Consider the following 115,343-nt stretch of genomic DNA (forward strand, 5'->3'; position numbering starts at 1 on the left):
AATTTTGTAAGTGTCACTTGGCGCATGGAAGGAGATACTTTAAAGTGTAAGCTTTACTTAAATGACAAGGCACCTAAAGAGGGAACTGTAGTAAACCCAGTAGATTTCACAGGAGCAGTGACAGCCCTTGGAAGCAGTATAAAGGGAACTCAGCAGCTTAATGGAAGGCTTCAGCAGTTCAGCTTCAGCAAAGAACTTTTAAATGATGAAGAAGTAACTTCACTATACAATGCTGGAAGACTAAGCAGTACAACTTCAGTAAGCATAAATTATGATGAGCTTGGAAGACTTAGATATAAGTCAGTAAATCCAGAAGGTACAAGTTTTAAAACAAGTTACCAATATGAAACAGGTGAAAAATCAAATTCAACTACAACTAAGGTAAGTGAATTAGACAACAATGGACAAAAAATAGAATACAGCTATGATGATAATGGTAACATAGAAGTTATATCCTATATAAAAGCAATGTTTGAAGCAACAAAAATTTACTATACTTATAATGAGCTAAATGAGCTTATCCGTGAAGATAATGAGGTGCTTAATAAGACAATAAAGTACTCTTATGACGTGGGAGGAAACTTAATCAAAAAAGAGGAATTTGCGTATACTAGAGAAGTACCAGGGACTCCAACTAAAACCTACGAATATAAGTATGAAGACACCAATTGGAAGGATAAACTAACATCTTTTTATGACGGTAAAGTGACTAAGCCAATAACCTATGATGCCATAGGAAATCCATTAACTTATGATGGATATACTTATACCTGGGAGCAGGGAAGACAGCTAAAATCCATGATAAAAGAAGGATCAAGCAGTTCCTTTAAATACAATGATTCAGGTATAAGAACAGAAAAAACAGTAGATGGAGTAACCACAAAATATTATCTAAATGGCGATCAGGTTGCCTATGAAGATAATGGAACAGATAAAATTTACTACACCTATGATAGTGATGGCAGCCTTGTATCTATGAACTTAAATGGTGTAGAATATTACTATATAAGAAACCTTCAAGGAGATATCATAGGCCTATTTGATAAGAATGGAACACAAGTGGTATCCTATACCTATGACACTTGGGGAAAACACGATGGTAAAGCCGAGTTAAAGGATGAAAATGGCAATATAGTTCAGCAAGGTGATATTAAAGGAACACTTGCATCAACTGTTGGAGTAAAAAATCCTTATAGATATAGAGGGTATAGGTATGATACTGAAACTGGATTATACTATCTTCAGAGTAGGTATTACAATCCTGAGTGGAGTAGGTTTATTAATGCTGATGGAGAATTTGGAAATTTAGAAGAGTTGTTATCATTCAATTTATTTGCATATTGCCAAAATAATGCTGTAAATATGACTGATCTTAGTGGAAAATCTGCTTTATCTCTTGGTTTTATGGGCGAAGCCATTGCGTCCATAGTGACAACAATAAGTACAGTATTCACAGCTCCAGCAGTTACTGTAGCCGCAGTCATTTTAGCAACTGGTTTTTTGATATATGCAGGATATAATTACTATAAGGCAACAAATTCTGCTAAAAGTTCGAGTGCAAAGAAACAGAAAACTAGTAACCCTATTTCAAATTCTATGAAGAAGAGAATACCCAATAATAAATTAGAACCTCCACGTAAAAGAGGTGAACCTCCGAAAAGTAAGGAAGATGGATACTCAATTGAAATTCATCATAAAAATCAAAGTCCTGAAGGGCCATTCGAAGAAATGACCCGCACTAATCATAGGTTAGGAGAAAATTTTAGAAAAAATCATCCTAATTTAGGAGAAAAGTCTTTAATTAATAGAGATGAATTTGCAAAGCAAGTACGAAGATATTGGAAACAAGAATGGGATAGTGGAAGATGGAAATAAAGTTTAAGTTGTTCAAAATCAAATGTTTGGATATAATATAAAAGGAGTTGATAATTAAATGAAATATAAATTTAAGTATTTTGAAGAACCACTAAAATATGCAAGATTCTCAGATGAGCCTTGTGACAACTGTGGAAGTACAAATTTGTGCTTAAATGGTACATATTTTGATAGTTCGGAAGATGACATTGAATCAATTTGTTTAGAGTGTTTAGTTAAAGGAGAAATTAAAGTTGAGCTACCTAGTTTTTTAGTTGAAAGACTACATGATCAAATAAAATTAAAGTATCAACATATTAGTTCATATGAAATCCAAGAAAAAGTTAATAGAATACTTGAGGAGTTATCAAAAACCCCCCCAGTACCATGGTTACAATTCAATGATTGGCCAGTTTGTTGTGGGGATTTTATGAGGTATATAGGCGAATGGGGAAAAGAAGAGTTTAATTTTAACTCTCATGATGGTAATGGAAAAGAGTATCTTTTTAAGTTATTAGATGTTTCATTTCAAAATCAAATTGAAGATTTTGAGCAATTTTGGAATGAAATAGGAGAATATAGTATAGTTTTTGTTTTTGAATGTATGGAATGTGAGAAACGTATAGCAATAGTACAAAGTTATTAGTAGTTAGCTTAAATAATATATCAATTAATTCTATCTTATTCTGAGTTATGATAACGAATATATGATATTAAGATTTAATAAGGTTAGAATTGAAGATGAGTATTACCTTTCATTAGATTTGTATAGCTATACTGATGAAGCAATATTAGTAATTGACATTTGATGTAAAGGGACATGGATACGTAAGTACAGTAAAGCTCTTTCTTATTATTGACATTTTAAAACTCTTCAGTGTTTAGGTTAAACTAGTGATAAAGCGTAACATATTATAATATGGTATACTGGAGTTGTCCAGATTTTGTAGACACAAGGTTAAGTGAATTTTATGAATTCAATTCTTAGAATTGAGATAGAGAGATATATACCAACGAAGGATGTATTTTCTTAGTATTATAAATATATTCCAATATACTTAAAGATTTCTTTTTGAGCTTGTTCAGGTGACTCGTAATGGGTATCCCGAATAAGCTCTCTTTTTATAGTAATATAGAAGGATTTCATTACTGCATTGTCATAAGGATTCCCTTAGGGAAAATGGATAAGAATTAGTAAGTCTTTAACAGCTCCAGCAGGTACAAAAAAGATAAGGGTAGTTGTTCGTGCTCAGGTAAAGGATGAGTTTGTTGTTCGTTTTGATGGAGTGCAGCTTGAAGAAAAAAGCTTCATATCAGCTTATACCGAAGGTACTCTCCAGCCTTCAAAAGTGCTTTATGATTTAGGAATGAATAAAGCATCTGGAACCATGAGTGTTTGGTTTAATACTTCACAAAATGGTACTACAAGACATATTATAGGAAATCAAAAGGATACAGCACAGTTATTTAATGTATATTTAGATTCAAGCAACAGGTTAAATCTTTCAATAATAGACAATGGAGTATTTAGGAATGTAATCACCCTGACGGATGTTGTAGAAAAGGATAAATGGAATTTTGTAAGTGTTACTTGGCGCATGGAAGGGGATACTTTAAAGTGTAAGCTTTACTTAAATGACAAGGCACCTAAAGAGGGAACTGTAGTAAACCCAGTAGATTTTACAGGAGCAGTGACAGCCCTTGGAAGCAGTATAAAGGGAACTCAGCAGCTTAATGGAAGGCTTCAGCAGTTCAGTTTCAGTAAAGAACTTTTAAATGACGAAGAAGTAGCTTCACTATATAATGCTGGAAGACTAAGCAGTACAACTTCAGTTAGTATAAATTATGATGAGCTTGGAAGACTTAGGTATAAGTCAATAAATCCAGAAGGTACAAGTTTTAAAACAAGTTACCAATATGAAACAGGTGAAAAATCAAATTCAACTACAACTAAGGTAAGTGAATTAGACAACAATGGACAAAAAATAGAATACAGTTATGATGATAATGGTAACATAGAAGTTATATCCTATATAAAAGCAATGTTTGAAGCAACAAAAATTTACTATACTTATAATGAGCTAAATGAGCTTATCCGTGAAGATAATGAGGTGCTTAATAAGACAATAAAGTACTCATATGATGTTGGAGGAAACTTAATCAAAAAAGAGGAATTTGCGTATACTAGAGAAGTACCAGGGACTCCAACTAAAACCTACGAATATAAGTATGAAGACACCAATTGGAAGGATAAACTAACATCTTTTTATGACGGTAAAGTGACTAAGCCAATAACCTATGATGCCATAGGAAATCCATTAACTTATGATGGATATACTTATACCTGGGAGCAGGGAAGACAGCTAAAATCCATGATAAAAGAAGGATCAAGCAGTTCCTTTAAATACAATGATTCAGGTATAAGAACAGAAAAAACAGTAGATGGAGTAACCACAAAATATTATCTAAATGGCGATCAGGTTGCCTATGAAGATAATGGAACAGATAAAATTTACTACACCTATGATAGTGATGGCAGCCTTGTATCCATGAACTTAAATGGTGTAGAATATTACTATATAAGAAACCTTCAAGGAGATATTATAGGCTTATTTGATAAGAATGGAACTCAAGTTGTATCCTATACCTATGATACTTGGGGAAAACATGATGGTAAAGCCGAGTTAAAGGATGAAAATGGCAATGTAATTCAGCAAGGCGACATTAAAGGAACATTGGCATCAACTGTTGGAGTGAAGAATCCTTATAGATATAGAGGATATAGGTATGATAGTGAGACAGGGTTGTACTATTTACAGAGTAGGTACTATAATTCGGAGTGGGGTAGGTTTATTAATGCGGACTCTTTAGGTGGAGAAGTCGGAGGCTTACTATCACATAATATATTTGCTTATTGCAAAAATGAACCTGTTAATAATGAAGATCCTAGCGGACAAGCTTCTGTTAGTAATGGGTTCAGAATTTTATATGGTTTTGCAATGGCTATGACAGCAGCTCTTAGCACTGTAATTTTAGGAACACAGAATAGAATCGACTCAATTTCTTCAGCATCTGCAGTAGTTAATACATATACCGATAATGAAGATAAAAATAGGGGTCCGGTATATGTACGACCACCCAAAAATGCTAGTTTAGATGAAATAAATCAAACTAAAAATTATGTCAATGGATGCAATAAAGCATTAAAAGCAGGATATTTATCGCCAACAGGTAAAGTTCCTACAAAAGGATCGCTACGAAATGCCGCAAGTAGGGCTGCTGATTTAGAAAGAATGAGAGCTAAAAAATTAGGTAATCCATATGCTGGGCATGTTGGGCATGTTCCGGATACTACATGGACAGGCAAAGCAGAACCCTATATGTGGATGGATTTGTCACCTAAAGTTAATACAAGTTTAGGGGGGCAAACTAATGCTTATCCTGCTGGATATAAACCAACTATTTTTATTTTTGTACCAAACTAGTGTGAATTTGTTTAATAAATAGGAGGAGTAGTCAATGAAAGAATATTGGCAAGGACAAATAAAAACTATGATTCAAGTAAAACAAGATTTAGAAAAATATGATCAAGAGGGATTATATGAGCAATACAGACCTGAGAATGGCGCAACTGAAGAAGAAATTAGAATTGTAGAAAGAAGTTTAGGATTTACACTCGATGAACAATATAGAGATTTTTTGAAACATGCAAATGGTTGGAAGAATTTTAATCATACAATATCTTTATTTGGAACTACTCAACTATTTGATTTAGGTTTAATGGGATATGTAAATAAATTGCTTAACGAATGTTGGGAAGAAATTGAAGAAACAATAGGTTTTACTAAAGATGAATTGTTACCTATTGCAGCAACTAGTGAGAATACAGATGTATTTTTAATTTCAAAACCAAGTACACGTCAATCAGGTGTTGTAATTTGGATTGCTGGTTATGAGATAGAAAGATATAAGGATTTTAAAGATTTTTTTTCTGCAATGATTGTTTATAATCGTGAAGATGTAGAGTATTTTAAAAGCTTAGAATAGATTAACTTTCTAGCTGAATATATAAAAATATTAACAATTGGGCACTAGGGCTTAGAAGTTTAGAAACTTGCATCACAAGATTTTAAACACTCTATAACCTTAGTGCCTTTCTTTTAATCTAATGGCAATAACATTAATACAAGTAATGGAATAGATTCAAGCAACAGGTTAAATCTTTCAATAATAGACAATGGAGTATTTAGGAATGTAATCACCCTGACGGATGTTGTAGAAAAGGATAAATGGAATTTTGTAAGTGTTACTTGGCGCATGGAAGGGGATACTTTAAAGTGTAAGCTTTACTTAAATGACAAGGCACCTAAAGAGGGAACTGTAGTAAACCCAGTAGATTTCGCAGGAGCAGTGACAGCCCTTGGAAGCAGTATAAAGGGAACTCAGCAGCTTAATGGAAGGCTTCAGCAGTTCAGCTTCAGCAAAGAACTTTTAAATGATGAAGAAGTAACTTCACTATACAATGCTGGAAGACTAAGCAGTACAACTTCAGTAAGTATAAATTATGATGAGCTTGGAAGACTCAGGTATAAGTCAATAAATCCAGAAGGTACAAGCTTTAAAACAAGTTACCAATATGAAACAGGTGAAAAATCAAATTCAACTACAACTAAAGTAAGTGAATTAGACAACAATGGACAAAAAATAGAATACAGCTATGATGATAATGGTAACATAGAAGTTATATCCTATATAAAAGCAATGTTTGAAGCAACAAAAATTTACTATACTTATAATGAGCTAAATGAGCTTATCCGTGAAGATAATGAGGTGCTTAATAAGACTATAAAGTACTCTTATGACGTGGGAGGAAACTTAAGCAAAAAAGAGGAATTTGCGTACACTAGAGAAGTACCCCAAACTCCAACTAAAACCTATGAATATAAGTATGAAGACACCAATTGGAAGGATAAACTTACAAGTTTTAATGGAAAGTCAATAACCTATGATGCCATAGGAAATCCATTAACTTATGATGGATATACTTATACCTGGGAGCAGGGGAGACAGCTAAAATCCATGACCAAAGAAGGATCAAGCATTTCCTTTAAATATAATGATTCAGGTATAAGAACAGAAAAAACAGCAGATGGAGTAACCACAAAATATTATCTAAATGGTGACCAGGTTGCCTATGAAGATAATGGGACAGATAAAATTTACTACACCTATGATAGTGATGGCAGCCTTGTATCCATGAACTTAAATGGTGTAGAATATTACTATATAAGAAACCTTCAAGGAGATATCATAGGCCTATTTGATAAGAATGGAACACAAGTGGTATCCTATACCTATGACACTTGGGGAAAACACGATGGTAAGGCCGAGTTAAAGGATGAAAACGGCACTATAATTCAGCAAGGTGACATTAAAGGAACACTTGCATCAACTGTTGGGGTGAAGAATCCTTATAGATATAGAGGATATAGGTATGATACGGAGACAGGGTTGTACTATTTAAATTCTAGATATTATAATCCTGAAATGGGCAGATTTATTAATGCGGACGGATATCTTGGTATTACTGGAGAATTGCTATCATTTAATATGTTTGCATACTGTAGTAACAACCCAGTAAATAGGGTTGACCCTAGCGGGCAATCTTGGCTAGGTGCGGCTGCAGTTGCAGCAGTAGCTGTTTTGACAGTGGTTGCTATTGCTGATGTAGCAATACAAGAGTATAGAAATCATCATGTAACGTATACGTCGGACAATGATAGTAGCAAATCTCAAGTCAAACCTGGAAAAACTAAGAGGAATACTTCAGCTTCATCTAATAAAAGTAAAGTTACTGATCCGAGAACTGGAAAAGAGGTTGGAAGATTCGTTGCGGATGATAAGGGAAATGTTATGGTTGAGCCAGTTGGCGGCAAGACAGTTCCAGCGGGAAGAGGTGGTGTTGATACTCATACAACTTACCCGAACGGCTCAAGCTATCAAAGACTTAATCCACAAGGACATCTAAAAGATCCAACTCCACATGGACATGGGCATTTACCCGGCAAAGGACCTGGAATGAAGGGGCAAGGCCAGTCAATTGATGTATACGTAAATCCAGTAAACCTTTGGGATCCAGCTGCACATTGGAAAATTTATAAATAGATAGGAGAGACTAAAGTGAATCCAAAAGAATTTGTTAATACAATTTATCTTGGTGATAGGTTCTGTAAGAGCATATTAATTGATGGATATTCACAAACCGTAAAAATTCAAGTTAATATGATTTCAAGGACACGAAGTATTTCTGGGGATTGGGAATATTATAATGATGAAAATATAGATAATGGTCTTATAGTATTTACTGAAGTTGATTCAATCATGCTTGAGCCAAATGGCCTATTGCCAAATGATGCAATAGAATTTGAGAATGTAAAAATTGTAGATGGAGAAGATAATAAATTCATTTTTGAATTATCTGCTGCTTCTTGTAATTGTCAAGGAGATTATGAATATGGTTTAATTAGGATTATAGCAAAAGGAATACACTTAGAGGATCCAACTAATCCTGAAATAAGAATTACAGAGTAATTAGCAAATATTGATAAAAGGCAGAGATGTAATTAGAATTCTGAAGTGAGATAAGATAAAATTGTTCCCACCGCATTTCTTGCGGTGGAGTTTTTTTATCGCAACAAAGCAAAAATCAAATATATATCATAAAGAGTAACAGAGTTTAAAGGAGAAATAAAATGTATCTTAGAGAAATACAGTTAAGTTTGCCATATAGGGAAAGACCAGAGATTCTAAAGGAGATAATGAGCCAACATAATTGTGCTTATGAGAAAGCTATAGAAATTGATTATGATAATAATTGGATGATTGGAGTTAGGCAGAGATTTGAATTAGAAACTAGATGTATTGCTGCTATGTTTACGAGATTGCTTGGCAAATATAAAACTAAGAATAGTTCTAAAATACTCATTGAGTGTATTGAGAAAGAACCTGAAACAGTTTATCCTTGTTATAGAGGCAGTTGTGCGGGAATAGGCTTAGTTAGGTATGAACTAGACTATGTTAAGTTCTTCAATAAGAAGAACTATGAGAAAAACAAATAATATTACAAATAATTAAAGAAAGCCTTTTTACCAATATACTAAATCCTAAACAGAAAGTGAGGCTTTTTAGATGAGTAATGAACTTAAGAATATTGCAGCTATTAACATAATTGATACTGAATTTGATGAGGAAAACGATGGAGTAGTTATAGTTAAATCCTTTGGTAATAAAATTGGATTAGCAGTTTCACAGAGGGATAATGGTGATGCCGTGTTATGGCTTGATGTTAATGAAGCTCAACAAATTATTTCTGCTCTACAAGTTGCTATTGAGGAAATTAAAGGTGGGGGTAATTAATAAGTGCAGAAAGAAAACAGTATTAAGTTTAGTATTACTGGACTAGCAGCATATATTTTAACTAGGACTATATTAAACTCAATAGGAATAGATAATATACCTATTAGTATTACATTAGTACTATTTATAGGTATTCCAACTGTATTTATAATTAGAATAATTAAGAAAAAAGAAACAGGTTTTAGAAAAGTGTACAATTTACTTTTTATTGCATTTGCAATAGTTATTAGTAGTGGTGTGATTTTTGGAGAAGTGACATCAAGGTATTATCCTAATGTATTTTTGCACTACAAAGAGCCTGTAAAGATATTCTTGGTAACAAGTTTTATTATATTTGGAGCACTTATAATAATTTTAAAGCAAATACTTGAAAAGAATACTAAATAGTTTGGACATATGGATTATAGCAAACGAAGAGGTGAATAACGGGGTGATTTTTAAATATAGAAAATCTATATATTTTGTAAGTATTATAATATTAATTCTCGCTGCTCTAACAATATATATTGAATCCGTCTTTTGGGGAAAGTTAGTAATGATACTTTGTATCTTTGCAGAATTAGTAGCACTAATTTTATTACCTAGAGCTTATTGGAAAGTGGAGAACAATTGCATTATAATAAAGGAAATAAAAATAACAAAACGCTTGTTATGGGAGGATATAAACCAAATTATCCTATCATCTGAAAGTATAGGAATTTTAAAGAATATATTAATTATATCAAACAAATTTAGTGAACCTATTGTAATATCATCGCTTATTAAGGATTATAAGAACTTACTTCGAATAATTATAGAAAAATGTAAAGATAATAATCAAATTTTTATTGATAAAGAAGTATTAAAAATTATTAATTAGCAAATAAACAGTTATAAGTAACCAATAGAGTTCTATTGGTTTATTTTCGTTTAAGCAAACAAAATTCATGCCCATCTAGGAAATATTTACTCCTTAATATATGCAGCTGAAAATGTTAATATAAATTAGAACCTAATGATGTAGAAGGGATATAGAGGACAATGAAACATCAGAAAGGATCTTTAATTATTAAGATTCCATTAGTAACCCAACAGACGGGTAAAGGAGATATTATGGACGTAGATATTTTAAGACAGGAACTAAAAAACAATAATATAGATAATGCGATAAGAGTTATTGAGGAGTTTGGTGAAAATAAGTTTTATGAATCAGTACCATACTTAATAAAATGTTTTGAAGATACAAGTAATCACAAATTAAGAAATACTATTGCTATAGCTTTAGCAGATATAGGTGATTGGAGAGAAAATTGAGTACATATATAAATTTTAGTGACATAGTAATTTATACTATTATTTTATATTTCTTATATAGAGGCTTTTTTAAAGTACCTAAAAAATATAATGATTATATATATAGAAGCATAGGTTATGGAATGATATTTAAGAAAAACAAAGAAATTGAAATTTTAGTCCAAGGTTTGCAAGATGACAGATTAACTAAGTATGACATGTATGGTTTGTTTATTAATATAAGCAGTTTATATTATTCAAAAAAAGATTACGCAAATGCTATAACTCATTTTGAAAGAGGTATGGATCTTATTAATAATGAAGAGTTTTGTTTTGATAAGTATTATGTTAAGATGTTAGGTTGTTATATTTTGCAGGGGCAAAAGGAAAAAGCTATTGATTTATATAATAATCTAGTACCGCGGCAAAGATATGATATTAAATTTAAAAAAATTGAAACAAACTTTAAATTCTTGGATGATTTAGAAAAGAGATAAGGTTTAGTATTTGTTTACATTCAGAAAAGAAAATACATATTTAACATGAGCACTATAAAAATAATCTGATAAGCAAGCAATAACTTTTATTTATTGCTGGAATATTGCAGTAGCATAATGTTATACAGTATAGATACAATATTGCAAAGGAATGATTTAGGGTGAGAAATAATAGCATAGGCTATAGTATTGTAACATTGATTATATTATTTACTACACAAGTTACTATAAGAAGTATAGGAATAGAAAATATTTCGGCACAAGTATTCGTAGCTATTTTAGCAATTGTATGTTCTTTAGTAATATTCGGAACATATAAGGATGGGAAAAAGGGATTTGGCATTAGATATAATACAATTATTGCAATATTGTCTGTAGTAGCAAGCATATCAGTATCTGTAATGTTCATAATACTTAAAGGATATCCTGCTTTAATGGACAGATATGGGGAACTCCTTGAATAGTATCGTTAATAAGTTATTTTGCACTTGTGCTTTTTATAATTATTTATAGAATAGTTTATGAAACAAAGAGAAAGTAATCTACTAGGAAATATTTACTCCTTAATATATGCAGCTGAAAATGTTAATATAAGTTAGAAGCTAATACGGAAGTATTATTGAATGGATAGTATATTTGCTGCTGTTCTAACAATTTCAGTAAATGTGGAAGATCAGTATGGAGGATTATATTATAAAAAAAATAGAATGGACAGGTTCTGCCGCAGCTTTAATGGCTGCGGCAGTTACTAGAATAATTTTTCAAACTATAGGATTTGAAAATATGTCCATGAATGTCCAATTGATAATCATTGGATTGGTACCGTTTTTTATTGTGATAGCTATATTAAAATTTATTAAAAATAAGAATAAATCTAAACACTTAATATGTGCAATGATAATTCTTACCATTATTACAATACTTATTGGAATAATGATTGTAATTCAAGAAAAAAAACCACAAACTTTTAATGAAGTTAAATTAGCTTTCATAATATTAATAACTATACTATTTTTATTAATGCTTATAATTCTAATAATAGGATTAAAGCATATAAAGCATAGTAATAAATAATTCGAGTAAATTGATTTTATTTAAAAGTCAGTAGGGAAAACCCTCATTGGCTTTTCTTAAATTAGAATATTATTTACGATTATACTAAATATAGTTTAAAACAAATTAAAGTAAATTTGCAGATATATCAAGGTATGGTTACGAGGTGGAATATTGGAACTGAAAATTACACAATCAAAATTAAAATCTAATTATAGCTATGAAATCTATGAAGGCAGCGAGTTAAAGTATAAAGCTTTGGGAAATAGGGTTACTCCTACAAGGCTAGGAAAAGTAATATTATTTAACAATGATGGAGAAGAAGTATATCGCGTAGAGCAGGAGGATTATTTAAAGCTGTTATTAAGACTTGTTCCAATTATAAATTTATTTGAATTTAGTTATTGCCCATTTATATGTTATAATTCAAAAGTTAATGAAGGATCTATAATAGAAACCAATGGAACTGGGCATGCTTATGGAAAAATAAATAATGATAAATATGAGGTAATAGAAATTTCTCGTGTTTATGCAGGGATATTTTGCAATGATAAGCAAGTTGGGTTAATTAAAAGAAAAATTTCTACAGGCTCTAATACAAATAGTTATACATTATTATTTAATAAGCAAATGACATCAGAGTTAGCTATAATATTATACTTGCTTGGAAGTATTTCATGGCACAATTTTGATAATAGTTATAGTTCGCCTACAGAAATTATTATAGGGTCAAAAAAAGAAGGATTTGATGAAAATTGGTTACCAGAAGACTAATGGTTAAAATGTGCCAAGGTTAACTACTGTAATACTATAGGAGATTATAAATTATGAAGAAAATCATGCCAGTCTTAGGAGCTATTTTTACTTTAATGAGTATAGTATTTACCAGATATATTGTTTCAAAATATGGTGAGAATTCTAGAATAATAATTATGGCAGTAGCAGTAGGTATTTCAATTATTGGCTTTATAGGAATTATTCTCAGCAAGAAATATTTAGCTGCATTATGGGTATCATTGATATTAATACCTTTAGTAGTAATGACAATAGGAATATATTTGGATAATATATATATCTTCTATAGGGGTTTTATTATTATTTATTTTAATACCTATAATGATAAAAATAACAAAAACAAAAGAATAAATTAGATATATTTTAGATAATTGTAGCTGCTAAATCATCAAATAGAAGCTAAGCTTAGAAGAATGTTTTAATACAATGCAATGTCTCAATAGGAGTGATAAATTTTATAAAACTTAGCTAAGTAAATTAGTTAGGCTTTAGTTTTTGTAAAGGATTATTTTCCTAACTCTTAACTTACATGGGACGGATGCGAGTAAAAACATTAACAAAAATAGCCTCCACATAGGAAGCTCTTTTAATTTTAGGAGAGGTTACAAGGGGATATAGGTATACTTTATAATTCTATTTCAGTTCTTTCTCTGTCTACTATATATGCACCGCTTTTATTAGCTAGGTTACCACACTAGGTGCCACTCACATGGCAAGTGGCAAGTTTAAAAAGTAAATAATTGAATTTTAATCCATATAATCCAATAATTTAGGATGGAAAATTGTAAATTATTATGCAAAAATAAAGTTAAAAATATAATAATTTATGGGTATTCGGAGGATTTATGAGTAAGTTAAGGAAAAGGATAGGCTGTTTAGCTGTGATGTCTACTATATTAGTTTCAACTGTGCTTATGTCAGCTAATAAGGTTTTAGCAGCACCAGATATTATTAGAATTTCAGGAGAAAATAGATATAAGACATCACTACAAGCATTAGACAAAGGTTGGAGTACTGCTAAAAATGTAGTGCTTGTAAGTGGTGAAAACTTTCCAGATGGGTTAAGTGCTGCTCCTCTTGCAAAAAAGCTAGACGCTCCAATAATTTTAGTGAATGATAAGCAAATAAATGCAGAGTTTTTAAACAAGATTAAAAGCTTAAAAACAGAAAAGATATTTATAATAGGAGGAGAAGGAGTAATTTCTAAAGTTACAGAGAATAATTTGAAAAATTCTTTGTGCATTGATGTAATAAGATTATCTGGACAAGATAGATATGAAACTTCTATAAATGTTGCTAATTATATGTATTCTAATTTTAATATGGGAAAAGAAGTGGCAGTAGTATCTGGTGAAAATTTTCCAGATGCCATTTCCATGGCTCCTATAGCTGCAATTAAAGGAATGCCAATGATACTTACATCAAAATCTAAGGTTTCAGATGGTGTAAAAACGTTACTAAATGGCAAAGAAATAACTAAGAGTTACATTATTGGTGGCCCAGCTGTTATAAGTGATAATGTTTCAAGTGGATTTCCTGAAAATCAGAGAATATGGGGAAATAACAGATATGAAACAAATATAAATATTATGAGATACTTTATTGGTTCATTAGATATTACATCTATTTTTATTGCATCAGGACAAAACTTTCCAGATGCTCTAGGTGGAGCAGGACTTGTGGCAAAAAACTCCTCCCCATTTTTCCTAGTTTCATCTAGCCTTTCAGAGTCAGTGAAAGATTATATATATAGTTTTTATCAGCCAGGTTCCCCTGCAGGGTATCTCTATGTATTTGGAGGAAAAGGGGTAGTTTCTGATACTACAGTTCAAAGTTTAATAACAAAGAAAACACCTACTGGCACCAAAGTTACCATAGGAATGACTTTAAATGATGTTTTAAAGATTATGGGCGAGCCTATTAGAAAAGAAGAGTATCGTGATAATTACAGATATATCTATAAGAATAATAAGATAAGTGAGTATCGTGATAATCATGTAGCAATTGAATTTACTGAAAAAACACAACCACATACAGTTGTTGCATGGTATCGTAATGATGATGAAAGAATAAGTATTGGGGATAAGAAAACCAATGCAGTACCAATAACACTAGGATCAGGCATAAGTGAAATTGCAGCTGCAGTGGGAACACCTAATAGCATTACCCATAATTCAGACCATAGCTATTGGTGGTATTCTTATAATTCATGCCTAACATTAGATACTAATAACAAGGTTATTGGATGGCAAAACAATAATAATATGAAAATATATATGGGTGCAAAGGATCCAAATGCTCCTGGAATAAAGAAGGGGTCTACAGTACAAGATGTGGTAAGAGCTATGGGAAGTACCAACGAAATTAATTTTCATAGTATAGATTTTAGTAGAAGTATGAAATATGGGGATTCTTATATAACAATCGATAAGAATGGAATAGTTACAGGTTGGATTAATAAAGGAGAATTAAAATTAGCACAATAAGCAACCGTCATTTGTAAAAATAAATAAGATAATGAAGAGAAATCTATAAATTAGGAGTACATAATTATGGCAAGCAAAAATAAAATTATATCATCTATTATTATTTTTCTATTTATATTTAACATAGCCATGCCTGTAAAAGCTATGTTAGTAGTAGATGACGTACCAGTACAAAGTACCTTTACCGCAACAGAATTTGATCTTAAACCATTTGATGTAGTTCAGGATAAAACTTATCCAATTCTTTATATGTCTGATTCTAATAATAAACAAGTAATAGCATATAATTTTGAAACGGGTACAAAAAAGATTTTAGCAATGGAATCTACTCCTAAAAGGCTTACTTTAAACAATGGTGAATTATTTATATGTTTATCTAATGATAATGCCAGTGAAGAAAAGAAAGGTTCTATAGCAATAATTGATACAGAAACCTTTAATACTGATAATCCTATAATAAAAGAAAAGTTTGATACTGATACTGAGCCTGTCTTTATTAATATTGACAAAAATAATTACATATATATTTATAGTGGCACAGGGTATAATGGAACTTTAACTAGTTATGATAGAAAAAATAAAAGCATAGTTTCAAGTGTACAAGCACATGGACGTTCTATAGTTATAAACAATACTTTAAATAAATTATATATAAATGGTCAAGACTTTGATGGATATAGTTTTTCAACCTTTGTAGAAGCTTATTCCATTAATAATGGCGTGATGAATAAAATAGTTAAAAATACTGATACAGCTACATTCCCAGATGCTTTTATGGAGATATCACCAGATGATAAGTTTATTATTACAGGTACTGGAGCAGCTTACTTGTGTAATGAAAATAATATGGGTGATATAATTCTTAAAAAAGATTTAGGAGAGAGCATGGGATATATTAAAAAAACTGTGTTTGATTCCAAAAATAATAACTTTTACTTGGCTGATGAGATGATCGTAAGAGTGTTTGATTCTCAGACAATGGCTGCAATTAAAGCCTATAAAACTAATTACACTATTGATAATATTTTTTATTATAATAATAGAATTATAGCTTTAACTCATAATGATAAAGGTAAAAATTACATAGAAATGTCCAATACTGGAGAGTTACTTAAAAGGCCATATTTAATTAAATCAAGTATAAAGAATGCTGTAAATATCGATATTCCTGATGAAATTACTTTTGAATTTAATAAGGATATAGTTGTTAGCGATTTAGAGGGTATTCGTTTATATAATGTTAATGATAAGGTTTATGTTGATAAAGAGGTATCAGCAGTAGGAAATAAACTTATAATAAAAACTTTAGGTAATATAAAAAATCTTAAGAATTATGAGCTTCGTATAAATTATAAAGCTATTTCAGATAAGAATGGGCAGCCTCTTACTGAATATGTATATACTAATTTTTCAACTAAAGCAAAGGAAGATATTAATAATAAATCAGTTGAATATCTTATTGAAACAAAAATATTTTCAAGTAGCGATACAATAAACACTAGTGTTGTAATAGGAAAGAATGGAAAGATAGTTGTAGAGCCAGAAGTCACCCTAAAAATTAATGGAGACATTATTATCTATGGTGAATTAATAAACCTTGGAAATATAGAAGTTAATGGTAAAGTATATGCACGTAGAGATATAAAAGATTTGGTTAATAATAGGGATCAATATGCTGCAACCTATTTTAGGGGAGAAAATAGCAGCATTAATTCAGAGATATATGATAAGTATCCTTCACCAATTCTTTATATGAATCCTAGTGATAATATATCAACGGATTCTCCAAATATACAAGTTGATTATGCACTAATTCCTAATGCAGGTTTAAGAGTGCATGAAACTGTTGCACAAAGAGATGATAAACCTGTAGGTAGAATTACTGTAGGAAATATAAAATCCGGGGATAGCAAAATAATAGTATCTACAGCAGATGAATTAGAGAATAGGATGACTAAAGAACTAAATGTTCATAATACTTCTAAGCCATTAATGATTAATGGTGTTTATCCACAAAGTAATGCAGATTATTCCGTACCACTAAATCAGGAGGTATTTGTAAGCTTTACAGAAAATATAGTACCAGGAGATAGATTTAATCAAATAACTGTTGCTGATACTAATGGACGAGAGGAACATACTGCTCATGCTTCAATCATTAATGATGAAAATGGAAATCCCACTATATTAAAGATGTTTTCCCTTGTAAAGTTAAAATATGATACTGAGTATGTGTTAAAGTTACCTTATAATGCAGTTAAAAGTAGTACAGGATCTGTAATGCCTAGGGATTACAGTGTTATATTTCGTATAGGTAGTGAGGTTACAAGATTATCAGGACAAACTAGATATGAAACTTCTATAAAAATATCACAAGAGGGTTGGTATAACTCACCAGTGCTTGTACTGGCTAGTGGTGAAAATTTTCCCGATGCATTAAGTGCTGGGCCATTGGCAAAAAAATATGATGCACCGCTTCTTTTATCGGAATCAAAAAATCTTAGAAGTGATACTGAAAAGGAAATAGACAGGTTAAATCCAAAGAAAATCTTTATTATAGGTGGAACTGGATCTATAAGTAAAGAAATAGAAAATAAGCTTATATCTAAAGGAATAGAAGTTGAGCGTATCAGCGGAAAAAATCGTTACGAAACCTCTATGAATGTTGCAGAACATATGGGTATATCTGAAAAGAAAGGAATTGTTTTAGTGTCTGGTGCAAACTTTCCTGATGCACTTTCAATTGCATCATATGCGGCTTATAATGGACTGCCAATTATATTAACAGAAAAGGATAAATTACCAAATGGATTAACAAAATTTATGAGCAATAATTTGGATAAAACATCAGGAAAAGTTTACATAGTTGGAGGTACAGGAGTTATAAGCAAAGCTTTAGAGGATAGTATACCTTTTAAGCATCAAAGGTTTAGTGGTAAAAATAGATATGAGACAAATTTTGAAGTGCTCTCAAACTTAGAATTTGATTTTACCTACACATATTTTTCATCAGGATTAGGATGTGCAGATGCACTTTCTGGTTGTGCTATGGCGGCACTTACCAGCTCACCTATTATCTTAGTAGATAAAAACATGGGTAAGGATTCAGCAGATGGAATAAGATATAATCAAAATTTGTTCATTATGAAGTATATACTAGGTGGAGAAGGAGCAGTACCTCAAAGTTTAATAAGGAGTATTTTGAATTAATTTAAGAGCAGAAATGCTCTTTTTTATTTATGCAAAAGAAGCCTCCACATAGGAAGCTCTTTTAACTTTAGGAGAGGTTACAAGGGGATACAGGGATACTTTATAATTCTATTCCAGTTCTTTCTCTGTCTACTATATAAGCACCACTTTTACTAGCTAGATCGCCATCTTTTGTTTCAAAGACATTTTGGGCAATTATAGTGTCCATAAGGGTATTTGCTTCAGCAGCAGTTACCGCATCTTTTATATTGTTTACTGTGATGCTGGTCTTTTTTCCTCCAACATTTACAAAGGATAAAACTAAACTTTTAGCCATAAATCATTCCTCCTTTTTATTAGCCTAAAACGCTGTCTTCTTGTTTTTTAGTATATAAAACTGGGTTTTTAAGTACTGGGGATATTGCCTGAGCAACAGCATTTAAGGCATCGTCAGTTGCAGCAGTCTTGATTTTGGAGAACCTTTGACTTCCAATGACATCTTTGCCCTCATCATCGGTTCCCACCACATATTCAATAATTAAAGACTTTTTAACCATGTCAGCTGTAACAGCCATACTATCAACTCCTTTCATAGTCACATCTCAGTTAATTAAGATGTTTCAATATTTAATATGCAGAAGAGGAGAAAGTGGGAAAAAACCCAGAACAATTTTTTTAGGAGCTAGTAGCTAATATAGAGCTTAGAGGTTAGTGATTAGCGATTGGACAAATTGGTTACTGGTCACTGGCTGTCCAAGAAACTCTAAGTTTATTAAGCGCCCTCTTCAGCCTATACCTTCCTTGGTTGTAAGTAATGCCATTTATTTTTGCGTATTCCTTAAGATTTTTCTTCTGGAAGTAAACCCAGTTTATTAGTTCTCTTTCATCCTTATTCAATGATTTTAAGCTTTCTTTAAGCTGCTGACGGGCTTCTTTTTTGATACAATCCTCTTCTAAATTAAACTTATCTTCAATTCCATCCCCAAGGGTTAATCCATCACTAGTTTCAAATTCCATGCTGTATTCTGCGTTATGCCGAGCCTCTGGCCTTATTAAATAGTAGAAGTTTCTTTTAACTGAAGCTAGGGCATAATAATTAAAGTTTTTATTATAAGGCTTGTATACTCTTATAGCCTTTAAAAGGCTTACATATCCAATTTGAATTAAATCCTCCATATCATAGCCCTTTACATAGGTCAGATGGGCTTGTTTTGTAATATAAGGTTTAAAGTAGCTGATTAAAGTTTCCAAAGAGGCTTTATCTCCATTTTGAGCACACAGGGCTAATTCCTCTAAGCTTATCAATACACATTCCCCCTATAATAAATTCTTTAATGAGAATTACAATAATAAGATAATTGCGGCATAAGTTTAGCCTCCTCAGAATTTTCACGCAGCCATTTAAGCATGTCCTTGCAGCTGCAGTGTTAAGGATAATGTTAAGTCAAAATGGAAAAGGGCCGGCTTGAATGTTGACAATTCAAGTTTAAGTTTTAAAAACTATAAGGTATTTAATGACCTTACAAGATACTGCAGAAATAAGGCTTTGGTTTATGTAAAAAGATTTAAGGAAATAAGGAATAAAAGACAAAATAGCATAGCATTTTTAGGACAAGTAGGCAGCGGCAAAACTCATTTATCCATTGCAATGAATCAGGCGTAAGGGCTTACTATATGCCCTATAGAGATGCAATCACCAAGATAAAGCAAAACATGATGGATGATGAAGTTTATAAAAAAAGCATGGACAAGTACAAAACATCAGAGCTTTTGATAATAGATGATTTGTTTAAGGGAAAGGTTACAGAATCAGATATCAACATAGTTTTTGAAATAATAAATTATACATATTTAAATAATCTTCCCTTAGCAATTTCCAGCGAATACACCATGGAAAAACTTCTTGACTTGGACGAGGCGGTAGGAAGCCGAATTTTTGAGATGTGCAGGGGAAACGTAGTAGAGGTTCACGGGAAGGAAAATAATTATAGGCTTAAAGATTAGTGCCACCCACATGGCAAGTGGCAAGTTTAACGAAAAGCAAAGTTATTGTATAATAGTATGGTGCCACCCACATGACAAGTGGCAAGTTATGATGATTTAGAGAAAGTGCTTATTTCATAACAATTGACAGAAGGAGAAGATATAAAATGACGTTTTTAATTCAGTTACTAGCTAAAAGCTTTATAGAAACAGTATATATCTCAGGAATGATTATTTTAGTTGGGTTACTTCTTGGAGTATTAAGAAATAGTTCTATAAGAAACTTTCAAAGAAGTTTTGGCAGCAAAGCATTAATGATAACAGGGCTTATTGGTGTTCCAATTCATGAACTGAGCCATGCTTTCTTTGCTGTATTATTCGGACACAAGGTTGATAAGATAAAATTACTTCAAAAACCAGATAAAAATGGGGTAATGGGATATGTACAGCATAGCTATAACCAAGGCAGCATTTATCAGCAGATAGGGAATTTTTTCATAGGCATAGCTCCTATATTTGGAGGGGTTTTTTCTATAATAGCTTTAATGCGTTTTACAATACCACAGGCTTATAACAGGTTTATTTATATCCTAGCAGAAAGTCTCAATATTACAGCATTAAATAAAGGTACAATGGAAGGAATATTAAATTCTTATAGAGAGCTTGTAAAGATTATTTTTTCGCTGAAAAACTTTGAAAATCCATACTTTTATTTGTTTTTATTTATATCAATATGTATATCATCCCACATATCATTAAGTTATGCAGATATAAAGGGGGCATCTAAAGGATTAGGGATTATATTTTTAATAACAGTTATACTTAATGCTTTAAATTTATCAAAGTATATATTTGCTGTTGATTTAATAAAGTATAATGTTTTATTGACAGGAGTTTTAATTATAGCTGTAATACTTTCTGCAATAACATTTTTATTAAGCTTGATTTTCACTGGGATTAAAATGCATTAAGATTTATAACAGATTTTTATACTGCATAAGAGAGTAGTTAAACATTCACAAATTTATGCTTATAAGAATAACTTATTAACATAGTTCTTTATTGGAGGATATGAATGGGATACTATGTTAATGTAGAACCAAATGTTAAAGTTTATGTGGAGGATCTTAATCCCAAAGGGGATAAGACAATTGTATTTTTGCACGGCTGGCCTGGAAGCCATGAGTTATTTGAATATCAATTTGATCAGCTTCCAAAGATGGGGTACAGGTGTATCGGAATAGATACTAGAGGATTTGGAAAGTCGGATAAGCCTTATGAAGGTTACGACTATAATCGATTAGCGGATGATGTTAGATGTGTAGTTGATGCATTGAAACTTCATGATTTTACTTTAGCAGGACATTCAACCGGTGGAGCAATAGCTATTCGATACATGGCCCGCCACAAAGGACATGGAGTATCTAAGCTTGCTCTTTTTGCAGCAGCAGCACCAAGTCTTATTAAGCGCCCAAATTTTCCATATGGTTTAGAAAAGGAAGATGTAATTAAAATTATTCAGGGAACATATACTGATCGTCCTAAAATGCTGAGAGACTTTGGAGATATATTTTTCTTTCAGTATATAAGTGAATCGTTCTCTCATTGGTTTTTTAACCTGGGATTACAAGCAGCGGGATGGGCAACTGCAGCCGTTGCTAAGACATGGATAGCTGAGGTATTATTTGACGATTTAAGAAAAATAAATGTTCCAACCTTGATTATTCACGGTATTCATGACAAGGTTGTTCCATTTGCATTAGGTAAAGTACAAGAGCAGTGCATCAAGAACTCAAAGCTTATACCATTTAAATTCAGCGGCCATGCTTCATTTTACGATGAAAAAGATAAGTTTAATGAGGAATTGATGAAGTTTATTGATTAGTGCCACCCACATGGCAAGTGGCAAGTTGAGTAGCAATAAAAGGAGCAGAATCACCTAAGACTCTGCTCCTAAAAGGGCTTTTTGTATACCCTTGAAAAGTCCTTGGGCAATTTGATCTTGATAACTATCAGAAGATAACAGCCTGTCCTCATCAGGGTTAGACAAAAATCCCATTTCAATAAGAATTACTGGTACCTTAGACCAATTAAAACCTGTAAGATCCGTTCTAGTTATAATCCCCTTACTCTTCATTCCAACTCGGCTTACCAAAGTATTAAGAATAATTCTACCATATTTTTTGCTGATGCTGGATATATCTTTTGAATAACCAACACCATCAGGCACTAGCATTGATGCTCCTTTAGCAGAGGAATCAGTAAAGGAATCAGCATGGATTCTTATAACTAAGTCTGCATTAGTTTTATTCCCCACTTCAGCCCTAGCTATGTTTCCTAAGGATTCATTATTTGATGTTCTAGTCATTATTACCTTATACCCAGCTTTACTTAAATAGTTTTTAAGCTTTACAGCAACATTTAAATTTACAACATATTCTGGAGTTCCAGTAGATACTCCGGCAGCTCCTCCAACATCCTTTTCTTTCATAACTGTTGAGCCTGGAGCAATAGGTTCTTTTTCTAATGTGGCCTTTCCTCCATGCCCTGCATCAATAACTATGACCTTTCTTTTTTTACTCACTTCATTTTTCTTTGTATCTTTTAAAATTTTTATATCAGTGTTAGTTTCTGGTGTGGATTTATTATGATTTTTCTCTTGTATATCACTATTTATCTGTTTATTAGAATCTGCGCCTGTACTATCTTTTGATTTAGATTCTTTGTTTTGCATGCTTGAAGTAATTATAGAAGCAGTGCTTTTCTTTAAAATCCCATTACTACAGCCGCTTAAATTTACTATAATAATAGCAGATATAATTAAAGGAAGTATGTATTTTTTAATCATTTGCTCACCTCAAAGGTATTGTAACATGAATTGTTAGGTTTTTACAAATCAGCTATATCTTTTAAGGTCTATAAAAAACCTTGATATAAAAGTATTATTATATGATAGCACTTTGTTGAATTTATCCATAATATAAAATATACTGATTATATAACATTATTTCAGGGAAGGACTGATTTGAATGGGGGTTCAATCAACTATACCAGAAGTAAATAACTTCCTTGAGGAGGTTAAATTTCTTATAAAATCTGGGAATTATGATTTTGTTCCTAGACCTAAGAATAACTTAACGAGTCTTGGTATAAATCTAAAAATTGCTTTAGATATTATATTAAAGTTAACATATAAGAACTATTTTAACGGACCTGAACAGGATAATAACCCTAATTTTATAGGATTTATATGGGAGTTTGGTACAGATGAAGAAATGTATCAAATATATATTAAGTTAAAGATTAAAGACACCAGCAGGGGAGAATTGCTTTGCATTATGGGGTTTCATAAAGCAGATTCTCCAATTGAATATTCATACAAATAGGAAAGAGGTGTTAATCTTGCAAAAGGAATTATATTGTTATAATTGTGATAAGTACAACACTGTGGATATAATAAAAAGAAATGATATATATATAGTGAAGGGTGAGCCCATAGAAATAGAAGTACAGATATGTATTTGTGAAGGCTGCGGTGAAGAATTATTTGATAAGGAATTAGATGAATTGAATATTGAAAGAGCCTTTGATATATATAGAAAAAAACATGAATTATTATCTCCTGAGGAAATTAAAGCTATTAGGGAGACCTATGGTTTAAGTCAAGGAGCTTTTTCCAAGCTTTTAAATTGGAAAGAGGTTACTTTAGATCGATATGAGATGGGAGCTATACAAGATAAAGAACACAATAACACCCTTATACTTCTTAAGAAGCCAGAGAATATGTTAAATATCTTAGAAAAGAATATTGGTGTTTTGCCGCCTTTAAAAGAAAAGACATTAAGAGAAAAGATAACGCAGCTTTTGGAATAGTGCCATCCACATGGCAAGTGGCAAGTTTAACAAAATAAAAAGAGCAGGATCACCTAAGATTCTGCTTTTAACTATTAGACTTTATAATCGTGGGTGGTGTATTTTTTTCCTTTAATTATTTTTGCTATAACAGAAACTAAGATGCTGGTGAGTAGTATTATAGCAATCACTATTATGGAGAATGCAATGTCTATTTCTATATGGAACATTAATATGGAAAGTTTTATACCTGTAAATACCAATATTAACGCAACTCCATATTCCACGTATTTAAAGGTATCATTTACTTTTACAAGAAGGAAGTATAAGCTTCTTAATCCTAGTATTGCAAAAATATTTGATGTATAGACAATAAATGCATCTGTGGTTATAGAAAATATTGCAGGGATGGAGTCTATGGCAAATAAAATATCTGTGCCTTCAACAATTACAAGTATTACAAACAGAGGAGTGGCATGAAGCACATTATTTATTTTCACAAAGAATTTCTCGCCCACAAGATTATCAGTTACAGGAATTATTTTTCTTAGAAGTTTTACCAGTCCGTTGTTTCTGAAGTCATGATTTTCCTCTTCTTGTTTAAACAGCATTTTAAAGCCACTCATAATTAGTGTAATTCCAAATATATATAGTATCCAGTGGAATTTACTAACTACTGTAACTCCTAAGATTACAAAGATTAAGCGTAGTACTATTGCACCCATTATCCCATAATTTAATACCCTTCTTTGGTTTCTTGTACTTATTCCAAAGTTTTTAAAAACAAGAATAAATAAAAATAAATTATCCAGGCTTAAAATTTGTTCAATAACATAGCCACCTAAAAATTCTAAAGCCTTTTGTTCACCAAATGCAATATAAATTCCTAAGTTAAAACATAAAGCTAGACAAATCCAAAATACTACCCATTTAAATGCTTGTTTTGTATCTATATTAAACTCCTCCCTTCAATTCTTTTCTTTAGTAATGAAGGATGGCTTGATATACATATTTCCACCTACATTAATAAAACTACTTAGTTATCACATAGATATTTTTATGTGAGATTATTATTTTTTATGATAAAAAAAGAAAAGTGCCACCCACGTGGCAAGTGGCAAGTTGAAAAAATTTGCTTAAAAAAGCATAAGCATTATGCTCTTTTAACTAATTTAGCTCCCATGTCAAAGGCCTTTTTACAATCTATTGGGAATAATTCTTTTCGGCTTTTAGCTTTTTCTTCCGCATTAAACATTGTTGAAACGTATTTGGAATAATCATGGAATTGAAGTGTGTCAGCAGCTATTAATGACTCAGAAGAACCAAAAAAGCGCTGAAATAAACCTTCATACTTTTTAAATTTTTCTTCATATCCTACTTCCTTTGCTAAATGCTTGGGCACATTCATAGTATAAATAAAGGCTGTAGGAATCTTTTTGGGCATTAAAATAGTTCTTTCCTTATCGTATACTAGGTATTGAAAAAATAATCTTTCAAGGAAGGATCTCATTTCTCCGGTTACTTCACCAAAGTATATAGGAGAGCCTAAAATAAGAGCATCTGCCTTTTCTATTTTTTCGAAAACTGATGCTAAATCATCTTTTACAGCACATTTTCCATAACTTTTTCCATTGATTTGTTTGCAAGCAAAGCAGCTTATACATCCTTTAAATTTTAAATCATATAAATGAATAATTTCTGCTTCTGCTCCCTGGGATTTAGCTCCTTCTAAAGATTTGTTTATAAGAATATCTGTATTCCAATTTTTTCTGGGGCTCCCGTTAATTCCAAGTATCTTCATATCACTTTTCTCCTTTCATCCATTAAGATAATGATTATATTAAAATTTTATAACTATTTAATTAGGTGTTAGATTCTATATTTAGATAGTATACCACTGTTTGGTTTTAAATTTAATACTTTGTGGTAATGGATATATTGAATGATGCAGTGTCAAAATATTAAAAATGCTTTAGTTTCATTGAGGAATTTACTGTATAAAATTACATGGGTATGATATAATTGTAATTAGTAAATTAAAATGGTAAATTATCATGTCATATTATATCTAAATATAAATAAACTCGTATATTAAAGCTTTAATTATAAAAAGTAATAAATATTTCAATTAGTATTTGAACATGAGGGGTAAAATGATTAAAGGTTTGATTATAAATGCAGCTATATTATTTTCTTTTTTTGCAATCGCAAATCAGCTTTTAAAAAAATAGAAGTAAAACAAGAATTATGTCATAAACGACATGAATTATCTTATAAGCTTAGAGTCACTTATGGAATAGTTGGAGCTGTTTTGATTATTTTTAGTGTTTTAGTAACTCCAACATTTATTATAGATTTTAGGCAAGTCGCCATTATAGTATCAGCTTACTATGGCGGGTGGATGCCAGCTATTATTACTGGTATTATAATTAGTGGTTTCCGTTTGGTATACATGGGTATTAATCACATGGCAGTAGTTGGATCAGTCGCGGGACAAGTCATCGCCATAGGATGTGCCTTGATATCATTACTATGTATAGAGCAGCGAAAAAAGTGGGTTCTTATGACTGGATATTGCATAATTATATCATCAATAGTCTTCAGTATATTAATTACAGATTTAGCTCAACTTAAACAAATTATAATAATCTACTCAATTGGATTAGTTATTTTAAGTTGCTTAGCTTATTATCATACTAATTACCTAATTATATCTAATAGACTTATGAGAAGGCTAAAAGCTGAGTCATCAAAAGATTTTCTTACAGGGCTTGATAATGTTAGAAGTTTCAACGATATTTATAATGATTTAATGCAAACTGCAGTAAAAAGAAATGAGCAACTTTCCGTATTAACTATAGATATAGACCATTTCAAAATGATTAACGATACTTATGGACACCAAACGTGTGATGAAGTTTTGAAGGAGTTAGCTAATCTATTAATTAAAACTTGCAGGCAATTTGATATTATATCGAGAAAAGGTGGAGAAGAGTTTTCTGTATTACTTGTTGATTGTCCGCCTGAAAAAGCTAATAATATAGGTGAACGTATTAGACAAGCAGTAGAAGAGCATAAGTTTATCTTACAAGAACGGAAGCTTATAAATATTACAGTTTCAATCGGAATTGCCACATTCCCAGATATGACACAAGATAAGCAGCAATTATTGGAACTTTCAGATAAGGCGCTGTATAAGGCGAAAAATACTGGAAGAAATAAAGTATGCATCATTGAATAGATTTGTTTTTTTAATTTAGATTAAAATATATTCTTATTTAATGACTCAACTACAAAAACTGAATAATTTACTAGAGCACCGCATTATTCATATTTAAATTTTGGGGTGTTTTTACGTCGTATTTCCATTATAGTGCAAGTTACAGATTATTTTGTTGTAACTATAGGTTATGTAAATTATTATTTTAAGAGCAAATATGTATTAATGTGACCGCGTACCATATAATAGCATTTAAGGACGAAATATATGCACCATACGTATAATAAGTGAAAGGAGTGAAATAACATGAAAAAATGTCTATTTATCTTTGTTTCTATGGTTATAAGTTCTTTCCTTTTGATAGGATGCAGAAATTTGAATAATAGTATTTTAAGTACAGTAAAAGACAGTACACCTGCAGAGGCCACTGTAAAAGAAACTGTTTTAAATAAATCCACTGATGCAACTGATTGGAAACCAATAACCTATAAAACTATTAATAATTTTAATGGTGTCACTATGAGTGTACAGAAAGAAACAGTATCTGCTGACGGATTAACGGTAATGTTTCAAAATCTGTCTGGTAAGATGTGTATGTATGGTGATAAATTTGTGTTAGAAAAGAGAATTAATGGACTGTGGTATCAAGTTCCTGTTGCTATAGATGGCAATTACGGCTTTGACGATATTGGCTATCAGTTGACGCCGGGACAAGATAAAGAATGGAAAGTACATTGGAAATGGTTATATGGAAGCTTAAATACAGGGAAATACAGAATAGTAAAAGATGTATCTGATTTTAGAAAGACTGGTGATTATGACACATACTTTTTGACTGCAGAATTTGTAATTAATAATTAAACAGTTAGTCTATTAGACTAGTTTATAACATTATCTTTCTAAAAAGCTTGGATAATGCGGTGTCTAAAAATTTTTATTTTTCCCATATAACTATTAAAGCATATAGAATAAACGATATAATTTTATACTAATTAAGGTATAGTTATAATATATTATTGGAAGAAAATAAAGATTATGAGCAAAGTAGGTTATAGGTAAATTATAATCTTATTACTTAACATTTTACTAAAGAGGTGCATGACAATGACTTTACAACAGTTAAGATATGCAATTGAAGTTGCTGAAAAAGGTTCCATAAGCGAAGCTGCTAAGAGTCTGTTTATAACTCAACCAAGTCTCTCTAATGCTATTAAAGAATTAGAAACAGAAATAAAAACTACTATTTTTACAAGAACTAATAAAGGTGTTCTTATATCAAAAGAAGGTGGGGAGTTTTTGGGGTATGCTAGGCAGGTACTGCAGCAGACTGATTTATTGGAATCCAAATATCTTAATGAAAGGACAGTAAAACAGAAATTCTCCGTATCTACTCAGCACTATACTTTTGCGGCCAATGCTTTTGTGGAACTGGTCAGAGAATTTGGTGCAGAGGAGTATGAGTTCACTATAAATGAAACGAAGACATGGGAAATAATAGAGGATGTAAAGAATCTGCACAGTGAAATTGGAATTATCTATCTGAGTAACTATAATGAAGCTGTGCTCCGTAAGATATTCGAGGAAAATAATTTGATTTTTACAGAGTTATTTGTTGCAGAACCACATGTGTTTCTTTATAATAGGCACCCTCTAGCCGGTAAAAAGAGTATAGAAATAGAGGAACTTGATGAGTATCCATGTTTGTCCTTCAGCCAAGGGCAGTATAATTCTTTTTATTTTACTGAAGAGATACTTAGTACCCGTATTGTGAAAAAGAGCATCAAGGTAAGTGATAGGGCTGCAATTGTAAATTTCATGATTGGTCTAAATGGCTATACAATCTCAACAGGTGTATTTCCAAAGTATCTGCATGGGGATGATATCATTTCAGTTCCCTTAGAAGTAGAAGAAAAAATACAGGTAGGCACTATTGTACACAAGGATATGATTCTCAGCAGCTTAGGAGAAATTATTTGAATGCATTAAAAAAAATAGCCTCAGATTTGCTATAAACTAGGGTTTTAGAAAATGGCTCGCTATAGTTTAAAGCTATGACGAGCTATATTTTATTGGATTTATAATATAGCAAAAGAATATGATATGATTTTTAGGAAGTAATCTTCATCAATAGTGAAAGCTATGATTTATAAGGAGGATAAAGAAAATGAATACACAGGCAATCATATCATTTTTGGTGTATGCAGCTATTAATGCTTTTACACCAGGACCAGGTAACATATTAGCTCTTAATACAATGAGTAACTATGGCTGGAAAAAAGGAAAGGATATATTAATTGGAATATTTGCTGGATACTATTGTGTCCAAGCGTTATGTGCAGTTTTTACTTTTGGATTAAGTCAGCTTCTAAATCCACTTATGTTTGTTTTAAAATATGTTGGAGCAATTTATATTATATGGTTAGCAATTCATATTTTTCGAAGTAAACCAGAGGAAGGAGATAATGGAGGGGAGATTTCATCTTTTGTGGGATTTACTCTACAATTTGTTAATGTAAAAATATATTTATTCGGCATTACGGCCTTAACTGGATATGTTTTGCCTTACTATTCGTCCTTTTGGATGCTAATATTTTTTTGCATGTTAATTGCAACTATTGGAAGCGTTGCAACCACGTTATGGGCTGCATTTGGAGTAGTATTTCAAAGAGTTTACATAAAATATTTCAAGGTAATTAATATTATTTTAGCACTTATTCTTTTAGAGTGTGCTTATGGGCTAGTATTTAAATAGACAGGATTATAAATTGGATAAGTTTAAAACAATTTTTTATTTTTGAAATAATAAAACTAAAATACTAAATAGCTTTTGGAGAGTAATATCTATAAATATTAATGATGATTATACCTCTATAGCTGTAAATCTAGGTCTATAACTGCAGATGTCAAGTATATTAAAATAAGCTTCATTGGTATAAACGTATAGAATAGGTTATGTATAGAGAGGGTCGAGGAACAGTCTACACCGTTCCCCATATTATCTTATGGGTCATCGCTATTAAAAGTGTTCCAGATAAAGTCCCTAACTGCGATCATTCCATCCCTGTATCCTTTATTATATATTTTTGTTTCATAATAATCGTTATTAAGGGGCTTATCTGCTTCAGTTTCAATAAACTGTAATATTTGAAGGAATTTTTCAAACAGTCTTTTTAAAGTCATATATATCTCCCCCAATAATTACAATATGCAAGAGTTATCCAAGCGGTACGAGCTATATTGTTATATTAGTTTTATTTGATTATTTAACTAATACACTAGAGGCAGCACTATAGGATCTACTCTTCTCCATTGTATGGATGATATAATAAGGGATTTAGCTGGTCTTCGAGGCACTTATAAGATAATTGATAAAATAGATTTTTAGTTTTTTATATTTTTCTATTAATAAGCATATTTTTTCATATCTTTGATGAACTACTTAATATCATCACTTCTGATATATGATTGAATCGCAATATTTTTAAAGATTGGACTAAACATGGCTTTGTGATTATTACAACCTTGTAAATTATCTAGAACGTGAGCAAAAAAAGCTATTTCGATTTTTGGAAATTGAAATAGCTTTTTTTAAAACGGATACCACAGCTTACCGATGGTATCGACTTATATATTATATCGAGAATGTTTCTGGTTCAGCAGTAAAAGAAGATATAGTAGCTGTTCCTTCAGTGAAATATAAAACTGTGAAAATTCCATCATCAACGCTGTACATAGACCTTAAAACTGGAGCAGCATCAAGTGCAGCTTCCTTTACTTCACGTCTGTCATCAGTTGCAACTTCTCCAGTAATACGAATCCATTGTCCTTTTTTATTCGTACTAGAGATTTCAACCTTTGGATTTTGTAGCATTTGTTTAAAACATTTTTTTGTATTGTTAGTGACAATGTATAACTTTCCCTCATATTCAAAGACAGCACCAAATGGTCTAACTCTTGGCTGATCTCCTTCATTAGTAGCTAAGTAAAAAGTACCACTTTCCTGTAAAAATTCTAATGCTTTTTTCATAATTATTGCTCCTCTCATATAGATATGTTAAAATCGACTACATAACAATATTATCATGTACAACTAAAATAACAAGTACGATTTTTATACAAGGTAAGTATCTAAAAGATACTGTAGAGGGAGATATTATGGAGAATAATAATAGTCTTTTTGGAAAGTGCCCATATTTTACAGCACAAAAGGTTTTTTCCGGAAAGTGGTCAATTTTACTTATGTATCATTTGAATGACGGAGCATTACGTTATGGAGAGTTGCAAAGAAGGATGGATGGTATTACACAGGCTACATTAACAAAGCAATTAAGGATGCTAGAAGATTTTGGATTGGTTAGTCGATATGTGTATTCGGAAATTCCTCCCAAGGTTGAGTATTCACTAACTGATTTAGGAAGGGCGTTCAATCCGGTATTGGAACAGTTTAGAATTTGGGGAGATAAGTATATTGCATCAACTAAAAATGAATAGTTGACAACAAAATTATATACAAAAGATGAGTAATAATGCTGGATTGTGTTAGTTCTCATCTTTCGTAAATTTTTCAGTAATCAAATTATGTTATACGTGAATAACTGCAGCAAATGTTGACATATTTTTGTTTACATTGTTATACATACGTGATAAAATCTAAGATTGTGTTAAAGAATAATGTTGAAAATTGAACTCTTTATCTACATACAAAACAATACAATTGATATATAATTAAATGGGTTTATGTATGTCTTTTGAAGAAGAATATGTGAAAAAGCACAGAGGAAGATTTAGATTGAGTCTTCAGGAAGATTAATTAGAGGAGGACATGTTATGAAAATTTCAAAGAAAGATGCGTTGATGTGGTTTGAATTCTTTGCAATGTTGCCAGAGGATGAGGAACCAATGACAAAACAACAAGAAATCATTTACGCTACCTTTGCACAAATTGAGGCAGCGATTGATCATAGAAATGATACGTTAATGTCGGAAATTAAAAGTTTGAAAACTTTGGGGAACAGGACTCTTTTTGTGGGAAATGAAAGCAAATTTCCTAAGGGATGCTGTTCTTGTCTGATGGGAACTGGGTTAAGTGCAATTAGGAAAACGAATAAATGTAACATAGAGTGTAAGTTTTGTTATAACTATGGAGAATTAGATAATATTGCTCCAGTTGGAGAAGGTATGTGGGAAATTGGAGGTACAAAATTTTATGACAAGGATATTGATTTACTTCTTTCCATCTATCAGAAACCTACAGGCATTTCCTACGTTTATTTAGAGCCATTCATGGAAATTGAAAAATACTATCCGATAATAAAGAAATTTAGGGATGCGGGAATTCATCAACATCTATATACAAATGGGATTTTAGCTACAGAAGAGACATTGAAAGCATTAGCTGAAGCCGGTCTTGATGAGATACGTTTCAACCTGGGTGCTTCTAATTGCTCAGATAAAGTTATTGAAAATATTGGAATAGCAAAAAAATACATTAAAAATGTAGGTATTGAAACTCCAATGACTCCTGAGTTTTTTGAAGCCTTTTTCAAGAAAAAGCAAGCGATTTTAGACACAAAACTTGATTTTATCAATTGTGCAGAATTACATTTAAATGAGAATAACATAGATAATTATTACGGTGAAAATATGTATATTTCTAGACATGGCTATATATCCCCAATTTGGAGTAGAGAATTGACTCTTAAATTCATGAAAGCAGCTGATGAAGAAAAGTGGGATTTAGCAGTTCATGATTGCTCAAACCATACAAAATTTGCTAGAGATTTAAATCTTAGCAGCAAAGAGGGTAAGTGGTTCGGAGCTAGTAATTATGCCTGTGAGTTTACCAAAACTCCATACGAAGTGTTTTTACCAATACTACGTGATGACAATTTCAAGTTTTTAAGTGAAGAAGAATTACCTGAGGGCTATAAACCAGGAGAAATGATTTTTTAAAGAGTACCAAATCTTAGGGGCCAGACCCCTGGGTTAAAATGGAAAATAAAAAGTAGTGCATGAATAAAAGCAGCTCTCTAAACCTATAGGGAGCTGTTTGTTTTTGGATTAATCCTTAATAAAATTACTTTTTTCTCCTGTATGATATAAAGTTAATCCGTGAAGAGCCCTTGTGCAGGCTATATAAAGAAGTCTTTTATCAAAATCGCTGTTGTAGTTCTTATTTGAAACATCGTATACTAGTACAACGTCAAATTCTAAGCCCTTTGCTAAATATGACGGAACAACTAATACAGAGTCGTTCTTTTTCATATCCTTATCTTCTAGTAAGGTTGCATCAATGTATTTACTTAATCTGTTTTTTACATCCTTAGCTTCCTTTGAGCTTTTGCATATAATTGCAATGGACTTATAGTCTAAATCAAAGTATTTAGTAACGTCCTTACAAATAGCGGTATCTAATTCATTTATATTTTTTACAAATTTAATTTCTGGAGCGGCTTCATGCCTTTGAAAGGACACTGCCTCCTGGGTGTTACTTAAAAGTTTTTGGTTAAAGGTATTGATTTCAAAGGAAGATCTATAACTTTTATTCAAGCTAAGTTTTACAGTTTTTTTCTTTTTAAGTATTTGCGCTATGCAATCATATATAGTTTTATTTCCATATTTCTCAAGTGTTTGATTATAATCTCCAAGTACTGTATATCGTGCATTTTTAAACAATAAATTAAATAAATAGTAGTGTATTGGGTAGTAATCCTGTGCTTCGTCTATAACAACTTGCTTTATTTCACCAAATTCTTCATTGCCCTGAATACTTAATTTTAAGTATATAATTGCAGCAGCATCTTCATAAGATATAACCTGATTATCTAAGTTGCCTTTAGTGTATTTCATTATTTCATCTATGTTTTCTGGCAGGGTTATACCTTTAGAAAGCCTTAAAAATAAATCCTTATCTTTAAATAATAGATTATATAAATTTAAATGATTAATTTCTGTGAAAGTGTGAATATACTCCATAAGTTTAGCAGCTTCTTTAATACATAAAAGTCTGCTAAAGGATTTAATTTCAAGTATATGATCTTCAGTTACTTTTTCAACAACTTCTTCAACCATTTCAAGTCTTTCTTTTCTTAATGGGTGAATTTTATCAAGTATCATATTTTCTATTCTCTTAAGCCGTTTTGCTGCTGGCATGTTTATTTTATTATTTAAAAAAATACTCTTTATTTGCTGGCCGGTTTCGATTATTTTTCCGTTGAAGTAAACATCCTTAAAAGGTATTAGCTTTCTTTCTAAATATATTAGTAAATTATCAAGAATTTTTATAAACTCAGGAGACCCCTTAAACTTAATGCTGTCAAGCTTTGTTTTGAAATCATTACTGATACAGCTTTGCAAAGTCAATAAAAGTTCCATTTGCTTTTCCCGTGTCTCTAATACATAATTTTTATCAAAGGAATTTACTATAATGTTATCAAAGGTTATTTGCTCCACATTGTCTTCTCCAAGCTCAGGGAGTACATCTGAGATATAACTGCTAAAAAATGAATTAGGGGAAACTATTATAACGTTATTTGTATTTAGCTTAGAGTTTAATCCTTCATAAAGTAAAAATGAAATTCTGTGAAGAGCTATGGAGGTTTTGCCGCTTCCTGCAGCACCTTGAACAATTAAAAGCTCATTTTCCGTATCTCTTATGATAATGTCTTGTTCCTTTTGAATCGTTTGAACTATGGTTTTCATTTTATCAGAAGCATTTTGACTTAATACTTCCTGGAGCATTTCATCATTTATCTTAATACTGCTGTCAAAAAAGTACTTTAGTTTTGAATCTTTGATTTTATATTGTCTCTTTAATAAGATATTACCGCTTACAATTCCAGCAGGGGATTTATAAAAGCATTTACCTAATTCGCTGCGATAATATATACTTGAAATTGGTGAGCGCCAGTCGTATACTAAAATATCACTGGTTTCATTGTCTATTAAGCTGGACAACCCTACATAAATTTTTTCAGTATCATCAAAGTCGTCTTCAATAAAATCAAATCTTCCAAAGTAAGGGGAGTTAAGCAATTTATTGAGTTTTTCTATTTGCTTTTCTGTACTAATATAATCTCTAGCTTTGATTCCGGATTCATTAAGAAAGTGATTCCTTTCAGGTACTTCATCAAAGTTTTCTGATGAATGGGATACTTCTTCCCACATCTCTCTTCTAGCAGCTATAACATTGCTTAGTTTTGAATTTAACGATTCCTTTTCCTCTTGTAAATTTTCTTTGATTAGAGATAAAGTTTTTTCAAGGTACTCTAATTCTTCATGTTGATTTTCGTTGAAAGTATTCAAATTATCACGCTCCTATAATTTTTCGTAAAATCTATTGACATTATTAAAAGCTTTGTGCTATAATAATAGTGTAATTTAGATACATATGATATACTTGTTATAATTGTGTGCGAAATTCAATTATATAATAAATACATAGATTTGTAAAGAATATTCAATATAGCTGTTGATAAAATTATTTTATCAACAGCTTTTTTATAAAGGTGCCACCCACGTGACAAGTGGCAAGTTTGAATAAGGCAGAAATAATGATAAAATATATAGAGTAAAAAGCTATTTCTAGTTTTCTACCCTGATGGTTCTTTTTATGTCACTGGGGTTGTTTCAACTTAATAAATAGTTGTACGATAATGTAGTATATAATATAATTAGTACTCTAGTAATTAAGCATGAATTAAATGAAATAGGAGATGTATTTATTGAAAAAAATAATTATTGCAGAAAAACCATCTGTTGCAAAGAATATAGCCGATGCCCTTGGCGTTAAGGTAAGAGGGAATGGATATTTTGAAGGCAATGATTACATTATTACATGGGCTTTTGGTCATTTGCTGCAGTTATTTGATGCAAAAGACTATGATGAAAATATGAGAGCTTGGAGACTTGAAAGGTTTCCCTTTATTCCAGAAAAATTTCAGTATAAAGTCAAATGTGATAATGTAAATAGAAACTCTGTGGATAAGGGTGCCGAAAAGCAGCTTAATATAATAAAAAGTTTAATAGATAGATCTGATGTGGATGGAATCATTTCTGCCACAGATTTTGATAGAGAAGGACAGGTTATTGGTGATGAATTATTCTTATATTTTAATGAGAAAAAGCCTGTATTTAGAATGCTGTTAAATGAGTGGACCGCTGAAGAAGTGAAAAAAGGTATTTCTAGTTTAAAGCCTAACGAGCAAATGAAATCCCTTCAAGATGCAGGTATTGGAAGGCAGTGGGCAGATTGGATAATAGGAATAAATTTAACTTCTGTAGCAACATTAAGATATAACTTTAATGACAAGAAGACATTAAACATAGGAAGGGTTTTGCTGCCAACATTAAAAATTATCTATGATAGAGACAAGGAAATAGAAACCTTCCAATCATCCACTTATTATAAATTAGTAGCAAATTTCAAAACAAAAGATAATGAGGAATTTGAAGGAGTTTATTATGAAAATGACAATGAAAAATTTGATGATAAAGAAACTCCAGAAAATATAGTTAAGCTTTTAAAGGATAAAGACGCAGAAATTATAGAAAAACAAGTAGATAAGAAAAAAGATTATCCGCCGCTATTATTTAATTTATCAAATTTGCAAGGATATGTTACAAGTAAGTATAAGGGGTGGACATCTGATAAGGTATTAAAGGTTGCACAATCACTTTATGAAAAGAAATTTATTACATATCCAAGAACAGGCAGCGTTGCACTAGAAGAAAGTTTAAAAGATAAGACCAAAAAAGTTTTAGATACATTAAAAAAAGGATTGGCATATGAAAATCAAATTAAATTTGTTGATAATAAGAGAATATTTGATAATTCAAAGGTGGAAAGCCATAGTGCTATAGTTCCAACCTACATGAAGCCAACAGGACTAAATGGTGATGAAGCTATTGTATATACTGCAATTAAAAATAGATTTATAATGCAATTCTTACCGGTGGCTGAATATGAAGAAACTAAACTTGTGTCTAAGGTAAATGAGGCTGATGTTAAGGGGGTATTTGTATCAAAGGGAAAGGTACAAACGATTTTGGGATGGCGTGTTGTTGAGAAAATGGACAGCAAGGATACTATTTTACCAATGGTATTAGAAAAAGAAATCGTGTATGTAGTAGATAGTAAAGTAAATGCTGTTACTAAAAAGCCGCCTAAGCTCCATACTGAAAAGACACTTTTAAGAATTATGGAGACCTGTGGTAAGAATTTTAAGGATGAAGAAGACGAACAGTATAAAGAAGATACAGAAGAAATGATGAGCTCCATTTTGAGCGGCTTTTCAATTGGGACTCCTGCCACTAGAGCAGAGACCATTAAAAAATTGAAAGATGTGGGTTACATTAAAGCAAAGGGTAAAAGCCTTACATGTACAGATCTAGGAAAAACCATAGTTGAAATATTTCCATGTAAACAGCTATTGGATTTAGAGTATACGGGGAGACTGGAAAAAACATTATCTGATATAGAAAAGGGTAAGTTTAAAAAAGAAGACTTTTTAAATATGATTAAGGAATTTACTATAACAGCAGTAAATTCTATAAAAAATGATACATCTGTGCTAAGTACTTTTAAAGTTGAGCTGCCAGAAGGCATGGAGAGTATCGGCAAGTGCCCTACCTGTGGAAATGACATAGTAGAAGGGGAAAAAAGCTTCGGATGTACTAATTGGAAAAATGGTTGTAAGTTTACAATTTGGAAGAATGATAAATATATCCAATCCTTTGGCAAGAAAGTTTCAAGGGCAATGGTTGAACTGCTGCTTAAAAACGGCAAAGTTGGCTTTAGAAATCTAAGAAGTAAAAAGGGAACAACTTTTGCAGCTTACTTTAAATATGTGCTAAATGAAAAAACAGGATATTATAATTGGGAAATAGAATTTATAAAATAAACAGATAGGAGCAATTGTTTCTATCTGTTTATTTGTTTTTTTGGTGCCACCCACATGACAAGTGGCAAGTTGGATAAGTAAATTATTCCCAAGGGTATGGCCCCGTTAGTGTAAAATTATGATATAATTATAAGCATGAATAACTATGGTGGATAGTGAGAGGAGGAAACAAATGAAAAATATCAATATAGTAGTAATTGTTGGGTCATTAAGAAAAGATTCTCTTAATCTTCAGCTTGCAAAAGAGGCTCAAAAATATTTAAAAGATAAAGCTAGTGTAGAAATAATAGATTATAGTGAGGTGCCTCTTTTAAATCAAGACATCGAATATCCTGCACCAGAAAAAGTTAAAGAAATTAGAGAAAAAATAAAAAAGGCAGATGGGATTTGGTTTTTTACACCAGAGTATAATCATTTTTTTCCTGGCGTATTGAAAAATCTAATTGATTGGCTTTCCAGGCCTGTTAGTAAAACAGAAGGCCAGGTTTTATCTAGAAAACCAGCTGCAATAAGCGGTATCACTCCAGGAATGTCTGGGACAGGAATTGCTCAGGATCATTTAGTTACTTTGCTGAGCCTTTTAAATATGAATATCATGAATGTGCCTCGTCTTACCATTCCCAATGCAATGCAGCAAGTAAATGAAAATGGAAAACTTGAATTGACTACAAGCTTAACATTTCTAGAGAAACAAGCGGATGCATTTATTAATTTTATTAAAAACAAATAAGTGCCACCCACATGGCAAGTGGCAAGTTTAGCAAAAATATAGATAAATAATCGACATAAAATGTGCTCATAATATTATTGGAGTAAATTCTAATAATAAGGAGTGATATTAATGTCACAAAAGAGTCATGTAGATATAGATAAGCTTAATAAAGTCCCAACTGGGCATCCTTTTGAATATAAAGATGTAGTTGAAGATGACTTTCCTGTTGAAGAGCACACAGCAGATGGAAAAAGATTTAAAGCAGAAGTTGAAAATGGAAAGTTTCAAGCAGTAGTCACTGAAGATGATCCAGAAAATAGGGTTCAATATAAAAAACTATAAAAGAATTAATCTTCTATAATAAAATATACCAAATTAAAAGAGGATAAACCCTAAAATTTATCCTCTCTACATAATTTCATAAAACATATCATTATTTTCAATCATCATCTACATTAATGGAAAAGCAAAATACACTACCCTTACCAAGCTCAGATTTTGCATTAATCTGTCCACCGTGAGCTTCTACTATAGACTTTGAGATAAAAAGCCCCAATCCATAGCCCTTTTGCTTTACGTTTGTCCCTCTGTAAAACATATTATAAATTTTTTGCATGTCATCTTCACTTATACCCATTCCTTCATCCCGAATCTCAAACTTTACAATATTAGATTGCTTAGATATGCGGATAATTACTGTTGAGCCAGCTTCAGAATATTTCACGGCATTGCTTACTAGATTATTCCACACTCGTTTGATTTTTACTTTATCAACATTAAGTATTCCATCATCAATATCTATATAATCCTGTAAGTTTAGTCCTTTGTTTTTAACATATTCGCTAGCATCTGCAGCAAGTTCTAAAGCAAAAATCTTTAGATCAAGCCTTTCCTTATGCAGCATTATATCCTTATTAGCTTCATAGGCAGAATCTAAAACATCAGATATAATTGTTTCAATTTCTTCTGTTCTATTATATATTTCATCAATAAATTTTGCCTTTACAGCTTCATCTTGAGTAATTCCAGCTTTAAGTCCCATTGAATACCCCTTTATAACTGTTATTGAGTTTTTTAATTCGTGAGATAGTGTGGAAATAAATTTTCCTGTTCCACTTGAGATTTCTTCAATGGTAATCGCCAACTGCTTGGAGGATTTTATTAACTGATCACTTTCTTTTTCAAATCTTTTAAGTAAAATATAGATTGTTTTTTTAACATCCTTAAAGGATTTTTGAAATCGTCCTATTTCATCGTATTTATTATCTTTAATTTCTACATAGGAGTTAGATTCATGTGCTTCCTTGTAATTGTTTTTTAGAATTTCAATGGACTCTGATATAGATTTATCTATAATTGAATTGCTTCTCGAAATAGTGTTAAGATATTCGGTGGTAGCAACAATAGGAATTGATATCTTATTAGTTACATATACTCCAATAAGCAGTGAAAATATTAGAGCGATAATACTTATTATAAGGACGCTGTATAAAAATGATTTTGACTTATGGTACATGTCTTTTGCAGGTAGGGAGGCAATTAAAATCCAGTTTGTATTTTTCATAAGTTTAAATATTTGAAACTCTTTTTCTTTTGGATTAATGGTTACTGTTTGTTTTATTAAATTTTCATTACTTCCTTCAAAGCTTTTATGATTAATATTAAAAGGGAATTCTTTTCCTATCAAATCTTTGTTTGGATGAGATAAAACTAAATCATTAGAATCAATAATAGCGTAATATCCACTCTTACCTAAAGTAAGATTTTCAGCAAGTTTTGAAAAATACTCCGCATAAATAGCCGTTCCAGCATATCCAAGAATTTCACCATTTAAATTTTCTATTGGAGATACGGTATTTACAATAGGCTGACCATTTGCTCGTCCAACTAAAATATCGCTTGTGACTGTAGATTTTGTCTTTACACTTTGTATAAAATAATTTCTGCTGGATAAATCTACATTCATTGCAGAAGGCATACATGAAGCAATAATATGACCGCTAGTATCTAAAATGAAGAAATCCATATAATAATTATATATTCTATTTTTATTATTCATCAAATTAACCAAATATTTATTTATATAGGGCACGTCTGCTTTGCCTAATAGAAATGCTTCCACTTTTTTATCAAGAGAAAGTTCCTTTGTTTCAAGCTTGTTCATATTAACAAGTAAATCAATATTTTCCTGAACTCTATCAAGCTGGGAAACCATTAGAGTTTCAGAGTCTTTATTAATTATGGATACGGATTTAAAGTAAAGTATTGATCCAAGGGAAAACATTAAAATAACAATCATAGTACATATAATTAGTGTAATTCTTGTTCTTAATTTCATAAAAACCCCCATACAATAAAATTAAAGTGCCTACATTACAAAGATTGTAATAAAGACACTTTAATTTTATCATAAATTGTAAAAATATTTAATAAATTGTTTTAAAAAAGCATAAACGCTATAGGAGTTACCAGTATTATAGTAAGAAGAGTTCTTTCAAACCATACAATTACAATATCAGAAAGTTTAAGCGGAATTTCTGTGGACATAATGCATGGAATTGAAGCAGAGAAAAATAGTATTGAAGAAATTGAAGTTACACCTATTATGAATTTAGTAACCATAGGAGCATCTTTAACTAATAGCGCTGGCAGGAACATTTCAGCAATTCCAAGAGCTGCTGCTTTTGAGGTAAGCATTGCTTCAGGTATTTGAAGAAGCTTTACAAATGGATAAAATATATATCCAAGAACATCAAATACAGGAGTGAATTCTGCAAGCATAAGTCCTATAAGTCCTACAGATAAGATTGATGGAAGTATTCCCATTGCCATTACAAGGCTGTCCTTAAAGTTATCCCATACGCATTTTCCTATATTAGGTGAAACTGATGCAACCTTTAAACCTTCATTTAATGCGTTTTGAAAATAGTTGCTGTTGATTTCTGGTTCAGGATCTCCAACTTCAGTAATGTAAGAATCACTTTTCCTGCTGAGAGGTCTAAGTCTTACTGTTATGGCAGTTACTGCAAAAGTCACGATAAAGGTTACCCAGAAGTATGTATTCCATATATTCATAATTCCAAGAGTCTTTGCAACTATAATCATAAAGGTAGCAGACACCGTTGAAAAACCTGTTGCAATAATGCATGATTCTTTTATGGTATATTTACCTTCTTTAAAAACTCTATTTGTTATAAGAAGTGCTAAAGAATAACTTCCTACAAAGGAGGCGACAGCATCAATTGCAGATCTTCCTTGAGTTTTAAAGATAGGCTTCATGATAGGTCTCATAAATACTCCAGCAAATTCTAAAAATCCATAGCCTACTAGAAAGGCAAGAAATGCTCCTCCTATTGGCACTATCATTCCAACAGGGATAACAAGCTTATCGAAAAGAAATGGAACCATATCAGGGTCAAACATCCAGCTTGGACCAATTTTAAAATATGCCATGAATCCAACTACTACCCCGCCAATTTTTAAAATAGAAAATATAGTTGTTACAATATCTTTGTTCCAAGTTTTTTTAGTAAATGGACGTGCAGCACCTGCAATAATGATAATAAGTGCATAAATAGAGGTTAAGGGACCCAGCAGCTTTTTAAGTCCGGTTACAATATGATCTATTGGAATAGAGGATTGTCCCCACATTTTCAAGGGCACGAAGAACATAAAAATACCTATTAGGCTGTACCCGATAAACTTAGTTAAGGCACCAGCTGTATTCAAATTTTTAGACGTCTCTCGATTTAGATTGTCCATTAATATCTCCTCCTTAAATTTTGTTAACTTTTATTTTATTATATATAAGATGGAAGTATATTTTAACAATTCACACTATTTTGATTTTTATTTGTCACCAAATTGTCATTATATTTAGAAATATTATAGAATAATTATTTTTACTATGATAAGATTAAAATATCAGAGTATGTCAAAAGGGGCGATATTTTGGATAAAGTACTAGTTGTTGATGATGATAAATCCATTGTTCGTATGGTTTCAGAGTTTATGAAATTATATGGATTAGATGTGGTGACTGCATATAGCGGAGAAACTGCCATAAATAAACTGGATAATTCTATAAGCCTCATTTTACTTGATATAAATATGAATGAATTAAGTGGTATTGATCTTTGCAAGATTTTTAGGGAAAGAACTAATGTGCCAATAGTTTTTTTAACAGCAAATTCATCTCAATATGATATGGTACTAGGCCTTGGCATAGGAGCAGATGATTATATAACAAAACCCTTTGATCCAGTGGAGTTAATTGCTAGGGTCAAGGCGCATATAAGACGTTATAATCAATACGGAAATATATCAAGTAACAATGATGGTGAAGTAATAGAGTTTGATGAAATAAAAATTTATAAGAATTCTCGTAGGGTTTTAAAGGGGGATTCAGAAATTAGGTTAACTGTAACAGAATATAATCTTCTAATGTACTTTATTGAAAACGATGGGAAGGTCCTTACAAGAAAGCAGATATTAAATAATGTTTGGAAAAGTGATATGTATGATGAGAATACTGTTACAACTTATACAAAAAGGCTTAGAAAAAAGATTGAAGACGATGCGAAAAATCCTAGATTTATAAAATCAGTTAGATCCATTGGATATATTTTTGATGGACAATAAAGTGCCACCCACATGACAAGTGGCAAGTGATGCTCAACTTGCCACTTGCCACGTGGGTGGCACTTTATTAAACACTAAATTGATTTTTATCTTCGTTTTTCTTCATTATAATAGAAACTAGGACGCTGGCGAGAAGTATTACAAAGATTATTGCCACAGAAAGTACAACTTGTATTTCAACATGGAACATTAGTATGCAAAGTTTTACACCAGTAAACACTAATATTAATGCCACCCCATACTTTACGTATTTAAATGCATCATTTATTTTTACAAGTAAGAAGTATAGACTCCTTAATGCAAGTATAGCAAATATATTTGATGTATATACGATAAATGAATCTGTTGTTATAGAAAATATTGCTGGAATAGAGTCTATGGCAAATAAGATATCTGTTCCTTCAATAACTACGAGTATTGCAAGCAGAGGAGTAGCATGAAGCACATTGTTGATCTTTACAAAAAACTTTTCACCGTCAACTTTGTCAGTTATAGGGATTATGTTGGTTAGAAGTTTTATTAACTTATTGTTTTTGAAATCAAATTCCTCTTCGTCGTCCTGTTTAAACATCATTTTTAATCCACTTATAATCAATATAGCTCCAAATATGTATAATACCCAATGGAATTTGCTAACTACTGCAACTCCTAAGAGTACAAATATAAAACGTAAGATTACCGCTCCTATAATTCCGTAATTTAGTACTCTTCTTTGATATTCTTTCTTTATCCCAAAGCTTCCAAAAACGAGAATGAATAAGAACAGATTGTCCAGACTTAGGCTTTGTTCAATAACATAGCCTCCTAAAAATTCTATAGCCTTTTGCTTTCCAAGTGTAAAATAAATCCCTAAGTTAAAGATCATAGCTGCACAAACCCAAAACAGCACCCATTTTAAGGCTTTTTTTGTATCCATATTAGATTCCCCCTGTATTATTTGGTATTAAAAGGTAGCCTAAATATAAAATTAAATCGACTTTAGTATAGCACTAATGATTTAGGTTGTAAACATTCCCAAAAGTGCCATCCACATGGCAAGTGGCAAGTTTTAATCAACTCGCCACTTGCCACGTGGGTGGCACTTTATTAAACACTAAATTGATTTTTATCTTCGTTTTTCTTCATCATAATAGAAAATATCACACTAGCCAGTAATATTGCAAAGATTATTGCTACAGAAAGTACAACCTGTATTTCAACATGGAACATTAATATGCAAAGCTTTATGCCTGTAAATACCAATATTAAAGCAACTCCATACTTTACGTATTTAAATGCATCATTTATTTTTACAAGTAAGAAGTAAAGGCTTCTTAACCCCATTATAGCGAACATATTTGATGTATATACGATAAATGAATCTGTTGTTATAGAAAATATTGCTGGAATAGAATCTATAGCAAATAAGATATCTGTTCCTTCAATAACTACGAGTATTGCAAGTAGTGGAGTAGCATGAAGCACATTGTTTATTTTTACGAAGAACTTCTCACCATCAATTTCATCAGTTATAGGTAGTATTTTATTTAAGAGCTTTATTAGCTTATTGTTTTTGAAATTATGCTCTTCTTCATCTTCCTGTTTAAGCATCATTTTTAAGCCGCTTATAATTAATATAGCTCCAAATATATATAGTACCCAGTGGAATTTGCTAACTACTGCAACTCCTAAGAGTACAAATATTAAACGTAATACAATTGCACCCATTATTCCGTAATTTAGCACTCTTCTTTGATATTCTTTCTTTATTCCAAATGTGGAAAATACAAGAATAAATAAAAATAAATTATCAAGGCTTAAGCTTTGCTCAATAACATAGCCACCTAAAAATTCTATAGCTTTCTGCTGACCAAGTGTAAAATAAATTCCTAAGTTAAAAAGCAATGCGGCACAAATCCAAAATAGTACCCATTTTAATGCCTGCTTTGTCTCCAAATTAAAGTCCCTCCAATATTTTTTAGTGCTGAAAAATAATTAAATATAACTATGACTTGTCCTATTAAAAAGTTCATGTCATCTGACAGTCAGATTTTAGTATAGCATCAACAATTTGAATTGTAAACATTATAATAATAATTTGTAAATATTCTGCAAATAAATAATAAGGCCTGCGGCTTCTTCCAATGAAGCTTTAGTAGGCCTTTAAAATATAAAAAATGAATTATTTAAATTGTTCAGCAGTAGTGTAAAATTTCTTAGCTTCTTCAAAATTACCTTTAAGTTCATGTACTTTCCCAATTAAGTCATAGCATTCTGAGCAAGAGGGATTGATGGAGAGAATAGATTTTAGGCAGCTAAAAGCTTCATCGATTTTTCCCTTTTGTATAAGGTCTTTACTTATAATAAGTTTATTTCCTACATCGTTTTTTTCACAAACAGTATATTGATTAATTTCCTCAAGAACTGTCTTAACTTTATCTGATGTGAAGGGCTTTTGCAGATATGCAACAGCACCTAGCTTTGTGCATTCTACAGCATTTTTTACTGTTGCAAAAGCTGTCATTATAACCACAGGAAGGTCAAATCCCATCAGCCTTATTCGCCTCAGTACTTCTGTACCACTTATTTCAGGCATTTTGATATCCAAAAATGCTAAATCAAAAGGCTCCTTAAGAAACAAATTAAGAGCTTCCTCACCACTGCTGGCTGTAGATACTTTGTAACCATTAATTTGAAGGCAAGTTGTTAGTAAATTTCTAATATTTTTAGTATCATCAATGACAATGACCTTTTTCACTAATATCACATCCTTAAGTTTATATTTTCTCAACTGCCAAAGGCAGAGTAAAAGTAAATACACTTCCATAGCCCAATTTACTTTCACACCAGATTTCCCCGCCATGGGCTTTAACGATTTCTTTAGCTATAGCAAGGCCAAGACCTGTGCCCTTAACATCAGAGTTTTCACCCCGTACCTGTACGAAGCGATTAAAGATTTCTTCGTGATATTCTTTAGGTATACCTGAACCTGTATCACTCACAGACACATACATACTATTTTGGTTAGTGAAAGTATTTATTATTATTTCACCTCCAGCTTGTGTATATTTTAAGGCGTTAGATATAAGATTATTTAATACCCAGCTTGTTTTTTCTGGATCGGCGTTAATATAAGGAAGATTTTCCTTGGCTTCATAATGTAAATTTATTTTAGCGCTGAAAGCTTGCTCACAAAAATCCGATATTGCATTATTTACAAGGTTAGTTATAGAACAAGGCATTATATTAAAAATTGAATCACTGCATTCCAACTTTGAAAGCTGGAGCAGGTTATTTACTAGAGTATTTAACTTTTCACCATCCTCTTGGATTGTGTTAATTATTTGATGCTGACTTTCATTTAGGCTGCCAATGCTCGCATCAAGAATAAGACTGGCGCCAATCATAATTGAGGTAAGAGGAGTTTTGAATTCATGTGAGATAGTAGATATAAAGTCGCTTTTTATTTGCTCTAGCTGCTTTAAATTTGTTACATTTTGAAGCAAAATTATTATGCCGTTTATCTTTGCTTCAGTATCTCTAACTATGGTGACAATAATATTAAAGTAATAATCTTCTTCATTAATATTAAAATAAATGATTTTTAGAGAAGGATTCATAATGTCTAGCTTTGAAGAATTATAAATAAAATCAAATAATTCTCCACTTCTGATAACTTCAAGGAAATATTTATTAATTGAACTTGTCTCTTCAATGTTAAAGAATTTTTCACATGCCATATTAATACGTATTATTTTATAATTACTATCTAAAACAATCAGTGGATCAGAAATACTCTTTATGATAGCATCAGATTTAGTCTTCTCTATAAGAAGCTTTCCAATATTACTCTCCTCCAATTTGTGAATACGATCAGTCATATTATTAAATTCTATTGTAAGTTCGCCTATTTCATCTTCAGATATGATTGGAGCTTGCTGTGATAAATTACCTTCTTTTATTGCTTTCATTGTTTCTCTTAAGGAGTAAATAGGTTTTAAAGTTCTTTTTATGGAATATCTGGACAATATAAAGCCGCCAAGAACAGATACTACAGACAAGAATATAATGGTATCTAGAGATTTATGAGCATCTTTAGTTACAACTTCTTTATTCTTAAACATTGCTTTTTCATTGATGAAAGACAGCTCCTTTAAGTCCTTTTTTAGTGAATTAAAAACAGGAAGCAAGTTATTAGTATAGTATTTGGAGGCTGCTTCAATTCCCTGGAAATTTTTAACCTCTTGAATTTGAGAAAAAAGTCTCAGATAGGTTGAATAGTTGTTGTTAATTTTTGCTACTAATTCTTTTTCACTATCCTCAGTAATATTACTAGATTCTAGATTATACCACTGATAAAATATATTTATATTATTATGAATATTATCGATGCTGGATGTAGGGTTTACATATATATAGTTATAAATTTCACTATTTTGGTCATTAAGTATCTCAAGCATATTTGCAGTTGCGCTTATGCTTCTATAATTATTAACCATCAGCCCATTAATGGACTTATTTAGAGTATATATATTTAGGAAAGAAATGCCGCCTACTATTGCTGTAGTTGATACAAGTATAAGGTAAACCATTGACATCTTGAATTTTAATGTTTTAAACATAATTAAACCACCTAATTATAGTTAATTTTATTTTTAGTATAAGTTCTAAATATTTCAAAGTCAAATTTTCAAGTCGTTGCCTATAGCTTTTTTGAGAAAAGCTAAGTATATAGGAGATGACTCAAACTAATCGTCTATATGACCAAGTAATATATAGGATAAGAAAAAATGTGTTGTTTGAGTGAAGAACATGTCCATGTTAAGATTTCATATGTTGAAGTATGAGAAAATAGGTCTAAATTTATTTTTTAATGACGTTAAGTAAAATAAGAAATTAAGAAAATAAAGGTTTTCCTTATAAGGAGAGATAAAATGCAAATTAGAATAGCTAAAAATATTAAATTGATACCAGTTCGAATATTAGCAATAGGATTTGCCATTGTCATATTTATAGGGGCGGTGCTTTTATCTTTGCCTATTTCATCTGCAGATGGGAAGGGAACAGCATTTATAGATAGTCTTTTTACATCAACTTCTGCGGTTTGTGTTACAGGACTTGTAACTTTAGATACAGGAACACATTGGAGTTATTTTGGAAAGACGGTAATACTTTTATTAATTGAGATTGGCGGACTGGGGTTTATGTCTTTTGCTGCATTGATAGCATTGATACTTGGAAGGAAAATAACGCTGAGCGAAAGACTAATCATGCAGGAAGCAATAAATAGTTCTAATCTGCAAGGTATTGTAAAAATGGTAAAGTATATACTAGGTTTTACATTTTCAGTTCAATTTATGGGAGCATTACTTTTATCTACTCAATTTATTCCCATATATGGCTTGGGAAAGGGGATTTACTATAGTATTTTTCATTCTATATCTGCCTTTTGTAATGCAGGATTTGATTTAATGGGGAATTTTACAAGTCTAACGTCTTTTTCAGAGAACTCAGTAGTGATACTTACAATAGCAGTACTTATAATTGTAGGGGGATTGGGATTTTCAGTATGGACGGAAATATACAATTATAAAAATATTAAAAAATTATCACTGCACACAAAAATTGTAATAATTACTACTGCAGCATTACTATCTGCTGGTTGGATATTGATGATGTTACTTGAATTCAATAATCCAGATACTTTGGGAACTATGAGTTTAAAAGGTAAATTAGTAAATTCACTATTTGCTTCTGTGACCCCTAGGACTGCAGGATTTAATTCAATATCTACTTCTGATATGACCATGTCAGGTCGGTTTTTAACAACAATACTAATGTTTATTGGAGGATCATCAGGATCTACTGCCGGGGGAATAAAAACAACTACTTTTAGTATTATAGTGTTAAGTATAATAGCTGCAATTAAAGGTAAGGATGATACAGAGATCTTTCAAAAGAGAATTGCAGGTGATATTGTTCGTAAGTCTTTTGTAATCACTACGCTTGCATCAACTCTTATTGTTGTAGTAACTATGTTATTATCGATTTCTGAGGTAGGACAATCTTTTGAATATATTTTTTATGAAGTAACTTCTGCGTTTGGGACTGTTGGTCTGTCACTAGGGCTTACAACAAGGCTAAGTTCCATAGGAAAGGCGATTTTAATTTTCACCATGTATAGCGGAAGACTAGGGCCCCTTACTGTAGCTTTAGCATTTACAAAGATCAAAAGAAACAATCAAATTAGATATCCAGAAGATAAGATTTTAGTTGGATGAGGAGATTAGAATAATGAAAAAGAAGCAATATGTGGTAATAGGATTGGGAAGGTTTGGAGCATCTGTGGCTAAAACATTATATGCTCTTGGTAAAGATGTTTTAGTAATTGATTTAGATGAAACTACTATTCAAGAAATTTCTCATGATGTTACTCATGCAATTCAAATGGATGCTACTGACGAAAAGGCTTTAAGAAGTATAGGAATAAGGAACTTTGATGTGGCAATCGTAGCCATTGGGTCAGGAATGCAGTCAAGTATCATGGTTACTATACTTCTTAAGGAGTTAGGAATAAAATATATAGTTGTAAAGGCTCATAACAGTTTTCATGCCAAGGTATTAAATAAGATAGGGGCAGATAGAGTCATTCTCCCAGAAAGAGATATGGGAACAAGAGTAGCTTACAACCTTATTTCTACTAGTATACTAGATCATATTGAATTATCTCCAGAATACAGTATTATTGAAATTATGAGCCCTGAGAAGTGGCAGGGTAAGACTTTAGGAGAACTTAATATAAGATCAAATTATGGTATTAATATTATGGCTATAAAACGAAATAATATTGTTACAATGTCTCCTAGCGCTGATGAGGAAATTGAGCCAAATGACACTCTTGTAATTATAGGGGGCTATAACGAATTGAGCGCGATACATAGGGGCCAGACTTTTGGGGAAAAATAGGAATGCTATTTGATAATGGACAAATATTGGTATAAAATCAGTGTATACAAAGTTATATATAAGCAGGGGCTTCTTAGAATGCATTTATGAATTTTAAGACAGCCCCTTTTAATTTTTAGCTATTATTAGATGATTAAAAGTTTCTTGCTGTTGTTTTGGCTACCATTATGGCTTCTTCAACAATTTTATCAGTGTTATTCTCAATAACATCTAGGCCGTCAGCTGATATGGTTGCAAAATCAGTTATACCTAAGAAAGCAAATATAGCTTTTAAGTATCTATCACCCATCTCAAAGGAGGCAGAAGGCTCAGTGTCGTAATTGCCGCCTCTTGAAGTAATATTAATTGCTTTTTTTCCTGTACATAGGCCTACAGGACCTGACTCAGTATACTTAAATGTAATTCCATTAGCAGAAATATAATCAATATAAGCTTTAAGTATAGCTGGAACACCTAGGTTCCATAATGGTTCTGCAATTACATACTTATCTGCTTCTAAAAATTGATATGCATATTTTAATATGGGATGATTCTTATCCTCTCCCTCTTCCCGTTTATTCACAGTGTCAAGATTTCCTTTTGTAAGAAAATCTATTCCTTCGTTATACAAATCCAATGTAGTGATTTCATCTTCTGGGTGAGCTTCTCTATATGCTTCAATGAAGCTTTCGGAAATTTTAAAGGTTCTAGAAAGTTCTTCTGACTTAGCGTTTGCTTTGATATACAATACTTTGTTCATGGTTTACCTCCAATTTATTTAATTATATATTAATAAGCCTTTTTATTAGTATTGGTGAATATATAGTTTTGATACTCAAAAGTTTAAAACATGAAATTTATTTTGATAATGGGAAGTATTTGGGGTAAAATGGGTATATGGAAAATTTTACGTAAAAGGATTGTGAAACATGGATTTTATAGTAGATACATTATTTCAAATATTTTTTGCGTTTTTTTGGGTAATTGCATTGTTAATATTTTTAGTTAAGGAGAGGAATAAGAAGAGATATTTATTTTTAATAATTTTTATTCCTTTATTTATGATTTGGACGACTTATTCCTACAACTATGTACTAAAGCCCCGTTTCAAAGATATTAGTTATTATATGAGTAAAGATTATAAAACTACTAGTGGAAAGTGCAGCAATGTGAATGCTAAATCAAAGGGTACAACTCCATCCTTTCTATTAGAGGGAGAGACTTATTATTATAATCCTTGGTTCAATAAAATTCATAAGGATAGGAATTATAAGTTAAGATACCTTCCAAATAGTAAATATGTTATTGAATTAGAAGAAGTGAAATAAATAAGCAATGAGAGTTATATATTTATTGAATAAAACCAGCTCCTTAGAAAAAAACTATTCTATGAAAGGAGATGGATTAAATGGATAAAGATATAAAAGATGTATTGCAAAACATTCAATCAGAAGTAAAACAAATTAATACTAAACTTAATGAAATAAAAAGAACTCAGCTTAATGGTAACTATGTCTATAGAGATGAACAGATAAATTCTAACGATCATAATGATATGGATTAGAAAAGAATATAGAGCTTAAGCAGTAAAAATTTAATAATGAAAAAGATAACCTCCCTGTGGCTTAATGAACTGAGAAAGCAGCATTCACAAGGAGGTTTTATATTATTATTATCTTTTAATTAGAGGAAATGCTATAACATCTTTTATGGTATAAGAACCAGTAAGAAACATTATCATTCTATCAATACCTATTCCTAACCCTCCAGTTGGAGGCATTGCAGTATCGATAGCAACAGTAAATTCCTCATCCATTGGACTTGCTGTTTCAAGCCCAGCTCTTAGTTTTGACGCTTGTTCGTGTAAAAGCATTCTTTGCTTTAGTGGGGCGTTAAGTTCTGAATAAGCGTTTCCAAGCTCAACACCATAAGCGTAAGATTCAAACCTTTCAATTAAATCTGAATTATGTCTATGAATCTTACATAACGGAGAAGATTCTTCAGGAAAGTCTATAACAAAGGTTGGCTGAATCAGTTTCTTTTCAGAATACACTTCAAACAAGTTAACTATTAATTCTCCCTTTGAACATTCATCAATAACTAATCCCTCATTTTGACTTTCTATTAAGAGCTCATTGTCCGTAACACTTTTAATAATTTCTTCCCTAGTAAGTCTCTCAACATCAATTCCTGTATCCTTTTTTACAAGGTCACACATCTTAGCTCTCTTCCACGGAGCTTTAAAATTAATTTCTACGTCTCCATACTGAATCTTTGTTGTTCCATTAACCTTATTAAATACATATTGGTACATATTTTCCATAAGTTTCATCATGTCATTATAGTCAGCGTAAGACATATAACATTCAAATAGGCTGAATTCTGGATAATGTGTTCTGTCAATTCCCTCATTTCTAAAAGCTCTTGCAAAGGTATAAACTCTTTCAATTCCTCCAACTATAAGTCTTTTTAAAAAGCTTATTTAACTTTTTAACTCTTTCCACTACAAATTCATTTGAATCTGCCATTATCTTTTCCAAGTTTTCTATACTTTCAAATTCCTTATACATTTTAGCTATACCACCTTTAAATATTTATTTATGATTTAATAGATTTTTAGATAAATAAAAAAACCTTCACCTCCAAGATTTTAATCTTGAGGACGAAAGTTATATATTCGTGGTACCACCTCAGTTTATCCATATGTCACCATATAGAACTCTTCAAGTACATAATTAATTGTATACTCTATAACTTATAACGGGTTATACCGTCACAGCCTACCTCTGAAAACAGACTCGGTGTGCAACTCTGAGACCTTCTTCAATAAAAAAATCCTTGCACATTCTCACCTTGTAGAGCTCTCTGTAAATTCATATATTTATCTACTCTTCTCTTCATAGTCTTTAAAAGATTATAACATAAAAAAATTACATATGTCCATAATTAATGAAGGCAAAGGTGCTGAGTCAGGTATAACTTGATTCAGCATTTTGGTATTGTTTTAAAATAATGTTATAATTGGGATATAAGAAATACATAGTTATATAAAATGGTGAGCTAACGTGTTAGATAGATATTTATAAGAGGAGATAGAATAATGAAGCATGAATATAGAAAACATGAAAAAGAACTTTATTGTCCTAAGAATAAAGCAGAGTTGATAAAAGTTCCTAAACAAAAATTCCTTTGTATAAAGGGCACAGGTAATCCTAATGATAATGATTTTTCTGAAAGAATAGGTGTTTTGTACTCCCTTGCTTATGCAATTAGAATGATGCCTAAAAATGGATTTACACCAGATGGTTATTTTGAATATACTGTTTATCCCTTAGAAGGACTATGGGACTTAACAGAAGAAGGCAGGAAAAGTGAAATTTTAAATAAAGATGAATTATTATATACTATAATGATTAGGCAACCTGACTTTGTTAATGATGAAGTGGTAGAAAGAGCCTTTGAAATTACAAACAATAAAAAGCCGCATCCATTACTTAAAGAAGTATATTTTGATGAGATAGAGGATGGTTTGGCTGTACAAATAATGCACATAGGCTCTTATGATAATGAACCAGAATCATTTAATAAGATGAAAGAATTTATAGAGAATAATGGGTTAAAGATTAAAACTTTAGTTCACAGAGAAATATATTTATCTGATACAAGAAAAGTAGAAAAAGATAAATTAAAAACCATATTAAGATATAGTGTACTAGAGTGATAAATTTAATTTAATTCTTGTTTAATAAGACAATTTTAATATAACTGGTGAATAAAAAAAATAATGGGGTGATTTAGTGCTTGAAACTGACAGATGTATAGTAAGACCTTTTGAAGAAAAAGATTTAGAGTTATTTATGATTTATAGAAATAATGAGGAATGGATGCAGTATCAAGGTTTTAAGAATTTAACAAAAGACGAATATAGAAAAGCCTTAATAGTGCCTTTAAATTTGGAAAAGGGAATGCAACTTGCTATTGTGAACAAAACCACAGATAATCTTTTAGGAGATTTGTATCTTTTAAAGGAAGAAAAAACTATTACAATTGGATATTCTATTAATCCAATTTATTCACGAAAAGGATATGTAACTGAAGTCTTGAAAGCCTTATTACTAAAACTTAAAGAACGTCATTCTGATTGTAAAATAGTAGCCATGACAGAAAAAGAAAATATTCCTTCGAAAAAATTGCTACTTAAATTGGGGTTTGTATATGATGGATGGATAGATAAGTGGCAGTCGGAGATTTATGTTTATCCAAACTAATTATAATGTTAGGATTAGGGTATAAGAAATACATAGCTGTATGTCATCACGAGATAAGATTATTCTTAGTTGGTGGAAGACAAGTGATGGAGTTAACGAAGATGTTTATATAGAGACTTTGGTAATTATTCGTATTAAGACACATTTTGAAAATATGACGAACTAAATCATGTTCTTTGAAAATTAAATAATACGATATTTACACTATAGGTTATAATTTTAGGTAAAATAAATGTTAATTATATTTTTTATATAAGGAGGAATTAAAATGGAATATTTTCATGTTGATGTTTTTAGTAATGAAATTTTATTTGGAAATGGATTAACTGTTGTTTTTTGTAATGAGGAATTAGAAGATAATTTTATGTTGAAATTAACACAAGAGTTTAAGCAATTTGAAACAATTTTTGTGAGAAGAATAGATGATAGTATATTTAATGCAAGAATTTTCACAGTAGATGAAGAATTGGATTTTGCGGGGCATCCTATTTTGGGGGCAGCTGCTACTATTCATAGTCATATTTTTAGAAATGAAGAAGATATAGCAATTACATTTGAATTAAATCAAAAAACAATTATAGTTAATTCAAAAAAGATAGAGCAGTATTATGAAGTACAAATGAATCAAGGAAAAGCGGAATTTCTCTGTGAAGTTTCAGAAGAGAAGAGAAATAAATATGTACATGCATTGAACTTGTCAGAAGAAAATTTAAGCGAAGAATTTCCTATGGAAGTTGTATCAACAGGATTACCATACTTATTAGTACCATTAACTTCAGGAATAGAGAATGCAAAAATAATTAATTCTAAATTTGAAGAAATGTTAAAAGAAGTAGGTGCTAAATTTGCTTATATATTTGATGTGAATTATATAGAAGGACGTACCTGGGATAATCAAGGAAACGTTGAGGATGTTGCAACAGGAAGTGCAGCTGGACCATTAGGTGCATATTTATATAAGCATAATATTTTTAATTTAGGTCATGAGATTATAATAAATCAAGGAAGATTTGTCGGCAGGCCTAGTAAAATTAAGGTTTCTATGAGCATTTCTGAAAAAGAAATGTTAGTGTCTGGAGAGGTAGCTATTTTGGCAAAGGGAACTATTTTACTATAATAATAAACGTAAAAAATCGCATTATTCAAGAGATTGAATTTGCGATTTTTTATTGCGCAATCCAATTAAATGGGGAACTACAAGATGAAATTATCAGGAGGCTTTAATATGAGTAACAAATTAACAGTAACAGCAGATTTGATAAATGACAAGGTAAAATTCTCAGGGGTATCTCGTGATAATAATCAGGTATTTATAGATGCTGTACAACCTTTAGGTGAGGGAGATGGATATACGCCACTTGAGTTGTTTCTTATGAGTTTAGCAACCTGTAGTGGAATGACATTGGCTTTACTACTAAGAAAGATGAATAAGAATGTGTCTGAATTAAACGTAATTGCATCAGGTGAAAGAAGAGAAACATTACCGAAATATTTTAAAAGTATACAATTAAGATTTGAACTTGCATCGAATGATGTACAGCCAGATGATATTGAAAGTGTAATAAAAAATATGGAGGAATATGCATGTCCTGTTTGGAACATGGTGAAAAATAATGTCGATATAAGCAGTGAATATATGATAAAATATCAATTTTTATAATGTAGGACTAAATTTGATTAAAGATTTTGATATTGAAGTTCATTATGAAGGAGCGAAAATACAAAATAAATATATAAATAAAGTGTTAAATTAAAAACTTGATGAAGTATAGTATCATTGATAGAATTGCTGTGTATAGAATTACGATTAATAATTAAGGCAAAGGTGCTGAGTCAGGTATAGCTTGACTCAGCGTTTTGGCATTGTTTTAAAACAATGTTATAATTAGGATATAAGAAAGATGTAGTTGTATATTATGACGAGATAAGATTGTTTTTATGATGGGGAGGATGGAAATGGATTTCTTAATTAGGCCAATAGAAGTTGGTGATGGAAAAGGTATTAATGAGCTTAGAAGGATGCCAGGAGTATTTGAAAACATTCTTGGTATTCCATCTGAGCGAGTGAAGCGCAGTGAAGATTTTATCACGAATATGGATAGTAATCATCATCAATTGGTTGCAGTAACAAAAACTCAAAATGGTGAGGATATTATAATTGGGACAGTTGGATTAACTGTTAACCATAACCCACGTACACGGCATAGTGGCAGCATTGGAATTATGATTCATAAGGATTATCAAAATATGGGGGGTGGAACAGCTCTTATGCAAGCTATCATAGATATTGCCGACAATTGGCTTATGCTTATCAGAGTTGAATTGGGGGTATTTGAGGATAATGAAAGAGCAATTCACTTATATGAGAAGTTTGGATTTGAAAAAGAAGGACTAAAACGTCTTGCAGCTATCCGAAAGGGAAAATATGAAAATGAGTATTTAATGGCAAGAATTAAAGAGAATTTTTAGGAAAGTTTATAAATTGGGGGGAATATATGAATATAGAAATCAAACATAAAAAGATTATCGAGATTGTTCAAGATAAATTAACCTGTTCAGCACATAATTTAGACCATGTACTTAGAGTTTATAATCTCTGTTTATTACTTGCAAAACATGAGAAAGATGTTGATTTAGAAATTCTTATTCCAGCAGCATTATTACATGATATTGCAAGGGTTGAAGAGAGCCAAGATAAAACGGGTAAAATTGACCATGCCGTTTTAGGAAGTGCGATTGCGGAGGATATATTAAGAAATTTAGAATATGAAGAAGATAAAATTGAGAAGATAAAGCACTGTATTATAGCTCATAGATTCAGAACTGGAAATGAACCTAATTCAATAGAAGCAAAAATACTCTTTGATTCAGATAAACTAGATGTTATAGGAGCAAGTGGAATTGCCCGTGTTTTTATGTTAGCAGGACAATTTGGACAAAGACTAACAACCGATGAGCCATTAAATGATTATCTCAAATCTAATACTGTTGAAAATGGAAGATTAAAAGATGTTTCAAAACACACACCGTTAATTGAATATGAAGTAAAGTTAAAAAAATACCAGATAAACTATATACTGAAAAAGCAAAAGAAATTGGAAAAGAAAGACTTAATTTTATGGAGAAATATTTTGATAGATTGAAATTAGAACTAGATGGCATGAAGTAAAACTTAAAACAAGACAATTGGGGGACGTATTGGATGATAGAGATGTGTGTTAATAACGAGAAAGTTATAATTAGAGAGGCCAAAAAGTTTGATGCCAAAGCATTAATAGAGTACCTTAATGTTATTGGGGGAGAATCAGATTATTTAACCTTTGGAGCAGAGCAATTTGGAAGAAGTGTTGAGCAGGAAGAAGAATTTATTGTAAATGCTTTGAACAAAGAAAATGCTTTATTTATCATAGCAGAAGTCAATGGAAAAGTAGTTGGAAATTTAAACTTTTCTGGAGGGATAAGACAAAGGACAGCTCATGTTGGCGAATTTGGAGTAAGTACCCTTAAGGAATATTGGGGAAATGCCATAGGGGAGGAACTTATAAAATATTTAATTACCTGGAGTAAAAGTTCAGGAATAATTAGAAAAATAAATCTAAGAGTTAGAAATGATAATACAAGAGGTATTAGCTTATATAAGAAGCTTGGCTTTTTAGAAGAAGGAATAATAAAAAGGGATTTTTTAATTAATGGAGAGTTCTATGACTCTTTACTAATGGGGTTACTAATTGATTAAAATTGGGGGTAAAAATGATAGAGAATATCTTAAACATTGTAAAATATTATGTAATAGGAGTTAAAAAGTTTAGTGATAGTGTGATGTATCTTGGGATTTATTAAAATAGATATTAAGGGGAAAGGGAAAATAAATGAAGAGAAAATATAAAATTTTACTTAAAATCCTTATAAGTTTGATTATAATAATTCTTTTAAATTTTATTCCAACATTAAGTTTAAGAACTAAAGATATGACATCTATAGAAAAACCACATTTTATAGTTTATTATGAAAGAAAAGATGAAAATGCAGCAATTGATATTATCAGCAGATTAGAAAAAGGATATAATCTCGTTGCTAACTCAATTAGTATAAGTCCTAATTATAAAACTGAAGTTTATATTTACAGTAGCTTAGATAAGTTTCATATTAAAAAATATGGGCTGGTTGGTAAAATTATTGCTCCTGAATGGTATATTGGAGATAATATAAAAAATAAGGTTATTATTGTCTCTCCAAATTCTCCTGGAAAGCAGCATAATTATGAGGATACTGCTGATGCTGCTCTACATGAATATATACATACCTTAATGTGGAGTATTAATCCAAGATTATCAAAATTTATTAATGAGGGTATGGCAGGATATATCTCTGGTAATACAAAACCCTCTATTAAATTTAACAACATTCCGTCATATGAAGATACTAAAATTACAAATCCTATAACTTTTGGGAATCATAATATGTATCCAATTTCTTATACTTATATTGAGTATCTAGATAAGACATATGGTATGGGAAAGGTTTTGCAGTTAATAAAAACTGAGAACTATTCACAAACCTTTGGCAAAACTGAGAATGAAATATTTGAAGAGTGGGTAGCTTTTTTAAAATCAAATTATTTAGAATGAGTTAATTTTAAATCAATTTAATAAATAGATTATTGCATTTTTGTTTGAGAAATTAATGGGGGATAATATTAATGGTAAATATGTTATTTAGTTTATATAATTTTCACGAAGATTGGGCAAAAAATGCAGTTTCAAAGTATATAAATTTTAATGATAAGGTTTTAATAATTCCATTTTCCTTCGGTAATAAGATAAGCAGTCATAAGCAGTGGCAGAATGCTTATAGTAAGGATAATGGGAAATATTATGAAAGTATTGTTACGCCATTTTTGAATTATGGAATCAGAGAAGAAAATATAGATTGGGTAAATTATTTTAAAGATACAAAGGAAAATGCAAAAGCTAAGATAAGGAATAGTGGTATACTATTTTTCACCGGTGGCTTACCAGATAAGATAATGTTACGACTGATGGAATTTGGCTTGATTAATGATATTGAAAGCTTTAGAGGTGTTGTTATTGGTATTAGTGCAGGAGCAATGATTCAAATAGGAGAATATCACATTACACCTGATGAAGACTACAATAGATTTACATACAATCTAGGACTAAATTTAATTAAAGATTTTGATATTGAAGTTCATTGTGAAGGAACGGAAATACAAAACAAATATATAAATAAAGTGTTAAATGAAAAAAGAGATAGAATATATGCAATTACAAATACTGGGGGACTAATTTTTCATGATAACAAAATTACTTTATTAGGGGATGCGAAAAACTTTAGTAGAGAAAATATTTTCTTAAGAACTTGATTGAGTAGAGTATATTGATAGAATTTCGGTATTTAAAATTGATTTATAAAATATGTATAAATACATAATTTCATCTAAATGAATAGCAAATATTATTTATATTTCAAATAGGAGGTGGAGATTATGAAATGTCCGTATTGTGGCGAAGATATGGAACAAGGAGTTATACAAAGCCCACATGAAATCGCGTGGAAAAATAAAAGGTCTTACATTGGGAGAGCAAAATTTCATAAAGGATCAATTATTTTATCGAAGCTATCCATGTTAGAAGGTTCAGCAGTGATAGCCAACTGCTGCCGTAAATGTGAGAAGATTATTATAGATTATAAAGATAATAATTGTGATATGAACCAAGAAAAATAAATAATATTTGACCATTGGAAAATAGTTTAGATTAAGTTATTAAAATTTAAAGGGAGATGTTTTAATTGAAAAAAATCGGTTTAATCGGCGGAATGAGTTGGGAATCATCACTTGAATACTACAAAATTATAAATGAAACTATTAAATTAAAATTAGGAGGACTTCATTCTGCGGAATGCCTAATGTATTCAGTAGACTTTCAAGAAATAGAGTCATTACAGCATCAAAATAAATGGGAAGAGTTAACTAATATAATGGTTGATACTGCACAAAAACTTAAAAATGCAGGTGCCGATTTTATTATAATATGTACTAATACAATGCATAAAATGGCAAGTGATATAGAAAGTAGAGTAGGAATAAAAGTTTTACATATAGCTGAAGTAACAGGTGAAAAAATAGTTCAAAAGGGAATAAAAAAGGTTGGATTGCTTGGAACTAAATTTACTATGGAGGGGGATTTTTATAAAGAAATATTAAAGGGGAAATTTAATATTGATGTAATTATCCCAGATGAGGATCACAGAGATATGGTTCATGAAGTTATTTATGAGGAACTATGTAAAGGCATAATAAATGAAGCCTCAAAAGAAAAATATAAAAAAGTAATAGAAAGTTTAGCACTAAAGGGTGCTGAGGGTATAGTATTAGGTTGTACAGAAATACCTTTGCTAATAAAACAAGAAGACGTTGATATTCCAATTTTTGATACAACAACAATACATGCTATTTCTGCGGTTGAATTTGCACTAAATAGATAGCAATTGAATTGTCAATTTGCAATATATACCCTATAAAGTATTATACTAATACTTCAGCGCAAAGTAATAAAAAGTTAACAAATTACTTAAGGAGATGTGATATGAAAATTATTAATAATTCTAATTCTGTAATAATAATATTACATGAAATATACGGTATTAATGAACATATACAGATGGTTTGTGAAAAATTTTCCAATGACGGATATGATATTATTTGTCCAAACCTAATTAATCTAAGTGAACCATTTAGCTACGATTTAGAGGAAGAAGCCTATAAGCATTTTATGAATAATATAGGTTTTGATTCAGCGGTTCAGCAAGTAAAGCAGCTTATTATAGAAGCAAAAAAGCAATATAAGCATGTATATTTATTAGGTTATAGTATAGGTGCAACAATTGCATGGCTATGCAGCGGTGAAGAAAAGATATGCAATGGTATCATAGGATATTATGGTTCACGAATTAGGGATTATACAAATATAACTCCTAAATGTCCAACTTTACTGATTTTTCCTACAGAAGAGAATTCATTTAATGTGCAGGAATTAGTTGATTCTTTGATAAAAAGGAACATTGATGTTTATATGTTAAAGGGGAAACACGGATTTAGTAATCCATTTTCTAAGGACTATTGTATACAATCATCTAAAGAAGCAGAAAGATTAGTAGACGAGTTTTTATTTTACACAAATAAGTAACCACTACCTATAAACCTTCATAAATTATCATGATAGGGTAATTTATGGAGGTATTTTATGGAGCCCAGCGATAACCAAGACAAAGAGAGAAAGATCAGTGATTTAAGAAAAAATGCCACTCGCAAAACTATGCTAATAAACCAAGAAACATATAAAAAGATGAATTGGAGAAAAATAACCACTGAAAATAACTTAGCAAAGACAGGAATGCTTGTTGATGGGAACTTGCCTGTAATTAAAAGCGAGGATCAATTGATTCCTGTTTGGGATTTAAGAAGGTATAGTTTTTTATATAATAACTGCATACCTTATACGGCTAATCCAAAGCTTTGGGTGCAGGGAAACTTAAATTTAAATACTGGTTTATTTAAAGTTACAGATAACATATATCAAGTTAGAGGTTTTGATTTTGCCAATATGACTTTTGTTAAAGGAAATACTGGCTGGATTATAATTGATTGTTTAAGTTCAAAGGAGACGGCAGAAGCGGCTATAAATTTTGTTAATGATTATTTTGGACAAATTCCTGTAAGTGCAGTTATCATCACTCATTCTCATGAAGATCATTATGGAGGGATTTTAGGTGTTCTAGATAGCTTTGTAAAAGAAGACGTTAAGATTTATGCTCCAAAAAATTTTGTTAATTCAGCTTTAGAAGAGAATGTAAACGTAGGTGTTGCAATGGCACGCCGAGGTATATACATGTACGGTGTAGAATTGCCTAAAGGTGAGAAGGGACAGATAGATAATGGTATTGGAAAGGGACAATCAATTGGAACAGTAACCTTTACGAGAAATATTAATGAAATTAATGAGGAATATGCAGAATATATAATTGATGGAGTTAAAATGGAGTTTCGATTGGCTTTAGATACTGAAGCACCATCAGAGATGTTTGTATATATACCAAGTGAACGTTCCTTGTGTATTGCAGAGGACTGTAATGCAACCATTCATAATTTATTAACTTTAAGAGGTGCTAAAGTCAGAGATGCAGTTGCTTGGGCAAAAAATATACAAAAGGCAATTGATTTATGGGGAGGTACATTAACTTCAGTATTTGGAGTCCACAACTGGCCTCGTTTTGGGAATCAAGCATCCATTGAATATCTTGAAAAACAAAGGGATGTATATCAGTATATAAATGATCAGACTTTAAGACTTATAAATAAAGGGCACACAATTGAGGAAGTTGGAAGAATGGTCAAACTTCCAAGAAGTCTTTCAGATGAATGGTACAATGGTGAATTTTATGGAACTGTTATTCATAATGCAAAAGCAGTATATCAAAGGTATCTGGGATGGTATAACGGAAATCCAGTAGATTTAAATAAATTATTTCCAGAAGAATCAGCAAAGAAATATGTAGAGTATATGGGGGGAGAAGATGCTGTTTTAACCAAAGCTAGAAAATCCTTCATAGACGGAGAATATCAATGGGTTGCTGAGGTTACAAAGCAAGTTATATATGCAAATCCAAATAATAAAGAGGCAAAACTTATTTGCGCTGATGCTTTAGAGCAATTAGGCTATATTGCTGAATCTGGTCCTTGGAGAAATGAATACCTAATGGGAGCACAGGAATTACGCTATGGAGTTATTCCAGTTAGTGGCTCATTTATTTCAGAGGATGTGCTAAACAATTTACCTCTAAAGGATATTCTTTACTTACTTAGCATACGAATAGAAGGGGTAAAGGCTGGAGATTTAAATTATAAAATCAACTTTATTATTCCAGACAGAAATGAAGCAGCTTTGGCAGAAGTTAAACGAGGAATATTTAGATATATAAGTGATAAGCTTTCAAAAGATGCTGCAGTTACCGTTAATATGCCAAAGAAAGTTTTATATAAGCTGGCAACAACTAATGAAAAGCCAGATACTTCAAAGATAAAAGTACAGGGGGATATTAACAAATGGAATATATTCTTATCCCTTCAAGATACTATAAATCAAAACTTTAATATAATAACACCTGTGCCAAGATAGTTAATTATGTTGATATGAGGCTGCCCATCAAAAATGAAAACTATAATATATTGTATTAGATTTTTAAATTCTGAAACAATATACTATGGTTTCATTTCTTAATGAGGCAGCCATTTTTGTTTTCTATTTTAGATTAAAGTTTAAATTTGAAGCTAAAAATATTTTCCAAGAATAGTATTGACCGAATCGGTTTATGGGAATATAATTATATCATAAACCGATTCGGTTTAAAAACTTTTAGAGGTGAAACTCATGGAGAAATTTTTTAATTTATCTGTAGATAAACAAAAGACAATTATAGATGCTGCACTTAAGTCCTTTGCCACCAATGGTTATAAGAAAACCTCAGTAAGCGATATAGCTTCAGCTGCGGGAATTTCCAAAGCCATGATATTTCATTACTTTGGTACAAAAAAAGCTTTATATCTTTATTTAATTGAGTTATGCGGTAACACTATTATGAATGAGATTGAAGAAAAATTTGATTATAAAGTAACTGATTTCTTTGAAAGGATTAGGATTTCAGCCAATATTAAAATTTCGGTTATGAAAAAACATCCTGCAATTCCAGCATTTTTGACAAGTATGTATTTTGAAGCTGACGAGGAGGTAAATGAAGATATAAAAACCATTTTATCAAAGAGTGAAGGCTTTAGAAGTAAAATTGCCTTTGATGGCATGGATTATTCCAAGTTTAAGGAAGGTATCGATCCAAAGCTGGTTATGAAAATGCTTGTTTGTCTCGCTGAGGGTTATATGAATCAAATATCAAACAGGAAAGAAGTTGATTACGAGGCTTTTTTCAAAGAGTTTGAGGAGTTTATAGACTTGCTTAGAAACAATTTTTATAAGGAGGAATATGTATGAATTCATATGTATTAGACTTTAAAGATATTGATAAATCAAAGCTTCAAGTTGTGGGAGGTAAGGGTGCCAATCTTGGGGAACTGTCCAAAATTCAGGGGATACGTGTTCCAGATGGCTTTTGCATAACTACTGAAGCATATAGGGAAATTGTTGAAAGCAGCTCAGAATTTAATGTTTTAATAGATAAATTATCACTTTTAAAGGCAGATGACAGGGTAGAAATCGGTAAGCTTAGCAAAAAAATTAGAGAGGTAATACAAGGAATAGCCATTTCAAAGGATATTGAGGAAGAAGTTATAAAGCATCTTTCAAAGCTTGGTGAAAAAAATGCCTATGCAGTACGTTCAAGTGCTACAGCAGAAGATTTACCGCTGGCTTCCTTTGCAGGTCAACAGGATACCTATCTAAACATTATAGGGAAAGAGGAGATACTTAAGCATATTAAAAAGTGCTGGGCATCACTATATACAGATAGAGCAGTAATTTACCGTATACAAAATAATTTTGACCACCGCAGGGTCTATCTATCTGTAGTAATACAGAAGATGATTTTCCCACAGGCTTCAGGAATAATGTTTACTGCAGATCCTATAACATCTAATAGAAAAGTTGTATCCATTGATACAAGTTTTGGACTTGGAGAAGCTCTTGTATCTGGTCTAGTGAATCCAGATATCTATAAAGTACGGGAAGGAAGAATAGTTGATAAAAAGATATCTAAGAAAAAGCTGGCAATTTATAAAGCTGAAAATGGAGGTACAGAGGAGAAAGAACTTGAAGATGCAAAGCAGGATACTCAGACTCTTTTAGATGATAGTATTTTACAGCTAGAGAGCATAGGCAGAAAGATTGAGGCATACTTTGGCTGTCCACAGGATATAGAATGGTGTCTATATGAAAATAATTTCTATATTGTTCAAAGCCGACCTATCACAACGCTATATCCTATATCGCCAGAAATTAATGATGGAAAGAATCATGTGTATATTTCCTTTGGGCATAGACAGATGATGACTGAAGCCATGAGACCACTGGGATTATCTTTCTTTCAAGATTTGTTTGAGCAGATGGTAAACTATAGGATGATTGAAATGGGTGGAAGGTTGTATATGGATGCATCCCGTGAAATTTCCTCACCCCTTAGAAGTAAGCTTTTTATTAAAGGTCTTGATACAGTAGATGTTTTAATGAAAAATGCACTTATTAACTTAATGAAACGAGAGGATTTTATTAAAAATCTTCATAAAGGAAAGACAGCTATGCCTTCAAAGGCAATGGGGATTAAATGGCTAAGGGATACCATAAAAGACTACAGAGCAAATGATCCAGGTATTGTTGAAAGACAGATGAATAGTAATAATGCTTTGATGATGGAAGTGGAGCAAAGCATTACTAAAGTTTCGGGGGATGAACTATTCCACTTCATTTTTAACAGTATGAATCAAATAAAAGATATTGTACTAGATAGCTATGGATTAGTTTTTGCAGGAGCTTATGCCTCTAACTGGATAAATAAAAATATTGAAAAGTGGTTAGGTGAAAAGAACGTAGCTGATATTTTAGCTCAATCTGTATCTAATAATGTGACATCTGAAATGGGACTTGAGCTTTTGGATGTTGCTGATGTGGTAAGGCAGTATCCAGAAGTAATTGAATATTTTCAAAATCCTAGAGAAGAGACTTTTTTTGAGGATTTGGTGAGTTTAGAAGGGGGCCTGGCTGTTAGTGATTCAATTAAGGCATTTCTTAAAAAATATGGTATGCGTTGTTCAGCTGAAATAGATATCACAAGGACTCGATGGAATGAAAATCCTACTATACTTATTCCAGCAATTCTTAGCAATATAAAAGTTTTTGCTCCAAATGCACACAGTGCTAAATTTGAGCAGGGACTTAAGGAAGCAAAGAAAAAAGAGCAGGAAATTTTAAGCAGGCTTGAGAGGCTGCCTGGTGGAAAAGGAAAAGCTAAGAAGGCAAAGAAAGTAATCAGCGTTTTACGTAATTATATTGGTTACCGTGAATTCAACAAGTACACTTTGATATGGTATGAATGGATTATAAAAGAGGCACTTATGAAAGAAGCCGACATCTTGGTTGATAAGAGAATTATACAAAATAGAGAGGATATATATTATCTAACTTTTGATGAACTTAAGGATGTTATTAAAACAAATTGGTTAGATTACAATATAATAACCAAGAGAAAAAAAGAATATGAAATTTTCGAAAAGCTTACACCTCCTCGTGTTATAACCTCCGATGGAGAAATTATAACTGGTGAGTATAATACAGATAAAATACCTGAAGGTGCCTTAGCTGGAGTACCTGTTTCATCGGGTGTTGTTGAAGGGCGTGCAAGGATTGTTTTAAAGATGGAGGATGCCAATATAGAAGAAGGAGATATTTTGGTCACAACATTTACTGACCCTAGCTGGACTCCATTATTTGTATCAATTAAAGGTTTGGTTACTGAAGTAGGAGGTATGATGACCCATGGAGCCGTTGTTGCAAGAGAATACGGCCTGCCTGCAGTGGTAAGTGTTGAAAATGCTACAAAGCTAATAAAAGATGGACAGAGAATAAGAATTAATGGAAAAGAAGGATATGTAGAACTTCTATGAAGAATATGAATTTTATACTGTTTAGTTCCCACACAGCTTATTTGTACTAGGGAAAGGCAGTATTTTATACTTTTACTTACTGTCAGGGACTCTTGGCATGATAAGCATAGCCATTATGTTTATCAATGTTCCTATACAGACCTTCATACAAAAATCAACGCCAAACGAATATATGTCTAGGATGTTTTCAATTGTTGGAATGATTACCAAGGGCGGCATGCCTTTAGGGGCATTGGTGTATGGAATTGTTCTAAACAAAGCTCTTGTGCATTGGACGGTAATGACTTCTGCCTTATTAATGCTGATTGTTTTAGTTGTATTTCCAGTATCAGTGTTGAAGAATCATGAACTTTAATTAAAGATATATTATTCATTACGAGTTTATACACTTGTAAATGCAAAAGTATAAAAAATATAATTAAATAGTCGTAGTAAAAAACAACCCTAGGGATATATTCTCTAGGGTTGTTTTTATTTCATTTAAATAGGATATGGAAATACAAAATTAATTTACAAATAGAGAAGAAGATAATATAATAATACTATAATTTAAATGAACAATGGTTCATAATAAAAATGGACGGTGATGTTTATGCCAAAGATAATAAAAGATGTTGAGAAAAATATCAGGAATTGTGCAGCGGAATTATTTATTAGTCTTAGCTATATTAATGTTGATATGCGAATGATATCTAAAGAATCTGGGGTAGCTGTTGGAACCTTATATAATTACTATGAAAATAAGAAGCAGCTTTATCTAAGCATACTTAAAGAAAGCTGGGAAAATACATTTAATAAGCTTGATGCTGTAAATAAGCTTAATATTTCTTCAGAAGAAAAGCTTAAAAGGTTTATAAATACGCTTTATGAAGATATTGAAGCAAGAAATGGCTTAGGAAAAGTCTTGATAAATACTTCAATAGATGAGTTGAAAGATGATAAAGAAATTATTGATTTAAAAAATAGTTTACTTTTAAGAGTAGAAGATCTTTTTAAATACATTGATAAGGTAGAGAGAGTTAGTAAATGCTCAAAGATTAATACTAGGTTAGCACAATCTCTATTAGCATCAATGCTAATAATGTTGGAATTTCATCCAAATGATAAAGAAGACAATATAGATTTCTTAGTTGAATTTATTAGTTTAGCTATAAAATAAAAATAGAAAAAAATGTTATATAAGGGTGGTGGATATTATTAAATCTATTATAAAAAATATTATATTTTTTGGGTTTATTATTGGTATAGTCATTGGTGCCTTTTGCTCAGCATTTATGTCTTTTGTAAATTTATCAAGTAATTTTCTGTGGCATGAGCTGACTCATATTATAAAAGTAAGTAATTTTACTATTACTATAATTTTATGCATACTTGGAGGAATAATAATAGGTCTTTGCCAAAAATATTTAGGTCCTTATCCAAAAGAAATGGATGAAATACTTCATGAATACAAGCTTACAAAAACTATTGACTATAAACCTTTACCCAAATATATTATATGTGCTTTTTTACCCCTAATTTTTGGAGGCAGTATAGGGCCTGAAGCTGGTATTTTTGGAATGGTAGCTATGCTTTCAACTTTTTTAAGCGAAAAAATTAAAAATTTAATATATAAAGCACAGCCTATTTCGAAAAAATTATTAAATTATGTTACCTATAGTTGTACCACTTTATCTGCTTACTTTACTATAAAATTTTTAAATAATTTAACACATAAAGAAAGTTTTATTTTTAAATTAAGTAAAAATCATATTTCTAGTAAAGAGTTAATGTTTTTTATACCTATTTTAATTATTGCAATAATAATAGGTATATCTTTTAACTATATGGGTGATTTAATAAAATACATTTGTAAAAAAACTAAAATAAGTTTAAATCCATTTATAGCGGCGATAATTGGCGGGGGGATTTTGGCAGCTTTAGGGGCTTATTTTCCTCTTACACTTTTTTCTGGTGAACATGCTTTAAGAGAAATCGTTAATAACTTTGATGAATTGGGGGCTGCATATCTATTATTTATTGCATTTTTAAAGATATTAGCTACTAAAATATCTATTAATTTTCGATGGGTTGGGGGACAGATATTCCCTACAATATTTGCCTCGTTTTGTATAGCATTTGCTGTTAGTGATATATTGAAAATTGATCCAACCTATAGTATAGCTATTATTGCAGCTGGGGTAATTACAGTAGTGCTTAGAAAGCCTATTATAGCTGTAGTTTTAATAGGTATCTTCCTGCCTGTGGCGTATTGGATTTTTGCGATAATATCATCCTTTTCAATAAATTTTATAATTGATAAATTTAAATATAAAATTTTAAATAAATACTTGCAGCATATATTAATTAAGCTGAAAAGCATGCGATGCAAAGATATAACTTCAAAAAACACCCCTCAGAGTTCTTAGCTCTAAGGGGTGATATGCTCGCCTTAAGGTATAAAAAATATAAGCTTTATTAGAAAGGGGATTATATCATAAATCTGATCTTAGGAATGAATATAAATCTAAATCAACAACACCTTTTCCTGTCCAAATTGCTCCCTGCCTTATGGTTCCTTCTTTTGTAAAACCATTTCTTTCTAACACATTTTTTGATTTTATATTATCTGGCATAACATAGGCTTGTACTCTATTTACACCAACAGTATTAAACAAATAATCAAGTAATACCTTTACTGTTTTAGTAGCGATACCTTTTCCGAAGTAATCTTCATTTAAAGTATATCCAATGGTTACCATGTTTATTTTTGCATCAAAATCAAATATTTCAGCAACTCCAACAATTTTACTTAAATCTTCATTTAAACAAATTCCAAGAAAGATTGTTTTTCTCTTGTTAAAATCTCTTTCAAAATGGGAAATCATATTTTCAACAGTAGATTTATTCTTTTTGGGTTCTGATGGTCTATATTTGAACAAGTTTTTGTTACTATATATAGAGTAAAGATCATCCAAATCTGATTTTTCTATTTTTCTTAGTGAAATCTCACTTGTTTTAATAAGTGGAAATTCTGAAAATAAACTATTCTCGCTCATAGTACCTCCATATAATTATTTTTTATTGCTGCTTATATTAAATAGTCATTCAAGTATATAAATCCTCTTTTATGATTTATATGAAAATTATAACATATTTTGTATATTACTGTATCAGTATTTTCTAGAGCATATAAAGTTTAAGAGGGAAATTTTAAATATAATAAAAGTATAGATATGAAAGAATATAATTGGTATAAAATGCTTGTAGTATTTAGAAACAGCTGTTTGTATAATTGTAATATATTCCATAATTTTGTTTAAAATTTTTAGAATATAAGACAAGCTATTATTTATTAATATCAAAACCGCAATACTTAAATAACTGTAATTATTTCTGCAATTGTTTGATTTGGTTTTGGAGCATTTAGGGGACGGGTTAGTAGAGAACAAGCTCAGGAATAGAGGGTAAATGCCGTCTCAAGTAAAATTACCATTTTCTTATGGTGAGAAGTATGAGTGATTTATTATAAAAGGATATTAGGTATCAAAATGTTTTTAAGAATTTTATTAAGGATAGCAAATGGAGAATATTAGTACGAGATTTTATTTTGCTGTTTTACGTTAGTAAAATATATTGAAATTAGAAGTTTTTAATTATGATTTAAAGGAGCAGAAAGTTGGTAAAATCAAGAATAACAAATTTTATCCCATTAATATTTACAATACCTTCAATATCTATTGGTGTAATAACAATGTATTACAATAAAGTTCCAGCTTTTATCTGGGCACAAAACATTGCTTGCTTAGTTATAATAGGGATGATTTCATATTTTTTAGTTTCGAATAAATTTAACATTAGAGGAAGTAAATTTTACTATGGTTCTATATTAATATCACTTATATTTATAATATTAACGCTTATCATGTCTGGTATAGCAGGGGTTCATAGATGGGTATCTATAGGTATAATTAAGTTTAATGCTTCAATGATAGTATTACCAATTATAATAATAGCGTCATGGAAATTACTACATGTAAAATCATTATGGATTACTACAGTTACAACAATTACGATATCTGTTTTACTGACAATTCAACCTGATGCTTCTCAACTAACTGGTTTTGCTATTCCAATGATGGTTATGTTAGTTAGTAGGACTGATAAAAAGAGTCTTCGTTTAATTATGGTGGTGGTACTATCCACTTTAATTATAATTTCATGGGTATTCTTAGATAGCCTACCTGCAGTAGCCTATGTGGAAGGAATATTGGGGTTACTAAAAAATGTTGGATTAGTATGGTTTATATTAGGACTTATTTCTCTTATAATGTTACCAGTACCCTTTATATTTTTTTCACCAAAGAACCTTAAATTACCTTCAATATGTTTAGGCTTATATTTTATGATAATTTTAATTTCTACATTATTTGGTAACTTTCCAGTTCCGTTAATGGGCTATGGGATTTCGCCAATTATAGGATATTTTATATCAATATCTTGGTATACAAGAGCAAAAATTACTGAACAATATTCTTATGAAGTGTCATAACAATAAAAAGATGTAATATTAGTTGAAATAAGAATCTGTGGATTAACACAAGAAACGTTTATTTATTTTATAGATACTTACGGTCAGCAGTTTAAGGTTATTGAATTTTGGGGATGTTCGTTAATCTCAGATTTAACTAAACTTGAACAACTTTCAAATATTGAATATTTAATATTCTTTGGAAATAAACGAGCCACACATCTTTGGAATTTATCAAGAAATATAAAATTAAAATGATATTACACCACTATCAAAAATAAGCAGCCTAAAAAAATTAGAATTTCCACCTAACTTATTTACGACTGAAGAAGTTGCTTGGCTAACTGCAAATACTAAAAACATAAATTCATTAGTAGTTTTCCTATATTGAGACACAAAAGTAGATTACTGTGTAACATCAGTATTAAGCGGCGAATAGGAGCACTAGAGGAGGTATATATTATGAAAATTGACAAGTATAGTTGGCAGTTCAATCTTGATGTGCAGAAAACTCAATTAATGTATAGGAATAGGTTAAAGTTGATAATTGATGCTCATAAGCAATTGCCTGAATTAGTGAATTTCTTAAATGAATTGGGAATAGATATTGAAAAACCAGATAGATATCATCCAGATTTCTCTGATGTTGTATATACATTTATAGGAAGTGCAAAATCAGAAACTAATTATGAGATTGATATGTATGGAAAGGAACAGTTTATATCTATTGTAGTATATAATAAAAATAGTTCAGTAATGTTAGAAGTGTTTGGAATGAAATGACTTTAAGCAAAAATAATTAACCTTCTTCTTATATGGCAGAATCAAAATATTTTGTACTAACTACTTGGGAGGAAAAAAATTATGGTGAAAAGAAACGAGGTAATGAATCTTTTAGTAAATGTATGCCCATCGTTTAATGAGAAATGGAAAGAACATTTAGAGGATATTTGGGATAGGGAAAGCAACCTGATTTTGTATACTGACTTCGCAGAGTTTGCAAGGCATTTAACATCGTTAGCTGCAAGTGAAAGTTTTCAAGAGCTTGAAGCAGTTTTTAATGAAATTGAGTATTTGTTGCAACAAGGTGATCCATTTGTACAAGAGGCAGTTATGGTAGGCTTACTCGAAGACTTTCAAAATGGACTTCTAAACATTGGTTATGAGATTAACTTGATAGAAAAGTATTTTAAGCCAGAAACGAAAAAATACTGGACAAGTTTAACTAAGTTTTGGAATGGTGAGATACCATATATTGATAACAATCAATGAGTTGTTTCGCAGTATTTTATGTCGCAAAAGTGGTTTGTGTTGAAGTAATTTAAAGAGAATTAAAAATGTATCTGTTTTGTGACAATTCTTTTGTGCTTTAGAAATTATGAATTCAGGAGATTAAAAACAAATGGTTAAAGATAATAATGAATCAGAAATAGTTAAGGGATTTAAGGAGGTTTTAAAGCCAAAACCGTATGGAGCAATTTGGAACACAATTATATGTTCCGGTCCACCATTAAACCTTATCTTTAGATATTATTTAGAAAGAGATATTAAAAATCCAACTGTTGTAATAATTCTTACAGTAATAGCTATGATATGGACTATTATTAATTGGTATTGGTATATGAAGGAAAGAAATGATTTTAAAAAGAATTGGCAAAAGATTTCAGTGGAATTGGAGACCTTAGATTATAACGAGAAACCTTCAAAAGATTACATTGATATAATTTTAATGGTTTCCAAATAACAGCAATAGCTTCGCTGGTAGCGGTCTTTATTTTTGGTGCTATTGCATTATTTTCTAAACTTTCATGCTTTAAATATTTTGCGTTATTTTCCTTAATAATATTTCTTTTAACAGCTATAGGAATAATAATTATTAGTATTATTTCATTTTTTAGCATTCTTAAAGATTTAAAGAAGGAGGGAAGATTAAAGAATGTATTAAAAAGATTTTTTCTAATCTTTATTCTATTATTTATTATACAAATGATTTTTATTTTTATAATCTACAAAAACCTAGATTGGTTTGGATGTCTTTTACATTCTTTAATGATGACAATTCTGATTATTATATATACAGAAGTTGCTATTATATACAAAGAGATAAAGAAAGAGTATTCAATGAATACTTCACCAGATGAAAGCGATAGCAGGTAAACTGACTGGTGCAATTAATAACTCTTCCTCATATTGAGTTACGATAGTAGAACATGATAAATTAATGGAATGCAAAAAACAAAGGGGGATATGCATTGAAAGAGGTTATCTTAATTCTCTCTATATTTTTTTCTTTGGCTTTGATGATGTATTTAGGATCAATCGCAGAAAAAAATATATATTTAATTAAAAGAATAGTTGCTGTTGAATCTAAGATATCACTATTGTTAGTAATTTGCATGTGGATTTATTATAGTTTTGCAACTGGAATATGGATTTCGAGAGATGATTATTTATTTAAATTTTTAATTCTTATATTCGCTTATAACATTTTTGTTTTTTTAGTTGGCTTGATTAATGATAGGAAGATAGTAAAGTTAGGTTATATAAGCATTCCAAGAAGCGGAGGATAAGGAGGAGATTATCATTCATGTAAAAACGTTCTCGAAGTTAAGGAAGTATTGTCCTTTTAAATACATGACACTCCAGAAACCTAATAAAAATACTAGTTATTATTTAAAGGTAAATAATTTACAAGAAGCAGTGATGATAGGATTGTCTAAATATAATAGGGAAACTTGTGAAGTCTTCTATATAAAAAAGTGGAGAAATGATTATTTAGTATTCTTTAAATATAGAAATAATTTATTATTGGGGAATGTAACTAAAGACAAAAATAGATGGCATTGGGCTCAAATTGGAGAAGGCTATAACATGTCTAATGATGATGAAGTAGATGCAAATTTAAGAGGAAGTAGTATATTAACTTTAAGTGGAGAAGTATTAAAATTAGTTGTAATAATAGTATTTAATCCAAAGGAATTTGTAAACGTATGGAGTAGTTATCTTGAGTTTGAAATAATTAAAATTGGAGGAGAAGAAATTCATTTGTCCATTACAGACCTAAATAAGCATATTGAAATTTGATTATACTTAGTTTGCTATATTGAAGAAAAAATGATTAAATTTCTAATATCTTTATTTTGCGATATAGTAGTAATAAATTACGAAATAAACATGGTTTATACTGTAGCGTGTTTTTTTACAAAGGGAGTGATTAAAATAAAAGAAAATGATGAGAATTTGGATTTGTTTAAAATAGAGCAAGAAGGAAGCAAATTCAGGAATCTTATTTCAGATTATAGGACAGATATTTTTCAACGTTATTTTGGGGCAAAAGGTGGAAAAGCTCTATTATTTGGGGTAATTGTTGTTTGCTTAGGAAGAGGTTTAATTGGAAGGTTTATGTTTCAACAATCATTTTTATATTCTTTCTTTTATCCGTTAATTATAATCGGAATTATTTCAACAATATATCTAACATTAAAACTCGTAAGCTTTGAGAGTACTAAAGCAGCACATATTTTAAGTGGAATTCTGCTCATTTTTTGCTGTACTTTTTTGGCATTAATTTTTCTACTTTTGGTTATTTTGATTTTAAATAAATTTTTTCATTTCTGGTTTTAAGTTTTATAAGGGTAAGGAGTGATGCAGATATGGATATTTTAAAAGATATAAATAAGTTCCTTAATACTTTAGAGGAAAGCCAAATATTTTACCGTTTAAATAAGATTAGACCTGAGAGCATTTTAGTTGAAGTTGCAGTCCCAGGACAAAGATGGGAAATCGAATTTTTAGATGATGGTACTATTATGATAGAAAAGTTTATTAATGATGGTGTAGTTTATGATGAGAAAGAGTTAGAAGTGTTAATTAATGAATTCTCGGATTAAATAATATTTTTGCTGAGATTCTAACAAGATATTAGTACGTAATCATAAATTATTGTTCATCACACAGAAGAAAGAGGGATAAAACTGATACTTTATTTTTTTTGTACAGATAAAATATTAGACTGTGCAAAAAAGTATAATTTATCGAATTTCAGATTTAGTCCTGTTGAAACTGCTAATGATTTTAAGGGCATAAAGTATTTAAAGTAATTATGTATAAGATGATTTGTAATCCTCTTAATAAAATGTATAAACAGTATTGTTATTCACTATAGATTTTAATTTGCTTTAGTAAAGGAGATAGTTCATGAGTGTTTCAAACGAATGTAAGTATGGAGACAATATTTATATCATAGAAAATTTTGTTGAACCAGTTATAGATATTAATGGATTAATGAGTATTGATAAATCTTATGAGTATAGAGTCGGAGATAAAGTAACTTTCCTCGATTGGTACTATAAAAGTGTTGAAGGTAATGGATATACATTTATAAAGTTTAAAGATACAAATGGAAGAACCTGTACAGCAGTAGAAACTTACTTTGCAACAGAATATGTTTGGAATGGCTTGAAAAGATATTTTAAACTATACTTTAATAATACACTGCCAGATTCCAAACATAGTTAATGTACATTTTCTTGTCTTGGAATGCAAGAGTTAAACATAAGAAATATATATTATGCAAGTATTAAGCTTTGCTTATAATGCAAAAGAATTCTATGGAGGTTATTAGACATATGAACATAGCGATAAAATTAAAAATGCTTTTACATAAAGTATTTTGGATTGATAAATTTGAAGGGAAAAGTAAGCTCTTTACTTTTGCTGGAAAGTTTTTTATGTATGGTTACATTGTAACAATCCTACTAAGCCTAATAGCAGTTGTTTCAAGCTTTGATTTAAGTAATTTAATGTTTCTTCTTATTAGCATTTTATTTTTCCCAATTATGTACCGTATTGTCATGGGAGTACAACGATATATTCATAAAATTTAAATGAAGCAATGTTTATGTAATAAATAAAAATATGAATTAAACTTATCAAGAAGAAGGTGAGACTATATATAGTAATAGTGAACAAGTTAACAAAGGTAGAAAAATCGTTTTATTAATTATTGTAATTAATAATCTATATTATTGGACAAGTTTCTTTATGGGTTTGAATATACACAATACACAAGTACTACTAAAACAAATTTTTGCAATAGCAGCTGTGGTGATAATCTCACTTTTATTTTATAAGGGGTTCAAGGCTGGTGAATGGCTTACATTTTTACTCTTAATACATCCAGTTATGGAGATTATTTTTTATCCACTTTATTCTATTGGTATTTTACAATTATATGACGGTTGGGTAATGCTAATAATTATAATAGCAATAGCAATTATTGGAGGAAATCTCATAGCAGGCCCAAATAGTATTGATGAGTTTATGAAGCATCAAAGAAGCAGAAATTAATTAGTTTTATAAAATTGTTAATGTAGTGGTTAATAATAAATCTATGATATTTAAACAGTTGTAATATATGACGAATTAGAGATTAGTAATATGACAGGAGGAAGAATTCATGGATAAAAATAAAAAGAAAGAATTGAAACAAAAGTATGATGAAGAGCAGAAGATGACTTTCGTTGCCACTCTTCCATTTAGTTCTATGTTATTTGAGAGTTTATTTGACTATCTTGATGAAATATTAGGAGAGCATGGATGTGATGATACTTTGAAATATACAATAAAATTTTTAGAAGATAATGAGTTACCAATTGATGAATCATTAAATTGGCTGCGAGATAATGGTGTTTTTTGCGACTGTGAGGTATTAGCCAATATAGAAGATAAAATATCAGAGATATAAGACAGTTAATATGCACTCTTCTTATAGGGCATATTGTTGTTTTTGGACAAAAATAGTTTTTTATAATAATGATGTAAAATTAATTAATACAAGAAGGGTGTGAAATATGCTGCGTGAACTTAATGATGTATACAAAATAATATTGCTAGGTATATTGTGCCTATGGGTTTCAATTTCGATATTTGAAGAAAGGTTTCAAAAGTATTTAAATAATTGGATTGTTTCTATAGTTATGGTCGTTGTTATACTTATATTCATTTTGTCACTATATGATATATTGATAAATAATAATGGTAGCTATATTGACGCATTCTTTTATATATTGGGTATAGTAAGTTCTATTAGGTATTTATTAAAATCAGCAAGTAGAAAATATTAATTTACTATCATTTGGAGGCATAGTTACAGAAGTGGAAGGACATAAGAAATATATTACAATTCAAATGGAGGATAAAAATGATTGAGTGAATTTTATCAAAGCTAGTAAAGCTAATTACTTATATACTACTTATTATTATTTTATTAGTAGGTTGCCTTATACTGCCTCCAACATTTAATTTGTTAACTGATTATATAAAGTCTGCTTTAAATGCGAGAGGGTTAAAATGGATTTATGATTTAATGATACTTTCACTTTTTACATACCTGTTTCCGTATAAAATATATAGATGGTATAAAGATAAGAAAAATAATTAGAAATTTAACAAAGTGGAGGGTTCTTACATGATTATTCAATGGATACCGTTGTTAATTACTATATGTTTCTTGGCATTTTCATATTATAAACGATATTCCCTTAAGACAAGACTATTTTATTTAGGTGTGCTCTTTATAGTATCATTAATTTTGACACTTCCTATATTTGGCTTTTCAATTCTCACACTTTTAGGCGTGTTTTTAATTGAGAGGATATGGATCTTATTGGCGGCTGTATTATTTATCGAAACAGCGGTAAACAAAAAAAGTAGAATATCAAGAATTATTTTAGGAGTTATTTCCTTTGTTATATATCTTTATCTCCGCACTATTATTTAAAAGTTAAATAACAGTAATTAAAGACGAATTAAGAAAAGTCAAAATGACTTTTAAAAAATAAGTATATTTTCAACACTATTTCAAAATATAGCTTTGTATTATATCAATATACTTTTATTTTAGAATTTTTAAAGGAAGGACAACAAATGAAAATATTAAAAGTGATAGGCATTGGTATCGCTTATTTTATAGGAACAATTATATTTGCAACAATATTGGCACTTGGAACAATATTTACTTACTTTCCACTACAGATATTTTTATTTGGTAGGGGAGACTATTTACTTTTCATATCCAATAATTCAAATATGATACCTGTTTTTATGATAATGACTTTAATCATATATGCAGTAATTAAAATAAAAGAAAAGTTATTCAAAAGGAAAGAAGTACAGGCAGAGCTAATAGAAGAAGCTGAACCTGTAGATACTGACACACTTAGTAAAAAAGAGCAGACTATTATTAGTCTACTAAATAAGCTTATAACATTTGATAATATTATTTCAAAGGTATTCAAAGTAATAAAAGTTTGCTACATACCAGTTTTATTGATAGCCTTATACTACGGAATGACTAGTTATGCAATTTTGTACAGTGACAGCATAAAGTTAAGCTCACCAATAAAACCAGCTGGTACAATTTATAAATACAGTGATATAAAAAGAGTTGATGTTGGGGTAGAAAAAGAAAATAGAAATTCCTACTCTCCATACTATACTGTAACATTTTCTGATAAAAAGTCAGTAAATCTTTTTGGAGGAAGTATGCATGAGGATAAGGATAGAGGCTTTGAGTATATATTAATTGACTTAGACAAGAAGTTAAAAACACAAGGAGTTAATAAAACTGTAAACAAAACAAACTTTGATAATTATGCTAAAGGCCTGAATAAGAGCTTCATAAGCAGAGTAAATCAGTTATTTAATAATAAATAGATACTTTATGTGGCAATTTTCTTATATTGTTTAATAACAGTAATTTAATGTGGATCAAATTACTTTGGATAAAAAGGAGGAGAACATATGGACATTACCTTCTATAACAACGACAGTACTGTTTTTAATTATAGAACATGTGGGGTTATATCTGACGGCAAAAGAATATTATTGAATAGAAGAGAAGATGATGATTTTTGGGCGCTTGTTGGTGGTAGGGTACAAATGCTAGAGCCATCAGACTGTGCAATAAAACGAGAAATTAAGGAAGAATTAGGCGAGACTATTTATATAAATAGACTACTATGGATGGTAGAAAATTTCTTTAAATTTGGAGATAAACAGTATCATGAGATTTCAACAATATACCTTGTGAATCTTGAAAAGGAATCAAGGTTACTGAATCAGAAGCATTCATTTAATGGAGTAGAAGATAAGAAGCTAATATACAAATGGTTTAGTTTTGATGAATTAAATAGATTAGATATAAGACCAAGTTTCTTAAAGGAAAAGCTAATATCCTTACCCAATAAGCCAAATCACATAATAAATAAGGATTAATAAGAAAAATTTTGAATTCCTCATGAATCGCAAATATGTAGAATATGAACAACTACAATATAATGGTCATTAATAAGATAAAAGAATATATCGGATGAACATTGAGAAATAACGGGCAGCGGTAAATTATTTAGATAAAGAATTATAAATAAGTACGACCTTATTAATTAAAATCTGGATATTTCAAGAAGTAATAATAAGTACAAGTATTGAAATAGGGGAGTGGTGGAGTATGATATTAGGTATTGCTCTTGCAATATCTTCAATTATAGGCATAATCTATGGAATAATTAACAAAAATAAGCCTTTAGGAATAGCTTCAGTAATCATATTGACTATGATTATTGCTATATGGGTGTATTTTTATAATAACCCTTATTAAATTTTACGTTTTCCACATACCAAACTGCAATTGAAGCATTTATGAAGGATATGGAGGATGATTTAGTGATAGAACAAATTAAGGATAGTATAGGAGGATTATATGTTTGATAACAAATGGAAGGTTTGGATAGAATCAGAGGAATGGGCTAGAGGTAAATGTGATATAAATAATGATAATACAGATGTGATAGTAGAATTTCATAATGGTACAAGATGGATCGCTTCATTTTTTACATACAGCAATATAAGTAAACTTGTAGAAAAAAACAGAAGAACAGGAGAATATTTGAGAGGAAAGTATTTTTGGTCAAGTAATATGGTCCTTGTAGATGAAATTAGCAGGAAAAGGATAGAGGAAGTTATAAACTATCTAATCAACGAAGACGAATTTGAATCCATCTTTAATAATTGTTTTGATTAATAATTAGATTATAATCTTTTTAGATGTGATTTTATAAGAGCTTAATATAAATGTTTTGTAAATGGAGTTATTAAAACATGGGTAATTCAAAGGAGATAGAAAACTATCTTCAAAATAATTTTCAAAATTTGCAGTTATGCATGCCTCTATTTTATAACTGGACGACTGGAATTAGGTTTGAAATAGGCTGCCCAGATATGGATTTTGAGGATAAGCAATATTATAAGTTTGCTTTTATCCGTTCAAAGATGATATTTGATGAAATGTTTTCTGATGATACTAACATATATATTGTAATTAATGAACATAAAGATATAGGAGTGTCCGTTGGAGAGGCAGAAGGAATAAATATTTATAAAAAATATCTTAATAATAAAGGCAGGTATAAGGAAGTTGAAATTCAACAGATACCTTATTGTTATCAAGAAGATGGTGATGAAGTATATCTTAAAACTTTTAGATACTATTTGTCATGCAAAATTAGCGATTTTAATTATAATCTGCTGCTAAAAACAATTGTAAATCAAATGAGGTTTGGTGTATTCGGATATAATCAGTATAATGAAATCTTTTTTATAAATATAGATAAAAATATAATATATCATTTATACAGCGATGAGGGACTATATGTTATTGCAAAGGAAAAGGGTTCACTAAATAATATATATGAAAAGTATAACAGATGGATATTAGATTTCGATAGAGAAAAAATTTCTCAAACTTTTAGTAGTGGACAAAAGTAAAACTAGTATACGGATTTTAACTAATAACAGGTGATAGTAAGTAAGAATTATGGTATCTCATCGATTACCTGTAAAATTTTAAAATATATAAATGAATTTGGAGGAAAAATGAATTTTTTTGCGTTTTTTATAATTTCTGCTGTTTTTTATATTGTCTTTAGTTGGATAATTAAAAAGACTGATATCTGTAATAAAATATTTAGCAAATATCGAAAACACAAATATACCAGAACTATTTTAATCATAATGCTATTTTTCTTTATGTTTTCCCTTGAGTATGGTAAACAATTGCTGAAAGAAAGGTATGGACAACACAGTTACATAAGTATTATAGTAGGCGCATTTTTAATTTCAATGTACATGAACTTTGTGCCGTACATATTTATAAGAAATAAACAGTAATGTTATTTTAATTTTAGCACAGCACTTACTCTTATCATACTAGGGAAAATATTAACTATAACTAAAAAGAGTAAAAATGATAGCAGTATTCCAAAGGATATCGGAATTATTATAGGGCTTTTGATTGTATTAATATCAAGGGTTCTAAGATAAATATAAAGTCTTTTGTTTTGATTGAAACCTTGGCTTGTGGGGATATGTAATAGCTAAAGATATAAAAATTACTATTAACGCAAAATGATTAATGTATTTATAAATTATTTTAAGTTACTACGAAACATATTAGTTTGTTTTAGGAGATATAAATATGACTAAAAAAACATTACAGGAACTGGTCTGTGAAAGTGAGAAAACATGGGAACTTTTGCAATCTTGGTTTAAGGCGAGTCTTGTTAATTATGAAATTCTTAATACTTCTAAAGAAGAATCTGAAAAGACTCTTTATAATTTACAAGTAACAACTAGATCAACATTAGGAGCAATAACCTATAAAACAGGTGGTATTTTGATAGACTACGGCTGGCTAAAAATACTTGGGGCAGGAAATGAAAAGATTTTCGGGGATTTGCTTTATTGGAATTGCATGAAAAGCTCATATATCATTAGAACTATCAGAAATTCAATGATTGTAGCGTATGACATTATTGGAGGATTTTTTTCTATAAATGGCGGAGCATTTGAAGGTGAAATAGGTAATATCTTTTATTTACCTCCTGATACTTTGGAGTGGGAAGACATGACGATGGGATATACCGATTTTATTAGATGGATTTTAGCTGATAACCTAAAAACATTCTATGAAGGTTTAAGATGGGATGACTGGACAAAAGATATTACAAAAATTCCTTGTGATAAGGGCTTAAATTTCTATCCTCCTTTATGGTCAGAACAGGGTTCTATTTCTTTAAGTAGTAGAAGAATAGTTTCTATAACAGAACAATGGGAGTCAAATCTTGAATTTATAGAAAAGTTTAAATAAACTATTTCAAAAATGGTTCAATAAATTCTAATACACAATCCTCTTATACTGAGATGTAAGAATACATTTGATGAAACCAGTATAATGGAAGATTTGAGAGGTGATAAGTTTGAAGACATACTCTATTGTTACAGGAAACCCATATGAACAGCTAATTATTAGTAATATTAGAGTTTCCTACGATGATTTCAATAACGGAAATCCTTATAATACGACTTTTAAGGTTAAGGTGATTTCTGAAAATTTTGCAGGTACTGCTGAATTTGAATACAATATTAAAGATTTTATTTTTTTTATTAAGGAAATAAGAGAGTTATATAATTTTAAATTAAACAAAGTTGAATTATATGATATTGGTTATGGTTCTAATATACAATTTTATTTAGATAAAACAGGTCATATAACAATATTAGGAACAATATACGGAGATTCAATGGAGCATAGTTTAACTTTTACATTTTCCACAGATCAAACTTCAATTGAAGTATTTTGTAGTTCTCTTTATAAGGATTTTATTACTGAAAATACATATAAATTAGGAGGATAAACTTGAGCTGTACTATATTTTATAAGGGAAAGTTAAAGAGTGAATACAATTTTAAGGATATGGTTTCTATTGTTCAAAAACACGCCAAAATTCTTGAGTGTATATTGCATATAAAAGAAAACGTAGTGGAAATCAGGTTTTATGATGAAAAGAGTGAGCCTCTAATTTTAGCTTTTGAAGATAATAAAATAGATGGATTTTGTAAGTGGAATGGAGATAACGAAGAAGAATACTACAAAATACTTAATATGTTTATAGAACTAAAACAATTATTTAAGTCCTATAGGATAGGGGATGATTTTGGTATATGGAATAATTATTCTGTTCAAAACAAATCATGTAAAATAGTAAAGCGCTGTATATGTACAGACCAAGAACAAAAACTCCTGCAGCGCATTATTGATAATTCACAAAAAGAATATTCAGATATTGAAATAAAATTATTAAATATTATGTACAAGCATGGAGAGGTAATCCCGTTTAGCAAAAACATTTGCCTTCTAATAGTACAAGATTTCATAGAATTATTCGATATAAAATCCTTGTCATCTGAAAAGCGTAGTGAAATTATCAAAGTAGCAAATGAAATTAGTGGGTTCAATAACTACTTATATTTTACAGAAGAAAATTTTACAGTTGAGTTTATTTATATGGTTATAGCTATTTGGATAAATTATTGTCTATCCTATAAGAATAAAGGCGTTGTAAGGGATTTATCAAATGAAATTAGAGGACTAGAAAGCAGTAAACTAGCTGCATTATTTGGAATTACCTCAAATTTTCTAAATTGCCATAGTGGTATTATTAACTCAAAGCATGCGGAAATAGATAAATTTATAGCAAAATCTATTTCACACAATAATCACTTTGCGTTATCCCAATTGGGAGCTGATGTAGAACTTGAACTGTTGATTTCAGTACTCTACTACTTGGGATTCAAATATGACGTAAGATTATAAGCATAAGCAGATTTAAGATATGCTATAGAATTTACAATCCTCATATCTTGAAATATAGAAAGCAAGATATGATTTATAAACGCTGAAGGAGTTTATAAAGTTTAAACTATTTACTAAAGAAGAAAGTAGGCAAAATATGTGGGACAATATAAAAAAATATATGTATATTGTATTGATAATATGGACTGTAATGGTATTATTTATTGTTTATAAGAATATAGAATTTCCTTTTGTTTTTCAATTCGTAGTGGGCTATGTAATATGTCTGCTATTGGTAGGATTATATTTTATAGTCACTGCATTTTTAAATATCAGAAAATCCAAATGGAGTACAATAAAAAAAGTGTTTATAAAATTTATTATTGGATCATTTACTTTATGGTTTTTAAATATTTTATTTATTTACTTAACTAAAGGTGAATTAAGAATAATGGATAAGATTTTTAGCTCTGTAATTCTTTCTTTTGCCTTCACTTTTAGAGAATTGGGAGTTGAAAAAAATAACGATTAACACAATATGATAATTTATTCGTAATATTAAAATTTTGCTATGTAATAGCAATTTATGTTACCAAACTTTATATAAAAGGAGCATTTGATAGAAAGGAGTAGGTTAACATTAGTACTAACAGATTAAGTTACGTATTGTATATAATTGCTTCATTGTTGGTATTTATCCCCATAGCCATAGTTCTTGTTACGGAAACTGGTTTCAGTTCCTTTGTTAGCAAAATGCTTATTAGCACAGCACTTACTCTTATCATACTAGGAAAAATATTAACTGTAATTAAAAAGAGTAAAGATGATAGCAGTATTCCAAAGGATATTGGAATTATTATAGGGCTTTTGATTACATTAATATCAAGGGTTTTAAGATAAATATAAAGTCTTTTGTTTTAATTCAAGCCTTTAAAGAACTTTGGAGGTTAAACACTGAATATAGTGAGAAATTCAGATGAGTTATTAACTATAAACAGTTTGCATTTTTTAATGATAAACAATTGTATTATAATGCGAGGTTTTAAGTTTATGGGAGGAATTAATTAATGAATAATGAAAAGTTCATCCGTAGATGGGAAAAAACTAAACAAAAGGGCGAGGAGGTATATATACTCACTCGTGGGATTGGAATGGGTGCAGGAATGTTCATAGGGTCTGTAATTAGTAGATTAATTAGTAAAACTCCTTTTGATTTCTACATGCATTTTGGATACTTTATAGGGGGATTTATAGGTGGAATAATTGGAGCAATTATAAGCTGGCCGAAGAATGAAAAAAGATATAATGAGTTAGTGAATAATAATTTGAAAAAATAATGATTTTATATTTCTCATTCTTCTTATATAATCTATTCATCATAAAATTATGATATTAAAACAACTGCAGAATAATACTTATAAATTAGGAGAAGTTTTATGAATAATTCTCAATTTACTATTGATATAGTAGATTTATATTGGATAAATGGAGAAAAGGATAATCCAGAAGATTTATGTCTTCACGGAAAAGTCAATGTAAAAATAGGTAATGAAGTAGTTGCTGATAATTATCCTTGTACGGTTAGTTCAACAGCACTATATTTATTAAAATCTATAAAAGAAAACCATGTAATGGGAAAAAGTTCTAATCAAATGTTACCTTGCTGTGGTCATTTTATTATAGCAAGTGATCATGACGATACCGTTGAAATATGCGGCTGTCCTAGTGGAGTTGATTGGTCTGTTTTACATATAGATGGGGGTGTAAAGTTGGTTACAGAAAATGCTAATGAGGTTACCATTAATCTTAATGACTATATTAAAACAGTATCCAACTTTGTTAATAAAGTAGAGGAGTTTTATAAGAAGAGTGAGGCAAAAAATATTCCAGCTGATGACTTTGATCGAGATGGATACATCAAGTTTTGGAAAGAATGGAATAATCGAAGGAACTCTCAATGAGGTTTGAGAACATAGTTGTATGCACAAAATAGTAAATTATTACGTATTAATTCTAAATGTTTATAAATTAATGGGGGGAATGTAACGATATGATTAGAGAAATTAAAATGCGTAGAAGTATAAGAAATTATAATAATAAATCAGTTGAAGATGAGAAGATACTACAATTACTGGAAAGTGCCAGACTTGCTCCGTCTGGTAGTAACACACAACCTTGGCATTTCATTGTAGTAAAATCAGAGTTAACTAAACAAAAATTAGCTAAAGCATCCCATAACCAAAAATGGATGCTTTCTGCGCCGGTTTTTATTGTATGCGTGGCAGATATACGTTGCAGAATAGAAGGAACTGTAGATGTGATATTAAATGAAAATAGCCCACAGGAAGAACTTAAACAGATACTCAGAGACACATCTATATCCATGGAACATATATTACTTGAAGCTGAGAATTTAGGATTAGGTACTTGTTGGGTTGCATGGTTTACCCAAGATGAAATCAGACCAATTTTGAATATACCTACTGACAAATATGTAGTTGGTATTATCACCCTTGGTTATGCAAATGAGGCACCAAAAGCTCGTCCACGAAAAAATCTCAAAGAAATAATACATTATGAAACTTGGTAATAGTTAACGTATTAAGTCGTAATCTTCTTAAAATGGCAAATAAAGATTATTAAAAAAGACACAGATAAATGATAATTTGTCATTGATGTGCTAATTTTATATATGATATAGTATGATTTATAAAATATACAACTGAAAAAGAGGTGTAAATAATGATAAAACCAATTATAAAAGATATATTGTTTTTAGGACAAAAATCAGAAGATGCAACTAAAAATGATATAGTAGTAATTGATGATTTAATAGATACATTAAGAGCAAACCTTGAGAATTGTGTTGGATTGGCTGGTAATATGATTGGAGTGAAAAAGCGTATATTAGTATTTACTGTAGGCAGCCTTATTGTGCCTATGATAAATCCAGTTATATTAAACAAAGAAAAGATTTATGAAACTGAAGAGAGTTGTTTATCTTTAATTGGCTTTAGAAAAACAAAGAGATATGAAAAGATAGAAGTAGAGTATCTTGATAGAAATTTTAAGAAGCAAAAGGAAGTGTTTACTGGATTTATAGCACAAATAATTCAACATGAAATGGATCATTTTGAAGGTATAATAATCTAATTGAATAATTAAAATATGAAGTAATTATTTAGAAACATAGTATATACTTGATTAGAAGAGAAATAGGTATTTTAAAAAAGAAAGTGAGCGGAAAAATGGAAAAGTTTTTTAAAGCAATAGAGGAAAAGATAAGAAAGTCAGGATATCCTGGAGAAGTCAGTGGCGAAGAAATCTACGCTGAAATAAGTGATGAGGCCGAGGATCAAGAAGAAGGAAGTTACTTATTCATGAAGAAGCAAAATGATGATATCATGTTCGAATACAGAGTGGATATTTTAGAGGACAATATTAATTTATCAACCCTCACAATACATACATCAGAGAGAAATTACTTTATTGATTTTGATGCCGAATAGATAGACGTATTGGGAAGGTATATTTTATATAACCTGTTTAAGTCTGAAGAACTATGGAATATAAAATAAGAATTTGGTAAAATGTAATTATAAGGTGAGGATATGAACCATAATGCTTTACTTAGTTGGAATCTTATTTTGAAAGGGAGTTTTATTATGGGAGAATTATCAAATCTGCCTAATATCGGAAAAGAAGTTGAAAGGCAGTTGAATAAAGTAGGTATATTTACTTATGATGAATTAAAAGATATTGGTGCAGAACAGGCATGGCTGAAGATACAAGAAATTGATGCTTCTGCGTGTATTCATAGATTGTTAGCACTGGAAGGTGCAATTGACGGTGTTAAGAAAACAGAGTTACCACAGGAACGTAAAGCAGGTCTAAAAGACTTTTATAATTGGCATAAGGGCAAATAGAATTTGAAGATTAAATAGAAGGTAAGTTAAAATTCAATAATGATTTTATGGCTAACTGTGTGAAAGTTAGCCTTGTTTTTTACATATAATCGCAGAAAGAAAGGATAGAACTCATGAGTATGAATATTTTGGTTGTAGACGACGAGCAGTCCATAGCAGACCTAATTGAAGTTTATTTAAAAAATGAAGGTTTTACAATATACAAATTTTATAACGGTAAAGATGCGCTAAGGTGTGTTGAGTCGGAACAGTTAGAGCTTGGGATACTTGATGTCATGCTGCCAGATATTGATGGCTTTACTCTCTGCCATAAGAAAATCTTAAGAAATTCATAAGATAGAATTCCAACATAGCTCCTTGTTCTGTGTTTAAATAATATCAGCATAGAATAAGCAGAGATTAAATGAAAGATGGAGGTATTATGAATAAACGGGAGAGAATTAAAACAGTCATTTTATATGGTGTTTTCATTTGTTACATACTTTTATTAATTAAAATATTGTTCTTATCAAGAATTTCCCATTCGGGGCCTAGGTCAATCAATCTTATTCCTTTTTATAGTATAATGGAATATGTATCTAGTAGTTCTGCGAACATAAAAGCATTTGCTTTTGGTAATGTGGTTGGCAATATAGTTATTTTTGTTCCCCTTGGGGCATATTTGTTATTATTCAAAAATGATAAAAGAGCAATAACTAATTTGTTGTTTATTTTCATAGTGAGTTTGTTTGTTGAAATCATTCAGGGGATTCTAGGCATTGGAGCATCAGACATTGATGATATAATTCTAAATTGTCTGGGTGGATTGAGTGGTATTTTAGGATATAAGTTTTTATTGTTTATATTACGAAATGAGAAAAAAGTACATACTGCAATCACAATACTATCTGCTATGGGATTACCTGGTATATTATATTATTTATTTATGATGAGAATGAGATTTTAAATATCTTTATTGCATATTCAAGGCTAGGTAGTTATAACTTCACAATTTATACAACTAAGCAAGCGTGTCCAACAACACGCTTAAATTTTTTTGGAAATATTGTAACGAAATTTAGTTTCAAGAGTCTTATATATGAAAGTGAGGTGAAATCGTGACTGACTTTGAAGTTATATACTCCAATTACTTTTCTGACGTTTATAAATATGCCCTGTCGCTCTGCCATAATGAAACTTTGGCAGAGGGAATAACGCAAGAAACCTTTTTTAAAGCTCTAAAAGGTATAGATAATTTCAAAGGGCAATGTAAGATGCGAGTTTGGCTGTGCCAAATATCAAAAAACATTTATTTTTCACTATGCCAAAAAAATAAAGAAACCAGAGATGAGCCCCAAGAAGATAAAGTTAAATATGCTGAACAAAAGTTAATAAATAAAGAAACAGCATGGGAAATACATAAAAAACTTCATTTTTTAGATGAGCCCTATAAAGAGGTTTTCACTTTACGTGTGTTTGGTGAATTACCATTTCTACAAATTGCTGAGCTGTTCGGAAAAACAGAAGGCTGGGCAAGAGTCACATTTCATCGTGCAAAAATTAAAATCAAGGAGGGATTAGATTGAAAATCTCCTGTGAAATAACCAAAGACTTACTACCTCTTTATCATGATGAGGTTTGCAGCAACCAAAGCCGTATCGCTGTGGAGGAACACTTACAGGAGTGTGATGCCTGTAAAAAATATCTTGATAGTATAAATAGTGACTTTATTCAAGATAGCACTGCAAAATCGTCAGAGCAGGCAAAATCAAATGTGTTAAAAGGAATAAAAAAGAAATTGTTTAGGAAAAATGTTATGGTATCAGTTATTTCAGTTATATGTGCAATTGCAGTGTTATTAGGAGGATTTGAACTTATATTCCACCGCCAGATACCGATCCCCTACGAAGAGGGATTAGTGAGTGTAAAAATGAGAGATGACGGAAAGCTTCTTGCCTATTTTAACGGAGATGATTACTACTGCTCATATAAGTGGAACACCACAATTGAAAAAGATGGAATAAAACAAGATGTTGCATATATTTATTACACAGATACTATATGGACAAGATATTTTTCTAAGCCTCAAAAGGATAAGGAATATAAGTATGAAATCAACAATAGTTCATGGAAAGATTATGACAATGGGGAAGGTCTTATAGAAGAAAAAAAGGACATATCAGCAGTGTACTATATGGTTTACCCAGATATGAGAAAAATGTCTTCAAATATGATTAAAGAAGAAGTGTCAAAGGATTCCTCAAAATCAGTTCTTCTTTGGAAAAAGTAGAAAATTATTGTATAAGTGGGTATTTATTGATTAATAATCTAGAAGGGGAATATGTTAATGAAAAAAGTAATTGTATGTTTATCATTTATTGCTCTTGGCATGATTTGCTTTTACTTTGCATTTCAAGATAACACAAATGCAACATTAGGAGTACCATTAACAATAGTTGGTGCGATATTTTTCGGTATAGGACTTTATAAAAGTTGGCGTAATGGAATTCTTACATCTGTATTAGATTTATTTCATTTTTGGCCATAACGTAAAGAAATCATTTAATATTAAAGTATTTTTGGAAGTAAAATAAGGGAAGTCATAATGACTTCCCTTAAAAATTTTACATATTTTTTTATTTCTATGTCTTTACTATACCATAAAATACAAAAAAAGTCAAGTATTGTAGTTGGGATATCAAAGTAGTATAAAGTATTAGAGGTGATAATTTTATGGAACAAAAAAGTTTAACGGCACTTGTAAGTGCCTTTTCAAGAGCTTACCACTCAACACAAAATACAGAGAAAGTAAAAGTATTTGATGATTATTTGGCAAGGAAAATCTTAACGGAGGATGAGTACGAACAAATAGCAAGAAATATGTCAAAAGGAATTGGTTTCTTCAATCCAACTTTTGTGGGCACACAGGACGAGGCTTTACGATGGGTTGTTGATAATCAGTTATCTCCTTCTCCAATAGGAAGAGCAGCATTTACAGAGAGACTGCTTGAAAATGCTGTTCGTATGGGTGCAAGGCAGTATTTGATTTTTGCAGCAGGATATGACACATTTGCATATCGACAACCTAACTGGGCATCAAAAATTGAAATCTTTGAAATTGACCATACTACTACTGGTATAGACAAGCAAAAACGAATTCAGTCATTAGTAACACATAAACCTGCAAATTTACACTATATATCTGCAGATTTTACCAAAGACAATTGGCAGAGCAAATTGCTTGAATGTACAGAATTTAATCCAAGCAAAATAAGCTTTTGCAGTTTGCTTGGAATAAGCTACTATTTGTCTAAACAGGTTTTTATAGAAATAGTCAGAACGATTTCAAAATTTGTGCCAGAAGGCAGTAGTATAGTTTTGGATTATCCAGATGAATATACTTATACTGACAAGGCTGGAGAACGAGCCAAAAAGCAAGCATTAATGGCTAGTGCGGCAAATGAAAAAATGCTTGCGAGTTATTCTTATATGGAATTGGAAAAGATATTAGCTGATAACAATTTCTTGATATATGAACATTTGACACCCAATGAAATAACAGATCAATATTTCAAGAAATATAACGAAGCAAATCCAAAGCATCCTATAAAAGCATTTGATAATGTGAATTATTGTTTAGCAGTTAAAAAATAAAGGATATTGGAATTATTATAATATAATGATATAACTATATATTATAAATCAATGATATCTAAAGGAGATTCAATATTGTTTTTATTTAATAAGAAGGATGTATATATCGGATATTCATTAGAAGAATTATCAAAAGTTAGAGGAGTTTTAGAAAAGGAAGGCATTAAATATATTTATAAAATGATAAATTATTCGGGTACTACAAGGAGCAAGTTTGGGAGTTTTGGAATCAATATGAGATATGAAAAACAATATATTGTTTCTGTGAGAAAAGATGATTATGAAAAAGCGAAATATCTTGTAAATAGTGTTTTGCAGGCAACCTAAAGAATATGAATATCCCCAAAAGTAACACATACGGTAGCCAAGTTAGGGCACAATTTTATTTAAAAATACACTAAGTGATATGTATAACTAATTTGAAGACTAAGAAGTATAGAATATAAAACAGGAATTTAGTAAAATATCATTTTCATTGTAACTGGAGTGGTAAAGATTATGGACAATTTAGTAATTAAGGAATGTAGTTTAAAAGATATAGAAAAAATTAAATATATAAGTGAAAAAACATTCTATGAAACATTTTCTAATGATAATACGAAAGAAGATATGGAAAATTATTTGAAAGAAAATTTTTCTTATGAAAAGTTGGAGAGCGAAATCAAAAACAATGGTTCAAAATTTTATGTAGTAGAAAATAATGAAGAAGCAGTTGCATATATGAAACTTAATTTTGACAAAGCTCAAACAGAGTTAGGGCATGATAATACATTAGAAGTTCAAAGAATTTATGTATCTCAGGAATGTAAGGGTAAACATATCGGCAAATTGTTAATACAAAAGTCTATAGAGATTGGCAAAGGTAATAATCTTGATTACATTTGGTTAGGTGTATGGGAGAACAACATCAATGCGATAAAATTTTATGAAAAGCAGGGATTTAATAAATTTGATACACACATTTTCAAATTGGGTGAAGATGAACAGATGGATAATTTAATGAAACTCATATTGTAAAGCTTATTTATAGCAAATAGAAAATATATGTGGATAATGTTTAACGGGTTTGGGCAATTCCCTAATTATCCAGGTGAAATTGAATATTTTTGACAGTTGGTAAAGAAGGTAAATTTGAAGGGGAGGCTATGTAGCTTCCCCTATTTTAATTATAAGAATAGTATAGTTTATTTATGTTTTAACCATGGTTGACAATTTAATGCTAATTCTTGTACCTCATTAATAAATCTGCTGGCATGGTAACCATCACAAACTGCATGATGAACTTGTATGGACATAGGAATAAGTATTTTATCATCCTGTTTAAAGTATTTTCCAATTGTGAAGATAGGTACTAAATAGGTTCCATCATTATATATATTTAAATTAAATCCAGTAAAGCTCACCCAAGGTATGCAGGATATAGGAAATGTATTCATTGGTTCATTCAACTTCGGAGTAAAACTCATAATGTCCCCATAGTTTTTAATATCATCAAGATACTTATTGTAAAAACATGAAAAACTTTTATCATACTCTGTCCAGATACTTGAAAATGTTTCGTTATCCTTATGAAAGATAGTATAACTTGGACTCATACTATCCCAGTATCCTAAATTACCCTTTTCATCAAAACAAGTGCGAAATTCCTTATGATTATTAACCACAGTTGCAATAATATAAATAAGTGTTGGATACAGTTTAAGTTTTTTTAGCTTAATATCATTCAATAAATTTGTTATCTCTATATTTGCTGTCATGCTATAAGTGCACCTAACAGAATTCAAATAGTGTTCAAAGTATGGTTTTCTGTTCCAATGTTCAGTATCTATTAAATTAAATTTCATAATTTTAGCCTCCTAAAAAGTTTTGTTGACTGATTCTAGAAGGCTATCTTAATTGAGACAATCACTTTACAACCCCCAAACTTGTACATATGGCCTATATTGTAGCATATATACTATAATGTATCAATAATCAGCTTATTATAATATTATGATGTAATCATACAAATAGTAGATCACTTTAATCAATATTAAAATTTTCTTTCACTAATTGCACAAACAACGACATTGCAGGAGTGATCCATTTATTCTTGTGATAAGCGTAAATTGCTGTGATTTTGCTATCAGAGCAGCCTACCTCAAGTTCTTTTAGCCTACCGTTTTCCAGTTCTTCTTCTACTGCAAAACGAGGCAAGAAAGAAATTCCTAAATTACTTGCAACACATCTTTTTATTGCTTCAATGCTCCCAAGTTCAATTGTATTATTTAAGAATATCTCATTACCACAAAAATAATCTTCAATTATTTTTCGATAAACGGATTCAGCCTCATGAACAATAAGGCTTGTATTTATTTGTTGATTTACTTTAAAAAAGTCAAATTTATTTTTCTCTAATAAAGGTGAACATATTAAAGCTAAAGTGAAGTCAGCTAGTTTATTAGTAATCAAACTATCATTTTGGCTCCCTACATCATACATCAAACCAAGGTCTACCTCACCCTTAGATAGGATATTTTTTATGGCAAGGCAATTGAGTGAAATGATAGAAAGTTTTACATTAGGAGCTTTTTCTTTAAATAGGGTTAGTACATTTTGCAGCTTATAAGACATCAATGATTCTGCAACTGCAATTTTCAACTCTCCTGTAATCTTATCACCATGTTTACCGATACTTTCTATTTTTTTTACTGTATCAAGTAATTCATTTGTATATGGGATCAATTCTTTTCCTAAGGCAGTTAATACCATGTTACGCCCAATTTTTTCAAATAGCTTGATTGAGAGCTCCTGCTCTAGCTGCTGAATCTGCGATGTAACAGTAGATTGTGTATATCCCAGTTTCTTTGCAGCGTTTGAAAAGTTACCTTCTTCTATAATACTTTTAAATGTTTTAAAGTGCCTAATGTCCATTTATTTCACTCCATTCTACATATTATAAATGATATATTTAAAAAAATGAATTGTCAATTCGAATATATCAATTTTACAAATATATAGTTGTTTGATAGGATAAATTTATGGAAGGAGTGTAGATAAATGAACTTATTAGCAGAACAAATAAAAAGTGCAGCACTTAGTATGGGATATGAAAAGTGCGGCATTATTAAAATATCTGATATGTTAGGTTATGAGGAAAAACTTAATGAAAGAATTGAGCGTATTCCAGAAGTGAAGCCATATTACGAGGGATTTTATCGTTTTGCTCACTTGCAAGATACATATTCTTGGGCAAAATCAATTGTTATCTGCGTAAGGCAATATGGAAAATATCATATTCCTGAGCACTTGAAAGGTTCTATTGCTAAGTATTATTTAGTAGATAGTAGAAGGGATGAAAACTCTCAAGATTATCAAGATAGCTTAAAATTTGAAGCGTATATGCAAAAAATAGGACTTAAAACAGCTACTGAAAGAAAATTTGGTATTACTGCATTACGATGGGCGGCATTAAAAGCTGGACTTGGATTAGTACGTAAAAATAATTTCTTTTATACAGAATCCGGTTCATGGGTGTATTTAGAGGCATGGCTTATAGATCAGGAGTTAGAATCTGTTGAAATACCAAGATTGAAGCCATGTCCTGAACACTGTAATTTATGTATTAAATCCTGTCCAACCTCTTCTTTATCACAGCCCTATACTATGAACCGATCAACTTGTATCTCTTGTCTTACTACATGGGAAGGTTGGGATTTACCACATGAAAAATTTAATAAGCAGATGGGGAGTTGGATATTCGGGTGTGATATTTGCCAAGATGTTTGTCCCTTTAATAAAAATTCATGGACAGAAGATGAAGAATTTCCATTTCTTTCTGAGATTAGTCAAATGTTATCCCTTGAGCAAATAATTGAAGCAGATTATGAGTTTTTAGAAAATGTTATACAACCAAAACTCTGGTATATCCCACAAGAAAAGGCTTGGCGTTATAAAACAAATGCACTTAATGCAATGCTAAATGCGTACAAACCTGAGTATTTGCCATTCATTGAAAAAGCCTGTAATGATAAAAATGAGAATGTGCTAAGTATGGCAAAATGGGTTTTGTCAAAGTTATAAATACATTAGAAGTTCAAAGAATTTATGTATCTCAGGAATGTAAGGGTAAACATATTGGCAAATTGTTAATACAAAATGCTATAGAAATTGCCAAAAGTAATAATCTTAATTACATTTGGTTAGGTGTATGGGAAAGCAACATTAATGCGATAAAATTTTATGAAAAGCAAGTATTTAAAAAATTTGACACACATATTTTCAAATTGGGTGAAGATGAACAGACAGATAATTTAATGAAACTCATATTGTGAAGTTTATCTACAATAAATAAGTAACCACTGCCTATAAACCTTCATAAATTATCATGATAGGGTAATTTATGGAGGTATTTTATGGGGTTCAGCGATAACCAAGACAAAAAGAGAAAAATCAGTGATTTAAGAAGGTATAGTTTTTTATATAATAACTGCATACCTTTCACAGCCTTTATTTACTTTTATATGCTCTACTTATATTTGTTTAGCTATATACATTAGATTGGAATTAAGGTTATAATTAATGTGTGAATTTAGTATATTTAGTATAAATTTATAGTTATTGTCTAACAATTGGGAGCAAATGTGTTAATGAAGAAAGTAATGGTATGCTTATTATTTATTGCTATAGGCATAATTTGTTTTTACTTTGCATTTCAAGATAACACCAGTGCAACCTTAGGGATATCATTAAAAATAGTTGGTACATTATCTTTCGGTATAGGGTTTTATAAAAGTTGGCGCAATGGAATTCTTGCATCTATACTGGAATTTGTACTGGATTTATTTTGTTTTTGGCCATAACAATTAAGAAAGCATTTAGTATTAAAGTATTCTAAAAAGTAAATTAAGGGAAGTCATAATGGCTTCCCTTAAAAGTTTTATATATTTTCAACGTTACTCTAAAATACGCCAAAGATAAAAAGCCTTTGCATATAATATAAAATAACAATAGGATATAGTATAAAATATCATAAATTGGATAAATTTAAAGTAATTTTCATCTTAGAAATAATAAAACAAAATACTAGGCAGAGGAGATAATTGAATGATTTTAAATATAATATTAGGCTTTATAATTCCTTGGATATTTGGAGTAATGCTTTATTTTAAAGATAGGAAAACAGTACTAATTATTGCTCCTTTTTCATCAATAATAGCATATATAGTAAATGAGTTTGGCTTTCATCTTAATTTCTGGAGAGTAGTACCTGTAAGTATTAATGGGGATCATACTTCTATATCTGTAAACTTAGGGTTATATTCTGTATTAGGATGTTATTTGATTCATTATATTTTAAAAGAGCATATGAACTCTTATTCAATTATTCTAATTTTTGCAATAGCTTCTACGATGCTAGAATATCTAGGAGTTTTATTTAACTTAGTTATCTATGGAAATGGGTGGAACATAGGGTGGACTTTTTTATCCTATCTTATTCCATATTTATTACTATATTTCTACTACTTAAAGCTAAGAGCGATTAAAGTGTTTTAATAAATATTTTTATGAACCAGAGGAAGCGTTTATGGCGTTGGAACTTGAAGATAAGAGCTTTGATGGTATTACAGGAACTGTAGTTTATAGCAATGATTTTTAATAGATTCTCGAATGATAAGAGAGAGACTTGTCCTAAAGATACAAATACATTGGCTTTTGTTAATAGAAAATGTAGTTTAATATGGAGTATTTCAGGAGTATGTACATTACTGCTTACTATGATATTTATAATATTAAATAAATCCACTGTTTATAATGTAAGCATTAAGTTATTAGAGCTTGAATGCTTAATAATAGTTGCGGTATTTATTACTATAGAATATATTTTAAAAAGAAATTTTTATGGAAAAAGTCATGAACAATTTTAGTTTGTTGTATAACGATAGTAAAAAGGACGTTTTGATTGTATTAACATCAATATTATTCTTTAAGTATGTCGCAAGGGTAGAAAAGGACAAATTTATCGTATAGGTTATATTTGTTCTTTTATTTTTATAGATTTTTGTAATATAATTAAATTATACCACATTATGGAGGTGATTTAATGAAGAAACTTAGAATGCTCACTTTGACACTAATAATGCTTATATTAACTATTTTATCTTACGCTTATGAGAATTTTAATATAGGAGCACCTAAATATAAACAGCCTAGCATTAATATAAATTCTAGAAAGTTTGGGGAAATAAAAGAAGTAACTTGGTTAAGGAAGCACCCAGGAAACATTCTTTTAATATTATCCAGTAAAGAAGAAACGGGCACACCTATGTCCTACTTACATTGTTTAAATATTGATACTGGAGAATCAAAATTATTATATGGATCTCCTTCTCATAAAACTTTAAACAACGTGATATTTCATGATGACCCGTTTTCAAGTGATGATATAATTACCACATTTGACAAAGGTATTATTAGAACTAACGTTACCTTAAATGAAAATAAAGAGTTAGATTGTTCTTATGATTTGACTACTATAGAAGACTTTGAAAATGCAAACAGCATGGACTTTAAAGGCAGTCTTTTCTTTACAAAACCTGATGATAATTTCATATATGTTAAGCAATTTTATAGAGGAGGCCTTTCCTTCTTCAATAATCAAAGTACACCACCAGATTTTACAAAGTATTATAAGAAGCCTTATTGTATAGTTTGCGACAATAGATTAGACCGATATTTAACTTATACTTCTTTAAAAAAAGATGGAATTCATCTATATTCCATGAACTATGATGGTACTCCAGTTAGTAGATTAAATAAACCTATTATAAAAAATATTGTTACTGCTAAAGATATAGGGCATTTTAGTGATGGCTATGTTGGAACGAATTTAAGCAGTAGCTCCCAAAATAATAAACTAAATATATTTATGATTAGAAGAAATATTGAAAATAAAGGTAGTTCTTTAAAATTAGATGAAATTCCATTTAACTTAGATAGGTTTGGAGCAGTTCCTTCTATTGATTCAATTACCTTTAATGAAGACTACTCTTTAATCTATGCATCTTATAATGAGAAACATGAAGGACAAATAAAAATTGCCAATTATAACGGAAGTCCAAAAGTTATTGTAGAGGATAAAAATTTATTTGGCCCAGTTAAAATTAGCCAAAGGTATGAAGAAAATAATAACAGAAAACTTATTTTATACTTCACCTATGAAGGTGATAAAATTCATACAAAGATTTGTGATACTAAAGGAAACTTATTTAAGGATATTAGTGAGATGTTATTATAAAATGACGAATCTAAATAAAATGTAGATATGAACTATGAAAAATAATATATTGTTCCTGTAAGGAAAGGTGATATAGTAGCTATCAATTTGTGATTTAAGCTGCTATTTTTTTGAACTTTTTCTATAAGCAACACTATATTATAAACAAATAGGTATTAAAATTATGAGTTTATTTTTACTTAACATGGAATTAACAGGAACATAAAGAATCATTGCTATAATTTCTATATTATCTAAGTTAGAATGGTAATGGAGTATATTTTTAGGAGGTAGGTTAAAATGAAAGGCGGAAAAGGAATAAGCGTAAGACTATATGGATTAATAGGATTTATCATGATATTTATACTTATTATCACCAGTTTTTCATGGATGACATTTAAAGATTTTAATGAAAAACACAAAAGCAGGTTACAAATAACTGCTGAATATATAAATATGGTTGATGAAACAAGACAAGCTCAAGTTGATTTCAAGAAACAGGTACAGGAATGGAAAAATACCTTGCTAAGAGGACATGAGCCTGAAGCTTTCAAGAAATATTACTCTCAGTTTTCAAAGGAAAATGATAATGTTAAGTCACAGCTATTAAAACTTAAGGAAGACATGGCAAAACAAGGTATGGATACTTCTCCAGTTGATACATTACTTAGCAATCATAAAGAACTATATGATAAATATAGCAAAGCAATTAAAAGCTATGACCCAAATAATATAGAAAGCTACCGCATAGTAGATGGATTGGTAAAAGGCATTGACAGAAAACCTACTGATGATATGGATTTATTAGTAAAACAAATACAAGATAAAGCGAAGCTAGAAATGGAAAAAATGATAAAACAATCCGATATTGATGCAAAAAATTTTAATAGAAATCTAATGTATATCTTAATTTTTGGTATCATTTTAATTATTTTCTTTACTGTTTTGATTATCTCTACATATAAAGGTATTACAAAGTTTATAGAACAATTTAAGATATTAATGGAACAAGCAGAAAATGGGGATCTTATCATTAGTGGAAAAATATATAAAAAGGATGAATTAGGTGAAGTTACAGAAAGATTTAATAGATTTATTGATAAAATTAGAGATTTAATTTATGAAGCTAAAGATACAAGCATAACTGTATCAGCATCCTCTAAAGATATAATGAGAGCCTCTGACCAAATTAGTACATCTGCAGAAGAAGTTGCAGGAACCATAGTGAGCATAGCAGAAAATGCATCAAAACAGGTTGAATTAGCGGAACAAAGTGATAAAGCAGTTCATGGTGTTGTACAAGGATTAAATATCATAACCGAAAATACGGTATATATTAGCGAACTTGCAAACAAGGCAATGGAAACTGTAATTAGTGGGACTACAAGCCTAAAAGAGCAAGGTGATAGAATGACTAATACTAAGAAAGTATCGCAAAATGTAACAGATGTAGTCTCTGACCTATCTACTAAATCCAATGAAATAGGAAAGGTTGTAGAATTTATAAATCAAATTACAGGGCAAATAAATTTATTATCATTAAATGCCTCCATAGAAGCAGCCAGAGCAGGTGAGGCTGGTAGGGGCTTTACAGTAGTAGCCAATGAAGTGAAAAAGTTAGCAGAATTATCAAAGGAATCTACGCAAAGGATAAGCAGTTTAATAGAAGAAGTACAAGATGATATTGAGAAAGCTGTAGATGAAGTAACTAATGTAAAGGAATCAATAGAAGAACAGGAAACTTCACTTGAATTAACAGATAATTCATTTAATCTTATACAACATTCTGTTTTTGAAATGGCAAATAAAATAAAAGAAGTTGCCGATGAAACAAAGGGAATTAGTGAAAATGCAGCATCTGTGGAAAAGTCCATAAAAAATATGGTAACAATGATAGATCAAAATACTTCAGTTACAGAAGAAGTTGCTTCTGTAACTGAAGAACAGACAGCTTCTATCGAAGAGGTAGCATCTTCTATGAATCATCTTGCAGAGATGTCAAATAGTTTATGTGAGTCACTAAATAAATTTAAAGTATAATTAATAATATTCAGGGGTTAGCAGGATAACTAAAAATGCAGCGTAAAAATTACGCCGCATTTCTTATATTACATCATATTTGCTTATAAGAGTGTATACTTCTAAAACCGCTCTATTAACTATTGCTCCAAAGTAAGCTAATATGATAATATCAGTTATAACTCCCAGGGTTCCTAAGCTTCCCAGGAGATATACAACTATGTTTAATAATGAAAAAATCACTCCATAATAAAATGCCATTTTTATTGTTAATCCTAAATTATTAAATAAAAATGAAATTCCTTTCTTAAAATTATCATTTAACCTTCCGCCATCAACAGCGATAGAATATTCCACGTACATAAATATAAAGTTCATAATCGCTAAGAATGCAAATCTTTTATTAACAATTCCCAAAGCAAAAGGTATAAATTCAATAATATGCAGTATAAAAAACTTATACCAATTTTCATTTCCATTTATAAAAAAATCTCTAATCCCTGGCCTGGATTCCTCTTTAGCACTTATGACGCTGAAATATCCGCTGCTTATGAAGCTTGTTATCAAAATAAAAGTAATCATAAGAAACACATTAAACAAATTGAATTCGTATATGATGCCTCTAAGTCCCCTAATATTATTATATTGAAATAGCGGCGATGGAAAATCTTCTAATAAAAAGCTTACACTTGGAGGGGCTGGTATAATACCTATCTTTATTGTAAATAGTTTTGTAATTGGCAAATAATTTGTTTTATAAATAAATTGATATGAAAAGAGCTGTGTCAGATTTAAAAATATAGGAATGCCTATAATCCAAAGAAATTTATTTATAAATTCTCTACCGCTTCTAAATCTATCTCCTAGCTCCATATGACATCTCCTTTTATTTTTATAGTTTTGTAATATAATTAAATTATACCACATTATGGAGATAAAATGGCATTGTGATAGGGCTAGGAGAAACATTTTCTATATAGAAAGTGTTATGATAATATAAGATTTATAAAAGATTAATATATTACGGAGAATTATGCCTATATGACATGCAGCCCGTATTTGAGTGAGAATACGTGTGAATAAAATAATATCAGATTAATATTGTGTTGATTCAAGTTTCATATTGTGCTAAAATTCATTTATATTTGCAAATTATAATACTATATAGTTTAGTTTTCTAGGGTTCCGCAATTTATCATTGGCAGGTCCGAGAGAAAACGCACAGTTTACTGTGTACACGGAAGGATAAAAGCCTGGGAGATATTTAGTAATATTTCCATGGGCTTTTTTTATTTTAAAATTTTTAATACTGGAGGTATTTTGATGAAAAAGTTTGTCATTGAAGATTCATTTTGGAGTCTATTTCTTAATGCAAAGATCGGGATTGTTATTTGTTGTGGTATAGATAATTCTATAAAAGATAAAGATCAATATGCAGAAATGATCTCAGAGGCAGAAAAGGAAGCATTAAAGCATTTACAAAATGAAGAATTTAGTAAAAATGATGTAATAAAAGTATGGAGAGAAGCATTCCAAAAATTTAAGACAAAGAAAGGTGCAAGATCATCCATAGAGGCATTACTAAAAAGAGTTCATAATGGAAATCACATAGGAACTATTAACCCATTAGTTGATATTTATAATTCTATTTCACTAAGATACGCATTACCCTGCGGTGGGGAGGACATTGATACATTTGCAGGGTGTATAAGATTGACTGCGGCTGAGGGAAATGAAGATTTTGTTACATTAGGAACAGATAAAAGTGAACCACCATATGAAGGTGAAATAATATATAAGGATAATGAGGGCGCAATTTGCAGATGCTGGAACTGGCGTGAATCAGTAAGAACAATGCTTACCGAACACACAACTAATGCTTTTTTATGTATTGAATTAATTGACGAAAGTAGATTAATAGAATTTGAGAACGCATTAAAAGAACTATCAAAAATAGTACAAGATAATTTAGGTGGAACAAGTAAGATTTCAATTTTAGATATTAATAATAAAGAAGTAGTAATAGAGTAACTTTGGGAGGATAGGAATGGCTGGTTTTAGTTATAAAGAGATCTATATTGAAGATGGTAAGAGGGTACTGGAGGTAAATATACTGCCAGAAAAGTATTGCAATTTTGACTGTATATTTTGTCCTATTGGAAGGTCATATAATAAAGTAGATAAACAACAGTCCTTTAATGAAATGAATGACTCATTAAGAGAACTAGAAGGTATGATAGGAAATAATAAGATAGAATTAGTTTTTATTAATTCAAAGGGAGAGGCTCTTGTAAATAGCAAAGTTAGTGATGTTATTCACCTAATCAAAAGTAAGGGAGTACCTGTAAGGCTTTTATCTAACGGCTATTTATTAGGTAGGGATGAATATATACAAATAACCAATAAGTGTGATGAAGTTATTGGAGAGATAAAAGCAATTTCAGAAGAAGATTTTCAAAAGATTCAAAGACCAATTGAAGGATATACACTAGAAGAATATATTTCAAATATGATTTTATTTAATAAACAGTATAAAGGAAAATTCATCTTAGAAGTAACAATCATCAAGGGCTATAATGATACAGAGGAAGCTGTTAATAAGATAAAAAATGTTATTAAGGAGTTGTCTCCAGACAAGATAATTGTTGAAAGAATGAATGATGAAAAGTTTAAGAAAAAACTTGGTATATCTGATGAAAGATTCGATGAAATTTCAAAGGCATTACTAAATATATAACTATACTAATGAAAAATATTTTTATAAGCGCAACTATATTATTAAGCAACATAAAAATATATATGTTTTAAAAGTTTTATAGGGTTCCGCTCATTAATTTAAGAAGTCAAAAATAAAAGATGCTGAGTTAGGTATAGCTTAACTCAGCATTTGGGTATTGTTTTAAAACAATGTTATAATTGGAATATAAGAGTAAAAAAGGCAAAACATATAGACAGGAGGCTATGATATGGAGTATATGGGAAATGAAGAATATTGGGATGAAAAATTTGCTAATAGAAGTGACAATCCATTAAGTCCAGAAAAATCAATAGTTGACAATATAGAATGCTTTAAAAAAGGAACTGTCCTTGATATAGCGTGCGGTGATGGTAGAAATGCTTTATTTTTACTTAAGAAAGGTTTTAGAGTTACAGGAGTAGACTTTAGCAGTAAAGGGCTTGAACGCTTGAATATGTTTGCTAAAAGAAATAGTTATTTAGTAAATACAATGCAAATTGATTTAACTATGCCAAATTGTTTAGATGATATTGGAATTCACGACAACATTTTAATTAATCATTATAGATTGAATAAACAGCAACTTAAAGATATTGAAAGTCATATAACTGACGGAGGTATTTTATTTGTTTGTGGTTTTGGACATAAGCATAAAGCTGATTTTAAAATTAGAAAGGAAGATTTAATCCAACCAACTGATTTTCAAGATATATCAAAGTTCTTTGAGTTAATTGAGTATATTGAAAATCAAGATGATAGGGGATTTTTTGTTACTTATATTTTCCGGAAAAGAAAAAATAAGACACAAGTTTCTTATGTGTCAACATAACTATATACTATATGATGATAAATTATATAATGAATTTGGGGTAAAGGGGGATAGAATTTATGAAAAAGAAAGTGATATTCATTGTATTAGTATTAATGATTGTCCCGTTATTTTTAGCTATTAAATTTAATACTGGTGCAAAAACAATAGAAGAGGCAATAAGTCCACCTGGCACAAAGCCAATAAGTATTATTCATGAAGAAAAAAACGATAAAGGAAGCATAGTATTTAGCTATATTTCAGATGGTAATGGATTGTACACTGCGGTTGTAAGAAAAGGTATAGGTGGATATAAAACTGCTTACAGTGGCGTACAAATGGATATAAAACTCGTTTCAAGTAAGTTTGGTATATCGCATATCTACTTTCCTAATGTAGAAAAAACCGCACTTCCAATATATTTTGGAGTAATTGGAAATCCTGATATTAGTGAAGTAAAAGTTATTGAGAGAAAAAGAAATATTGAAGATAAAGCAAAAATCATTAATGCATATGGGACTAGAATATGGCTTGTATATATGGATAAATTTCAGGGATCAGATTTTGATATTATTGGCCTTTCATCAGATGGTAAAGAATTAATTAAAATAGACAGCAATATATATCCGTATTATGCAGAGCAAAAACCATTTAAAGGTTATAGATAATTCATAAAAATTGTTTATCAGGGGGAGAAAATGAAAAAGAAGTTTATTTTTATATTTTTAGTGTGTATTGCATTTTTAATTGGGTGTTCGAAAGAAGAAACATTCGGGAATTTTTTTAACACAAGTATACAGAAGATGCACGAAGGAGAAAAGAATTTTTCTTATTCACTCATCCATACAGAAATGAATGTTATTCATGAAAATGATGCTATTGCGGTATTTGTAGAAAATAGATCACAAGAAGATGTTATTTTTATTGGATATTTTGAAAAAGAAAATAATAAGTGGAATTGGAGGCGTACACGAGGAGCAAAATGGAATTCGCCTATTAACTGGACTTTAATAAATGATACGCCACACATATATTCAGGAGCAATTAATGACAAATCTATTTCTAAAGTATTGGTAGGTAAAGAACAAGCAGAAATAATAGAGGTTGAAGGCGATAAAAGATTCTGGTATGCCGTCAATGATGCCAAAGATATTCAAGTTAAATTTATAAAAAATGATGGTACTGAAGAGATAATAAAGGAACTTAAGTAGAACTTTCCGAGTGTTCCATAAAAATCAACTATTTATATTTTGTAACACATTCTTACTTATAAAACTCTCAGCATTATTTAAAAACTAATTAAAATAATTATGCTGCTGATAAGCATGTTTTATCAGCAGCTTTACCTTAAGTATTTACTTATCTAAATTTATAACTATAGCCTTAGGTCTAGTCATAGCTTCAATGCTGTATTTTATACCTTGGGTACCCATACCAGAAGATTTAACTCCTATAAATGGGAAGTGGTCTGGGCCTCTTTCAGTTTTGCCGTTAATTTGAACAGAACCAACCTCTAGTTTTTTTGCTATATAAAAAGCATTGTTAATATCCTTTGTAAATACAGAAGACTGCAGGCCATATTCGGATTTATTTGCTATTTCTATGGCTTCATCCATATCTTTTACCCTTATTATAGGTACAACTGGACCAAAGGGTTCTTCCCATGCAAGCCTCATATCCGTAGTTACATTGTCAAATAGCGTTGGATAGATTAGATTTTCCTTTCTTTTATTTCCTGTAACTAAGGTTGCTCCTTTATTAATTGCATCATCAATTAATTCCTGAACAAAATCTGCAGATCTTTTATCTATTAAAGGTACAATAGTGCAATTATCCTCTGGACTTCCCACCTTTAAACTTTCAATCTTAGTTTTTAATAAAGGAACCAATTTATCTGCTACTTCATCAGTGGCAAGTATTCTTTTAACAGCGGTACATCTCTGGCCAGAATAAGAATAGGCACCAGAGACAATATCAGATGCAGTTTGCTCTAAGTCAGCATCTTCAAGGACTATAGCAGCATCCTTTCCTCCAAGTTCCATAAGCAGGGGAACCATAGTGGAAATGCTGGCAATATGTTTTCCAACCGCTGTACTACCAGTAAAGTTAATAAAATTAATCCCAGGATGTGTAAGTATATAATCTCCTATGTCTGAGCCTCTTCCTGTTATTGTATTCATTACTCCTGGTGGAAGACCTGCCTCATTTAATGCCTGTGCTAAGTATAAGGCACTAATGGAACCCTGTGTTGGTGGTTTTAATATAACTGTATTTCCTCCAATTAATGCTGGTGCAATTTTTGAGCCAGATAAATTAATTGGATAATTAAAAGGTGAAATTGCGAGAACTGTTCCAAGGGGTACCCTTGTTACAATTGAAATTTTATTTTGTGTTCCACCTGGAAATTTATCTCCCATAATTGATTCGCCTTCTAAATTTTTTCCTGCATCAGCAGTAAATTTAAAAAAATCAGCAGTTCTTTGCACTTCTGAAATGGATGATTTTCTATCCTTTGCTATTTCACGTACCAATATTTCAGCTATTTCTTCTTTGTTTTTTTCTAATATGTCTGCTGCCTTATGAAGAATCTCAGCTCTTTCATTGATAGGAGTTTCAGCCCACTTTACTCCTGCTTCTTTAGAGTTTGCTATAGCTCTATCAATTTCTTCTTTGCTCATAGCCTGAACTTTTCCAACTAAGGAGTCGTCTACAGGAGATTTTATTTCAATTAATTTATTTGATGAGCTTTCAATCCATTTACCATTGTAAAGACTTTTATAGATTATATCATTGGTAAAAATCTTCTTGAACATATTATCACCTCTTGTTTTTACATAATTACTACACTTGATAGTTTAGCTATTTTTAAAGTTTTTAAATATATTAGTAAGTAACTATTCTTTAAAGTTATATGTTTATTCAAATAATGAATATGCTAAAATATAGATAAAAAGTTCAGTATAAAAAGAAAGCATTCTATTGCTATAAATTCTTATAAAGGGGGTAGATGTCATTAAGGGGTTAAGAAGAACAATAATTGCAATTTGTTTAATTATACTTACTACAACTGGGTTTACAAGTTTACCAGAGAGTAAATATTGTAATGAAAACCTTAAGACACTGGTTAATACAAAAAAGGCTCAGGTAATTGAAGTAGGAAAGGAAATGAAAATAGACAAGGATACTATATTAATTAAAAGAATTGTTAATACCGAAGACAAAACATATATTAGATATGCATTTATAAGGTTTGAGCAAGGATGGTCTTTTAGCCAAGGTGCTATTAATATATTTGATGATAAAGGAAAGCAATATCAATACAAAGGCGGTCAGTCTTCAGGAAAGGTATGGGGACAGGATGGATTAATTAATACTGATAGAATAGATGAAGGCGTAAAATATATAATACTTAAACTAGAATGGTATGATAGGAAAAGTGAAATGAAAATTTCACTTGGGAAAGAAGGTGAAAATAATGAAGCTAAATAAGAAACATAGCGCAATTATGGAATGGATTATAGCCATAGCACTTGTAGTAATATGCTGGAAGTGTTCAATTTTATCTTATGGAAGTTTTTCACCTGTAAAGGCACATGAACAGTCAGAGAGGACATATCATTATGGGCCTTCGAAGATAATTAAAACTATAGACTTAGATGGAGGAAAAATATATTTATGCCGATATAAGGATTGGTTTTCGGCAAATACCGTTAGAAGAGGAGTAATTAAATGGTACCCAGGCGACCAAGTGGCAGGAACTCTAATAGATTATTCAAAACAAGTATCTTATAGTTTGTCTGGCTCAAGAATTAAAGAAGATGCAATGATAATAGATATATATGGCTATGTAAATGACCCCAAAATAACTACGATATTGCTTGAAGATAAAAGTAAAGCAAATTCATCAAAATATGCTTTAGATGAAAGCAAAATGTTCATTTTCTATTGGAATGAAGATATGCAAAGCGGCAAAGTAAAATATTTAAAAGGTTTAGATAGGAATGGGAAAATAATTTATGAAGAGAAGTTTACTGTTTTTTAAGCGTGTAATGAACAATCTTCAGATGACATGGATAATGTAAAATTAATAGTTTACGTCTTGACCTACTTATCAATGGCTTTTACTATTTTTATTGTTGAAAGCATTACAAGAATAGATTTTGAGGGATATGCAATTGGTATATCAGAAATGGTCTTATTTACTCTACTGTTACTACTAGCAAAAGCAGCAATTAAAGATTTTAGGGCAACAATTGATATTCGTATTATTAGTATTATATTATGTAGCGATAGTACTATATTGTGATATAGTTATATATTATGAGGAATTACATGAATGGAGAATTAATTATGAAAAAAATAGTAGCTTTTGTTGGAAGTGCAAAACATAATGGCAATATTGATAGCATTGTAAAAAAGATATTAGAAGGTTCAAGAGAAAATGAATTAGAAACTAAAATATATTACCTAAATGATATGAACATAAAAGGCTGCCAGGGCTGCTTATACTGTAGAAAACATGATACTTGCTGTATTAACGATGATATGCAATCGGCTTATGTAGATATAAAGTCAGCAGATATCATAGTAATTGGTTCGCCAGTATATATGTGTCAAGTATCTGCGCAAACTAAATTATTATTGGACAGACTGTACCCTTTAACAGAAATAAATATGGGAAAACATATACCAAGGTTTGGTGAAAAACAGTTAATAATGGTTTATTCTCAAGCTGCACCATTTAAACTTATATTCCATAAATATTTTAGATATTTATCTAAAAGTCTAAAAGGTATTGGGTTTAAGGAAGTAAAACGAATTGTAGCAACAAAAGCATTTACTCCAGAAGTTTCAAGAAACAATATGAAATTAATGAAAAATGCATATGAAATAGGTAAATCATTAAAATGATAAATTGATAAAGGGTTGATTAAATCAACCCTCATTTTGGTTTACTTACTTTCTAAATATTCTTTTTCATATATTTCAATTTTCTTTATAATATCCTCTTTAACTGAATCAAGCTTTGCGAAGTCCATATTTGGAATATAGCTTTTCTCCATCTCGTCATGAAGTGATTTAGCACTAGCTATGAGCGTAAGAGCTTTATTTATAAGCTTATAGAAATAATCTTTACATACTTCTATTTCATCTTTATATTTATTGATAACATTAGGGTTTAGGCAATCTTCAGTGGAAATTTGAATTCCTTCAAAGCTTTTTTGATTTATTTCGTTTGATGAAATAATAGCAACACTTAAATCTGGAATAAGTATGTGTTCTATTCTTTCAGGAATAAATGGATCATGGAATACTTCAACATAAAAACCGCGTTTTAATGCTCCTTTAGAAATATAATTCATTATTTCGCTTTTTCCTGTTCCGGGTCCGCCATTTAAAACATAAATATTTTTATAATCTTTATAAAGAGTATCTACAAAGGTTATAATGCCATTTGGTGTAAAGGCAGTTGCAAATAAGTGTCTATCAAATCCTTGACGGGTAATAGGGGAATTTCCAAGTATTTTTTTCTTTAAGTCTTCTTTTAAAGCATTAAGTTTTGATATATTTAGCGCTTCATTATTAAAATTGCTCCAATCATCGTGAACCATCTTCGCAGCTCCCAAATACCTGTAAGCTCGTCTGAAAGTTTTTCCTACTTCTTTGTTTATGTCAATAATAGTTCGCCTATGATTTTTAAATCCTTCCTCATTCCAGCATTGTCCCATGTTGAGTATTTCATCTACTGCTCCTGGATTTACTGGGTCTACCACATGTGGTGCTGTTCCATCAAGTAATGCAACATTAATATCTTTTATCACAACACCATCAAGAGAATTATTGTCTGAAGAACAGTGATGTAATTCAACATCGTATCCCTTATCATTGAAATAAGCTGCTACACTTTTCATTAATGAAGATTTTCCTGTTCCTGGGCCGCCTTTAATGCATATTATTCTTCTCGCTTCCTCTTGACTTAAAATGTACCTATAAAATGAATAAAAACCTTTTGATGTATTTCCACCTGGGAAAACATCTCGTAATTTACCTTTCATAAACTCACACTCCATAAATTCATAATAATAATTTATATTATGTAGAAGTTTCGTAAAAGGTGCCTTTCATACATATAAAAATTTATCTTTTTTTGACTTTAAAAATAGATAAATGTTTGCAGTATTGGCAGCCATCTATAAAATTTGAATAGGTATAAAAATCAAGTGGAATTCCGGAACTAATTTCAATTATAATTATTGTATTACTTCATTTATGGGAAAAACAAATGATGATTTCCATTGCAGAGTATCTAAGGAATAATAATAGTCTATAATAGTCAATAAGATGTTGATTTTGGATAAGTGAAAGGAAAAATACTATGAACACGGAAGAACTAAGTACACAAGATGTAGAGCTGATTTTAGAAGAACAGAAGAAATATTTTAATACACAAGTTACCAAAGATATTGATTTTCGAATTAAACAATTGAGAATATTAAAACAAAGTATAAAAAAGTATGAAGAACAGATATTAAAGGCACTCAATAAAGATCTTGGAAAACATAAAAATGAAGCCTATATGACAGAAGTTGGATATGTATATAATAGTATTACCCACGTGATAAAAAATTTAAAGAAATGGGCAAGACCTGAAAAAAGGCCAACACCAATTTATCTAATGCCTGCAAAAAGCTATATTATAAGTGAACCCTATGGATCTGTGCTTATAATAGGACCATACAATTATCCATTTCAATTACTTATTGAACCATTAATAGGGGCAATGGCAGCTGGGAATACAGCCCTTTTAAAGCCATCTGAAATGACACCCAATGCATCAAAGGTTGTTAAAGAAATGATTGAAGATGCCTTTGATAAGGAATATATAGGGTGCGTGGAAGGTGGAATAGATACAAATACATCATTAATTAATGGAAAATTTGATTATATCTTCTTTACTGGTAGTGCTGCTGTAGGAAAAATAGTGATGCAGGCAGCAGCTAAGAATCTAGTTCCAGTTACTCTTGAACTTGGTGGGAAAAGCCCAGTTATTGTTGAGGAAAGTGCCAATATTAAAGAGGCAGCAAGAAGGATTATATGGGGAAAGACAGCTAATGCAGGGCAAACATGTGTAGCACCTGATTATGTTGTGGTACATGAGAGGGTAAAAGATGAACTTATTACAGAAATGATGAATGCACTCACAGAGTACTATGGAGAGGATATAGAGAAAAATGATTCCTTTGGAAGGATTGTAAATGGAAGACATTTTAATCGTATTAAAGCTATGCTTGAAAAGGATAAGGATGGCATTGTATTTGGTGGACACTGGAATGAAGAAGATAGGTATATTGAACCAACGTTAATAGAAATATCTTCTGAAGATGCAGCTACTATGCAGGAAGAAATATTTGGGCCTGTTCTTCCAATTATGACATATAAAAATTTAGATAATATAATAACAAAGATTAGAAATTTACCTAAACCACTAGCACTTTATTTGTTTACAAGAAATAAAAGAGTTGAAAGTAAAGTGTTAAGCGAGATAAGTTCTGGAAATGCCTGTGTTAATGATACAATTATGCATACTGCAAATCCATACCTTCCATTTGGAGGCGTTGGTAATGCAGGAATAGGTGCTTATCATGGCAAGGACAGCTTTGTTACATTTTCACATAGAAAAGGAATATTAAAGAAGCCTGCGGGTATAAATAATTCCATTATATATCCTTCATTTACAGAGAAGCAGTTAAAGTTAATTAAGAAACTTTTTAAATAGGTTTCATATCTAGTGTTTTACAAGTAAGCACTTAATTGAGCTATAGTATCGAAAAAGATACTTAAAATAATGAGGTGATAATGTGATAAGTGATGAAAAAAGACATGAAAGTTGCTATATGAGTGAGGAATGTATAAAGTATGATGTTTGCCCAATGGCTCTTGTTCAGAAGCTCCTGTCAGGTAAAAGAAAAATTATGATACTATGGTATTTAAGTAGCAAAGTATTGAGATTTAATGATATAAAGAAAAAGCTACCAGATGTAACGCAGAAAATGCTTACTCAACAATTGAGAAGTTTGGAAGAAGATAAGCTTATTTTCAGGCATGTTTACCCTGTTGTTCCACCAAAGGTAGAATACGGATTAACTGAATTTGGTAAAAAAATCATACCTATACTTGAAATGATGCATGAATTTGGAGTAGAGTATTTAGAAGCTAATCTGCAAAAAGATAATATTTAGTCCATTATAATTAATCATATTTTAAAATTTGCAAAAGCTAAAGGAAGCAAACGAGGATAAAATAAAAACTAATTGAAGCAACCATGCTGCTGATAAACATGTTTTATCAGCAGATTTACTATTAAGTATGCAAGGAAAGTCTATGGACAAATTAATATATAAAAAATAATAAACCTCTTACACTTTCAAAAAAGATGTAAGTGAATTTATGAATACTTCAACGCTTTTAGATAAATATCGATTCTTTTTTCTTATTAAAACAAGTTCTCTACTAGAAAGCTCCCCGTCTAGTTTATAGAAGTAAACATCTTGATTAAAGTTCATATAGCGTACTAAAGAATCTCGTATAAATGCAATTCCAATACCTTTGCAAGCAATATGATAAGATGTCATTAATTGATCTAGATACATTACTGCTTTTGGCACAAATCCAGCTTGCTGACAAAGTTTCATACCACGTGTATACATATCATTACCTTTTTTAAGCATCACAAAGGGCTCATTTGCAAATTTATTTAACTGTACAGATGGAAAATCTGGCGACAGATGTTTGTTCTCAGATATATCTTGAAAGGATAAGCGGTAGTTATTTAATTCATCGTTGATTTTGTAGTCTTTTGGGACTGCTAAAATAATATTTTCCTTTCCAATTACGTGATTTTCAAATTGCTTTGTATCTAAATAACAGCACTCTATACCTAAATCAATTGTTTCTTTCATCAATTCTTCCTGTAAACCAAAGGAATTTACTTCAACCAAATCCACAGTTATACCAGGATGCTGCTTTTTGAATTCTGCTATTATGTCAGGAAGTACAAAGGAGCAAAAGAAAGTTGCACCACCAATAGAAATTTTCCCTGTTTTTAGAGTTGTTATATCCTGAAAGTACTCTTCAAGATTATTTTGGATGGCTTTAACTTGAAGTACAGCTTGTATATACATCTTACCTGGCTCAGTTAAGTGTACAGGTGTTGTACTTCTATCAAACAAAGGAACACCTAATGATGTTTCTATTTTCTTAATATAAGCGCTTAATGCTGGCTGACTTATATAAAGATTTTTTGAGGCTTTTGAAAAGCTGCCTTCCTTATAAACCTCATAAACATAATCCATTCCTTGAAACATTTTTTCATCTCCTGACTATAATTAAATTTGTATAATAATTATATAAATATATAAATTGGATTATATCATTTAGATGTGGTATTATCAAGTAAATGATATAATTTAAGGAGCTGATATTTATGGTTTCACTTTCAATTCCAGCACTACTTATGCTTTATTCTTTAGTTTTTATAGCTGGATTTATTGACTCTATTGCTGGCGGCGGTGGGTTAATTGCATTGCCTGCCTATCTAATTACTGGTATGCCCGTTCATATAGCTTATGGATGTAATAAGTTTTCCTCTGCTTGTGGGACTACCATTGCTACTATTAGATTTTTAAAGAACCGTTCAATAGATATTTATATTGCAGTGGTTGCTGCTGTAAGTTCGTTTGTAGGTTCTGCCATAGCATCACAGATTGTATTACTCCTTGATGGAGAAATTTTAAAGAAGATGCTTGTTTTTATCATACCAATTGCAGCTGTTATTATCATATTTAATAGGAACTATGGACATGAAAATGCATCTAAAGAGCTTGGAAAAACAAAAAGTTTTATTATAGCAGTATTAATAGGATTGCTTATTGGTTTTTATGATGGTTTGATTGGCCCTGGGACAGGCACTTTTGCTATTATTGCTTTTTCAGTGCTTATGAAATACGATTTAAAAA

General features: G+C 30.4%; 133 protein-coding genes, 2 pseudogenes, 1 riboswitch and 1 other annotated feature (1 of these 137 running past the window's edge). Of the genes and pseudogenes, 109 read left to right on the plus strand and 26 right to left on the minus strand.

Annotated elements, in window-relative coordinates; translation table 11 throughout:
- Both JOC70_RS00005 and JOC70_RS00010 read left to right on the plus strand, forming a co-directional pair.
- A partial coding sequence (locus JOC70_RS00005) for an RHS repeat-associated core domain-containing protein (protein ID WP_204596884.1) occupies positions 1–1,875 on the plus strand: 1,875 nt, incomplete at its 5' end.
- Positions 1,876–1,933: 58 nt separating this feature from the next.
- Positions 1,934–2,500 carry a CbrC family protein gene (locus JOC70_RS00010; RefSeq protein ID WP_204596885.1) on the plus strand — a complete coding sequence of 189 codons (567 nt, stop codon included), beginning with the start codon at positions 1,934–1,936 and terminating at the stop codon, positions 2,498–2,500.
- Positions 2,501–2,890: 390 nt separating this feature from the next.
- Here JOC70_RS00010 and JOC70_RS19585 read toward each other — a convergent pair whose 3' ends face one another.
- Complete coding sequence (locus JOC70_RS19585) at positions 2,891–3,001, minus strand: IS3 family transposase (RefSeq protein ID WP_204596886.1); 111 nt, start codon at positions 2,999–3,001, stop codon at positions 2,891–2,893.
- 139 nt (positions 3,002–3,140) lie between these two features.
- On the opposite strand from JOC70_RS19585, the gene JOC70_RS00020 reads away from it, so the two are divergent.
- The 16 genes from JOC70_RS00020 (at position 3,141) to JOC70_RS00100 (ending at position 18,583) form a co-directional block, all read left to right on the plus strand.
- A complete protein-coding gene (locus tag JOC70_RS00020) occupies positions 3,141–5,339 on the plus strand; it encodes an RHS repeat-associated core domain-containing protein (protein ID WP_204596887.1) in 2,199 nt (732 codons plus the stop codon).
- A 34-nt stretch (positions 5,340–5,373) separates the two neighbouring features.
- Positions 5,374–5,901, plus strand: coding sequence for an SMI1/KNR4 family protein (locus tag JOC70_RS00025; protein ID WP_204596888.1), 528 nt, complete (start codon positions 5,374–5,376; stop codon positions 5,899–5,901).
- Positions 5,902–6,033: 132 nt separating this feature from the next.
- Positions 6,034–8,019: an RHS repeat-associated core domain-containing protein gene (locus JOC70_RS19460; protein ID WP_341534853.1), complete on the plus strand. Its 1,986-nt coding sequence runs from the start codon at positions 6,034–6,036 to the stop codon at positions 8,017–8,019.
- 15 nt (positions 8,020–8,034) lie between these two features.
- Complete coding sequence (locus JOC70_RS00040; RefSeq protein WP_204596889.1) at positions 8,035–8,445, plus strand: DUF6258 family protein; 411 nt, start codon at positions 8,035–8,037, stop codon at positions 8,443–8,445.
- Positions 8,446–8,606: 161 nt separating this feature from the next.
- On the plus strand, positions 8,607–8,972 hold the full coding sequence (locus tag JOC70_RS00045) for a hypothetical protein (protein ID WP_204596890.1): 366 nt from the start codon (positions 8,607–8,609) through the stop codon (positions 8,970–8,972).
- A 70-nt stretch (positions 8,973–9,042) separates the two neighbouring features.
- Entirely contained in the window at positions 9,043–9,270 is a 228-nt protein-coding gene (locus JOC70_RS00050) for a hypothetical protein (protein ID WP_204596891.1), read from the plus strand.
- 3 nt (positions 9,271–9,273) lie between these two features.
- On the plus strand, positions 9,274–9,657 hold the full coding sequence (locus tag JOC70_RS00055) for a hypothetical protein (protein WP_204596892.1): 384 nt from the start codon (positions 9,274–9,276) through the stop codon (positions 9,655–9,657).
- 148 nt (positions 9,658–9,805) lie between these two features.
- Entirely contained in the window at positions 9,806–10,129 is a 324-nt protein-coding gene (locus JOC70_RS00060) for a hypothetical protein (RefSeq protein WP_204596893.1), read from the plus strand.
- Between the two features lie 161 nt (positions 10,130–10,290).
- Complete coding sequence (locus JOC70_RS00065; RefSeq protein ID WP_204596894.1) at positions 10,291–10,563, plus strand: HEAT repeat domain-containing protein; 273 nt, start codon at positions 10,291–10,293, stop codon at positions 10,561–10,563.
- Entirely contained in the window at positions 10,560–11,039 is a 480-nt protein-coding gene (locus JOC70_RS00070) for a tetratricopeptide repeat protein (protein ID WP_204596895.1), read from the plus strand. The genes JOC70_RS00065 and JOC70_RS00070 overlap by 4 nt, the downstream gene beginning before the upstream one ends.
- A gap of 161 nt (positions 11,040–11,200) precedes the next feature.
- The gene (locus JOC70_RS00075) at positions 11,201–11,503 is read left to right on the plus strand and encodes a hypothetical protein (protein WP_204596896.1); all 303 of its coding nucleotides are present in this window, start codon (positions 11,201–11,203) and stop codon (positions 11,501–11,503) included.
- A 214-nt stretch (positions 11,504–11,717) separates the two neighbouring features.
- Positions 11,718–12,113 (plus strand): hypothetical protein, encoded by a 396-nt coding sequence (locus JOC70_RS00080; protein ID WP_204596897.1) that lies wholly within the window; start codon positions 11,718–11,720, stop codon positions 12,111–12,113.
- A gap of 153 nt (positions 12,114–12,266) precedes the next feature.
- Positions 12,267–12,866: a hypothetical protein gene (locus JOC70_RS00085; RefSeq protein ID WP_204596898.1), complete on the plus strand. Its 600-nt coding sequence runs from the start codon at positions 12,267–12,269 to the stop codon at positions 12,864–12,866.
- A gap of 53 nt (positions 12,867–12,919) precedes the next feature.
- On the plus strand, positions 12,920–13,243 hold the full coding sequence (locus JOC70_RS00090) for a hypothetical protein (protein WP_204596899.1): 324 nt from the start codon (positions 12,920–12,922) through the stop codon (positions 13,241–13,243).
- Between the two features lie 489 nt (positions 13,244–13,732).
- Positions 13,733–15,373 carry a cell wall-binding repeat-containing protein gene (locus JOC70_RS00095; protein ID WP_204596900.1) on the plus strand — a complete coding sequence of 547 codons (1,641 nt, stop codon included), beginning with the start codon at positions 13,733–13,735 and terminating at the stop codon, positions 15,371–15,373.
- A gap of 66 nt (positions 15,374–15,439) precedes the next feature.
- Positions 15,440–18,583 carry a cell wall-binding repeat-containing protein gene (locus tag JOC70_RS00100; protein WP_204596901.1) on the plus strand — a complete coding sequence of 1,048 codons (3,144 nt, stop codon included), beginning with the start codon at positions 15,440–15,442 and terminating at the stop codon, positions 18,581–18,583.
- A gap of 100 nt (positions 18,584–18,683) precedes the next feature.
- Here the strand turns inward: JOC70_RS00100 and JOC70_RS00105 are convergent, their stop codons facing one another.
- The 3 genes from JOC70_RS00105 to JOC70_RS00115 all read right to left on the minus strand — a co-directional run bounded on the left by JOC70_RS00105 (position 18,684) and on the right by JOC70_RS00115 (position 19,867).
- Positions 18,684–18,899, minus strand: a complete 216-nt coding sequence (locus JOC70_RS00105; RefSeq protein ID WP_204596902.1) for a DUF2922 domain-containing protein — start codon at positions 18,897–18,899, stop codon at positions 18,684–18,686.
- 19 nt (positions 18,900–18,918) lie between these two features.
- Positions 18,919–19,155, minus strand: coding sequence for a DUF1659 domain-containing protein (locus tag JOC70_RS00110; RefSeq protein WP_204596903.1), 237 nt, complete (start codon positions 19,153–19,155; stop codon positions 18,919–18,921).
- A gap of 142 nt (positions 19,156–19,297) precedes the next feature.
- Entirely contained in the window at positions 19,298–19,867 is a 570-nt protein-coding gene (locus tag JOC70_RS00115) for a sigma-70 family RNA polymerase sigma factor (protein ID WP_204596904.1), read from the minus strand.
- 160 nt (positions 19,868–20,027) lie between these two features.
- Between JOC70_RS00115 and JOC70_RS19085 the strand changes: the two genes are divergently transcribed.
- The 4 genes from JOC70_RS19085 (at position 20,028) to JOC70_RS00130 (ending at position 22,430) form a co-directional block, all read left to right on the plus strand.
- A complete protein-coding gene (locus tag JOC70_RS19085; protein ID WP_243429005.1) occupies positions 20,028–20,225 on the plus strand; it encodes a hypothetical protein in 198 nt (65 codons plus the stop codon).
- An 11-nt stretch (positions 20,226–20,236) separates the two neighbouring features.
- Complete coding sequence (locus tag JOC70_RS19090) at positions 20,237–20,566, plus strand: hypothetical protein (protein ID WP_243429006.1); 330 nt, start codon at positions 20,237–20,239, stop codon at positions 20,564–20,566.
- Positions 20,567–20,712: 146 nt separating this feature from the next.
- Entirely contained in the window at positions 20,713–21,516 is an 804-nt protein-coding gene (locus tag JOC70_RS00125) for a M50 family metallopeptidase (RefSeq protein WP_204596905.1), read from the plus strand.
- A gap of 104 nt (positions 21,517–21,620) precedes the next feature.
- A complete protein-coding gene (locus JOC70_RS00130) occupies positions 21,621–22,430 on the plus strand; it encodes an alpha/beta fold hydrolase (RefSeq protein WP_204596906.1) in 810 nt (269 codons plus the stop codon).
- Between the two features lie 54 nt (positions 22,431–22,484).
- On the opposite strand, the gene JOC70_RS00135 is transcribed toward JOC70_RS00130, so the two are convergent.
- Positions 22,485–23,393: an N-acetylmuramoyl-L-alanine amidase family protein gene (locus JOC70_RS00135; protein ID WP_243429007.1), complete on the minus strand. Its 909-nt coding sequence runs from the start codon at positions 23,391–23,393 to the stop codon at positions 22,485–22,487.
- Positions 23,394–23,574: 181 nt separating this feature from the next.
- On the opposite strand from JOC70_RS00135, the gene JOC70_RS00140 reads away from it, so the two are divergent.
- Both JOC70_RS00140 and JOC70_RS00145 read left to right on the plus strand, forming a co-directional pair.
- Positions 23,575–23,931 (plus strand): type II toxin-antitoxin system MqsR family toxin, encoded by a 357-nt coding sequence (locus tag JOC70_RS00140; RefSeq protein ID WP_204596907.1) that lies wholly within the window; start codon positions 23,575–23,577, stop codon positions 23,929–23,931.
- Positions 23,932–23,947: 16 nt separating this feature from the next.
- On the plus strand, positions 23,948–24,418 hold the full coding sequence (locus tag JOC70_RS00145) for a type II TA system antitoxin MqsA family protein (protein ID WP_204596908.1): 471 nt from the start codon (positions 23,948–23,950) through the stop codon (positions 24,416–24,418).
- Between the two features lie 74 nt (positions 24,419–24,492).
- On the opposite strand, the gene JOC70_RS00150 is transcribed toward JOC70_RS00145, so the two are convergent.
- Together JOC70_RS00150 and JOC70_RS00155 are read right to left on the minus strand one after the other, a co-directional pair.
- Positions 24,493–25,350 (minus strand): TerC/Alx family metal homeostasis membrane protein, encoded by an 858-nt coding sequence (locus tag JOC70_RS00150; RefSeq protein ID WP_204597780.1) that lies wholly within the window; start codon positions 25,348–25,350, stop codon positions 24,493–24,495.
- A gap of 200 nt (positions 25,351–25,550) precedes the next feature.
- Complete coding sequence (locus JOC70_RS00155; protein WP_204596909.1) at positions 25,551–26,198, minus strand: flavodoxin family protein; 648 nt, start codon at positions 26,196–26,198, stop codon at positions 25,551–25,553.
- 426 nt (positions 26,199–26,624) lie between these two features.
- Between JOC70_RS00155 and JOC70_RS19465 the strand changes: the two genes are divergently transcribed.
- From JOC70_RS19465 to JOC70_RS00175, 4 genes are all read left to right on the plus strand, one after another.
- Positions 26,625–27,638, plus strand: a complete 1,014-nt coding sequence (locus tag JOC70_RS19465) for a diguanylate cyclase (RefSeq protein WP_341534854.1) — start codon at positions 26,625–26,627, stop codon at positions 27,636–27,638.
- A 285-nt stretch (positions 27,639–27,923) separates the two neighbouring features.
- A complete protein-coding gene (locus tag JOC70_RS00165; RefSeq protein WP_204596911.1) occupies positions 27,924–28,478 on the plus strand; it encodes an immunoglobulin-like domain-containing protein in 555 nt (184 codons plus the stop codon).
- Positions 28,479–28,721: 243 nt separating this feature from the next.
- On the plus strand, positions 28,722–29,594 hold the full coding sequence (locus JOC70_RS00170; protein ID WP_204596912.1) for a LysR family transcriptional regulator: 873 nt from the start codon (positions 28,722–28,724) through the stop codon (positions 29,592–29,594).
- A 187-nt stretch (positions 29,595–29,781) separates the two neighbouring features.
- Entirely contained in the window at positions 29,782–30,369 is a 588-nt protein-coding gene (locus JOC70_RS00175) for a LysE family transporter (RefSeq protein WP_204596913.1), read from the plus strand.
- 248 nt (positions 30,370–30,617) lie between these two features.
- Here the strand turns inward: JOC70_RS00175 and JOC70_RS00180 are convergent, their stop codons facing one another.
- Positions 30,618–30,797 (minus strand): hypothetical protein, encoded by a 180-nt coding sequence (locus JOC70_RS00180; RefSeq protein WP_204596914.1) that lies wholly within the window; start codon positions 30,795–30,797, stop codon positions 30,618–30,620.
- A 133-nt stretch (positions 30,798–30,930) separates the two neighbouring features.
- Between JOC70_RS00180 and JOC70_RS19590 the strand changes: the two genes are divergently transcribed.
- Positions 30,931–31,002 (plus strand): hypothetical protein, encoded by a 72-nt coding sequence (locus tag JOC70_RS19590; protein WP_423880666.1) that lies wholly within the window; start codon positions 30,931–30,933, stop codon positions 31,000–31,002.
- A gap of 246 nt (positions 31,003–31,248) precedes the next feature.
- Here the strand turns inward: JOC70_RS19590 and JOC70_RS00185 are convergent, their stop codons facing one another.
- Positions 31,249–31,644: a pyridoxamine 5'-phosphate oxidase family protein gene (locus JOC70_RS00185; RefSeq protein ID WP_204596915.1), complete on the minus strand. Its 396-nt coding sequence runs from the start codon at positions 31,642–31,644 to the stop codon at positions 31,249–31,251.
- A gap of 128 nt (positions 31,645–31,772) precedes the next feature.
- Between JOC70_RS00185 and JOC70_RS00190 the strand changes: the two genes are divergently transcribed.
- Both JOC70_RS00190 and JOC70_RS00195 read left to right on the plus strand, forming a co-directional pair.
- On the plus strand, positions 31,773–32,108 hold the full coding sequence (locus JOC70_RS00190; RefSeq protein WP_204596916.1) for a winged helix-turn-helix transcriptional regulator: 336 nt from the start codon (positions 31,773–31,775) through the stop codon (positions 32,106–32,108).
- Between the two features lie 336 nt (positions 32,109–32,444).
- Positions 32,445–33,569 carry a radical SAM protein gene (locus tag JOC70_RS00195; RefSeq protein WP_204596917.1) on the plus strand — a complete coding sequence of 375 codons (1,125 nt, stop codon included), beginning with the start codon at positions 32,445–32,447 and terminating at the stop codon, positions 33,567–33,569.
- Positions 33,570–33,677: 108 nt separating this feature from the next.
- Here the strand turns inward: JOC70_RS00195 and JOC70_RS00200 are convergent, their stop codons facing one another.
- Positions 33,678–35,921 (minus strand): HelD family protein, encoded by a 2,244-nt coding sequence (locus tag JOC70_RS00200; protein ID WP_204596918.1) that lies wholly within the window; start codon positions 35,919–35,921, stop codon positions 33,678–33,680.
- A 419-nt stretch (positions 35,922–36,340) separates the two neighbouring features.
- Here JOC70_RS00200 and JOC70_RS00205 point away from each other — a divergent pair, with 419 nt between their 5' ends.
- From JOC70_RS00205 to JOC70_RS00215, 3 genes are all read left to right on the plus strand, one after another.
- Positions 36,341–38,518: a type IA DNA topoisomerase gene (locus tag JOC70_RS00205; protein WP_204596919.1), complete on the plus strand. Its 2,178-nt coding sequence runs from the start codon at positions 36,341–36,343 to the stop codon at positions 38,516–38,518.
- 172 nt (positions 38,519–38,690) lie between these two features.
- Positions 38,691–39,248: an NADPH-dependent FMN reductase gene (locus JOC70_RS00210; RefSeq protein ID WP_204596920.1), complete on the plus strand. Its 558-nt coding sequence runs from the start codon at positions 38,691–38,693 to the stop codon at positions 39,246–39,248.
- 111 nt (positions 39,249–39,359) lie between these two features.
- On the plus strand, positions 39,360–39,572 hold the full coding sequence (locus JOC70_RS00215) for a hypothetical protein (RefSeq protein ID WP_204596921.1): 213 nt from the start codon (positions 39,360–39,362) through the stop codon (positions 39,570–39,572).
- A 97-nt stretch (positions 39,573–39,669) separates the two neighbouring features.
- On the opposite strand, the gene JOC70_RS00220 is transcribed toward JOC70_RS00215, so the two are convergent.
- On the minus strand, positions 39,670–41,568 hold the full coding sequence (locus JOC70_RS00220) for a sensor histidine kinase (protein ID WP_204596922.1): 1,899 nt from the start codon (positions 41,566–41,568) through the stop codon (positions 39,670–39,672).
- 101 nt (positions 41,569–41,669) lie between these two features.
- Positions 41,670–42,992 (minus strand): YjiH family protein, encoded by a 1,323-nt coding sequence (locus JOC70_RS00225; RefSeq protein WP_204596923.1) that lies wholly within the window; start codon positions 42,990–42,992, stop codon positions 41,670–41,672.
- A 189-nt stretch (positions 42,993–43,181) separates the two neighbouring features.
- Between JOC70_RS00225 and JOC70_RS00230 the strand changes: the two genes are divergently transcribed.
- The gene (locus JOC70_RS00230; protein WP_204596924.1) at positions 43,182–43,871 is read left to right on the plus strand and encodes a response regulator transcription factor; all 690 of its coding nucleotides are present in this window, start codon (positions 43,182–43,184) and stop codon (positions 43,869–43,871) included.
- A 67-nt stretch (positions 43,872–43,938) separates the two neighbouring features.
- Here the strand turns inward: JOC70_RS00230 and JOC70_RS00235 are convergent, their stop codons facing one another.
- The 4 genes from JOC70_RS00235 to JOC70_RS00250 all read right to left on the minus strand — a co-directional run bounded on the left by JOC70_RS00235 (position 43,939) and on the right by JOC70_RS00250 (position 48,472).
- Positions 43,939–44,787, minus strand: a complete 849-nt coding sequence (locus JOC70_RS00235; RefSeq protein ID WP_204596925.1) for a TerC/Alx family metal homeostasis membrane protein — start codon at positions 44,785–44,787, stop codon at positions 43,939–43,941.
- Between the two features lie 170 nt (positions 44,788–44,957).
- On the minus strand, positions 44,958–45,806 hold the full coding sequence (locus JOC70_RS00240; protein ID WP_204596926.1) for a TerC/Alx family metal homeostasis membrane protein: 849 nt from the start codon (positions 45,804–45,806) through the stop codon (positions 44,958–44,960).
- A gap of 226 nt (positions 45,807–46,032) precedes the next feature.
- Positions 46,033–46,695 (minus strand): response regulator, encoded by a 663-nt coding sequence (locus JOC70_RS00245; RefSeq protein WP_341534831.1) that lies wholly within the window; start codon positions 46,693–46,695, stop codon positions 46,033–46,035.
- Positions 46,628–48,472: an ATP-binding protein gene (locus tag JOC70_RS00250; protein WP_204596927.1), complete on the minus strand. Its 1,845-nt coding sequence runs from the start codon at positions 48,470–48,472 to the stop codon at positions 46,628–46,630. Before JOC70_RS00250 ends, JOC70_RS00245 begins: the two co-directional genes overlap by 68 nt.
- Positions 48,473–48,784: 312 nt before the next feature.
- On the opposite strand from JOC70_RS00250, the gene JOC70_RS00255 reads away from it, so the two are divergent.
- Both JOC70_RS00255 and JOC70_RS00260 read left to right on the plus strand, forming a co-directional pair.
- Positions 48,785–50,131 (plus strand): TrkH family potassium uptake protein, encoded by a 1,347-nt coding sequence (locus JOC70_RS00255; protein ID WP_204596928.1) that lies wholly within the window; start codon positions 48,785–48,787, stop codon positions 50,129–50,131.
- Positions 50,132–50,144: 13 nt separating this feature from the next.
- Positions 50,145–50,816 (plus strand): potassium channel family protein, encoded by a 672-nt coding sequence (locus JOC70_RS00260; protein ID WP_204596929.1) that lies wholly within the window; start codon positions 50,145–50,147, stop codon positions 50,814–50,816.
- A gap of 133 nt (positions 50,817–50,949) precedes the next feature.
- On the opposite strand, the gene JOC70_RS00265 is transcribed toward JOC70_RS00260, so the two are convergent.
- Positions 50,950–51,555, minus strand: coding sequence for an FMN-dependent NADH-azoreductase (locus JOC70_RS00265; RefSeq protein ID WP_204596930.1), 606 nt, complete (start codon positions 51,553–51,555; stop codon positions 50,950–50,952).
- 169 nt (positions 51,556–51,724) lie between these two features.
- Between JOC70_RS00265 and JOC70_RS00270 the strand changes: the two genes are divergently transcribed.
- Both JOC70_RS00270 and JOC70_RS00275 read left to right on the plus strand, forming a co-directional pair.
- Entirely contained in the window at positions 51,725–52,123 is a 399-nt protein-coding gene (locus tag JOC70_RS00270; RefSeq protein ID WP_204596931.1) for a hypothetical protein, read from the plus strand.
- A gap of 80 nt (positions 52,124–52,203) precedes the next feature.
- A complete protein-coding gene (locus JOC70_RS00275; protein ID WP_204596932.1) occupies positions 52,204–52,359 on the plus strand; it encodes a hypothetical protein in 156 nt (51 codons plus the stop codon).
- Between the two features lie 108 nt (positions 52,360–52,467).
- On the opposite strand, the gene JOC70_RS00280 is transcribed toward JOC70_RS00275, so the two are convergent.
- Positions 52,468–53,277, minus strand: coding sequence for an amino acid--tRNA ligase-related protein (locus JOC70_RS00280; protein WP_341534855.1), 810 nt, complete (start codon positions 53,275–53,277; stop codon positions 52,468–52,470).
- The gene (locus tag JOC70_RS19330) at positions 53,240–53,365 is read right to left on the minus strand and encodes a hypothetical protein (protein ID WP_279381203.1); all 126 of its coding nucleotides are present in this window, start codon (positions 53,363–53,365) and stop codon (positions 53,240–53,242) included. Before JOC70_RS19330 ends, JOC70_RS00280 begins: the two co-directional genes overlap by 38 nt.
- An 85-nt stretch (positions 53,366–53,450) precedes the next feature.
- Positions 53,451–53,705, minus strand: a binding site (T-box leader).
- A 190-nt stretch (positions 53,706–53,895) separates the two neighbouring features.
- Between JOC70_RS19330 and JOC70_RS00285 the strand changes: the two genes are divergently transcribed.
- The 18 genes and pseudogenes from JOC70_RS00285 (at position 53,896) to JOC70_RS00370 (ending at position 70,156) form a co-directional block, all read left to right on the plus strand.
- Entirely contained in the window at positions 53,896–54,516 is a 621-nt protein-coding gene (locus JOC70_RS00285) for a GyrI-like domain-containing protein (RefSeq protein ID WP_204596933.1), read from the plus strand.
- 76 nt (positions 54,517–54,592) lie between these two features.
- Positions 54,593–55,063 (plus strand): GNAT family N-acetyltransferase, encoded by a 471-nt coding sequence (locus JOC70_RS00290; protein WP_204596934.1) that lies wholly within the window; start codon positions 54,593–54,595, stop codon positions 55,061–55,063.
- A 268-nt stretch (positions 55,064–55,331) separates the two neighbouring features.
- Positions 55,332–56,180, plus strand: coding sequence for a PhzF family phenazine biosynthesis protein (locus tag JOC70_RS00295; protein WP_204596935.1), 849 nt, complete (start codon positions 55,332–55,334; stop codon positions 56,178–56,180).
- Between the two features lie 108 nt (positions 56,181–56,288).
- Positions 56,289–56,723, plus strand: a complete 435-nt coding sequence (locus JOC70_RS00300; RefSeq protein ID WP_204596936.1) for an OsmC family protein — start codon at positions 56,289–56,291, stop codon at positions 56,721–56,723.
- Between the two features lie 296 nt (positions 56,724–57,019).
- Entirely contained in the window at positions 57,020–57,532 is a 513-nt protein-coding gene (locus JOC70_RS00305; RefSeq protein WP_204596937.1) for a GNAT family N-acetyltransferase, read from the plus strand.
- A gap of 26 nt (positions 57,533–57,558) precedes the next feature.
- Positions 57,559–58,232, plus strand: a pseudogene (locus JOC70_RS00310) (HD domain-containing protein).
- A 33-nt stretch (positions 58,233–58,265) separates the two neighbouring features.
- Positions 58,266–58,799, plus strand: a complete 534-nt coding sequence (locus JOC70_RS00315; RefSeq protein ID WP_204596938.1) for a GNAT family N-acetyltransferase — start codon at positions 58,266–58,268, stop codon at positions 58,797–58,799.
- A gap of 133 nt (positions 58,800–58,932) precedes the next feature.
- Entirely contained in the window at positions 58,933–59,691 is a 759-nt protein-coding gene (locus JOC70_RS00320) for a hypothetical protein (RefSeq protein WP_204596939.1), read from the plus strand.
- A 71-nt stretch (positions 59,692–59,762) separates the two neighbouring features.
- Entirely contained in the window at positions 59,763–60,446 is a 684-nt protein-coding gene (locus tag JOC70_RS00325) for a Type 1 glutamine amidotransferase-like domain-containing protein (protein ID WP_204596940.1), read from the plus strand.
- 123 nt (positions 60,447–60,569) lie between these two features.
- Positions 60,570–60,809, plus strand: coding sequence for a PF20097 family protein (locus JOC70_RS00330; RefSeq protein ID WP_204596941.1), 240 nt, complete (start codon positions 60,570–60,572; stop codon positions 60,807–60,809).
- Between the two features lie 65 nt (positions 60,810–60,874).
- On the plus strand, positions 60,875–61,570 hold the full coding sequence (locus JOC70_RS00335) for an aspartate/glutamate racemase family protein (protein WP_204596942.1): 696 nt from the start codon (positions 60,875–60,877) through the stop codon (positions 61,568–61,570).
- Between the two features lie 101 nt (positions 61,571–61,671).
- Positions 61,672–62,271, plus strand: a complete 600-nt coding sequence (locus JOC70_RS00340) for a dienelactone hydrolase family protein (protein WP_204596943.1) — start codon at positions 61,672–61,674, stop codon at positions 62,269–62,271.
- Positions 62,272–62,328: 57 nt separating this feature from the next.
- The gene (locus tag JOC70_RS00345) at positions 62,329–64,260 is read left to right on the plus strand and encodes an alkyl/aryl-sulfatase (protein ID WP_204596944.1); all 1,932 of its coding nucleotides are present in this window, start codon (positions 62,329–62,331) and stop codon (positions 64,258–64,260) included.
- A gap of 252 nt (positions 64,261–64,512) precedes the next feature.
- Complete coding sequence (locus tag JOC70_RS00350) at positions 64,513–65,127, plus strand: TetR/AcrR family transcriptional regulator (RefSeq protein ID WP_204596945.1); 615 nt, start codon at positions 64,513–64,515, stop codon at positions 65,125–65,127.
- Positions 65,124–67,748, plus strand: coding sequence for a phosphoenolpyruvate synthase (gene ppsA, locus JOC70_RS00355; RefSeq protein ID WP_204596946.1), 2,625 nt, complete (start codon positions 65,124–65,126; stop codon positions 67,746–67,748). The genes JOC70_RS00350 and ppsA overlap by 4 nt, the downstream gene beginning before the upstream one ends.
- 97 nt (positions 67,749–67,845) lie before the next feature.
- Positions 67,846–68,103 (plus strand): MFS transporter, encoded by a 258-nt coding sequence (locus tag JOC70_RS00360; protein WP_204596947.1) that lies wholly within the window; start codon positions 67,846–67,848, stop codon positions 68,101–68,103.
- A 237-nt stretch (positions 68,104–68,340) separates the two neighbouring features.
- Positions 68,341–68,907 carry a TetR/AcrR family transcriptional regulator gene (locus JOC70_RS00365; protein WP_204596948.1) on the plus strand — a complete coding sequence of 189 codons (567 nt, stop codon included), beginning with the start codon at positions 68,341–68,343 and terminating at the stop codon, positions 68,905–68,907.
- Between the two features lie 28 nt (positions 68,908–68,935).
- Positions 68,936–70,156, plus strand: a complete 1,221-nt coding sequence (locus tag JOC70_RS00370) for a chloride channel protein (protein WP_204596949.1) — start codon at positions 68,936–68,938, stop codon at positions 70,154–70,156.
- Positions 70,157–70,222: 66 nt separating this feature from the next.
- Here the strand turns inward: JOC70_RS00370 and JOC70_RS00375 are convergent, their stop codons facing one another.
- Positions 70,223–70,786 (minus strand): GNAT family N-acetyltransferase, encoded by a 564-nt coding sequence (locus JOC70_RS00375; RefSeq protein WP_204596950.1) that lies wholly within the window; start codon positions 70,784–70,786, stop codon positions 70,223–70,225.
- Between the two features lie 620 nt (positions 70,787–71,406).
- On the opposite strand from JOC70_RS00375, the gene JOC70_RS00380 reads away from it, so the two are divergent.
- The 34 genes and pseudogenes from JOC70_RS00380 (at position 71,407) to JOC70_RS00545 (ending at position 93,525) form a co-directional block, all read left to right on the plus strand.
- On the plus strand, positions 71,407–72,279 hold the full coding sequence (locus tag JOC70_RS00380) for a cell division protein (RefSeq protein WP_204596951.1): 873 nt from the start codon (positions 71,407–71,409) through the stop codon (positions 72,277–72,279).
- 441 nt (positions 72,280–72,720) lie between these two features.
- A complete protein-coding gene (locus JOC70_RS00385; protein WP_204596952.1) occupies positions 72,721–73,041 on the plus strand; it encodes a hypothetical protein in 321 nt (106 codons plus the stop codon).
- Between the two features lie 81 nt (positions 73,042–73,122).
- Entirely contained in the window at positions 73,123–73,530 is a 408-nt protein-coding gene (locus JOC70_RS00390; protein WP_204596953.1) for a DUF7674 family protein, read from the plus strand.
- A gap of 130 nt (positions 73,531–73,660) precedes the next feature.
- Entirely contained in the window at positions 73,661–74,002 is a 342-nt protein-coding gene (locus tag JOC70_RS00395) for a hypothetical protein (RefSeq protein WP_204596954.1), read from the plus strand.
- A gap of 508 nt (positions 74,003–74,510) precedes the next feature.
- Positions 74,511–74,828 (plus strand): hypothetical protein, encoded by a 318-nt coding sequence (locus JOC70_RS00400; RefSeq protein ID WP_204596955.1) that lies wholly within the window; start codon positions 74,511–74,513, stop codon positions 74,826–74,828.
- Positions 74,829–74,970: 142 nt separating this feature from the next.
- The gene (locus JOC70_RS00405) at positions 74,971–75,342 is read left to right on the plus strand and encodes a hypothetical protein (protein ID WP_204596956.1); all 372 of its coding nucleotides are present in this window, start codon (positions 74,971–74,973) and stop codon (positions 75,340–75,342) included.
- A 30-nt stretch (positions 75,343–75,372) separates the two neighbouring features.
- Positions 75,373–75,882: a hypothetical protein gene (locus tag JOC70_RS00410; protein ID WP_204596957.1), complete on the plus strand. Its 510-nt coding sequence runs from the start codon at positions 75,373–75,375 to the stop codon at positions 75,880–75,882.
- Between the two features lie 29 nt (positions 75,883–75,911).
- Positions 75,912–76,148 (plus strand): hypothetical protein, encoded by a 237-nt coding sequence (locus JOC70_RS00415; protein ID WP_204596958.1) that lies wholly within the window; start codon positions 75,912–75,914, stop codon positions 76,146–76,148.
- A 307-nt stretch (positions 76,149–76,455) separates the two neighbouring features.
- Positions 76,456–76,776 carry a hypothetical protein gene (locus tag JOC70_RS00420; RefSeq protein ID WP_204596959.1) on the plus strand — a complete coding sequence of 107 codons (321 nt, stop codon included), beginning with the start codon at positions 76,456–76,458 and terminating at the stop codon, positions 76,774–76,776.
- Between the two features lie 110 nt (positions 76,777–76,886).
- Positions 76,887–77,144 carry a hypothetical protein gene (locus tag JOC70_RS00425; protein ID WP_204596960.1) on the plus strand — a complete coding sequence of 86 codons (258 nt, stop codon included), beginning with the start codon at positions 76,887–76,889 and terminating at the stop codon, positions 77,142–77,144.
- Between the two features lie 157 nt (positions 77,145–77,301).
- Complete coding sequence (locus JOC70_RS00430) at positions 77,302–77,607, plus strand: hypothetical protein (protein ID WP_204596961.1); 306 nt, start codon at positions 77,302–77,304, stop codon at positions 77,605–77,607.
- 109 nt (positions 77,608–77,716) lie between these two features.
- Positions 77,717–78,004: a DUF2695 domain-containing protein gene (locus JOC70_RS00435; RefSeq protein WP_204596962.1), complete on the plus strand. Its 288-nt coding sequence runs from the start codon at positions 77,717–77,719 to the stop codon at positions 78,002–78,004.
- Between the two features lie 1,181 nt (positions 78,005–79,185).
- Entirely contained in the window at positions 79,186–79,974 is a 789-nt protein-coding gene (locus JOC70_RS00440) for a hypothetical protein (protein WP_204596963.1), read from the plus strand.
- Between the two features lie 87 nt (positions 79,975–80,061).
- Complete coding sequence (locus JOC70_RS00445) at positions 80,062–80,535, plus strand: NUDIX hydrolase (protein WP_204596964.1); 474 nt, start codon at positions 80,062–80,064, stop codon at positions 80,533–80,535.
- Between the two features lie 232 nt (positions 80,536–80,767).
- Positions 80,768–80,917 (plus strand): hypothetical protein, encoded by a 150-nt coding sequence (locus JOC70_RS00450; protein ID WP_204596965.1) that lies wholly within the window; start codon positions 80,768–80,770, stop codon positions 80,915–80,917.
- Positions 80,918–81,019: 102 nt separating this feature from the next.
- Positions 81,020–81,340, plus strand: a complete 321-nt coding sequence (locus JOC70_RS00455) for a hypothetical protein (protein ID WP_204596966.1) — start codon at positions 81,020–81,022, stop codon at positions 81,338–81,340.
- A gap of 77 nt (positions 81,341–81,417) precedes the next feature.
- Positions 81,418–82,083, plus strand: coding sequence for a DUF3885 domain-containing protein (locus tag JOC70_RS00460; RefSeq protein ID WP_204596967.1), 666 nt, complete (start codon positions 81,418–81,420; stop codon positions 82,081–82,083).
- 709 nt (positions 82,084–82,792) lie between these two features.
- Positions 82,793–83,464: a DUF2625 family protein gene (locus JOC70_RS00465; protein WP_204596968.1), complete on the plus strand. Its 672-nt coding sequence runs from the start codon at positions 82,793–82,795 to the stop codon at positions 83,462–83,464.
- A 109-nt stretch (positions 83,465–83,573) separates the two neighbouring features.
- Positions 83,574–84,011, plus strand: a complete 438-nt coding sequence (locus tag JOC70_RS00470) for a WapI family immunity protein (RefSeq protein ID WP_204596969.1) — start codon at positions 83,574–83,576, stop codon at positions 84,009–84,011.
- 2 nt (positions 84,012–84,013) lie between these two features.
- Entirely contained in the window at positions 84,014–84,970 is a 957-nt protein-coding gene (locus JOC70_RS00475; RefSeq protein WP_204596970.1) for a hypothetical protein, read from the plus strand.
- 1,046 nt (positions 84,971–86,016) lie between these two features.
- Positions 86,017–86,286 carry a hypothetical protein gene (locus JOC70_RS00480; RefSeq protein ID WP_204596971.1) on the plus strand — a complete coding sequence of 90 codons (270 nt, stop codon included), beginning with the start codon at positions 86,017–86,019 and terminating at the stop codon, positions 86,284–86,286.
- Positions 86,287–86,385: 99 nt separating this feature from the next.
- On the plus strand, positions 86,386–86,910 hold the full coding sequence (locus tag JOC70_RS00485) for a hypothetical protein (protein ID WP_204596972.1): 525 nt from the start codon (positions 86,386–86,388) through the stop codon (positions 86,908–86,910).
- Positions 86,911–86,999: 89 nt separating this feature from the next.
- On the plus strand, positions 87,000–87,539 hold the full coding sequence (locus tag JOC70_RS00490) for a nitroreductase family protein (RefSeq protein ID WP_204596973.1): 540 nt from the start codon (positions 87,000–87,002) through the stop codon (positions 87,537–87,539).
- A 152-nt stretch (positions 87,540–87,691) separates the two neighbouring features.
- Positions 87,692–88,102 carry a peptide deformylase gene (locus JOC70_RS00495; protein ID WP_204596974.1) on the plus strand — a complete coding sequence of 137 codons (411 nt, stop codon included), beginning with the start codon at positions 87,692–87,694 and terminating at the stop codon, positions 88,100–88,102.
- 95 nt (positions 88,103–88,197) lie between these two features.
- Complete coding sequence (locus JOC70_RS00500) at positions 88,198–88,458, plus strand: hypothetical protein (protein ID WP_204596975.1); 261 nt, start codon at positions 88,198–88,200, stop codon at positions 88,456–88,458.
- Positions 88,459–88,614: 156 nt separating this feature from the next.
- Positions 88,615–88,875: a TfoX/Sxy family protein gene (locus JOC70_RS00505; RefSeq protein ID WP_204596976.1), complete on the plus strand. Its 261-nt coding sequence runs from the start codon at positions 88,615–88,617 to the stop codon at positions 88,873–88,875.
- A 113-nt stretch (positions 88,876–88,988) separates the two neighbouring features.
- Positions 88,989–89,189, plus strand: a pseudogene (locus tag JOC70_RS00510) (response regulator); the annotation flags it as partial.
- Positions 89,190–89,296: 107 nt separating this feature from the next.
- Positions 89,297–89,821 (plus strand): VanZ family protein, encoded by a 525-nt coding sequence (locus tag JOC70_RS00515; protein ID WP_204596977.1) that lies wholly within the window; start codon positions 89,297–89,299, stop codon positions 89,819–89,821.
- Positions 89,822–89,972: 151 nt separating this feature from the next.
- Complete coding sequence (locus tag JOC70_RS00520) at positions 89,973–90,440, plus strand: sigma-70 family RNA polymerase sigma factor (RefSeq protein WP_204596978.1); 468 nt, start codon at positions 89,973–89,975, stop codon at positions 90,438–90,440.
- Entirely contained in the window at positions 90,437–91,144 is a 708-nt protein-coding gene (locus JOC70_RS00525) for a zf-HC2 domain-containing protein (RefSeq protein ID WP_204596979.1), read from the plus strand. Before JOC70_RS00520 ends, JOC70_RS00525 begins: the two co-directional genes overlap by 4 nt.
- Before the next feature lie 57 nt (positions 91,145–91,201).
- Positions 91,202–91,402: a hypothetical protein gene (locus JOC70_RS00530; protein WP_204596980.1), complete on the plus strand. Its 201-nt coding sequence runs from the start codon at positions 91,202–91,204 to the stop codon at positions 91,400–91,402.
- 185 nt (positions 91,403–91,587) lie between these two features.
- Positions 91,588–92,508 (plus strand): class I SAM-dependent methyltransferase, encoded by a 921-nt coding sequence (locus tag JOC70_RS00535; protein WP_204596981.1) that lies wholly within the window; start codon positions 91,588–91,590, stop codon positions 92,506–92,508.
- Positions 92,509–92,583: 75 nt separating this feature from the next.
- Positions 92,584–92,835 carry a hypothetical protein gene (locus JOC70_RS00540; RefSeq protein ID WP_204596982.1) on the plus strand — a complete coding sequence of 84 codons (252 nt, stop codon included), beginning with the start codon at positions 92,584–92,586 and terminating at the stop codon, positions 92,833–92,835.
- Positions 92,836–93,006: 171 nt separating this feature from the next.
- A complete protein-coding gene (locus JOC70_RS00545; RefSeq protein ID WP_204596983.1) occupies positions 93,007–93,525 on the plus strand; it encodes a GNAT family N-acetyltransferase in 519 nt (172 codons plus the stop codon).
- A gap of 167 nt (positions 93,526–93,692) precedes the next feature.
- Here the strand turns inward: JOC70_RS00545 and catA are convergent, their stop codons facing one another.
- Positions 93,693–94,352, minus strand: a complete 660-nt coding sequence (gene catA, locus JOC70_RS00550) for a type A chloramphenicol O-acetyltransferase (RefSeq protein WP_204596984.1) — start codon at positions 94,350–94,352, stop codon at positions 93,693–93,695.
- 178 nt (positions 94,353–94,530) lie between these two features.
- A complete protein-coding gene (locus JOC70_RS00555; RefSeq protein WP_204596985.1) occupies positions 94,531–95,421 on the minus strand; it encodes a LysR family transcriptional regulator in 891 nt (296 codons plus the stop codon).
- Positions 95,422–95,547: 126 nt separating this feature from the next.
- Here JOC70_RS00555 and JOC70_RS00560 point away from each other — a divergent pair, with 126 nt between their 5' ends.
- The 7 genes from JOC70_RS00560 to JOC70_RS00590 all read left to right on the plus strand — a co-directional run bounded on the left by JOC70_RS00560 (position 95,548) and on the right by JOC70_RS00590 (position 101,803).
- Positions 95,548–96,570 carry an epoxyqueuosine reductase gene (locus JOC70_RS00560; RefSeq protein ID WP_204596986.1) on the plus strand — a complete coding sequence of 341 codons (1,023 nt, stop codon included), beginning with the start codon at positions 95,548–95,550 and terminating at the stop codon, positions 96,568–96,570.
- Positions 96,549–96,821, plus strand: coding sequence for a GNAT family N-acetyltransferase (locus tag JOC70_RS00565; protein WP_243429008.1), 273 nt, complete (start codon positions 96,549–96,551; stop codon positions 96,819–96,821). Before JOC70_RS00560 ends, JOC70_RS00565 begins: the two co-directional genes overlap by 22 nt.
- A gap of 315 nt (positions 96,822–97,136) precedes the next feature.
- Positions 97,137–97,349 (plus strand): hypothetical protein, encoded by a 213-nt coding sequence (locus JOC70_RS00570; protein WP_204596987.1) that lies wholly within the window; start codon positions 97,137–97,139, stop codon positions 97,347–97,349.
- Positions 97,350–97,593: 244 nt separating this feature from the next.
- Positions 97,594–98,043, plus strand: a complete 450-nt coding sequence (locus tag JOC70_RS00575; RefSeq protein WP_204596988.1) for a CBO0543 family protein — start codon at positions 97,594–97,596, stop codon at positions 98,041–98,043.
- Positions 98,044–98,135: 92 nt separating this feature from the next.
- Positions 98,136–98,414: a hypothetical protein gene (locus JOC70_RS00580; protein ID WP_243429009.1), complete on the plus strand. Its 279-nt coding sequence runs from the start codon at positions 98,136–98,138 to the stop codon at positions 98,412–98,414.
- A 176-nt stretch (positions 98,415–98,590) separates the two neighbouring features.
- The gene (locus JOC70_RS00585; RefSeq protein ID WP_204596989.1) at positions 98,591–99,784 is read left to right on the plus strand and encodes a hypothetical protein; all 1,194 of its coding nucleotides are present in this window, start codon (positions 98,591–98,593) and stop codon (positions 99,782–99,784) included.
- A 279-nt stretch (positions 99,785–100,063) separates the two neighbouring features.
- The gene (locus JOC70_RS00590) at positions 100,064–101,803 is read left to right on the plus strand and encodes a methyl-accepting chemotaxis protein (RefSeq protein ID WP_204596990.1); all 1,740 of its coding nucleotides are present in this window, start codon (positions 100,064–100,066) and stop codon (positions 101,801–101,803) included.
- Positions 101,804–101,866: 63 nt separating this feature from the next.
- On the opposite strand, the gene JOC70_RS00595 is transcribed toward JOC70_RS00590, so the two are convergent.
- Entirely contained in the window at positions 101,867–102,655 is a 789-nt protein-coding gene (locus tag JOC70_RS00595) for a hypothetical protein (RefSeq protein WP_204596991.1), read from the minus strand.
- Positions 102,656–102,948: 293 nt separating this feature from the next.
- A riboswitch (guanidine-I (ykkC/yxkD leader) is annotated at positions 102,949–103,044 on the plus strand.
- A 61-nt stretch (positions 103,045–103,105) separates the two neighbouring features.
- Here JOC70_RS00595 and JOC70_RS00600 point away from each other — a divergent pair.
- The 5 genes from JOC70_RS00600 to JOC70_RS00620 all read left to right on the plus strand — a co-directional run bounded on the left by JOC70_RS00600 (position 103,106) and on the right by JOC70_RS00620 (position 106,538).
- The gene (locus JOC70_RS00600; RefSeq protein ID WP_204596992.1) at positions 103,106–103,813 is read left to right on the plus strand and encodes a B3/B4 domain-containing protein; all 708 of its coding nucleotides are present in this window, start codon (positions 103,106–103,108) and stop codon (positions 103,811–103,813) included.
- Between the two features lie 16 nt (positions 103,814–103,829).
- Entirely contained in the window at positions 103,830–104,519 is a 690-nt protein-coding gene (locus tag JOC70_RS00605; protein WP_204596993.1) for a radical SAM protein, read from the plus strand.
- Between the two features lie 229 nt (positions 104,520–104,748).
- Positions 104,749–105,348: a class I SAM-dependent methyltransferase gene (locus JOC70_RS00610; protein ID WP_204596994.1), complete on the plus strand. Its 600-nt coding sequence runs from the start codon at positions 104,749–104,751 to the stop codon at positions 105,346–105,348.
- A 59-nt stretch (positions 105,349–105,407) separates the two neighbouring features.
- A complete protein-coding gene (locus tag JOC70_RS00615) occupies positions 105,408–105,995 on the plus strand; it encodes a hypothetical protein (RefSeq protein ID WP_204596995.1) in 588 nt (195 codons plus the stop codon).
- Between the two features lie 30 nt (positions 105,996–106,025).
- Positions 106,026–106,538: a hypothetical protein gene (locus tag JOC70_RS00620; protein ID WP_204596996.1), complete on the plus strand. Its 513-nt coding sequence runs from the start codon at positions 106,026–106,028 to the stop codon at positions 106,536–106,538.
- A gap of 144 nt (positions 106,539–106,682) precedes the next feature.
- Here the strand turns inward: JOC70_RS00620 and JOC70_RS00625 are convergent, their stop codons facing one another.
- Complete coding sequence (locus JOC70_RS00625) at positions 106,683–108,140, minus strand: NADP-dependent glyceraldehyde-3-phosphate dehydrogenase (RefSeq protein WP_204596997.1); 1,458 nt, start codon at positions 108,138–108,140, stop codon at positions 106,683–106,685.
- A 334-nt stretch (positions 108,141–108,474) separates the two neighbouring features.
- On the opposite strand from JOC70_RS00625, the gene JOC70_RS00630 reads away from it, so the two are divergent.
- The 3 genes from JOC70_RS00630 (at position 108,475) to JOC70_RS00640 (ending at position 110,238) form a co-directional block, all read left to right on the plus strand.
- Complete coding sequence (locus tag JOC70_RS00630; protein ID WP_341534856.1) at positions 108,475–108,816, plus strand: hypothetical protein; 342 nt, start codon at positions 108,475–108,477, stop codon at positions 108,814–108,816.
- Positions 108,803–109,369 (plus strand): hypothetical protein, encoded by a 567-nt coding sequence (locus JOC70_RS00635; RefSeq protein ID WP_204596998.1) that lies wholly within the window; start codon positions 108,803–108,805, stop codon positions 109,367–109,369. Before JOC70_RS00630 ends, JOC70_RS00635 begins: the two co-directional genes overlap by 14 nt.
- A 308-nt stretch (positions 109,370–109,677) precedes the next feature.
- A complete protein-coding gene (locus tag JOC70_RS00640) occupies positions 109,678–110,238 on the plus strand; it encodes a flavodoxin family protein (RefSeq protein WP_204596999.1) in 561 nt (186 codons plus the stop codon).
- 41 nt (positions 110,239–110,279) lie between these two features.
- Here the strand turns inward: JOC70_RS00640 and JOC70_RS00645 are convergent, their stop codons facing one another.
- Entirely contained in the window at positions 110,280–111,383 is a 1,104-nt protein-coding gene (locus JOC70_RS00645; RefSeq protein WP_204597000.1) for a PRK06851 family protein, read from the minus strand.
- A 320-nt stretch (positions 111,384–111,703) separates the two neighbouring features.
- On the opposite strand from JOC70_RS00645, the gene JOC70_RS00650 reads away from it, so the two are divergent.
- The gene (locus tag JOC70_RS00650; protein WP_204597001.1) at positions 111,704–113,104 is read left to right on the plus strand and encodes an aldehyde dehydrogenase; all 1,401 of its coding nucleotides are present in this window, start codon (positions 111,704–111,706) and stop codon (positions 113,102–113,104) included.
- An 82-nt stretch (positions 113,105–113,186) separates the two neighbouring features.
- Positions 113,187–113,567: a winged helix-turn-helix transcriptional regulator gene (locus tag JOC70_RS00655; RefSeq protein ID WP_341534832.1), complete on the plus strand. Its 381-nt coding sequence runs from the start codon at positions 113,187–113,189 to the stop codon at positions 113,565–113,567.
- A 177-nt stretch (positions 113,568–113,744) separates the two neighbouring features.
- On the opposite strand, the gene JOC70_RS00660 is transcribed toward JOC70_RS00655, so the two are convergent.
- On the minus strand, positions 113,745–114,692 hold the full coding sequence (locus JOC70_RS00660) for a LysR family transcriptional regulator (RefSeq protein ID WP_204597002.1): 948 nt from the start codon (positions 114,690–114,692) through the stop codon (positions 113,745–113,747).
- 119 nt (positions 114,693–114,811) lie between these two features.
- Here JOC70_RS00660 and JOC70_RS00665 point away from each other — a divergent pair, with 119 nt between their 5' ends.
- A protein-coding gene (locus tag JOC70_RS00665; protein ID WP_204597003.1) for a sulfite exporter TauE/SafE family protein crosses the window boundary here: on the plus strand, positions 114,812–115,343 show its 5' portion. It continues 239 nt past the right edge of the window; the window shows 532 of its 771 coding nt (coding positions 1–532); it begins with the start codon at positions 114,812–114,814; its stop codon lies beyond the right edge, outside the window.

The organism is Clostridium pascui (assembly GCF_016908015.1).
In the GTDB taxonomy this organism is placed as follows: Bacteria; Bacillota; Clostridia; order Clostridiales; family Clostridiaceae; genus Clostridium_AK; species Clostridium_AK pascui.

Excerpts from the sequence above, each read along its gene's own strand:
- JOC70_RS00490 (WP_204596973.1), top strand. The coding sequence starts at position 87,000 with ATGATTAGAGAAATTAAAATGCGTAGAAGTATAAGAAATTATAATAAT.
- JOC70_RS00600 (WP_204596992.1), top strand. The coding sequence starts at position 103,106 with ATGAAAAAGTTTGTCATTGAAGATTCATTTTGGAGTCTATTTCTTAAT.
- JOC70_RS00325 (WP_204596940.1), top strand. The coding sequence starts at position 59,763 with ATGGTAAATATGTTATTTAGTTTATATAATTTTCACGAAGATTGGGCA.
- JOC70_RS00315 (WP_204596938.1), top strand. The coding sequence starts at position 58,266 with ATGATAGAGATGTGTGTTAATAACGAGAAAGTTATAATTAGAGAGGCC.
- JOC70_RS00645 (WP_204597000.1), bottom strand. The coding sequence starts at position 111,383 with ATGAAAGGTAAATTACGAGATGTTTTCCCAGGTGGAAATACATCAAAA.
- JOC70_RS00585 (WP_204596989.1), top strand. The coding sequence starts at position 98,591 with ATGAAGAAACTTAGAATGCTCACTTTGACACTAATAATGCTTATATTA.
- JOC70_RS00615 (WP_204596995.1), top strand. The coding sequence starts at position 105,408 with ATGAAAAAGAAAGTGATATTCATTGTATTAGTATTAATGATTGTCCCG.
- JOC70_RS00455 (WP_204596966.1), top strand. The coding sequence starts at position 81,020 with ATGTTTGATAACAAATGGAAGGTTTGGATAGAATCAGAGGAATGGGCT.
- JOC70_RS00305 (WP_204596937.1), top strand. The coding sequence starts at position 57,020 with ATGGATTTCTTAATTAGGCCAATAGAAGTTGGTGATGGAAAAGGTATT.
- JOC70_RS00235 (WP_204596925.1), bottom strand. The coding sequence starts at position 44,787 with ATGGATACAAAAAAAGCCTTAAAATGGGTGCTGTTTTGGGTTTGTGCA.
- JOC70_RS00420 (WP_204596959.1), top strand. The coding sequence starts at position 76,456 with ATGAGTGTTTCAAACGAATGTAAGTATGGAGACAATATTTATATCATA.
- JOC70_RS00260 (WP_204596929.1), top strand. The coding sequence starts at position 50,145 with ATGAAAAAGAAGCAATATGTGGTAATAGGATTGGGAAGGTTTGGAGCA.
- JOC70_RS00135 (WP_243429007.1), bottom strand. The coding sequence starts at position 23,393 with ATGATTAAAAAATACATACTTCCTTTAATTATATCTGCTATTATTATA.
- JOC70_RS00555 (WP_204596985.1), bottom strand. The coding sequence starts at position 95,421 with ATGGACATTAGGCACTTTAAAACATTTAAAAGTATTATAGAAGAAGGT.
- catA (WP_204596984.1), bottom strand. The coding sequence starts at position 94,352 with ATGAAATTTAATTTAATAGATACTGAACATTGGAACAGAAAACCATAC.
- JOC70_RS00130 (WP_204596906.1), top strand. The coding sequence starts at position 21,621 with ATGGGATACTATGTTAATGTAGAACCAAATGTTAAAGTTTATGTGGAG.
- JOC70_RS00010 (WP_204596885.1), top strand. The coding sequence starts at position 1,934 with ATGAAATATAAATTTAAGTATTTTGAAGAACCACTAAAATATGCAAGA.
- JOC70_RS00295 (WP_204596935.1), top strand. The coding sequence starts at position 55,332 with ATGGAATATTTTCATGTTGATGTTTTTAGTAATGAAATTTTATTTGGA.
- JOC70_RS00105 (WP_204596902.1), bottom strand. The coding sequence starts at position 18,899 with ATGGCTAAAAGTTTAGTTTTATCCTTTGTAAATGTTGGAGGAAAAAAG.
- JOC70_RS00575 (WP_204596988.1), top strand. The coding sequence starts at position 97,594 with ATGATTTTAAATATAATATTAGGCTTTATAATTCCTTGGATATTTGGA.
- JOC70_RS19585 (WP_204596886.1), bottom strand. The coding sequence starts at position 3,001 with ATGAAATCCTTCTATATTACTATAAAAAGAGAGCTTATTCGGGATACC.
- JOC70_RS00210 (WP_204596920.1), top strand. The coding sequence starts at position 38,691 with ATGAAAAATATCAATATAGTAGTAATTGTTGGGTCATTAAGAAAAGAT.
- JOC70_RS00565 (WP_243429008.1), top strand. The coding sequence starts at position 96,549 with ATGGGTTTTGTCAAAGTTATAAATACATTAGAAGTTCAAAGAATTTAT.
- JOC70_RS19330 (WP_279381203.1), bottom strand. The coding sequence starts at position 53,365 with ATGTATAAGGAATTTGAAAGTATAGAAAACTTGGAAAAGATAATGGCA.
- JOC70_RS00465 (WP_204596968.1), top strand. The coding sequence starts at position 82,793 with ATGACTAAAAAAACATTACAGGAACTGGTCTGTGAAAGTGAGAAAACA.
- JOC70_RS00090 (WP_204596899.1), top strand. The coding sequence starts at position 12,920 with ATGAAGAAAATCATGCCAGTCTTAGGAGCTATTTTTACTTTAATGAGT.
- JOC70_RS00635 (WP_204596998.1), top strand. The coding sequence starts at position 108,803 with ATGAAGCTAAATAAGAAACATAGCGCAATTATGGAATGGATTATAGCC.
- JOC70_RS00180 (WP_204596914.1), bottom strand. The coding sequence starts at position 30,797 with ATGACTTTAAAAAGACTGTTTGAAAAATTCCTTCAAATATTACAGTTT.
- JOC70_RS00320 (WP_204596939.1), top strand. The coding sequence starts at position 58,933 with ATGAAGAGAAAATATAAAATTTTACTTAAAATCCTTATAAGTTTGATT.
- JOC70_RS00065 (WP_204596894.1), top strand. The coding sequence starts at position 10,291 with ATGAAACATCAGAAAGGATCTTTAATTATTAAGATTCCATTAGTAACC.
- JOC70_RS00580 (WP_243429009.1), top strand. The coding sequence starts at position 98,136 with ATGATTTTTAATAGATTCTCGAATGATAAGAGAGAGACTTGTCCTAAA.
- JOC70_RS00250 (WP_204596927.1), bottom strand. The coding sequence starts at position 48,472 with ATGTTTAAAACATTAAAATTCAAGATGTCAATGGTTTACCTTATACTT.
- JOC70_RS00340 (WP_204596943.1), top strand. The coding sequence starts at position 61,672 with ATGAAAATTATTAATAATTCTAATTCTGTAATAATAATATTACATGAA.
- JOC70_RS00270 (WP_204596931.1), top strand. The coding sequence starts at position 51,725 with ATGGATTTTATAGTAGATACATTATTTCAAATATTTTTTGCGTTTTTT.
- JOC70_RS00140 (WP_204596907.1), top strand. The coding sequence starts at position 23,575 with ATGGGGGTTCAATCAACTATACCAGAAGTAAATAACTTCCTTGAGGAG.
- JOC70_RS00190 (WP_204596916.1), top strand. The coding sequence starts at position 31,773 with ATGGAGAATAATAATAGTCTTTTTGGAAAGTGCCCATATTTTACAGCA.
- JOC70_RS00125 (WP_204596905.1), top strand. The coding sequence starts at position 20,713 with ATGACGTTTTTAATTCAGTTACTAGCTAAAAGCTTTATAGAAACAGTA.
- JOC70_RS00560 (WP_204596986.1), top strand. The coding sequence starts at position 95,548 with ATGAACTTATTAGCAGAACAAATAAAAAGTGCAGCACTTAGTATGGGA.
- JOC70_RS00330 (WP_204596941.1), top strand. The coding sequence starts at position 60,570 with ATGAAATGTCCGTATTGTGGCGAAGATATGGAACAAGGAGTTATACAA.
- JOC70_RS00365 (WP_204596948.1), top strand. The coding sequence starts at position 68,341 with ATGCCAAAGATAATAAAAGATGTTGAGAAAAATATCAGGAATTGTGCA.
- JOC70_RS00590 (WP_204596990.1), top strand. The coding sequence starts at position 100,064 with ATGAAAGGCGGAAAAGGAATAAGCGTAAGACTATATGGATTAATAGGA.
- JOC70_RS00175 (WP_204596913.1), top strand. The coding sequence starts at position 29,782 with ATGAATACACAGGCAATCATATCATTTTTGGTGTATGCAGCTATTAAT.
- JOC70_RS00450 (WP_204596965.1), top strand. The coding sequence starts at position 80,768 with ATGATATTAGGTATTGCTCTTGCAATATCTTCAATTATAGGCATAATC.
- JOC70_RS00050 (WP_204596891.1), top strand. The coding sequence starts at position 9,043 with ATGAGTAATGAACTTAAGAATATTGCAGCTATTAACATAATTGATACT.
- JOC70_RS00350 (WP_204596945.1), top strand. The coding sequence starts at position 64,513 with ATGGAGAAATTTTTTAATTTATCTGTAGATAAACAAAAGACAATTATA.
- JOC70_RS00545 (WP_204596983.1), top strand. The coding sequence starts at position 93,007 with ATGGACAATTTAGTAATTAAGGAATGTAGTTTAAAAGATATAGAAAAA.
- JOC70_RS00445 (WP_204596964.1), top strand. The coding sequence starts at position 80,062 with ATGGACATTACCTTCTATAACAACGACAGTACTGTTTTTAATTATAGA.
- JOC70_RS00605 (WP_204596993.1), top strand. The coding sequence starts at position 103,830 with ATGGCTGGTTTTAGTTATAAAGAGATCTATATTGAAGATGGTAAGAGG.
- JOC70_RS00415 (WP_204596958.1), top strand. The coding sequence starts at position 75,912 with ATGGATATTTTAAAAGATATAAATAAGTTCCTTAATACTTTAGAGGAA.
- JOC70_RS00495 (WP_204596974.1), top strand. The coding sequence starts at position 87,692 with ATGATAAAACCAATTATAAAAGATATATTGTTTTTAGGACAAAAATCA.
- JOC70_RS00410 (WP_204596957.1), top strand. The coding sequence starts at position 75,373 with ATGATTAAATTTCTAATATCTTTATTTTGCGATATAGTAGTAATAAAT.
- JOC70_RS00430 (WP_204596961.1), top strand. The coding sequence starts at position 77,302 with ATGGGTTTGAATATACACAATACACAAGTACTACTAAAACAAATTTTT.
- JOC70_RS00285 (WP_204596933.1), top strand. The coding sequence starts at position 53,896 with ATGAAGCATGAATATAGAAAACATGAAAAAGAACTTTATTGTCCTAAG.
- JOC70_RS00460 (WP_204596967.1), top strand. The coding sequence starts at position 81,418 with ATGGGTAATTCAAAGGAGATAGAAAACTATCTTCAAAATAATTTTCAA.
- JOC70_RS00530 (WP_204596980.1), top strand. The coding sequence starts at position 91,202 with ATGAAAAAAGTAATTGTATGTTTATCATTTATTGCTCTTGGCATGATT.
- JOC70_RS00095 (WP_204596900.1), top strand. The coding sequence starts at position 13,733 with ATGAGTAAGTTAAGGAAAAGGATAGGCTGTTTAGCTGTGATGTCTACT.
- JOC70_RS00225 (WP_204596923.1), bottom strand. The coding sequence starts at position 42,992 with ATGGACAATCTAAATCGAGAGACGTCTAAAAATTTGAATACAGCTGGT.
- JOC70_RS00500 (WP_204596975.1), top strand. The coding sequence starts at position 88,198 with ATGGAAAAGTTTTTTAAAGCAATAGAGGAAAAGATAAGAAAGTCAGGA.
- JOC70_RS00300 (WP_204596936.1), top strand. The coding sequence starts at position 56,289 with ATGAGTAACAAATTAACAGTAACAGCAGATTTGATAAATGACAAGGTA.
- JOC70_RS00395 (WP_204596954.1), top strand. The coding sequence starts at position 73,661 with ATGGTTAAAGATAATAATGAATCAGAAATAGTTAAGGGATTTAAGGAG.
- JOC70_RS00425 (WP_204596960.1), top strand. The coding sequence starts at position 76,887 with ATGAACATAGCGATAAAATTAAAAATGCTTTTACATAAAGTATTTTGG.
- JOC70_RS00080 (WP_204596897.1), top strand. The coding sequence starts at position 11,718 with ATGGAGGATTATATTATAAAAAAAATAGAATGGACAGGTTCTGCCGCA.
- JOC70_RS19090 (WP_243429006.1), top strand. The coding sequence starts at position 20,237 with ATGCCCTATAGAGATGCAATCACCAAGATAAAGCAAAACATGATGGAT.
- JOC70_RS00060 (WP_204596893.1), top strand. The coding sequence starts at position 9,806 with ATGATACTTTGTATCTTTGCAGAATTAGTAGCACTAATTTTATTACCT.
- JOC70_RS00485 (WP_204596972.1), top strand. The coding sequence starts at position 86,386 with ATGAATAATTCTCAATTTACTATTGATATAGTAGATTTATATTGGATA.
- JOC70_RS00025 (WP_204596888.1), top strand. The coding sequence starts at position 5,374 with ATGAAAGAATATTGGCAAGGACAAATAAAAACTATGATTCAAGTAAAA.
- JOC70_RS00620 (WP_204596996.1), top strand. The coding sequence starts at position 106,026 with ATGAAAAAGAAGTTTATTTTTATATTTTTAGTGTGTATTGCATTTTTA.
- JOC70_RS00435 (WP_204596962.1), top strand. The coding sequence starts at position 77,717 with ATGGATAAAAATAAAAAGAAAGAATTGAAACAAAAGTATGATGAAGAG.
- JOC70_RS00505 (WP_204596976.1), top strand. The coding sequence starts at position 88,615 with ATGGGAGAATTATCAAATCTGCCTAATATCGGAAAAGAAGTTGAAAGG.
- JOC70_RS00345 (WP_204596944.1), top strand. The coding sequence starts at position 62,329 with ATGGAGCCCAGCGATAACCAAGACAAAGAGAGAAAGATCAGTGATTTA.
- JOC70_RS00275 (WP_204596932.1), top strand. The coding sequence starts at position 52,204 with ATGGATAAAGATATAAAAGATGTATTGCAAAACATTCAATCAGAAGTA.
- JOC70_RS00155 (WP_204596909.1), bottom strand. The coding sequence starts at position 26,198 with ATGAAGATACTTGGAATTAACGGGAGCCCCAGAAAAAATTGGAATACA.
- ppsA (WP_204596946.1), top strand. The coding sequence starts at position 65,124 with ATGAATTCATATGTATTAGACTTTAAAGATATTGATAAATCAAAGCTT.
- JOC70_RS00215 (WP_204596921.1), top strand. The coding sequence starts at position 39,360 with ATGTCACAAAAGAGTCATGTAGATATAGATAAGCTTAATAAAGTCCCA.
- JOC70_RS00535 (WP_204596981.1), top strand. The coding sequence starts at position 91,588 with ATGGAACAAAAAAGTTTAACGGCACTTGTAAGTGCCTTTTCAAGAGCT.
- JOC70_RS00265 (WP_204596930.1), bottom strand. The coding sequence starts at position 51,555 with ATGAACAAAGTATTGTATATCAAAGCAAACGCTAAGTCAGAAGAACTT.
- JOC70_RS00625 (WP_204596997.1), bottom strand. The coding sequence starts at position 108,140 with ATGTTCAAGAAGATTTTTACCAATGATATAATCTATAAAAGTCTTTAC.
- JOC70_RS00375 (WP_204596950.1), bottom strand. The coding sequence starts at position 70,786 with ATGAGCGAGAATAGTTTATTTTCAGAATTTCCACTTATTAAAACAAGT.
- JOC70_RS00480 (WP_204596971.1), top strand. The coding sequence starts at position 86,017 with ATGAATAATGAAAAGTTCATCCGTAGATGGGAAAAAACTAAACAAAAG.
- JOC70_RS00440 (WP_204596963.1), top strand. The coding sequence starts at position 79,186 with ATGAAAATATTAAAAGTGATAGGCATTGGTATCGCTTATTTTATAGGA.
- JOC70_RS00170 (WP_204596912.1), top strand. The coding sequence starts at position 28,722 with ATGACTTTACAACAGTTAAGATATGCAATTGAAGTTGCTGAAAAAGGT.
- JOC70_RS00660 (WP_204597002.1), bottom strand. The coding sequence starts at position 114,692 with ATGTTTCAAGGAATGGATTATGTTTATGAGGTTTATAAGGAAGGCAGC.
- JOC70_RS00570 (WP_204596987.1), top strand. The coding sequence starts at position 97,137 with ATGAAGAAAGTAATGGTATGCTTATTATTTATTGCTATAGGCATAATT.
- JOC70_RS00610 (WP_204596994.1), top strand. The coding sequence starts at position 104,749 with ATGGAGTATATGGGAAATGAAGAATATTGGGATGAAAAATTTGCTAAT.
- JOC70_RS00100 (WP_204596901.1), top strand. The coding sequence starts at position 15,440 with ATGGCAAGCAAAAATAAAATTATATCATCTATTATTATTTTTCTATTT.
- JOC70_RS00360 (WP_204596947.1), top strand. The coding sequence starts at position 67,846 with ATGATAAGCATAGCCATTATGTTTATCAATGTTCCTATACAGACCTTC.
- JOC70_RS00220 (WP_204596922.1), bottom strand. The coding sequence starts at position 41,568 with ATGAAATTAAGAACAAGAATTACACTAATTATATGTACTATGATTGTT.
- JOC70_RS00110 (WP_204596903.1), bottom strand. The coding sequence starts at position 19,155 with ATGAAAGGAGTTGATAGTATGGCTGTTACAGCTGACATGGTTAAAAAG.
- JOC70_RS00640 (WP_204596999.1), top strand. The coding sequence starts at position 109,678 with ATGAAAAAAATAGTAGCTTTTGTTGGAAGTGCAAAACATAATGGCAAT.
- JOC70_RS00185 (WP_204596915.1), bottom strand. The coding sequence starts at position 31,644 with ATGAAAAAAGCATTAGAATTTTTACAGGAAAGTGGTACTTTTTACTTA.
- JOC70_RS00195 (WP_204596917.1), top strand. The coding sequence starts at position 32,445 with ATGAAAATTTCAAAGAAAGATGCGTTGATGTGGTTTGAATTCTTTGCA.
- JOC70_RS00390 (WP_204596953.1), top strand. The coding sequence starts at position 73,123 with ATGGTGAAAAGAAACGAGGTAATGAATCTTTTAGTAAATGTATGCCCA.
- JOC70_RS00045 (WP_204596890.1), top strand. The coding sequence starts at position 8,607 with ATGTATCTTAGAGAAATACAGTTAAGTTTGCCATATAGGGAAAGACCA.
- JOC70_RS00385 (WP_204596952.1), top strand. The coding sequence starts at position 72,721 with ATGAAAATTGACAAGTATAGTTGGCAGTTCAATCTTGATGTGCAGAAA.
- JOC70_RS00595 (WP_204596991.1), bottom strand. The coding sequence starts at position 102,655 with ATGGAGCTAGGAGATAGATTTAGAAGCGGTAGAGAATTTATAAATAAA.
- JOC70_RS00255 (WP_204596928.1), top strand. The coding sequence starts at position 48,785 with ATGCAAATTAGAATAGCTAAAAATATTAAATTGATACCAGTTCGAATA.
- JOC70_RS00165 (WP_204596911.1), top strand. The coding sequence starts at position 27,924 with ATGAAAAAATGTCTATTTATCTTTGTTTCTATGGTTATAAGTTCTTTC.
- JOC70_RS00650 (WP_204597001.1), top strand. The coding sequence starts at position 111,704 with ATGAACACGGAAGAACTAAGTACACAAGATGTAGAGCTGATTTTAGAA.
- JOC70_RS00515 (WP_204596977.1), top strand. The coding sequence starts at position 89,297 with ATGAATAAACGGGAGAGAATTAAAACAGTCATTTTATATGGTGTTTTC.